The sequence below is a fragment of the Paenibacillus sp. Y301 genome, from assembly GCF_059445505.1.
The window spans coordinates 1-115,343 of sequence record NZ_JCAIUL010000007.1; the positions used below are offsets into that span (position 1 = coordinate 1).

At 40.4% G+C, this 115,343-nt stretch carries 98 protein-coding genes, 3 pseudogenes and 1 riboswitch (1 of these 102 running past the window's edge); of the genes and pseudogenes, 48 read left to right on the forward strand and 53 right to left on the reverse strand.

Annotation, left to right across the window (positions count from 1 at the left end; translation table 11 throughout):
* Both AC1D69_RS13360 and AC1D69_RS13365 read right to left on the reverse strand, forming a co-directional pair.
* Positions 1-365 (reverse strand): IS3 family transposase (locus AC1D69_RS13360; protein WP_495456661.1); only part of this gene is annotated, 365 nt, incomplete at its 3' end.
* 59 nt (positions 366-424) lie between these two features.
* On the reverse strand, positions 425-742 hold the full coding sequence (locus tag AC1D69_RS13365; RefSeq protein ID WP_495456662.1) for a transposase: 318 nt from the start codon (positions 740-742) through the stop codon (positions 425-427).
* A gap of 185 nt (positions 743-927) precedes the next feature.
* On the opposite strand from AC1D69_RS13365, the gene gpmA reads away from it, so the two are divergent.
* The 7 genes from gpmA to AC1D69_RS13400 all read left to right on the forward strand — a co-directional run bounded on the left by gpmA (position 928) and on the right by AC1D69_RS13400 (position 6,487).
* Positions 928-1,617, forward strand: a complete 690-nt coding sequence (gpmA, locus tag AC1D69_RS13370; protein ID WP_495456663.1) for a 2,3-diphosphoglycerate-dependent phosphoglycerate mutase — start codon at positions 928-930, stop codon at positions 1,615-1,617.
* 94 nt (positions 1,618-1,711) lie between these two features.
* The gene (locus AC1D69_RS13375) at positions 1,712-2,008 is read left to right on the forward strand and encodes an ArsR/SmtB family transcription factor (protein WP_495456664.1); all 297 of its coding nucleotides are present in this window, start codon (positions 1,712-1,714) and stop codon (positions 2,006-2,008) included.
* Positions 2,009-2,116: 108 nt separating this feature from the next.
* Complete coding sequence (locus tag AC1D69_RS13380) at positions 2,117-3,139, forward strand: NADP-dependent oxidoreductase (protein WP_495456665.1); 1,023 nt, start codon at positions 2,117-2,119, stop codon at positions 3,137-3,139.
* Between the two features lie 26 nt (positions 3,140-3,165).
* Entirely contained in the window at positions 3,166-4,470 is a 1,305-nt protein-coding gene (locus AC1D69_RS13385; RefSeq protein WP_495456666.1) for an aldehyde dehydrogenase, read from the forward strand.
* A gap of 231 nt (positions 4,471-4,701) precedes the next feature.
* Positions 4,702-5,184 (forward strand): Rrf2 family transcriptional regulator, encoded by a 483-nt coding sequence (locus AC1D69_RS13390; protein ID WP_495456667.1) that lies wholly within the window; start codon positions 4,702-4,704, stop codon positions 5,182-5,184.
* Positions 5,185-5,211: 27 nt separating this feature from the next.
* Entirely contained in the window at positions 5,212-6,204 is a 993-nt protein-coding gene (locus tag AC1D69_RS13395; protein WP_495456668.1) for an LLM class flavin-dependent oxidoreductase, read from the forward strand.
* 40 nt (positions 6,205-6,244) lie between these two features.
* The gene (locus AC1D69_RS13400; RefSeq protein WP_495456887.1) at positions 6,245-6,487 is read left to right on the forward strand and encodes a DUF896 domain-containing protein; all 243 of its coding nucleotides are present in this window, start codon (positions 6,245-6,247) and stop codon (positions 6,485-6,487) included.
* 193 nt (positions 6,488-6,680) lie between these two features.
* Here AC1D69_RS13400 and AC1D69_RS13405 read toward each other — a convergent pair whose 3' ends face one another.
* Complete coding sequence (locus AC1D69_RS13405; protein WP_495456669.1) at positions 6,681-8,297, reverse strand: DHA2 family efflux MFS transporter permease subunit; 1,617 nt, start codon at positions 8,295-8,297, stop codon at positions 6,681-6,683.
* Positions 8,298-8,325: 28 nt separating this feature from the next.
* Positions 8,326-8,754: a MarR family winged helix-turn-helix transcriptional regulator gene (locus AC1D69_RS13410; RefSeq protein WP_495456670.1), complete on the reverse strand. Its 429-nt coding sequence runs from the start codon at positions 8,752-8,754 to the stop codon at positions 8,326-8,328.
* A 221-nt stretch (positions 8,755-8,975) separates the two neighbouring features.
* On the opposite strand from AC1D69_RS13410, the gene AC1D69_RS13415 reads away from it, so the two are divergent.
* The 3 genes from AC1D69_RS13415 to AC1D69_RS13425 are packed head-to-tail and all read left to right on the forward strand — an operon-like array spanning position 8,976 to position 11,494.
* Complete coding sequence (locus tag AC1D69_RS13415) at positions 8,976-9,416, forward strand: MarR family winged helix-turn-helix transcriptional regulator (protein WP_495456671.1); 441 nt, start codon at positions 8,976-8,978, stop codon at positions 9,414-9,416.
* A gap of 53 nt (positions 9,417-9,469) precedes the next feature.
* On the forward strand, positions 9,470-10,411 hold the full coding sequence (locus AC1D69_RS13420; RefSeq protein WP_495456672.1) for a ring-cleaving dioxygenase: 942 nt from the start codon (positions 9,470-9,472) through the stop codon (positions 10,409-10,411).
* A gap of 24 nt (positions 10,412-10,435) precedes the next feature.
* The gene (locus AC1D69_RS13425; protein ID WP_495456673.1) at positions 10,436-11,494 is read left to right on the forward strand and encodes an LLM class flavin-dependent oxidoreductase; all 1,059 of its coding nucleotides are present in this window, start codon (positions 10,436-10,438) and stop codon (positions 11,492-11,494) included.
* A gap of 276 nt (positions 11,495-11,770) precedes the next feature.
* Here the strand turns inward: AC1D69_RS13425 and AC1D69_RS13430 are convergent, their stop codons facing one another.
* The gene (locus AC1D69_RS13430) at positions 11,771-12,310 is read right to left on the reverse strand and encodes an NADPH-dependent FMN reductase (protein WP_495456674.1); all 540 of its coding nucleotides are present in this window, start codon (positions 12,308-12,310) and stop codon (positions 11,771-11,773) included.
* A gap of 206 nt (positions 12,311-12,516) precedes the next feature.
* Here AC1D69_RS13430 and AC1D69_RS13435 point away from each other — a divergent pair, with 206 nt between their 5' ends.
* Entirely contained in the window at positions 12,517-13,578 is a 1,062-nt protein-coding gene (locus AC1D69_RS13435; protein ID WP_495456675.1) for an AAA family ATPase, read from the forward strand.
* 2 nt (positions 13,579-13,580) lie between these two features.
* Positions 13,581-15,389, forward strand: a complete 1,809-nt coding sequence (locus AC1D69_RS13440; protein ID WP_495456676.1) for a DUF2201 family putative metallopeptidase — start codon at positions 13,581-13,583, stop codon at positions 15,387-15,389.
* Between the two features lie 49 nt (positions 15,390-15,438).
* Here AC1D69_RS13440 and AC1D69_RS13445 read toward each other — a convergent pair whose 3' ends face one another.
* On the reverse strand, positions 15,439-16,092 hold the full coding sequence (locus AC1D69_RS13445) for a transmembrane-type terpene cyclase (protein ID WP_495456677.1): 654 nt from the start codon (positions 16,090-16,092) through the stop codon (positions 15,439-15,441).
* Positions 16,093-16,250: 158 nt separating this feature from the next.
* Here AC1D69_RS13445 and AC1D69_RS13450 point away from each other — a divergent pair, with 158 nt between their 5' ends.
* From AC1D69_RS13450 to AC1D69_RS13525, 16 genes are all read left to right on the forward strand, one after another.
* Positions 16,251-17,807, forward strand: a complete 1,557-nt coding sequence (locus tag AC1D69_RS13450; RefSeq protein ID WP_495456678.1) for an ABC-F family ATP-binding cassette domain-containing protein — start codon at positions 16,251-16,253, stop codon at positions 17,805-17,807.
* Positions 17,808-17,919: 112 nt separating this feature from the next.
* Complete coding sequence (locus AC1D69_RS13455; RefSeq protein WP_495456888.1) at positions 17,920-18,060, forward strand: lmo0937 family membrane protein; 141 nt, start codon at positions 17,920-17,922, stop codon at positions 18,058-18,060.
* 147 nt (positions 18,061-18,207) lie between these two features.
* The gene (locus AC1D69_RS13460) at positions 18,208-18,387 is read left to right on the forward strand and encodes a hypothetical protein (protein ID WP_495456679.1); all 180 of its coding nucleotides are present in this window, start codon (positions 18,208-18,210) and stop codon (positions 18,385-18,387) included.
* Between the two features lie 364 nt (positions 18,388-18,751).
* Positions 18,752-19,492, forward strand: coding sequence for a hypothetical protein (locus AC1D69_RS13465; protein ID WP_495456680.1), 741 nt, complete (start codon positions 18,752-18,754; stop codon positions 19,490-19,492).
* 10 nt (positions 19,493-19,502) lie between these two features.
* The gene (locus AC1D69_RS13470; protein ID WP_495456681.1) at positions 19,503-21,191 is read left to right on the forward strand and encodes a vWA domain-containing protein; all 1,689 of its coding nucleotides are present in this window, start codon (positions 19,503-19,505) and stop codon (positions 21,189-21,191) included.
* Between the two features lie 21 nt (positions 21,192-21,212).
* Complete coding sequence (locus tag AC1D69_RS13475; protein ID WP_495456682.1) at positions 21,213-22,352, forward strand: toxic anion resistance protein; 1,140 nt, start codon at positions 21,213-21,215, stop codon at positions 22,350-22,352.
* Positions 22,353-22,962: 610 nt separating this feature from the next.
* On the forward strand, positions 22,963-25,251 hold the full coding sequence (gene metE / locus AC1D69_RS13480) for a 5-methyltetrahydropteroyltriglutamate--homocysteine S-methyltransferase (RefSeq protein WP_495456889.1): 2,289 nt from the start codon (positions 22,963-22,965) through the stop codon (positions 25,249-25,251).
* A 246-nt stretch (positions 25,252-25,497) separates the two neighbouring features.
* Entirely contained in the window at positions 25,498-27,096 is a 1,599-nt protein-coding gene (locus AC1D69_RS13485; RefSeq protein ID WP_495456683.1) for a peptide ABC transporter substrate-binding protein, read from the forward strand.
* A 240-nt stretch (positions 27,097-27,336) separates the two neighbouring features.
* Entirely contained in the window at positions 27,337-28,110 is a 774-nt protein-coding gene (locus tag AC1D69_RS13490) for a stalk domain-containing protein (protein ID WP_495456684.1), read from the forward strand.
* A gap of 3 nt (positions 28,111-28,113) precedes the next feature.
* Positions 28,114-28,512: an N-acetylmuramoyl-L-alanine amidase family protein gene (locus tag AC1D69_RS13495; RefSeq protein ID WP_495456685.1), complete on the forward strand. Its 399-nt coding sequence runs from the start codon at positions 28,114-28,116 to the stop codon at positions 28,510-28,512.
* The gene (locus AC1D69_RS13500) at positions 28,496-28,816 is read left to right on the forward strand and encodes an N-acetylmuramoyl-L-alanine amidase family protein (RefSeq protein ID WP_495456686.1); all 321 of its coding nucleotides are present in this window, start codon (positions 28,496-28,498) and stop codon (positions 28,814-28,816) included. The genes AC1D69_RS13495 and AC1D69_RS13500 overlap by 17 nt, the downstream gene beginning before the upstream one ends.
* A gap of 21 nt (positions 28,817-28,837) precedes the next feature.
* Complete coding sequence (locus AC1D69_RS13505; protein WP_495456687.1) at positions 28,838-29,323, forward strand: stalk domain-containing protein; 486 nt, start codon at positions 28,838-28,840, stop codon at positions 29,321-29,323.
* Between the two features lie 168 nt (positions 29,324-29,491).
* Complete coding sequence (locus AC1D69_RS13510) at positions 29,492-30,046, forward strand: CueP family metal-binding protein (protein ID WP_495456688.1); 555 nt, start codon at positions 29,492-29,494, stop codon at positions 30,044-30,046.
* A gap of 220 nt (positions 30,047-30,266) precedes the next feature.
* Positions 30,267-33,056, forward strand: a complete 2,790-nt coding sequence (locus AC1D69_RS13515; protein ID WP_495456689.1) for a glycoside hydrolase family 3 C-terminal domain-containing protein — start codon at positions 30,267-30,269, stop codon at positions 33,054-33,056.
* Between the two features lie 212 nt (positions 33,057-33,268).
* On the forward strand, positions 33,269-33,763 hold the full coding sequence (locus AC1D69_RS13520) for an RNA polymerase sigma factor (RefSeq protein ID WP_495456890.1): 495 nt from the start codon (positions 33,269-33,271) through the stop codon (positions 33,761-33,763).
* Between the two features lie 21 nt (positions 33,764-33,784).
* Positions 33,785-35,254 carry a hypothetical protein gene (locus AC1D69_RS13525; protein WP_495456690.1) on the forward strand — a complete coding sequence of 490 codons (1,470 nt, stop codon included), beginning with the start codon at positions 33,785-33,787 and terminating at the stop codon, positions 35,252-35,254.
* A gap of 93 nt (positions 35,255-35,347) precedes the next feature.
* Here AC1D69_RS13525 and AC1D69_RS13530 read toward each other — a convergent pair whose 3' ends face one another.
* On the reverse strand, positions 35,348-35,971 hold the full coding sequence (locus AC1D69_RS13530) for a polysaccharide deacetylase family protein (protein ID WP_495456691.1): 624 nt from the start codon (positions 35,969-35,971) through the stop codon (positions 35,348-35,350).
* Positions 35,972-36,215: 244 nt separating this feature from the next.
* Here AC1D69_RS13530 and AC1D69_RS13535 point away from each other — a divergent pair, with 244 nt between their 5' ends.
* Positions 36,216-37,553: a DUF2254 domain-containing protein gene (locus AC1D69_RS13535; RefSeq protein ID WP_495456692.1), complete on the forward strand. Its 1,338-nt coding sequence runs from the start codon at positions 36,216-36,218 to the stop codon at positions 37,551-37,553.
* Positions 37,554-37,653: 100 nt separating this feature from the next.
* Here AC1D69_RS13535 and AC1D69_RS13540 read toward each other — a convergent pair whose 3' ends face one another.
* Entirely contained in the window at positions 37,654-38,529 is an 876-nt protein-coding gene (locus tag AC1D69_RS13540) for a LysR family transcriptional regulator (RefSeq protein ID WP_495456693.1), read from the reverse strand.
* Positions 38,530-38,652: 123 nt separating this feature from the next.
* Here AC1D69_RS13540 and zwf point away from each other — a divergent pair, with 123 nt between their 5' ends.
* The 8 genes and pseudogenes from zwf to abc-f all read left to right on the forward strand — a co-directional run bounded on the left by zwf (position 38,653) and on the right by abc-f (position 50,166).
* Positions 38,653-40,179 (forward strand): glucose-6-phosphate dehydrogenase, encoded by a 1,527-nt coding sequence (gene zwf / locus AC1D69_RS13545; RefSeq protein ID WP_495456694.1) that lies wholly within the window; start codon positions 38,653-38,655, stop codon positions 40,177-40,179.
* Between the two features lie 30 nt (positions 40,180-40,209).
* A complete protein-coding gene (gene fsa, locus AC1D69_RS13550) occupies positions 40,210-40,878 on the forward strand; it encodes a fructose-6-phosphate aldolase (protein WP_495456695.1) in 669 nt (222 codons plus the stop codon).
* 92 nt (positions 40,879-40,970) lie between these two features.
* On the forward strand, positions 40,971-42,389 hold the full coding sequence (gnd, locus tag AC1D69_RS13555) for an NADP-dependent phosphogluconate dehydrogenase (RefSeq protein ID WP_495456696.1): 1,419 nt from the start codon (positions 40,971-40,973) through the stop codon (positions 42,387-42,389).
* A 184-nt stretch (positions 42,390-42,573) separates the two neighbouring features.
* Complete coding sequence (locus tag AC1D69_RS13560) at positions 42,574-44,106, forward strand: malate:quinone oxidoreductase (RefSeq protein WP_495456697.1); 1,533 nt, start codon at positions 42,574-42,576, stop codon at positions 44,104-44,106.
* A 182-nt stretch (positions 44,107-44,288) separates the two neighbouring features.
* Positions 44,289-44,600 carry an ArsR/SmtB family transcription factor gene (locus tag AC1D69_RS13565; protein WP_495456698.1) on the forward strand — a complete coding sequence of 104 codons (312 nt, stop codon included), beginning with the start codon at positions 44,289-44,291 and terminating at the stop codon, positions 44,598-44,600.
* 104 nt (positions 44,601-44,704) lie between these two features.
* The gene (locus tag AC1D69_RS13570; protein ID WP_495456699.1) at positions 44,705-46,048 is read left to right on the forward strand and encodes an MATE family efflux transporter; all 1,344 of its coding nucleotides are present in this window, start codon (positions 44,705-44,707) and stop codon (positions 46,046-46,048) included.
* A 16-nt stretch (positions 46,049-46,064) separates the two neighbouring features.
* The gene (gshAB, locus tag AC1D69_RS13575) at positions 46,065-48,413 is read left to right on the forward strand and encodes a bifunctional glutamate--cysteine ligase GshA/glutathione synthetase GshB (RefSeq protein ID WP_495456700.1); all 2,349 of its coding nucleotides are present in this window, start codon (positions 46,065-46,067) and stop codon (positions 48,411-48,413) included.
* A gap of 278 nt (positions 48,414-48,691) precedes the next feature.
* A pseudogene (abc-f, locus tag AC1D69_RS13580) lies at positions 48,692-50,166 on the forward strand (ribosomal protection-like ABC-F family protein).
* Positions 50,167-50,375: 209 nt separating this feature from the next.
* On the opposite strand, the gene AC1D69_RS13585 reads toward abc-f, so the two are convergent.
* Entirely contained in the window at positions 50,376-50,609 is a 234-nt protein-coding gene (locus AC1D69_RS13585; RefSeq protein ID WP_495456701.1) for a hypothetical protein, read from the reverse strand.
* Positions 50,610-50,981: 372 nt separating this feature from the next.
* Here AC1D69_RS13585 and AC1D69_RS13590 point away from each other — a divergent pair, with 372 nt between their 5' ends.
* Together AC1D69_RS13590 and AC1D69_RS13595 are read left to right on the forward strand one after the other, a co-directional pair.
* Positions 50,982-53,789: a DUF8487 domain-containing protein gene (locus AC1D69_RS13590; RefSeq protein WP_495456702.1), complete on the forward strand. Its 2,808-nt coding sequence runs from the start codon at positions 50,982-50,984 to the stop codon at positions 53,787-53,789.
* 266 nt (positions 53,790-54,055) lie between these two features.
* Complete coding sequence (locus tag AC1D69_RS13595; RefSeq protein ID WP_495456891.1) at positions 54,056-55,180, forward strand: NAD(P)/FAD-dependent oxidoreductase; 1,125 nt, start codon at positions 54,056-54,058, stop codon at positions 55,178-55,180.
* Positions 55,181-55,318: 138 nt separating this feature from the next.
* Here the strand turns inward: AC1D69_RS13595 and AC1D69_RS13600 are convergent, their stop codons facing one another.
* Together AC1D69_RS13600 and AC1D69_RS13605 are read right to left on the reverse strand one after the other, a co-directional pair.
* Positions 55,319-55,954, reverse strand: a complete 636-nt coding sequence (locus AC1D69_RS13600; RefSeq protein WP_495456892.1) for a LysE family transporter — start codon at positions 55,952-55,954, stop codon at positions 55,319-55,321.
* 225 nt (positions 55,955-56,179) lie between these two features.
* On the reverse strand, positions 56,180-56,929 hold the full coding sequence (locus AC1D69_RS13605; protein ID WP_495456703.1) for a YqcI/YcgG family protein: 750 nt from the start codon (positions 56,927-56,929) through the stop codon (positions 56,180-56,182).
* 226 nt (positions 56,930-57,155) lie between these two features.
* Between AC1D69_RS13605 and AC1D69_RS13610 the strand changes: the two genes are divergently transcribed.
* Both AC1D69_RS13610 and AC1D69_RS13615 read left to right on the forward strand, forming a co-directional pair.
* Positions 57,156-58,331: an MFS transporter gene (locus AC1D69_RS13610; protein WP_495456704.1), complete on the forward strand. Its 1,176-nt coding sequence runs from the start codon at positions 57,156-57,158 to the stop codon at positions 58,329-58,331.
* 107 nt (positions 58,332-58,438) lie between these two features.
* On the forward strand, positions 58,439-58,684 hold the full coding sequence (locus AC1D69_RS13615) for a hypothetical protein (RefSeq protein ID WP_495456705.1): 246 nt from the start codon (positions 58,439-58,441) through the stop codon (positions 58,682-58,684).
* 251 nt (positions 58,685-58,935) lie between these two features.
* On the opposite strand, the gene AC1D69_RS13620 is transcribed toward AC1D69_RS13615, so the two are convergent.
* The gene (locus AC1D69_RS13620; RefSeq protein ID WP_495456706.1) at positions 58,936-60,111 is read right to left on the reverse strand and encodes a serine hydrolase domain-containing protein; all 1,176 of its coding nucleotides are present in this window, start codon (positions 60,109-60,111) and stop codon (positions 58,936-58,938) included.
* A 174-nt stretch (positions 60,112-60,285) separates the two neighbouring features.
* Between AC1D69_RS13620 and AC1D69_RS13625 the strand changes: the two genes are divergently transcribed.
* The 7 genes and pseudogenes from AC1D69_RS13625 to AC1D69_RS13655 all read left to right on the forward strand — a co-directional run bounded on the left by AC1D69_RS13625 (position 60,286) and on the right by AC1D69_RS13655 (position 69,039).
* Positions 60,286-63,000, forward strand: a complete 2,715-nt coding sequence (locus AC1D69_RS13625) for a response regulator (protein WP_495456707.1) — start codon at positions 60,286-60,288, stop codon at positions 62,998-63,000.
* A complete protein-coding gene (locus AC1D69_RS13630; protein ID WP_495456893.1) occupies positions 63,000-63,893 on the forward strand; it encodes a CheR family methyltransferase in 894 nt (297 codons plus the stop codon). The genes AC1D69_RS13625 and AC1D69_RS13630 overlap by 1 nt, the downstream gene beginning before the upstream one ends.
* Positions 63,894-63,910: 17 nt before the next feature.
* A pseudogene (locus tag AC1D69_RS13635) lies at positions 63,911-63,997 on the forward strand (aldo/keto reductase); the annotation flags it as partial.
* Positions 63,998-64,384: 387 nt separating this feature from the next.
* Positions 64,385-66,478, forward strand: a complete 2,094-nt coding sequence (locus tag AC1D69_RS13640) for a PrsW family glutamic-type intramembrane protease (RefSeq protein ID WP_495456708.1) — start codon at positions 64,385-64,387, stop codon at positions 66,476-66,478.
* Between the two features lie 26 nt (positions 66,479-66,504).
* The gene (locus AC1D69_RS13645) at positions 66,505-67,095 is read left to right on the forward strand and encodes a pentapeptide repeat-containing protein (protein WP_495456709.1); all 591 of its coding nucleotides are present in this window, start codon (positions 66,505-66,507) and stop codon (positions 67,093-67,095) included.
* Between the two features lie 28 nt (positions 67,096-67,123).
* Entirely contained in the window at positions 67,124-67,420 is a 297-nt protein-coding gene (locus AC1D69_RS13650; RefSeq protein WP_495456710.1) for a hypothetical protein, read from the forward strand.
* Between the two features lie 235 nt (positions 67,421-67,655).
* A pseudogene (locus AC1D69_RS13655) lies at positions 67,656-69,039 on the forward strand (RNA-guided endonuclease InsQ/TnpB family protein).
* 156 nt (positions 69,040-69,195) lie between these two features.
* Here AC1D69_RS13655 and AC1D69_RS13660 read toward each other — a convergent pair.
* The 41 genes from AC1D69_RS13660 to AC1D69_RS13860 all read right to left on the reverse strand — a co-directional run.
* The gene (locus AC1D69_RS13660; RefSeq protein WP_495456711.1) at positions 69,196-72,945 is read right to left on the reverse strand and encodes a SwmB domain-containing protein; all 3,750 of its coding nucleotides are present in this window, start codon (positions 72,943-72,945) and stop codon (positions 69,196-69,198) included.
* Positions 72,946-73,289: 344 nt separating this feature from the next.
* Complete coding sequence (gene metK / locus AC1D69_RS13665; RefSeq protein WP_495456712.1) at positions 73,290-74,492, reverse strand: methionine adenosyltransferase; 1,203 nt, start codon at positions 74,490-74,492, stop codon at positions 73,290-73,292.
* 172 nt (positions 74,493-74,664) lie between these two features.
* Positions 74,665-74,940 carry an alpha/beta-type small acid-soluble spore protein gene (locus AC1D69_RS13670; RefSeq protein ID WP_495456713.1) on the reverse strand — a complete coding sequence of 92 codons (276 nt, stop codon included), beginning with the start codon at positions 74,938-74,940 and terminating at the stop codon, positions 74,665-74,667.
* A 106-nt stretch (positions 74,941-75,046) separates the two neighbouring features.
* Positions 75,047-75,592, reverse strand: coding sequence for a hypothetical protein (locus AC1D69_RS13675; protein ID WP_495456714.1), 546 nt, complete (start codon positions 75,590-75,592; stop codon positions 75,047-75,049).
* A gap of 92 nt (positions 75,593-75,684) precedes the next feature.
* Positions 75,685-78,528 carry an Ig-like domain-containing domain gene (locus tag AC1D69_RS13680; protein ID WP_495456715.1) on the reverse strand — a complete coding sequence of 948 codons (2,844 nt, stop codon included), beginning with the start codon at positions 78,526-78,528 and terminating at the stop codon, positions 75,685-75,687.
* Between the two features lie 401 nt (positions 78,529-78,929).
* The gene (locus tag AC1D69_RS13685; protein WP_495456716.1) at positions 78,930-79,271 is read right to left on the reverse strand and encodes a hypothetical protein; all 342 of its coding nucleotides are present in this window, start codon (positions 79,269-79,271) and stop codon (positions 78,930-78,932) included.
* 133 nt (positions 79,272-79,404) lie between these two features.
* Positions 79,405-83,373 carry an S-layer homology domain-containing protein gene (locus AC1D69_RS13690; protein WP_495456717.1) on the reverse strand — a complete coding sequence of 1,323 codons (3,969 nt, stop codon included), beginning with the start codon at positions 83,371-83,373 and terminating at the stop codon, positions 79,405-79,407.
* A 209-nt stretch (positions 83,374-83,582) separates the two neighbouring features.
* The gene (locus AC1D69_RS13695) at positions 83,583-84,707 is read right to left on the reverse strand and encodes an MraY family glycosyltransferase (RefSeq protein WP_495456718.1); all 1,125 of its coding nucleotides are present in this window, start codon (positions 84,705-84,707) and stop codon (positions 83,583-83,585) included.
* Positions 84,708-84,820: 113 nt separating this feature from the next.
* Positions 84,821-85,585, reverse strand: a complete 765-nt coding sequence (locus AC1D69_RS13700; protein WP_495456719.1) for a WecB/TagA/CpsF family glycosyltransferase — start codon at positions 85,583-85,585, stop codon at positions 84,821-84,823.
* Positions 85,578-86,723 carry a polysaccharide pyruvyl transferase CsaB gene (gene csaB, locus AC1D69_RS13705; RefSeq protein WP_495456720.1) on the reverse strand — a complete coding sequence of 382 codons (1,146 nt, stop codon included), beginning with the start codon at positions 86,721-86,723 and terminating at the stop codon, positions 85,578-85,580. Before csaB ends, AC1D69_RS13700 begins: the two co-directional genes overlap by 8 nt.
* Positions 86,699-88,714 carry a DUF5693 family protein gene (locus AC1D69_RS13710; RefSeq protein WP_495456721.1) on the reverse strand — a complete coding sequence of 672 codons (2,016 nt, stop codon included), beginning with the start codon at positions 88,712-88,714 and terminating at the stop codon, positions 86,699-86,701. Before AC1D69_RS13710 ends, csaB begins: the two co-directional genes overlap by 25 nt.
* Positions 88,715-88,821: 107 nt before the next feature.
* On the reverse strand, positions 88,822-90,540 hold the full coding sequence (locus tag AC1D69_RS13715; protein WP_495456722.1) for a phospho-sugar mutase: 1,719 nt from the start codon (positions 90,538-90,540) through the stop codon (positions 88,822-88,824).
* Between the two features lie 124 nt (positions 90,541-90,664).
* Positions 90,665-91,096, reverse strand: a complete 432-nt coding sequence (gene fabZ / locus AC1D69_RS13720) for a 3-hydroxyacyl-ACP dehydratase FabZ (RefSeq protein WP_495456723.1) — start codon at positions 91,094-91,096, stop codon at positions 90,665-90,667.
* 241 nt (positions 91,097-91,337) lie between these two features.
* On the reverse strand, positions 91,338-91,544 hold the full coding sequence (locus AC1D69_RS13725; protein ID WP_495456724.1) for a DNA-directed RNA polymerase subunit beta: 207 nt from the start codon (positions 91,542-91,544) through the stop codon (positions 91,338-91,340).
* Between the two features lie 12 nt (positions 91,545-91,556).
* Positions 91,557-92,378 (reverse strand): flagellar hook-basal body protein, encoded by an 822-nt coding sequence (locus AC1D69_RS13730; RefSeq protein ID WP_495456725.1) that lies wholly within the window; start codon positions 92,376-92,378, stop codon positions 91,557-91,559.
* A 45-nt stretch (positions 92,379-92,423) separates the two neighbouring features.
* Entirely contained in the window at positions 92,424-93,308 is an 885-nt protein-coding gene (locus AC1D69_RS13735; protein WP_495456726.1) for a flagellar hook-basal body protein, read from the reverse strand.
* A 109-nt stretch (positions 93,309-93,417) separates the two neighbouring features.
* Positions 93,418-94,416, reverse strand: coding sequence for a rod shape-determining protein (locus AC1D69_RS13740; protein ID WP_495456894.1), 999 nt, complete (start codon positions 94,414-94,416; stop codon positions 93,418-93,420).
* Positions 94,417-94,610: 194 nt separating this feature from the next.
* A complete protein-coding gene (spoIIID, locus tag AC1D69_RS13745) occupies positions 94,611-94,898 on the reverse strand; it encodes a sporulation transcriptional regulator SpoIIID (protein WP_495456727.1) in 288 nt (95 codons plus the stop codon).
* 216 nt (positions 94,899-95,114) lie between these two features.
* Complete coding sequence (locus AC1D69_RS13750) at positions 95,115-95,852, reverse strand: peptidoglycan DD-metalloendopeptidase family protein (protein WP_495456728.1); 738 nt, start codon at positions 95,850-95,852, stop codon at positions 95,115-95,117.
* Positions 95,853-95,913: 61 nt separating this feature from the next.
* On the reverse strand, positions 95,914-97,239 hold the full coding sequence (gene spoIID / locus AC1D69_RS13755; protein ID WP_495456729.1) for a stage II sporulation protein D: 1,326 nt from the start codon (positions 97,237-97,239) through the stop codon (positions 95,914-95,916).
* A gap of 285 nt (positions 97,240-97,524) precedes the next feature.
* A complete protein-coding gene (gene murA / locus AC1D69_RS13760; protein WP_495456730.1) occupies positions 97,525-98,880 on the reverse strand; it encodes a UDP-N-acetylglucosamine 1-carboxyvinyltransferase in 1,356 nt (451 codons plus the stop codon).
* 305 nt (positions 98,881-99,185) lie between these two features.
* Positions 99,186-99,443, reverse strand: a complete 258-nt coding sequence (locus AC1D69_RS13765) for a DUF1146 family protein (RefSeq protein WP_495456731.1) — start codon at positions 99,441-99,443, stop codon at positions 99,186-99,188.
* 291 nt (positions 99,444-99,734) lie between these two features.
* Positions 99,735-100,151 carry a F0F1 ATP synthase subunit epsilon gene (locus AC1D69_RS13770; protein WP_495456732.1) on the reverse strand — a complete coding sequence of 139 codons (417 nt, stop codon included), beginning with the start codon at positions 100,149-100,151 and terminating at the stop codon, positions 99,735-99,737.
* Positions 100,152-100,291: 140 nt separating this feature from the next.
* On the reverse strand, positions 100,292-101,692 hold the full coding sequence (gene atpD, locus AC1D69_RS13775) for a F0F1 ATP synthase subunit beta (protein WP_495456733.1): 1,401 nt from the start codon (positions 101,690-101,692) through the stop codon (positions 100,292-100,294).
* A gap of 105 nt (positions 101,693-101,797) precedes the next feature.
* Positions 101,798-102,661 (reverse strand): ATP synthase F1 subunit gamma, encoded by an 864-nt coding sequence (gene atpG, locus AC1D69_RS13780; protein ID WP_495456734.1) that lies wholly within the window; start codon positions 102,659-102,661, stop codon positions 101,798-101,800.
* 100 nt (positions 102,662-102,761) lie between these two features.
* Positions 102,762-104,276 (reverse strand): F0F1 ATP synthase subunit alpha, encoded by a 1,515-nt coding sequence (gene atpA, locus AC1D69_RS13785; RefSeq protein ID WP_495456735.1) that lies wholly within the window; start codon positions 104,274-104,276, stop codon positions 102,762-102,764.
* Between the two features lie 11 nt (positions 104,277-104,287).
* Positions 104,288-104,839, reverse strand: a complete 552-nt coding sequence (locus AC1D69_RS13790; protein WP_495456736.1) for a F0F1 ATP synthase subunit delta — start codon at positions 104,837-104,839, stop codon at positions 104,288-104,290.
* Complete coding sequence (gene atpF, locus AC1D69_RS13795) at positions 104,836-105,324, reverse strand: F0F1 ATP synthase subunit B (protein ID WP_495456737.1); 489 nt, start codon at positions 105,322-105,324, stop codon at positions 104,836-104,838. Before atpF ends, AC1D69_RS13790 begins: the two co-directional genes overlap by 4 nt.
* Positions 105,325-105,497: 173 nt before the next feature.
* Positions 105,498-105,713 (reverse strand): F0F1 ATP synthase subunit C, encoded by a 216-nt coding sequence (atpE, locus tag AC1D69_RS13800; RefSeq protein ID WP_495456738.1) that lies wholly within the window; start codon positions 105,711-105,713, stop codon positions 105,498-105,500.
* Between the two features lie 97 nt (positions 105,714-105,810).
* Entirely contained in the window at positions 105,811-106,572 is a 762-nt protein-coding gene (gene atpB, locus AC1D69_RS13805; RefSeq protein ID WP_495456739.1) for a F0F1 ATP synthase subunit A, read from the reverse strand.
* A gap of 31 nt (positions 106,573-106,603) precedes the next feature.
* Positions 106,604-106,981, reverse strand: a complete 378-nt coding sequence (locus tag AC1D69_RS13810) for an ATP synthase subunit I (RefSeq protein WP_495456740.1) — start codon at positions 106,979-106,981, stop codon at positions 106,604-106,606.
* Complete coding sequence (locus AC1D69_RS13815; RefSeq protein ID WP_495456741.1) at positions 106,974-107,207, reverse strand: AtpZ/AtpI family protein; 234 nt, start codon at positions 107,205-107,207, stop codon at positions 106,974-106,976. The genes AC1D69_RS13810 and AC1D69_RS13815 overlap by 8 nt, the downstream gene beginning before the upstream one ends.
* A gap of 169 nt (positions 107,208-107,376) precedes the next feature.
* Positions 107,377-108,537, reverse strand: coding sequence for a non-hydrolyzing UDP-N-acetylglucosamine 2-epimerase (gene wecB / locus AC1D69_RS13820; RefSeq protein WP_495456742.1), 1,161 nt, complete (start codon positions 108,535-108,537; stop codon positions 107,377-107,379).
* A gap of 20 nt (positions 108,538-108,557) precedes the next feature.
* Entirely contained in the window at positions 108,558-109,193 is a 636-nt protein-coding gene (gene upp / locus AC1D69_RS13825) for a uracil phosphoribosyltransferase (RefSeq protein WP_495456743.1), read from the reverse strand.
* A 429-nt stretch (positions 109,194-109,622) separates the two neighbouring features.
* Entirely contained in the window at positions 109,623-110,870 is a 1,248-nt protein-coding gene (glyA, locus tag AC1D69_RS13830; RefSeq protein ID WP_495456744.1) for a serine hydroxymethyltransferase, read from the reverse strand.
* 326 nt (positions 110,871-111,196) lie between these two features.
* Positions 111,197-111,802, reverse strand: a complete 606-nt coding sequence (locus AC1D69_RS13835; protein WP_495456745.1) for a TIGR01440 family protein — start codon at positions 111,800-111,802, stop codon at positions 111,197-111,199.
* 13 nt (positions 111,803-111,815) lie between these two features.
* Positions 111,816-112,271 (reverse strand): ribose 5-phosphate isomerase B, encoded by a 456-nt coding sequence (gene rpiB, locus AC1D69_RS13840; protein ID WP_495456746.1) that lies wholly within the window; start codon positions 112,269-112,271, stop codon positions 111,816-111,818.
* Between the two features lie 101 nt (positions 112,272-112,372).
* A riboswitch (ZMP/ZTP riboswitch) is annotated at positions 112,373-112,454 on the reverse strand.
* Between the two features lie 53 nt (positions 112,455-112,507).
* Positions 112,508-113,086 carry a low molecular weight protein arginine phosphatase gene (locus tag AC1D69_RS13845; RefSeq protein ID WP_495456747.1) on the reverse strand — a complete coding sequence of 193 codons (579 nt, stop codon included), beginning with the start codon at positions 113,084-113,086 and terminating at the stop codon, positions 112,508-112,510.
* Positions 113,087-113,122: 36 nt separating this feature from the next.
* Positions 113,123-113,683 (reverse strand): manganese efflux pump MntP, encoded by a 561-nt coding sequence (locus tag AC1D69_RS13850; RefSeq protein ID WP_495456748.1) that lies wholly within the window; start codon positions 113,681-113,683, stop codon positions 113,123-113,125.
* A gap of 153 nt (positions 113,684-113,836) precedes the next feature.
* Positions 113,837-115,054 carry an L-threonylcarbamoyladenylate synthase gene (locus AC1D69_RS13855; protein ID WP_495456749.1) on the reverse strand — a complete coding sequence of 406 codons (1,218 nt, stop codon included), beginning with the start codon at positions 115,052-115,054 and terminating at the stop codon, positions 113,837-113,839.
* Positions 115,055-115,255: 201 nt separating this feature from the next.
* Positions 115,256-115,343, reverse strand: partial view of a hypothetical protein gene (locus AC1D69_RS13860; RefSeq protein WP_495456750.1) — the end only. It continues 296 nt past the right edge of the window; only the last 88 of its 384 coding nucleotides appear in the window; its start codon lies beyond the right edge, outside the window; its stop codon occupies positions 115,256-115,258.

Below are 115,343 nucleotides of genomic sequence, written 5' to 3' on the forward strand. Positions count from 1 at the left end.
CCTTCGCGGCAAGGGATGTAGGTAATATCCGCAACCCAAGTCGTGTTGGGTTTCTCTGTAGCAAACTTCTGGTTCAATATGTTGGGTGCTATGGGTTCGTCATGATTGGAATCTGTTGTTTTCACTCTGAATCTACGTGAGACGCAGGAACGAAGGCCTAACTCCTTCATATATTTACCTACCGTACGCTCGCATGTTTCAATGCCTTCCAAGGACAACATGAGAGTGATCTTTGGGCTGCCATACCGCTGTAGAGTATCGTTGAAGTGATAAGTGATCCGCTTCATAACTTCTGCCTTACGCAGTGCCTGCTCGCTTGGTTTAGCTTGTCTCCATTTGTAATAACCGCTCCTTGAAACCTTCATCACTTTGCACATCTTCTCCAATCGAAATTCAGAGCGATGATTTTCGATAAACTGGAACCTTAGTTCTTTTCTTTGCTGAAGATGTGCAGAGCCTTTTTTAAAATTGCCATTTCTTCCTGAAGATCCACAAATGCACGATCTTTCTCTTGATATTCACGTTCTTTCTCTTTTAACAACTGTTCTAACTGACGAACTTTCTCCGGACTTGCCAAAGACTCATTCTCAAACTCTCTGTACTTTGCAATCCATTGATGAATGGTTCCTGCAGGAATATTCATTTCCAGTGCTATCTCTGCAACTGTTTTTGTCTGCTCCTGAATGAATTTCACCGTCTGTTTTTTGAATTCCTCATTAAACCGTTGTCGTTGTTCCCTCATAAAAGGACACCTCTTTCTTTGTTAAGTAAATTATCCAGTTTCTCTTAACAGGTGTCCACTTTTTATTCTAGCTACAATGCTCCATCTAATCCAGTCATATGGACATCATAGTCACGAATAATGGGCAAGTTAACGGTAGAATTTCCAGTTAGATAAGGGAATGGTACAGATAAAGGAGTGTTATGATGCGAAAAATCGTGCTCGTACGTCATGGTCAAAGTGAGTGGAATTTGGAGAATAGATTCACAGGTTGGACTGATGTTGAATTATCTGCCAATGGATTAGGTGAAGCGAGAAGAGCTGGAGAGATTTTAAAAGAAAATGGTTACTTGTTTGATGTGGCTTACACTTCGGTTCTCAAACGTGCTATAAGAACTCTATGGATTATCCTTGATCAGATGGATCTAATGTGGATTCCTGTACATAAATCATGGATGCTGAATGAGAGGCACTATGGCGCATTACAAGGTTTGAATAAAGCGGAAACGGCTGCTAAATATGGTGAAGAGCAAGTTCATCTCTGGAGAAGGTCTGTTGACGTAAGACCCCCTGCTCTTGAACGGAATGATCTAAGATACGATGGATCTAATCCCAAATACAAAGATATCATTGATCTGATTCCCTTGACTGAAAATCTGGCGGATACAGAGGAAAGAGTACTAAATTACTGGCATAACGTTATAAAAACTTCAATTCTGGCTAAACAGAATGTAATTATATCTGCACATGGAAATACGATTCGAGCCCTTGTTCAATACTTGGATCATGTTCCTTCTGATGGGATTGCAGATTTAAGTATTCCAACTGGAATCCCCCTGGTCTATGAAATTGATGACGATTTAAAACCATTAAAACACTACTATTTGGGGTTATAATGTATGCTTCTCAAGCACCTTTCTGCCTCCAACCTGAGAAGGCTCTATCCTTATACAAGTTGACATAACTAAGATAGGGGGATACAATAGTTTTATGACTATCAAACTATATTCTATTAAAGATGATGAAAAACGTGCTAAGATCTTCAAAGCATTAGCAGAAGTGAAACGAATCGAAATGATTCGATATATTCACCAACATCGGGAGATCAACACATGTGGATCCATTGGTGAATCAATGGGAATGGACAAATCCAATGTGTCATACCATCTGAAAATTTTGTACGAAGCTGATCTAGTAAGTGTTGTACGAAATGGACAGAATAAGATGGGGCAGCTTAGAGAAGATACATTTACCGAATTTTTACCGGGTTTCTTGGACAGTTTATAATATGTCCGGGAACCCCTCATTTTTGAATAAAGATTTGAAAGTTTTAAAACTATTAAATCATTGTTATGATAGTCCAAACAAAATTTAATTCAACGGAGTAGTGATCATATGAATCAGCAATTAAAAAATAGACAAATTCTCTTAGCTTCACGTCCAGTTGGCATGCCAACGGAGAAAGATTTTGAATTCAAAGAAGTACCTGTGATGGATGCACAAGAGGGACAAGTCGTGGTAAGTACGTTGTACTTATCGGTTGACCCCTACATGCGTGGAAGAATGAGTGATGCTAAATCATATATTGCGCCATTTAACCTTAATGAAGTTATTGGTGGAGGAATTGTAGGAGAAGTAGTAGAGTCGAAGTCGGAGTTGTTCCAAGTGGGGGACAAAGTGATCGGCATGCTAGGTTGGCAGCTATATAATACCGTAGACGCTAAGACTGTACGCAAAATTGATGAGTCTATTGCTCCTGTATCAGCATACTTAAGTGTTCTAGGATTGACAGGTCTTACCGCTTACTTCGGTCTACTAGATATCGGTAATCCTAAAGAAGGAGAAACAGTTGTCGTATCGGGGGCTGCTGGTGCTGTTGGCATGTTGGTTGGACAGATTGCCAAGATCAAAGGAGCTCATGTTGTTGGTATCGCAGGTACCGATGAGAAATGCGATTATTTGAAGAATGAACTTGGTTTTGATGCAGCGCTTAATTATAAATCAGACAATCTAGAACAGAATTTGGAGAAGGCTTGCCCGAACGGGGTTGACGTTTATTTTGATAATGTAGGTGGACCGATATCCGATGCTGTAATGAATTTACTTAATGATCATGCACGTATTCCACTATGTGGTGCTATTTCTTCATACAACAGCACGGACAGGAACTTAGGTCCACGCATTCAATCCAAATTGATTAAGACACGTTCACTAATTCAAGGTTTCGTACTCAGCGACTATGCAGATCGTCAATCGGAAGGACTTGAGGAACTTGGTAAATGGCTGTCCGAAGGTAAACTGAAGTATGAAGAGACTATTGTGGACGGCTTCGATAATGTAGTAGAGGCATTCTTACAATTATTCCAAGGTGCTAATCTGGGTAAAATGCTTGTTAAAGTGAGCGATTCTGAGTCATAAGATAATCCATAAAGGAGAGAATGGGCATGGAGAACTACGAGAATTTAGTTAAACAGCAGCGCACATTCTTCCGAACTGGAAAGACGAAGGATATACAGTTTCGGGTGGATTCGCTAAATACATTACAGAATGCTATTAATCAACATGAAGAAGAGTTGCTTGCTGCATTACGAAAGGATTTGAATAAATCCGAAGCAGAAGGGTACTCCACGGAAATTAAGCTCGTACTTGAAGAAATTAGATTTTCTCTAGAAAATTTGGCGTCTTGGGTACAACCTAAGATTGTAGATACGCCTGCTTTTATTGCGGGTGCTTCTAGCGTCATCTATCCTGAACCGTACGGTGTTGCGCTGATTATTGCACCTTGGAATTATCCGTTCCAGTTGGCGATTGCACCCTTAATTGGAGCAATGGTAGCAGGTAATTGCGCGGTGTTGAAGCCATCTGAATTCACGCCTACTACATCTAAAGTGCTTGCTAAACTCGTCAAAGAGAACTTCCCAGAACATTATATTGCCGTAATTGAAGGGGAAGTCGAGACCAGTACTGCGCTCTTAAAAGAAAAGTTCGACTATATTTTCTTTACAGGTAGTACAGCGGTAGGTAAAGTGGTGATGGAAGCGGCGGCTAAGCATTTGACTCCTCTAACGTTAGAACTTGGTGGCAAAAGCCCGTGTATCGTACACAGTGATGCAGACCTTAAGTCTGCTGCTAAGAGAATCGCTAGAGGGAAGTTCCTAAATGCGGGACAGACCTGTGTGGCACCAGATTATATTTTGATTCAGCGTAAGGTAAAGGATCAGTTTCTGAGCGAATTAAAAGATGCTATTCACGCCTTATATGGTGAAGATATTTCTCAGAACCCAGACTTTCCTAAAGTGGTCAATGAGAAGCAATTCAATCGCTTAAGTTCTTTCTTGAACGATGGAACATTATATTTCGGCGGTAGAAGTGATGCTTCTCGACTGTTTATTGAACCAACCGTGCTTGATCAGATCACATGGGCGGATCCTGTAATGAAGGATGAGATATTTGGGCCCATCCTTCCGATCATTCTGTATGACGAATTAATAGATATTATCGATGAGATTACGCAACGTCCGAAACCACTTGCACTGTATATATTCTCTGAAAGCACCGAAATACAGGACCAGATGCTCAATAGTATTTCATTCGGTGGGGGATGTATTAATGAAACATTGGCACATCTAACATCACCTTATCTACCTTTTGGAGGTGTGGGTGAGAGTGGTATGGGTTCTTACCATGGTCAAGGTAGCTTCGATACATTCTCGCATCACAAAAGTGTCTTAAAACGTAAAGCGGAATAACCACCACAGGTGATCTCCGCTCTAAGTATAAAAAGAAGCCCTATCATCTATATGATGGGGCTTCTTCTGTTATATTTCGTATTCTTACGAGAGTGTGATCTAGTATGAGTTTACTTTTAGCTAAAACTAATATATTATGTTCTAACGTAGATAATGATTATCCACGTTAGAGTGCCATGAGTAATCATCAAACGATTCACAGTATTGCTAATGCTAATAGAGGTGATTCTAATGCATATGAAAACAGGCGTAGAGCAATCGGTGTATGCCATTATTTTACTAAATATGCTACCAGACAGAGCCGTTTTACCCGGGGATGCGATAAGTCAACAATTAGGAACTTCAGCAACCTATTCTCAGAAGTTGTTAAGACGATTAGTGTGTGCCGACTTAATTACGTCTGTTTCTGGAATAAAGGGTGGGTTTAAGTTGAAAAAGAAACCTGAAGATATTCAGGTCTACGATATTTACCTTGCTATAGAAGGTCAACAAACGTTGTATTCATCTAATGGTATTCTTGATGACATGCTTGCCTTGGAGAAGGATGAGAGTTGTTGCTTGTTAACGGAGTTAATGGAAGAAGCCGAAGAATCCTGGAAATCTGTTCTGAAGCGCGAGACCATAGCTTCATTAGCCGTGGAAATGAATACGGAACGTTTTCAAACGAAGATGAAATCTTTACAAGGTTGGATTAGAGAAACAATGGTGTTGTAAAAAAGACAGAGAAGGGAAGTTAGAACGATGAAATTAAGCGTTTTGGATCAAGCTCCCGTTACCTTTGGAAATACAGCAGAGAGTGCTTTGAAAAAGGCTGAGGAACTAGCGATTTATGCAGATCAACTGGGTTACACTCGGATGTGGATGGCAGAACACCATAGCGCAAATTCATTTGCTAGTTCTGCGCCTGAAGTAACAGCAGCTCATTTGGCAGCCAAAACCCACAACATGCGAATCGGTACTGGGGGAGTAATGATGATGCATTATTCCCCATTGAAACTTGCTGAAGTGTTTAAAACACTTAGTGCTTTTTCACCAGGTCGAATTGACTTCGGCGTAGGTCGTGCTCCAGGAGGAGATACCCAAGCGATGTACGCATTAGCTGAAGGACGTCAACTCATGTTGAATAACATGTATACTAAATTTGATACCGCGTTGAAATTGATCAATGATGAAGTACCACAAGATGACTTGTACAATAAAACAAGTGCGATACCATCACACATTGTTTTGCCGGAAGCTTGGCTTCTGGGTTCAAGTGGAAACAGTGCGCTGAAAGCAGCTGAGATGGGCGTTGGGTATTCTTTTGCACAGTTCTTCAACGGAGCTATGTCCAATGAAATTCTAGATACCTATAGAAGTAACTTTAAAGCGTCGGCATTCATGGATAAACCTGAGATTACAGTTACTTACATGGTGACTACAGCCGAGACGAAAGAAGAAGCGGAGTTCGAAGCATTGCCGCAGGATATTTTCCGTCTAATGATGATGAAGGGCCAGTTTAGACAAGTATTAACGCCCGAAGAAGCACAGAATATTCCACTTACCGAAATGGATCGTATGATGATTAAAGAAAATCGCAAAATACATCTAGTAGGTGCTGTTAAAGATATAGCGACGATGCTTCAAGAGGAACAGGAGCAATATGGTTTTGATGAAGCGATGATCTGTAGTATTCCACATTCACAAGAGAAACGTTTGGAAGTTTATCGCTTATTGGCACGGGAATTATTTTAATATACACACTAAAATTTATAAAGAATGAGGGATTACGATGATGATTACAAGCATACAGCGTATAAATGAATTAGCGAGAAAGCAAAAGGCAGAAGGATTGACCTTAGCTGAAAAAGTGGAGCAACAATCATTGCGTGAAGATTATTTGCGTGAAATTCGAGGACAGGTTCTGAATACCTTCTCTGGATTAACAGTTATCGATCCACTTGGAAATGATGTCACACCAGATAAGATTCGTGTAGAGAAAGAAAAGACACTAGATAAGAACGAACCCAGTGAATAACTTCTGAATCATAACCTAGCAATTTAATGAACCAATACCTAAAGGGACGGCAGTTGTGGACTAGAAATAATGTCCAGAACTGCTGTTCCTTTAGGTTAATTCTGCTGTTGATAATGACTATATATGTAGGCAAAGAGGGACCCGAACAGATATCCTGTTCGGGTCCCTTTTTCTCAACAATTTTTTCGTTGTTTTAAGCTTTATCTACTGCAAGCTCTTTATCTAATTCAGGTTCCTTCGGAGTAGTATCGTTTGATGTTCTAAGCGGAAGCTCCTTCAGGAAGAAGACAAGAACAAACGCAACACAAAGCACGATCGTTCCTGTTAAGAACACGGATGACAACGTCTGACCCAATGCGTCACGAATACCGTCAATCATCTGTATGAATACAGGTTGAACATCAGCAGGAAGATTAGCTTGAGTCTGTTCAAGCATTGGTTTGTTCATCAGTGCTTGAGGATTAGCGAAAGTAAGCATTTGCTCTGTCAATTTCGGATCGATCTTACTGAAATCTGGTGCCGAGGAAGATTGCAAAGCAACCTTCAAGTTATGCGTTAGTTTATTCGACATAACCGTACCCATAACCGCGATACCGATCGTACCACCAAGATTACGGAATAACTGAGAAGAGGCTGTCGCTACACCTAACTCTTTGTGGGTAACTGCATTTTGTGTAGCCAATGAGAACACAGGCATACCAAGACCCAATCCAAGACCAAAAACAGCCATACTTAGAACTGCCATCGGTACATTATTCATGAATACCATAATAGTCATACCCACGATCATAATTGGAATTCCAATTAAGGCATAAATCTTATATTTTCCTCTTTTAGCCATCTTCTGTCCAGTAATGGCACTAGCCACAACCATGACGATTGACATCGGCATCGTTACATATCCAGCATAAGTTGCGGAAATACCTAGTACACCCTGTACGAAGAAGGAAAGATAGATCATAGCACCCATCATACCAAAGTTCATAATAAATCCAATAATATTGGAGATCGTGACTACGCTATTTTTAAATAGATGTAGTGGCAAAATAGGGTTGCTCGCTTTCGTTTCAACAAATAGGAAGATCAGAGCTGAAACTACAGTCCCTGCAAACAGACTAAGGATTTCCGGAGATCCCCATGGATATGTTGTGCCTGCCCAAGTGAAAGCAAGAAGCAGTGGCACGATCGTTGTTGTCATAAATAGTGATCCTAGATAATCAATACTTGAGGATTCCCCACGTCTCCCCCCCTTAGGGAACAAGGTGAGAATCATCACGAAGGCTACGACACCAAGCGGAAGGAAGATCCAGAACAACCAATGCCAATCTAGATTGTCGATCAAATATCCTCCAAGAGAGGGTCCAAGAACACTGGAAAAACCGAACACGGCCATCATGAGACCCATCCATTTACCACGTTCACGAGGAGGGAATAAGTCTCCTACGGCAGTAAATGCAGTGGACTGGATAATACCAGCACCAATACCTTGAATACCACGGTAAATAATGAATTGATATACGTCTGTAGAGGTACCTGTTAGAAAGGCACCAATCATAAATAGTAAAATACCTGCTAACAAAAAGGGTTTGCGTCCGAACATATCGGATAGCTTACCAACAAGGACTGTTGCAATTGTTGATGTCAGTAAGTAAATGTTGATAGTCCAAGTATAATAATCCATACCATCTAGAATTGAAATAATACGAGGCATAGCTGTACTTGTAATGGTCTGATTAATCGCTGAGAATAACATAGCAGCCATAATAGCAATCATAATACTAAGTTTTCGTTTACTTGATAAATGTTCCATGTAGTTCTTCTCCACCACTATTCTATGATTATCGTTTGTCTATTTCTTTAATTAACACGCCAAATATTCTTCTCAAATGCTCACGATCTTCTTCGGGTAATAATTTGAAGTAAGACCCTATAACTTCTTGTTGGCTTTCCTTCAACTTACTGATCATTTCTTCTCCTTTCTTAGTTATCGTAATATTAACAACTCTTCGGTCACATTCTGCGCGCTCTTTATTAACGTAACCTTCGGCAAACAAATGATCTGTTATGCCTGTGATGGCAGCAGACGTAAAGTTGAGAGAATCGGCTAACTGGGATACCTTTTGTGGACCATCCTTGGATAACGACAATAGTGTCTTGAAGTGTGTCATGCTTAATTCGTGTCCTTGTCTGTTCCAGTCCTTGGTAATTCCTTTTAAAAAAGTTTTGAACATCGATGAGATTTCATATAAATCTTCATTTTTATCCAAAATTAAACCTCCTATATAAATTAGGCGGGAATCTGTAAGATCCTTAAATTTATAGTTAATTACTTAATAATTAACTACTAAACTAATAAGCCGAGAGTTAATGTATCATTTATTTTTATTTTCGTCAATAAAAAGGTGGAAAAATATTGTATTGTACACTTGCTATTTTATCACTTGAGTAGTAAAGTGATATTAAGGTTAACGATGGGAGGGTAAACGATATGCAAAATAACACGCTGGGTTCGTTGATCTGGTTACGTTTACTGCGGTTTACAAATCAAAGTAATCATATGTCGAATGATTTTTTAAAGCGTTTCGATTTAACGGTGGCTCAATTCGATGTACTTGTGCAAATACGTATATATCAGCCACTTACACAAATGGAATTAGCTGAAAGAGCAACAGTGACACAAGGTGGTATTTCACGTATGCTCGTCCGCCTTGAGAAAGATGGTTATATTGTTCGTAAGCAAGATTGGAAAACCAAAACAATCTGTCTTACAGCGAAAGCTGAAGATATCTTAGAGAAGGCTATGCCAGAACAACTTGCATTTCAGTCGTCGTTTTTTGACGATGTATTAAATGAAGAAGAACGAAAAACACTATATTCATTCATGACACGTATCCATAAACATAGCCAAAATAAAGATATACCTAAGTAATTTTTTTTGCATTATCAGTTGATTAGTCAAGTTATAAAAGAGGAGGAACTACCATGTATACCATTTCTGGACATCACCACATTTCGATGATTACGAAAGAGGCACAAATAAATAATTATTTCTATCAGCATGTATTAGGACTACGCCGTGTGAAAAAAACTGTCAATCAGGATGACCCTAGCATGTATCACTTATTCTACGGAGATTTAACAGGTAGTCCGGGAACAGAGTTATCGTTCTTTGAGATACCGAATGTAGGTAGAACCGTTCGTGGTACAAACGCTATCACACAAATAGGCTTGCTTGTGCCATCTTTTGCAAGTTTGGAATTCTGGAAACACCGTTTTGAATTGTTCAATGTGACTCATGGCGAAATTACAACTTATGCTGGCCGAGATGCTTTGCATTTTGAAGATGCAGAAGGCTTACGGATGATTTTGTTAAATAATGAAGGCAAAGAGATTCCTGAGAACTGGTCAACATGGGAGAATTCCACTATTGAGCAACAGCATCGCATTCTGGGAATGGGTACTACCGAAATAACAGTACGTTACTTAGATCGCTTAGCGCAAACATTAACGAACTTGCTAGGGTATGTCGAAGTATCACGTACAGATCATGAAGGGATTTATCAGTCCGTTGCAGGGCAGTCATTTGGTGAGATCTTCATTAAACAGCTAGATGGACCTAGTGAAAAGCCTGGAAAGGGAAGTATTCATCATTTGGCTATCCGTGGTAAGAACGAAGACGAGTTACGCTATTGGGAAAAGGTCATTAAGGAACGAGGATTCCATTCCTCTGGCGTCGTGGATCGGTTTTACTTCCAAAGCTTATATTTCCGCGAATCCAATGGCATTCTCTTTGAACTTGCAACAGACGGTCCGGGCTTCACAACCGATTCAACAATTGAGTCACTTGGTGTCGAATTAGATTTACCCCCATTCTTAGAAGAACGTCGTGCTGAGATAGAAGCAAATTTAGTCCCAATTGATTAAGTCACGATAAGGGAGAGAATACAAATGGAGAAATATCGCATAGATACAAATAAAGGACTGGAATTCGGTCTATATTCCATTGGAGATCATCTATCTAATCCACATACAGGTTCAATGATAAGTGCTGAACAACGTATTCATGAATTAATAGAGGCAAGTAAGTTAGCAGATGAGGCAGGACTCGATGTGTTCGCTGTTGGCGAAAGTCATCAGACGCATTTTACAACACAAGCACATACGGTCATTCTAGGAGCCATTGCTCAAGCAACGACAAACATCAAAATTGCGAGTTCAGCAACGGTGTTAAGCACATCGGACCCTGTTCGTGTATATGAGGATTTCGCCACAATTGATCTGATCTCACGCGGTAGAGCTGAAATTGTCGCAGGACGTGGTTCTCGAGTTGGAGCCTACAGTTTGCTAGGATATGATGTTAATGATTATGAAGAATTATTTGAGGAAAAATTAGAACTATTAATAAAGTTAAATAACGAGCAGAGGGTAACGTGGGAAGGTCAATTCCGTGCACCGTTGAACAATGCTTCCATTCTCCCACAACCTCAGAATGGCCATATGGCGATTTGGCGTGCAGTAGGTGGACCGCCTGCTAGTGCGATTAAAGCTGGCTCTGCGGGTATACCGATGATGCTGACTACACTAGGAGGGCCTGCTATCCATTTCAAAGCATCTGTTGATGCGTATCGTGAGACTGCAGTAGAATGCGGATATGATCCAGCAACGTTACCCATTGCAACAACAAGCTTATTCTACACAGCAGCCACTTCACAAGATGCTATCCGCGAGTACTATCCTCATATAGATAAGGGCATGCAGGCATTACGAGGTGGTGGGTATCCTAGACAACAATTCGAACAAGCCACAGATTATCGTGATGCGTTAATGATCGGTAGTCCGCAACAGATTATCGAGAAAATGCTCTATCAGCATGAATTATATGGACAACAACGCTTTATCGCACAAATCGATTTCGGTGGGGTGCCATTCGATAAGATTGCAAAGAATATAGAGTTGATTGCTACAGAAATTATGCCTGCGATTAAGAAACATACGGCTAAGAAATAAGCTATGGGATAAAGGTAGCGAATAAGAGTAGGCTTCGATTGGATGCAATCCTAGGCAGAGTTTTTAACCCAAATGGTATCTAGTTCCTGTTTCTCAGGTTCTAGATACCACGTTTGGGTTTTTTACTATATATGGAGACCAACAGCGATTGGAGAAACGGACCGTTCATGGAGCTTACTCTCAGAACACAGTAACCTTATCCTACAAAAAAACAAAAAGGGTGCCCCTAGCCATTTTCATGACTTATGGGACAACCCCTAGAAGTTTATATTCCTATTAACGCAACGTTTTCAATGCACCGCTCCAAGCAATGACTTGATCAAGCATCCCGTTAACATTAGTAAGGTGAAGATCTGCTGGTTTGAATACAGATCCATTCTCGAAATCAGTAAATAGTGACAATGCAGGGTGCACACGAACGTCCGCAACGGACAATTCTCCTAAGATTCCACGAAGATGTTCAGCTGCACGAGCGCCACCGACAGAACCATAACTTACGATACCTGCAGCTTTATCGTTCCAAGCTTCACGTGCGTAGTCAAGGGCATTCTTCAAGGATGCTGAAATACTGTGGTTGTATTCTTGTACGATAAATACGAATCCATCCAAGCTAGCAAGCTTAGTATTCCAAGCTGTCGCTTGTTCTGTCGCATCAGCTTCGCCTAGAAGTGGAAGTTTGAAGTCTGCGATATCTACGATTTCATAATTGGCATCCCCACGTTGATCAGCGACGCTTTTTACCCATTCACCTACTTGTGGGCTTAGACGACCTTGACGAGTACTTCCTAAAATAATTCCGATATTTAATGTAGACATAATTTGTTCCTCCTCATTATTTGTATAAGTTTCTCGAGTGCTTTAGATATGAATTAATATTATTACAGTATATATATTATGTCAAGATACTTTAATTAAGTAAGTTAATTAATCAGATTAAATGAATACAGTCCCGAATCAATCTATTTTTTGATATAATTTGTATGTCATATATTTTGGATTCCATATAAAAAAGGAGCATTTATTTGAACTTAGCAACTCCTGTTACTCAAACACAACTTATGCAAGTCTTACTCAACGTCTCCGTTGTTCGTCCTGTTTTTATCTGGGGAGCGCCTGGGATCGGGAAATCTTCTTTGGTTGAAGCTTTTGCTGATCAGGTTGGGCTACCCTGTGTATCTCTTTTAGGATCTCAGTTGGCACCAGAAGATATTATCGGCGTTCCTCAAATCGTGAATGGGAAAAGTCAATTTTGCCCTCCGAAAATGATTGCCCGCGATGAACCCTATTGTTTGTTCTTAGACGAACTTAACGCTTGCTCTCAAGAAGTTCAAAAAGCGTTCTATAGCCTGATCCATGAACGACGCATCGGGGATTATGAGCTTCCAGAAGGTTCCATTGTCATTGGCGCGGGGAATCGTGCACAGGATAGTGCCATAGTAAAGCCTATGTCCTCTGCACTTATTAACCGAATGTTTCATGTACAGTTGAATGTGTCTTTCCATAATTGGATTACTTGGGCATACGAGATTGCTATTCACCCGATGGTTATTGAATATCTAGAGTTAAGACCTGATCATTTGTGGAGTGCACCTCCCAAAACAGAAGAACCTTTCTCAACTCCACGTTCTTGGCATATGCTTAGTGATGCACTGCATGAATTCGGAGAAGATATAAATGCAGACACTGTAGGTATTTTAGCAAGTGGTTCTCTGACACCTTCTCACGCGACGCAATTTAAAGCATTTTATAAGAATCTAAGTGGCAAATATGAACTGAATCAAATTATAGAAGGAAAAGCATCATTCCCATCTTCACCCGAAGATCGAGATTTGCTATATTTTCTTGCTCAATCTTTTCGTGCTCAGATCATTAAAGAGCTACCTGCAGCTAAAGACAATATTCGTGACAGTCATCGTCAATTCGCACATACCGCGAAAAAGTTGATCAAAGATTTATCCTTAATTAGTTTTGAAATTGCGCAACTGGTAGTGGCAAAGCAGGATCAAAGCGAGAACATTCCAGATTGGCTTATGGTAGAAATTGTCCGTGACTTACCACGTCTAGCTCTAAAGGATAGAGGATAAGTATGGCTAAAGGGAAGAAATCTACTCCGGATAATCCAGCATTACGAAATTTTAATGCGGCATGTTCCTTTATTTCTACACATCCCATATTCGCTCCGCTGTTAGTTCGTGCTTCAATTGTTCACCGGGATCATAGCTGGAATTATGAAGATGGGTGGGCAAACGTAACCAAAGATGGGTACATCTATACGCATCCCACACGACGCGGCGAAGTTAGGGAATGGGTATATGTTCTAGCACACTGTCTTTTACATTTAGGCCTAGGGCATTTCAAGGTTAAAGAAAATGCATTAGCATGGAATGTCGCTTGTGATGTGTACATAGCAAAGTTTTTAAGTGATTTGAAGCTGGGAACTTTACCAACGGGTATGGAGTCCCATATTGATTACGTTGTGAAGGATGAAGAACAGCTTTATGATCAATTTGTATTAAAAGGTATACCAAGTTCATCAAAGTATTCAGGAACGGCTGGCGTGTCCAGAATGGATATGAATTTTCGTGAGACGAACACTTACTATAATTGGGGGAAGCCACCTGATTGGGAATCCTATTTCGCCATTGGCTTATCTAATGCAGTAACAAGCGCAGTTAGTATTGCTGGTGGATATGCCCATTCACTTAGTGATCCAACGCTATCTTTGACGGGACCACAACGCGCCAAACGATGGTTCATGGATCGTTACCCGCTGCTAGGTGCACTTGCAGTAGGGTTTGAGATTATAGAAGAGACGAATATCTGTCATCGATTAGATATATCTATAGCAGCTATTGACGTGATCGATCGAATCATTTATATCAATCCGGCTGCAGGTCTTAACGAGGAAGAATGTATATTTGTTATGGCCCATGAGCTCTTACACGCAGGTCTACAACATCATGAGCGATGTCTCGGACGAGATCATTACCTATGGAATGTGGCGTGTGACTACGTGATTAATTTATGGTTGGTAGAAATGAGAGTGGGCGAATACCCTCGTATTGGACTTCTGTTAGATCCTGAGCTTAAAGGAATATCTGCTGAGACTATATATGACCGTATGGTCGGAGATATACGTACATATAAGAAACTAGCGACTCTTAGAGGAAATGGACTTGGAGATATGTTAGACAAAGGTTCAGCTAGCTTCTGGGATGTACGTGAAGGACAATCTTTAGATGACTTTTGTAAGAATGCTATGCAACAAGGCCTAATGTACCATGAAGAACAAAGTCGTGGCTTATTGCCGTCGGGAATGGTTGAAGAGATTCGAGCGCTTGGTCAACCACCTATTAAATGGGATGTGGAGCTTGCACGTTGGTTCGATCAATATTTCTCTCCATTGGAGAAAACACGGTCTTATTCACGTATAAGCAGACGGCAATCGTCCACACCAGACATTCCAAGACCACAGTGGGTTCATAATGGCTCCGCAGAGGATGGTCGTACATTCGGAGTTATCCTAGATACTTCTGGATCCATGGATAAAAAGTTACTTGCAAAAGCACTTGGAGCGATTGCCAGTTATGCTCAAGCTCGGGATGTCCCTTTTGCACGGATTATCTTTTGTGATGCTGTTGCTTACGATGCTGGTTATATGCCACCTGAGGCGATTGCAGATCGAGTACAAGTGAAAGGCAGGGGCGGAACCGTGTTACAACCTGCAGTTGATTTGCTTCAACATGCCGAGGACTTCCCTAAAAAAGGACCCCTTCTAATTATTACAGATGGTGAATGCGATAAACTGACCATTAAGCGTGATCATGCTTATATTTTGCCAAAGGGTCGTGAATTACCTTTTCCCCCGAGAGGACCTGTATTTAGAATTAATTAATATCCTATACAGTTATTGATGTTAATTAATATATTTCATAAAGAAATTCTCACATGTGGATCGTCGATTTATGAATGACTTTGATAGATTGGTAATAGATCAACAGTACGTACACCAGATCCATTATTAAAATCAGAATATACATTAGCGTTAATAATACGGATTGTGGGAATAGGGAATAGCAGAGGATGGATGCACATAAAGTTCCGATCAATTTACAGTAAGCGATCGATAAGGACTGACCTTGCAGTTCGTTCGTCATGAGCATTTTAATAAATAAAATAGACATCATCAGGTTGATCCCAAAGGCTGAGTAAAGCGCCATGGTGTCATCAAATTCGATTGACATAGCGTACTGTAGCAGAAAAGCGATGATAATTAAGGAGAAGACAGACCCATAGAGTGTTCGTTTGGAATATGGCCTTTTTACATTTTTTGAATAATAGAGATACTGGAGTAGAATGATGCAGTCTAATAGAAACCATATTAAGGTTACGATTTGTTGAAGTGGATGAAATGGGATTATAAACGTTAATAGAAACTCCCAAGCAATATTAGCACAAATAGCGGCTATAGGCATTCCACAGGTCTGATCCTTAAACCCTTTATAAATAATGAGGATATAGGTAAGAATCCAAAATACAGATATCCCAATCATAAGTAGAAATGCTACTTTTTGCGGTAATAAATGTTCCATTATCATGGTAACCACATCCTTTAGAATTAATCAGTCATTCTACGATTGAAACCAGCTTGTCTATATATATGAATGATGTTGAGGAATATTCGGCTCTCCATTGAGTTTTGAGTTAATCCTGCTTATAATATAACGAGAAAATATAGGGAAAAGGTGTCTAATTCATGAGTATATTAAACGTTGAAAATTTAAGTCATGGCTTTGGAGATCGTGCGATCTTCAAGGATGTTTCATTTCGCCTGCTTAAAGGGGAGCACATTGGATTAATCGGCGCGAACGGCGAAGGTAAATCTACTTTTATGAACATTGTTACAGATAAGTTGCAACCAGATGAAGGTAAAGTTGAGTGGTCTAAACGTGTACGCGTAGGTTACCTTGATCAACATGCTGTTCTAACAAAAGGTTTAACTATTCAAGATGTATTACGTAGTGCTTTCCAATACTTGTTCGATCTTGAGCAGGAAATGAACGATATGTATGGCAGAATGGGCGATGTTTCACCAGAAGAGTTGGAGAAGATGCTTGAGGAAGTCGGTACCATTCAAGATACGCTAACGAACCAAGATTTCTACATGATCGATGCGAAGGTACAAGAGACAGCACGTGGTTTAGGAATCACTGACATTGGGCTTGAGCGTGATGTGAATGACCTGAGTGGCGGGCAACGTACGAAAATTCTACTTGCGAAGCTATTGCTAGAGAAACCAGATATTCTTCTCCTCGATGAGCCTACGAACTATCTGGATGAACAGCATATTGAATGGTTGAGACGTTATCTTCAAGAGTATGAGAATGCATTTATTCTAATCTCCCATGATATTCCGTTCCTTAACAGTGTTATCAACCTAATCTATCATATGGAAAATCAAAAGCTAACTCGTTATGTTGGTGATTATGATCAATTCCAACAGGTCTACGAAATGAGAAAACAGCAGCTTGAATCTGCTTATAATCGTCAACAACAAGAGATTTCGGAGTTAAAAGACTTCGTTGCTCGTAATAAAGCCAGTGTAGCAACTCGCAATATGGCCATGTCCAGACAAAAGAAACTCGACAAGATGGACGTCATCGAACTTTCGAAAGACAAGCCGAAACCACAGTTTAACTTCAAGGAAGGTAAAACAGCGGGGAAGGTTATTTTTGAAGCGAAAGGCCTTGTTATTGGATATGATAGTCCGTTGTCGCGTCCATTGGATCTTGTGATGGAACGTGGGCAAAAGATAGCTCTAGTAGGTGCGAATGGGATTGGGAAGACGACTTTGTTACGTAGCATTCTTGGAGAAATCCCTGCTCTGTCTGGTTCTATCGAGCTTGGTTACAACCAAGAGGTTGGTTACTTTGAGCAAGAGATGAAGGAAGGCAACTATAACACATGTATTGAGGAAATATGGGAGACGTTCCCGTCCCTCTCACAATATGAAGTTCGTGCTGCACTTGCGAAATGCGGGTTAACGACGAAACATATTGAGAGTAAGATCGCTGTCTTGAGCGGTGGAGAAAAAGCTAAAGTGCGTCTATGCAAGCTTATTAATCGTGAGTCGAATATCCTCGTGTTAGATGAACCGACGAACCACTTAGATGTGGATGCGAAGGAAGAACTGAAGCGTGCGTTAAAATCTTACAAAGGAAGCATTATACTCATCTCTCATGAACCTGAATTTTATCGCGACATTGCAACAGATATTTGGAATTGCGAGTCCTGGACGACGAAAGTTTTTTAATAGAGGACTTATAACTCTGTCGATTATATAGTGAAGGTAGAAGATCTTGCATTAAATTTATTAAAAGGGGGAAACTTATACAGTAAATATCTTGAATGAGGATGTGTTTATGATGTGGGCTGTATTTATTATCCTGTTGATCCTTTGGATACTAGGTTTTTCTTTTCACATTGCCGGAGGTTTAGTACATATTCTTTTGGTGATTGCTGTAATTATTCTGATATTCAATCTCGTGCGCGGACGAAGAGGTTAACTGAATGATTAAGGTTTCCTCCAGAAATTAGGGATATCCCTTAAGTCAAAAATGGGTAAGATGTTCTGAAATACGCCCCGCGAACAGACCGTTATCGCTTTTACGAAATCGTTCCGTCCTCTGCGCTACAACATCAACGAGCGTGGAATGGCTGTCGTTGAGTTCTTCAACTATCAACCTAACGAAGAAGACAAAATGAAACGTAACACGGGTGCTCGTGCAATTGTTAAGTATGATGCGAGTACGCAAAAGGACTTAATTAGTAAATATACACCTGCAGAAGGTGCCACAATATTGGAAATCGTTAAAATTATCCCATTGGGCTAATTTAGATCTAGGTATTCTGCTGGAAACTGGGAAATCATATACAAGAGAGTTGCCGATGTAAGATATCGGTAGCTCTCTTTTTAATTCTTGTGTTATCACAAGACTATAAATAAGTGAACTTGGAGGGGATATTTTTAATGGATCATACTCATTATTTCTTGGGTAATCGCAGGATAACGTTGTTTTCGACATGATATAAGATTCTAGATGAGTTGTTTTTGATGCTAAACAACCCACAGATGAGCATACACTACTAGTATGTATCCAGATAACAAGGAGAAATCACAACATACCCTGATAAGATATATATTTTCCCGGCTATAAAAGATCAGGATTTTTCCTAATGGAGGTAGAGGAGGTCCAAGTGTTGATTAATACAAAATACATAAAGCTCTTAGGATTGATATTGGGTGTAGCCGTTCTAAATATTCTAGTACTATCTCCAGGGTTGTTAGGGGTAAAGATAGGTGGTAGTGCACTCTCAACAGCCTTTGGAGTAACGATACTGTTCGCAAGTGCGCTTGTGTTATTTTACGGGAGTTATGTCCTGTTATTTAAATTTTCTGTCGTTATCCCTATTAAAGAAATTAAAATCCATGATGACTACGTAGAGGCTTTATTTCACTATAAACGCATAAAAGGGTTAGGTAATGACATTACGCTTGGTTTAGAGCAGTTGGACCGAATGAAAAAGAAGAAGGATACCCTAATAAATGTCCTAAATCAGCGATTTGAACCGACAGAGCTAAGTTACAAGAAGTTCGCTTCCGTCACGATCGAGGTAGAAAAACTATTCTATCTTAATATCAGGAGTATGTTGAACAGACTGACTATTTTTGATGAGGTGGAGTTCGAAAAAGCAATGAATCATAAGTCGTCAATGTTATCTCAGAAGCTTCAACAAGAAAAGATTAACATAGTTAACGATCACATATCCTTTATGAAAAGTTCTCTAAGTAGTAACGAGGAAATTTTGTTGAAATTAGATAAAATGCTGTTAGAGATATCCCGCTTGGATTGTTTTGAGCTAGGAGATATTGAAAACATGCCCTGCATGCAGGAAATAGACTTGTTAATTAAGCAAATTAAATATTATAAACAGTGAGGTGCATCGCATGACAAAGACGAGTAAATTTCTCCTGCTGTCAGGAATCCTTGTGATCTTCGTTTTCGCCATCGTATATTTCGGAGTGAATCTAACCTCGAATTTGGGGAAATCCAAGACACAGGTTACTTCGGAAGATGCAGGAAAACAATTAAGTAAGCTATACTCCGAAATCGCGGTAACGACGGAAGCGCCAGTAAAAGGCCAGATCGATCTTAATCCTGCTGATGTTGGTGAATCATTACCGGATATCTCTAAGTTTCCTATAACTGTAGACAATGTAACAGATCATTATGTTGAAATATTCTCTTCTACTGAGAAGTCAGGTACGGGTGTCGATGGCTGGTTAACTGAGGTTGCTACCGAGTTCAACAAAGCGAATATCTCCGTAAATGGTCAAGTTGCATCTGTTAAGATTCGGAATATCGCTTCGGGTACAGCTACAGATTATATTAAATCAGGTAAATATGTTCCTACGGCCTTTACTCCTTCTAACGAATTATGGGGTGAAATGGTCAAGGCAAGTGGGATTAAGACTGAAGTTGTATCTAAGCGCATTGTAGGGAATGTCCCTGGTATTGTGATTGCAAAAGCCAAATATGATGCACTAATCGATAAATACGGGTCAGTGAATGTCAAAACAATTACCGAAGCGATAGCCAATAACGAATTCTCAATGGGATATACAGATCCATTCGCTAGCTCTACGGGATTGAACTTTCTTGTCACAGCCCTCAATACTTTCGATAATGCTGATATGTTAGGCGAAAAGGCCGTTCAGGGATTTGAAAAGTTTCAAGCCAATGTGCCTTTCATCGCATCAACTACGATACAAATGCGGGATGCAGCGAAGTCTGGGATGCTGGATGGGTTTGTCTTAGAGTACCAAACTTTTGTGAATGCCACAGATCTAAAGGATAGTTATGTTTTCACCCCTTTCGGAGTAAGACATGATAGTCCGTTGTACGCCTTAGGTGATGTTCCTCAAGAGAAGTTAGATATTATCCATAAGTTTGCTGAGTTTGTCGAGCAAGACCAATATCAGAAGCTGGCGAAAGAAAAAGGGTTCAATAATCTCGATGATTACAAATCAGAAGTGGGAGAAGTTGAGGGTAGTCTCCTATCTGCAGCGCAGAAGTTATGGAAGGAAAAGAAGAATGGAAGTAAGCCGATTGCGGCTGTGTTCGTAACCGATGTGTCCGGTAGTATGGCTGGTGAACCCATCAATCGACTGAAAGAATCCCTATTGAAGGGTCAGAAATATCTCGGAAAAGATAACAGTATCGGCCTTGTCTCCTATTCAAGTGGTGTAACCATTCATCTCCCTATTGGAAAGTATGACACCAACCAACAGTCCATGTTTGTGGGTTCAGTGAATAGCCTTCAGGCTAATGGGGGTACAGCTACTTTTGATGGGATCGTTGTGGCTTTGAAAATGCTTCAAGAGGAGTTAGTTCTTAACCCTAATAGTAAGCCAATCATCTTTGTCTTAAGTGATGGTGAGACGAATGAGGGTTACTCGCTCAAGGACATCAAGGGTCTCATTGAGACATACAAAGTTCCTATATATACGATCGGATATAATGCCAATATTAAGGCGCTTCAAAGTATTTCGAGTATTAATGAAGCCGCAAGTATCAATGCAGATACTGATGACGTGGTCTATAAGATTGGAAATTTGTTTAATGTTCAAATGTAACTTATACCAGGGAGGGTTACGATGTCATTTACAATGGAAATACCCAGTCAAGAAGAGATCAAGGTAGCTATCGAAGAAGAGGTTAAACCCGTTCCTGAAGAAGTCGCTAAGCTGAAAGAGATAGCTGATGCGAACGTAGCCACGATCATGACACTCGATTTCGAATCGCTTGAGAAACGAAAAGAAATACTACAATCGATTGATACGTTCGGTATACATTCCATGAAATCATCCTCAGATAAAAATGCGTTGCTACAAGTCTCTGTTGGGAACCTATCCAAAACGGGAGATGAAGGTGGTCAAGTTGCGAAGGGGCTAACTGAACTGCATACGCAATTAAAGGATTTAGACCCGAGTGGGATCGACTTTGCAAAGAGGGGATTCCTTGGCAAGCTGTTCAATCCCTTACGTGCGTACTTTCTAAAATACCAAAAAGCCGATGTTGTGATCGCTGATATTGTCATCTCCTTAGATAAGGGCAAGTCTACCCTGAAGAACGATAACACTACACTAGAGATTGAGCAACAGACACTCCGCGATCTGACCAAAAAACTTCAAAAGGAAATACAGCTTGGACTACTAATGGATGAATCCATAGAGTCGCAGATTGAGGCGGCCAAACTACGTAATGAAGATCCTGATAAAATCCGTTTCATTACCGAAGAAGTGCTGTTTCCACTTCGACAAAGAGTTATGGATTTACAACAGATGTTAGTAGTCAACCAACAAGGAATTATGGCCATCGAGGTCGTCATTCGTAACAACAAAGAACTGATCCGTGGGGTTGATCGAGCAAAGAATGTTACCATCTCGGCGTTAAAGATTTCAGTAACTGTTGCAAGTGCACTCTATAATCAAAAAATAGTCTTGAAAAAGATTGAGCTCCTTAATCAAACCACGAACGAACTGATTGCTGGCACCTCCAAAATGTTGAAAGATCAAGGCGTTGCCATCCAGAAGCAATCACTTGAAGCGAGCATCTCCGTGGATACCATGAAACAAGCGTTTACGGATGTGTTATTTGCCCTGGATTCGATCAGTACTTACAAGCAGGAAGCCCTCCCAAGAATGCGTGACACGATCAATCAGTTCCGTGACTTAGCTAATGTGGGTGAGAAACAGATCCAGCGTCTGGAGAAGGGGCATAAGTTGGGTTTGTAAAATAAGTAGAAATGGCGATGGAGGAGACCGGTGGAAAATCCACCACATTGGTGTAGGAGACTATGGGAAAAGACTACACATCTTAATTTGATTTGTGTTATCACTAGGACTTCATCGAGTCTTAAATCATTTAACGGGAATTCCTCCAGTTGAATGAAGAGGAAAGCCCATTCCATCCTGTCTAACTGGAATTTTTCACCTTAACTCAATCGATTTGGCACAATTGTTCTAGAAATGAACCCTTTAGATGGAGAAATTCCTGTTATTCATTATTCGTATTCACCAAGTACACCTTGAATCGGTTCAAGCTCATCTTCCATTTCTTCAACATCGTTTTATGTACTAATTTCAAGGACAAATTCAGAGAAGCTGCCGAATTTATTCGAGCAGCTTTTTTTCTGCGATGTGGTTATTGAATTTGTAATAGAAATGCTTTGTTATCCTAGTATGAAGCGGCATATTTAGATAAGCTCATAAGTGCGATGTTCGCTTAACAGAACCGCTATAGCCTTAAGCTATAACTAGATATAGTTTAATACAGTTACACTATATCTATGAATACGTGATATCTTTCTTGTAACAATTTGAAATTGTATAGGAGTGTTACATGATGATAAAAAGTAGTGTACTTGGATACCCACGTATTGGTGCAGATCGCGAATGGAAGAAAGCGCTAGAAGCGTTCTGGTCTGGTAAAATCGAAGAATCAGAATTTCACAATCAGCTACAGGAAATCCGGTTGAACCATTTGCGGAAGCAACAGGAGAAGGGTATCGACCTTATAGCTGTAAATGATTTCAGTTATTACGATCATGTGCTTGATACAGCCACAATGTTCGGAATTATTCCGAAACGATTCCCCTATGAAGGTGGCGAAGTACCATTGTCTCTATATTATGGTATTGCTCGTGGAACGAAGGATGCAACAGCAAGTGAAATGACCAAGTGGTTTAACACCAATTATCATTACATAGTGTCTGAATTAGATGGTGCAACACCGGTCATCACTGAAAATAAACCCCTTATTGCCTATCGAGAGGCTAAGGATAAGCTCGGAATTGAAGGGAAGCCAGTTCTCATAGGACCCTTAACTTTTCTGAAACTATCAAAGGGATATGATGTTTCAGAGACAGATGCCTGGTTAGAGCGTTTACTACCGCTTTATGTTCAGATACTTCAAGAGCTTGCGAATGAAGGGGTAGAATGGGTACAAATAGATGAACCGATTCTTGTTACTAAATTAAATGTAGATGATCTGCAACGATTACAGACGATCTATGAGACGATTGCATCGTCGGTACCTAACTTAAACATTATGCTACAAACCTATTTTGAATCGATAGAGAATTACAGTGATATCGTCCAGCTACCCGTCAAAGGAATCGGGCTTGATTTCGTACATGGGTTCTCGGGCAATATTTCTTCAATAAAAGCATTTGGTTTTCCAGCGAAGAAAGTATTAGGTGCAGGGGTCATCGATGGCCGTGGTATCTGGAAGGCGTCACTCCAAGAAAAGCTGGCAATTCTAGAAGAGTTAGGTGAACTCGTAGGGTCCGATCAGCTCATCGTGCAATCATCGTGCAGTTTGCTTCATGTTCCTGTTACGGTGAACAATGAAGCGAGACTTTTACCTGAACTAAAGGATGCTCTCGCATTTGCTGATGAGAAGCTTGATGAGCTTGTCCTACTGGCAAGAGCAGTCTCTTCAAGTGGGGTCATAATTAAAAATGAGTTGGAACAATGCGAGAGTGTTATTCAGGCGCTCAAGCTATCAGCTGAGCGCAATCGTAACGATATTCAGCATGCCGTTGCTATTATTAGTGCGAAGGCTCCTGAACGTAATCTGCCTTTTGCTGAGCGTCATCAGGTTCAACAGAAGAAATGGCAATTGCCAATTTTCCCTACAACAACAATCGGTAGTTTTCCACAATCCGTAGAGGTTCGTAAAGCACGTCAGTTGTGGCGTAAAGGTGAGTGGAACAATGAGCAATATGCTAACTTCATCCGTGAGCAGATCGATATTTGGATCAAGTTGCAGGAAGATATCGGACTGGATGTTCTTGTACATGGTGAATTTGAAAGAACGGATATGGTTGAATTCTTTGGTGAGAAGCTTGCGGGCTTTGCATTCACACAGTACGGATGGGTGCAATCTTACGGTTCTCGCTGCGTGAAACCACCCATTATATTTGGGGATATCGCGTTTGAGGAAACTATGACAGTCGAAGAGACACAGTATGCGCAGTCGAAGACTGAACGTCCTGTTAAAGGGATGCTGACTGGACCGATTACGATTATGAACTGGTCCTTCGTTCGCGAAGACATTACTCGTGAACAAATTGCTTACCAACTGGCTTATGCGCTTAGACAAGAGGTAGAAGCGCTAGAGAATGCTGGCATTGGCATGATTCAGGTTGATGAGCCTGCTGTTCGTGAAGGTCTGCCACTTAAGGAAAAGGATCAAGCAGAGTATCTAGCATGGGCCGTCAAATCCTTCCTAATGACTACATGCACAGTTCAAGATACGACTCAAATTCACACGCATATGTGTTATTGTGAGTTCCATGATATGATTGATTCCATTGAAGCGATGGACGCTGATGTGATTTCGATCGAGACATCTCGTAGTCATGGTGAACTGATTCATAGCTTTGAATTGAACACGTACCAATTGGGTATCGGTTTAGGTGTTTATGATATTCATAGTCCACGTGTGCCGAGAGTAGAGGAAATGACGAGTATGATCGAACGTGCCCTTCGTGTGCTAGATCCGGAGCTTTTTTGGATCAACCCGGACTGCGGACTTAAAACGCGGGGAGTCGAAGAAACCATCGATTCTTTGCGCAACATGGTTGAAGCGACGCAGATAGCACGTGCAAAGTACGCCCTGAAGGTCTAGTCATTTGTCCAAATGATAAGGTAACGAGAAACGATACTGAAATAACAAACATGGTAGAGCAGGCGCTAGGGCGTCTGCTCATTTTTGTGTGCCTAGCGGAACCGATAGTGCCAGTAATATAACCATAATTTTCCTTTCGTTTTTAAAACATATTCGCTAATATTAGACAAATAAAAGAAGGGTGAGAATAAAACAAGCCTGATGTCGAAAATTTAAAAGAAAATCACAAGGTTAGGGGAAACATTGATGAAAAGGTTGTTACTTGTAGTCTTAGCGTTTGGTATGCTTATGAGCTTTACTGTCACACAAGGAAACATTGCATCTGCTGTACAGGCTAAACAAGTATTACGAATTGGTTTAACGGAAATTCCACAAGACCTTGTTCCTGCTTCATCTACTGAGAAAAGCACGGATACGATCAATAGAGGCTTGTTTGAAGGGCTGGTTAGATTGAATGAATTAGGACAAGCGGTCCCAGGTATCGCCAAGTCGTGGAAAGTATCCAGTGACGGCAAAACGTACACATTTACACTTCGTTCTAGTGCAAAATGGAGTAATCAGCAGCAGGTAAAGGCGTCGGATTTTGAATACGCATGGAAACGAGCGCTAGCACCTGAAGCTGATAACTCTTACGCTTTTAAAATGTTCATGATTGCTAACGCAGAGGATTACAATAAGGGGACGATAAGAGACGCCTCGAAAATGGGGGTGAAGGCATTAAATAACTACACCCTCCAGGTGACATTAACCGAAAAAACCCCATATTTCACTCAGCTCCTTGCTGAAAGTATATATCTACCGGTGAATGAGGAAATGGTGAGATCAAACAAAAAATGGGCTTCTGATAAGAAGAGTATGGTGACTAATGGTCCCTTCAAGCTTAAACAATGGAATGATAATGGCATTACCTTAGTCAAAAATCCGAATTATTATGCTGCGCAAGAAATTAAATTTTCAGAGGTTCAATTTCTTCGACCTAAAGGAAAAACATTAACAACAACTGCTGCCTATATCAATGGGGAAGTAGATTGGGTCGGAGGAGGAGGGGAAGATATGATGGATTATAAAGCATTAGATAAAACATTTTATCGTGATTATTCTGAAGCCCCCATTGCCTCTATCTATTACTACCAATTGAACCTAAATAAAGCCCCTTTCGATAATCTTAAGATCCGTAAGGCGCTAGCTATGGCAGTTGACCGCGAAGCCATCCGTTATGGCAATCCAGCATATGGGTTTGTTCCCCATAATGTCCGTGGATCTAAGCAGACTTTTCGTACAGAAATAACTGATTCGGCTTATTTCAAAGAGGATGTAGAGGTAGCTAAGAAACTGTTGGAAGAAGGTTTGAAGGAAGAGGGCTTAACTACGCTTCCAAGCTTTTCGATCATTGTGAATGATGGGGATGCACATGAAACCACTGCACGATTAGTCATTCGCAGCTGGAATAAAAACTTAGGAATCAAAGCGAGTGTTGAGATCCAAGATTGGGACGAGCTCTTAGATAACCGTTACAATCAGAATTATACAATGGCAAGAGGTGGTTGGTCGGCAGATTATAACGATCCTGCGTCATTTTTGGAATATTTTTCATCTTGGAGTGTAGATAATGACACGGGCTGGAGCGATAAGGTATATGACAGTTATATCAAACAAGCACGTGGAACAACTGAACCACAGACTAGGAATCAACTTTATGCAAAAGCTGAAAAAAAACTCATTGATCAAATGGTCATTATTCCACTCTATTATTATGTCACTGACCTTTTACATAAACCAAATGTCAAAAATGTCTATGTGGATTATGATAGTTCGATAGCTTTTACAAGAGGATATATAGAATAATTAAAGTTACTGGGAGCAGTAAGAGAAACAAACATTAATGTAAAAAAAGGACGGTATCTGTGGTCATTAGACTATGGACATCGTCTTTTTGAGTTTTCAATATGTAAGATCATACTATCACTACATTGTAAAATTTGTAATTAATGCAGGGTTTAACCACATGAAAGTAGAATATTGTTAGTATCTGTAAATCCAGTCTGAGTAAAAGAGGCTTGGATGAGAAAAGTACAACTGAGGTGAATGATGAAGAAATTTAGCTTTGTAATCCTGTTGAGTCTGTTCTGTATAATTTGTTTTTCGAGTGAAGGAAATGCTGCAGCCATACAGTCGAAGATCATTCTTGATGGCAATGAAATAAGCATGCCTGCTAATGTACAGATTCAAGTCGTGAATGAGAATGTTATGATCCCGATTCGTGTCGTTGTTGAGAATCTGAAGTTCAAAGTAGATTGGGATCCAAAGTCACAAGGCGTCAAGATTCAACAAGATAACAAGATCATATCGTTAACGGTCAATCGCCAAGAAGCGACGGTTGATAGCAAACCGGTCATATTAAATGCTTCACCTCAAGTTCAGAATGAAACGGTGGTAGTTCCCATTCGTTTTGTAAGTGAACAAATGGGACTTGGGGTGAGTTGGGATAACATGGATAAAACAGTTTACCTGACAAGTGGTAATAGGGAGTCTATTCAAGATGGACAACCCGTTAGTGGAAGACCAACAACAGAAAATGCAACTGAATCAGTGGAAGTTCCCGTTGTCGACGGTGGCGAAGGGATTGCGTCTTCTCCAAAGCATGTTAGTGGTATAAATTTTGTGAATAATCAACTCATTGTATCTATGGATGGCGAAGTGACACCACGGATATCTACAATGAAGAATCCTGATCGTATTGTGGTGGATCTACCGAACACGGCATTCGCTGATTCTTTTGGTTCAATGAACACACTAGATTCAGGATGGAGAGGTACATTAGAAGGTATCGATTATCCTAATGTAGCGGAAGTAAGATAATCATTGTTTACACATGATCCTTATCAGGTCCGAGTTGTCATTGCTCTGAATAACCCAAACGCATTCCAACTCATTCACGAAGTGAGTTCTAATATGTTTATTATCGATTTAAACGTTGCCGAAGAGAGTGGTGTTACTGTTCCATCGATTGACGATACTGGACGTAAAGTGGTCGTTATCGATCCAGGTCATGGTGGAAGCGATCCAGGGACATTGAGTATCACGAATAAACATGAGAAGGATTTTAACTTATCGTTATCACTGAAAGTTCAAGCACTTTTACTTAAAGAGCCCAATATTGAGGTAGTTATGACCCGTGAGAGTGACATATATCCTACCCGTACTGAACGAGTACAGTTGGCTAATCAATTAAATGCTGATGTATTTGTCTCTATTCAATAGCAACAGTGTTCAATCTTCTCCACAATCGAATGGTACAGAAACTTATTATTACCAACGAAGTAGCAGCAAAGATCTAGCAAATATCATTCACAAACATTTAGTTAATGCTATAGGTTTGAGAGACCGTGGAGTTAAAAATGAAAGTCTACAAGTAATTAGAGAGACTACAATGCCTGCTGTACTGTTAGAAGTAGGATTCTTAAGTAATCGTTCGGATGAAAAAGCAATGTTATCAGATGATGTGCAGAATAAAGCGGCTCAAGCTATTGTTAATGGGATTAAAGAATATGTAGGTGTTGAGTAAAGAGATAGGTGAGGCGATAGGATGTTTAAGAAAGTTATATTGTTTGTGTCTTTATTAGCGATGGCACCGATTTCTACGGCAAGTACTTTCGCTGCTGATGTACCACTACAGGTGATTGTTAATGAGAAGGGTTATTCTACGTCCCAATTTATCATCAAGGACAATCACGTTTACGCTAGTATCGAGACTATCTCCAGTATGATGGGTGCTTTGAATGGTTGGGTGTTTAAGGATTCTAAATCCGTAAGCTTTATTACACATTTCTCTAACGAAGGTAAGTCGGATGAATTGTATACTTGGTATAAAAACTCAAACAAAGTGGAAATAGGCTCGAAGCTAGCTGAAGAAGAGAAAACTCAGAATCTCACAATGCGTACTTCTACTATCATTTCAAAAGAGGACGAGATTCTTCTTCCACTTCGTGAATCTATTAGAGCATTAGGTAAAACTATACACTGGGATAGTAGGACAAATAAGATCACAATTACAGGAAAAATAACTTATTAACTTAATGATACAATTGGCGGCTCTTATAAGATGCACAGTGATTCACACTTTGTAATCTTCACCGTTTTGTCCTACCTCCCTGTGTGCCAGCTTGGTTATATTAGGTATTTAAGGAAGATAGACATTAATAGATGAACAAGTTAAATGAGATAAGGAGATGAGTACAAGTTGAAAAGGAATATCTTTGTGGCAACTGGATTCATAGTTGTCGTTATATTGGGTGTGTATCTTTTTGCGGGAAATACCGACAAAAATGTGCCTAACGAAGTTGACTCCTTAAGCATTAAGCAATTAGTGAATGAATACAGTACTGGCATCTTAGAAGCAAATTCTGCTTCAATCACATCTAAGGAACTTATCGTGACCGATCGCAACAAGAAATCGTTAACTTATGCCTTACCCGAAGACGAGTTTTTTGTTTCCATCGCACCATACGTCAATAATACACACCCATGCGCAACCCACAGCTTGAGTGGCTGCCAAGGGGAAATGGTAGAAGAGGAATTTAGTCTTTTCATCGACGATTCGGAGGGCAATGTAGTATTGAACCAAACCGTGAAATCCCAATCCAATGGATTTATAGATCTGTGGCTACCTCGTGATAAAAAATATCGCATAACCGTCGAACACGATGGGAAAACGGCGAATTCCGAGATTTCTACCTTCGAGAACGATGACACGTGTATTACAACCCTGCAATTAATGGAGAATGAAGACGCCTAGTTATGCTTTGATTAAAGCTGTTGCCACATAGGGTATTTCTGTTTATAGTAAAATCAGATTTGATTTTTCCTATGCACAAAATATAGTAATCTTTCAACTCTTGTTCTCAGAGAAATTGAATACTATAATTAGACGCAACCATGTATGAATGAACTAAAGTACATAGCTTTGAAATAAAGTATCGACAATCGATTAGAAATAACTAACAGGAGTGAGCAAATTGAGTACACAGCTACAGGGAAAACCATTAGAAGGTTTTGCTGAATTTAGTAGAAAAGTAGCCGCAGAAGGTGCGGTGTTATTAAAGAACGAAGGAAATGTTCTTCCATTTCAACATTCCGAAAACGTTTCAATTTTTGGTAGAACTCAAGTTAATTACTATCGTAGCGGTACAGGTTCAGGCGGTAGTGTCCATGTTTCTCATACAACAAATCTGTTAGATAGTCTTCGAAGTAAAGAGAATCTGACAGTTAATGAAGAACTAGCGGCTGCCTATGAAAAGTGGATTGAGAGCAATCCATTTGATAATGGTGGGGGAGGTTGGGCGGCAGAGCCTTGGCACCAGAAGGAAATGCCTTTAACCGATCAGTTAGTAGCAGAAGCTAGAGCTCATTCGACCAAGGCAATCATTGTCATCGGACGCACAGCGGGAGAAGACCAGGATAATGCTGATGAACAAGGAAGCTACCAATTAACAGTAGAAGAAGAAGCGATGATCCAACAGGTAACTGCACATTTTGAACAAACCGTCGTTGTACTCAATGTATCGAATATTATTGATATGAGCTGGATGAACGATGAGCGTTATGTACACCCGATTGCATGCGTGATTTACTCATGGCAAGGTGGGATGGAAGGTGGAAATGCGATTGCTGATGTACTAGCTGGAGAAGTAACACCAAGCGGTAAATTAACGGATACCATCGCCTATTCCATCGAGGATTACCCATCTACTCGCAACTATGGAGATGAATTCAAGAACATATATCAAGAAGACATCTATGTTGGATATCGTTATTTTGAGACGTTTTGTCCGGAAAAGGTGCAGTTTGAATTCGGTTATGGATTATCTTATACCCAATTTAAAATAGAGTCTGAAGAAGCAAAACTTACTTCTAACGAAGGACAACAATACGTTGAAATTAACGTAACCGTAACCAATACGGGCTCAACCTTTGCGGGAAAAGAGATTGTACAGGTCTATTATGAAGCACCACAAGGAAAGTTAGGACAACCTGCCAAAGCGCTTGCGGCATTCGGGAAGACCCAAGTCCTTCAACCTGGTGAATCAGAGCGTCTTACGATCAGCTTCCCTATTCATTCTATGGCTTCTTATGATGATGCTGGCGTGACAGGTTATTCTTCCGCATACGTGCTTGAAGCGGGTACTTATCGCTTTTATGTTGGAACAAGTGTCAAAAATGTAGAAGGAATTAGCATGGAAGGTCAACAAGGTTACATTGTGGAGACTCCTCAACTGGTAGAACAGCTACAAGAAGCAATGGCGCCGACGGAAGGCTTCACGAGAATGAAACCCGGCAACATTAAGGAAGATGGTTCGTATGAACTAACTTTTGTTGAGGGTCCGGAGCGTAAAATTTCGATGGCAGAACGGATCGAGAAGAACCTTCCTACGACGATTAAACAAACCGGTAATCAAGGATATAAATTAAGAGATGTCTATGACGGAAACGTTGGCATGGAAGCTTTTATTGCTCAGCTCAGTGATGAGGATCTAGCTACAATCGTCAGAGGAGAAGGCATGAGTAGTCCTATGGTAACGCCGGGTACGGCTTCAGCATTCGGAGGGGTAAGCGATAGTCTGTACAATTACGGTATCCCTGTAGCGTGTACCGCAGATGGTCCGTCTGGAATACGTATGGATAGTGGGCAGAAAGCGACTCAAGTCTCCATCGGAACCTTGCTTGCAGCAACTTGGAATACGGAACTGGTCGAAGAGCTATATGTCATGGAAGGCCAAGAATTAGTAAGTTATAACGTAGATGCTCTACTGGGACCGGGCTTAAATATCCGACGCAGTCCGCTAAATGGCCGTAACTTTGAGTACTTTTCAGAGGACCCACTGATTTCTGGGATCTTTGCTGCTGCATGTACTCGCGGTATTATGAAGGGTGGATCGAACGCTACACTGAAGCATTTCGCTTGCAATAACCAGGAGAAGTATCGTAGTAAGGTAGATGCAGTCGTATCTGAACGCGCCATTCGTGAGATCTATCTAAAAGGCTTTGAAATCGCGGTGAAAGAAGGCGGCGCGAATTCAATTATGACTTCCTATAATCCGATTAATGGACATTGGGCAGCTTCCAACTATGATATGAATACTACAATTCTACGCGGTGAGTGGGGCTTTAAAGGTATCGTGATGACGGACTGGTGGGCTGTTATGAATGATGTTGCCAATGGCGGAGCAGCAGATCGTAAGAATACAAACTGGATGGTTCGTGCTCAGAACGATCTCTATATGGTTGTTACTAACTATGGAGCAGAAATCAATGCTTATGAAGATAACACCTTAGATTCTCTTGAAAATGGCACGCTTACCCGTGGAGAACTACAGCGCTCTGCTATGAATATTTGTGAATTCATCATGTATGCACCGGTATTCTCTAGAAAACAAGAAATTGTTGAAACAGTAGAACCTTTCAAAGCCAATGCTTCTCTTGTAACGGATCAAGTTCAATCCCTATCCGATAACGAGCAAGTTAAACCTGTCGTAATGGGATCAAGCTACATGAAGGTGGATCGAGCAGGACAATACCGAATCATCGTTAACATCATGTCTCCGGAACCTGAGCTGGCTCAAAGTGCATGTAATGTGTTACTGAATGATCAATTGATGACGACGATTCAAACCAATGGGACAGAAGGCAAATGGATCAGACAGAAACTTGTGAAAATTGAACTGGAAGCTGGTCTTTATGAGTTGAAATTAGAATTCATCAAACCGGGAGTACAGATCGACTGGATTGAATTTAAACTAATAGATTAATATTCAAACCCATAAATGGGTACGGTTAACTATAGAAGAGCAAGTAAAATAGTAGCACAGACCAAGGCCATGGTTTGTGTTACTATTTTTTTGTAAAAAATCAATCGTTTTTCCTATCAACTACGTCTTATTTACAAGAACTTCATTTATAGGTTCCATCCCAACACCAACACTAATAAATAGAGAGAGGGGGGGTATTGGTGGGACATACAATGAGTCAAATCACATCAGAAGATTATGCACTGATGGATGAAGAAGCTTTTTTTAAACGCTTGTACGTAGAACATCGCAAAATGTATGCTATTGCTTTCAGTTATCTGAGGACAGAAGGGGATGCGCTCGAAATAGTGCAAGAAGCGTCATGTCGAGCATGGATGAAGCGTAAAAAACTTAAAGATGAGCAGGCCTTTACGTCTTGGGTAATTCGCATTACCATCAACTGTTGCATGGATGAATTAAGGCGCAAAAAACGTGTGTTTCCAGCAGAGACTCTAGTCGAGGGTGTAACAAAGGAGATGAATAGCAGCGAACGGATCGACCTGGAACGGGCAATGGACCGAATGAAGCCCAAATATCGGCATGTTGTGATCCTAAAATACTATCAGGATATGACAACTGTTGAAATCGCAAAAGTGCTAGAAAAACCAGAGGGGACGATTAAAACCTGGCTACGAGAAGGACTCAAGCAGCTTCGGAAATATCTGTAGAGATACGGGAGGCGAATGAAAATGATCGATAAAGAAGAACGTATCCTTCGTCAGAATGCTGATGAAGTAAACAAGCATGTTGATAATTTACAGGAAATGAAAATTTATAATGCGATGCGAGGTGGAATTATGCGTGGAAAAAAACGCGAGAGGAAACATATCTATTCCTTAGGTATAGGTGCAGTTGTAACCGTAGCAGCAGCGGTGCTGATTACGTTCTCATTTTTTCATAAAGTGCCAGTCTCAGAAGTTGCTCAGGATGTGGTGCGAAGTTCAGAAACTAAGAATTGGAGTGATTCTAAATTATTCAGATTTTTATTCGTGGATGATCAATCATTCGAAAGCATATTGGACCGCAACCTCATTAAGCCTGTTTATCAAAGCGTAGAAAAAGGTTCATTTAAAGTAGGAGTAATGGGTGCCGTCACGGACGGCAGAAAAGTATTTATCCTTTATAGTGTTCAAAATAAGCTGGATAAAACAGCTAGTGTTACAAATGCCTCACTTGATTTTGGCGGTATTAAAGCACCATCTATAGGAACGAATTTGACGAATAGTGTCAACCAAATATCCCCTGGTGCAACCAACTATTTTGTATATTCAGCGAAATTACTGCCTTCGGTATCCTACCCAAAAGATGTGAAGTTTAACGTAGCATTGGCGGAGCAATCAGATTATAATAGCAAGAACCATACCGATCTTGATGCATCCTTCGAGCTCGACACAGGCATGTTCAAAGACCAACAACATAAGTTATCTGCAGAGCGTACCTTGACAGTGGATGGACAAGAAATTAAGGTGACGCAAGTCCTGTATACCCCGCTGGGAACCTATGTGGATTTGGAATATGTAAAGGATAACGAAAAACAAATTTTTCAATTAATCAATCCTGTTCTGATCGCTACAAAAAGGGGGAAGACCGAGAAATTATATTACCCCCACCTAACCACATCGTATAATTCTGAAATATATTCGGATGATTCTAAAGCCACACTAGTATACAAGTACATGGAGTATAACCAGCCAGACTCCATCTCAATGAAAACATTCGGTATCTCGGCTGTCGATAAGAATCAGATGAAAATTGTTGTCGATCTGAATAAGAAGCAGATTATTAGTGCTCCTGGAAATGATCTTGAGCTTGTCGAACCTTCGCCTGAGAATAATGCAGAAGAGGGTGAACTTCTATTGAGACAAAGGATTGAGATACAGAATCAAGATTCTCAATTGTTAAATCCGTATCCATTGTTCGCCGATACTTTCACCGATGCGCAAGGACAAGTGCATGAAAATAATAGAGTCAATAAAAGCATTTCGGGGGGCAACTTCGGTGGCTTTACAAGGTCAAAGTACGGTAACATTGTAAACGAGATTAGTTATCGATTTGGGGAGAATGCTAAGGATTATCCTCAGCCACTGACAATACCGGTTAAGCGGTATGCGAACCCGATTATGGACACACAGGCGGTAGAGTTATATACGAAGAATTAGATTTTCATTATTGGAAAGAAAAACGATGGAGTTAGCTGTTAGCAGCTGATCCATCGTTTTTTTCGTTTTAAAATATTCAAAATGTAGATGACTTTAGTTTCTTCCAGCAGCCATTAGCTCTCGAATAGTCACCAACCGATAGCCTTTCGCTGTCAACTCATTGGCTAGTGTTCGAACAGCTTGTACAGTCTGCGAGCGATCTCCATACCCATCATGGAAGATCAAGATACTACCACTTACTAGATAATCCCTTGACTTGTCTATAATATGCTCCACGCCAGGATTATCCCAATCCCGAGCTTCAAGATTAAGAGCACCGATTGTGTCATACCCTGCTTCGCAAGCAAGCCTTAATATATCCTCGTTCTCATCAAAATAAGGTGGTCGAAAGCTACTAACTTTCTGCAACGTTATACTGCGAATGATCTCATCCGTCTTGTGTATTTCTTCAGAAGCTTCATGGATAGGCAAGCCGGGTAATGATGGATGAGAGTATGTATGGTTCCCAATCTCATGTCCTCGATTATGGACTGCTTCGGCAATCGAGCGATTTCGCTCAATTTCTTCTCCAATCATGAAGAATGTTGCTTTTCCAGATACCTCTTGCAATATATCTAACAGTTCGATCGTATACGTGGGATGAGGCCCATCATCAAATGTAAAAGCAATGAGTTTCTCGGTTGTCTCCACCTTGTGAATGATTGTAGCTACATGCATCAACGAATCTCTCCTTATGCTTGGTATGGTCAAGATAATAGTATCATTAATACCCTGAATTGTATGCTCCATTTGAGGAGAAATCATCCTATTTTGGTTACGTTTGAATTATTCCGTTAATGGCAATCTTATAGAGATCACGAATCATCATTTTACCAAATAACACTAATAATAACTATTGGAAAGGACCATAACATTGTCTAACAAGTATTTTCTAGATCAGTATTTAAAAAAATATATTAGGATGTCAGAAAGAGAGTTGACCTATCAGGTTAAATCTAATCTATGGGTGACGCCTGTTCTTTACGTATTCTATTCATTTCTAATATTAAGCGCCGCTTTTTGGGGTGATTTAAACTACATGCTAGGAGATAGATTCAGATCGTATTTTGCCGTAGATTATGAATTAACTCTTTCTCTAGTAAGCACCCTTACTGCAGCAATCTTGTCACTTACCATATTCACATTTAACTTAGTATTGGTTGTTTTTACAACCTTCTCTGGTCAGTTTTCTCCTCGAATGCTTAAGAACTTTATTGCAAGCAAAGCAACACAACGTGTGTTAGGTATTTTTACGGGGAGTTTTATCTACGTTCTCGTATCTTTCCTTTTCCTTAATAAAAGAATCACGGAATACTATTTTGCAGTTCCTATTATTGCAACCTTATTAGCCATTTTGTCGATGGGTGCTTTTATATTCTTTATTAATCATGCCGTAGCTTGGTTACAAGTAAATCAAATGACAGATGACATGAAAAAGGAAGCCTTGAGCATTGTGAAAAGCACCATGGAAAATGAACTGGATCATTACAAAGTGAAAGATTTCATTGATACAGATGCACATATGAGAGAAGGAAAGGGGCAGCAAATTAAAGCAGGTACATCAGGCTATATTCAAATTGTCGACTTTATCGCGATGATCTACGAAGCCCAAAAGGATGACATTGTTCTCAAATTTGAATATACCGTAGGGAACTACGTATATGAAAGTACACCCATTCTAACCTATTGGATGAAAGATGAGTCAACCATCGATGAAGACAAGTATCTTGCATTCTTCAATATTAGAAAGAAACAAACAGAAGTCCAAGATATTGAATTCAGCATGAATAAGCTTGTTGAGGTTGCCATAAGATCGCTTGGGAATAATGATCCTAAAACAGTATCAACTGCACTCTATCAGGTAGGGGAAGTACTTGTCTCGATTGCACAAATAACGGACTTCTCACATTATTTAGTAGATGATGAGAAGAATCTTCGTATTATTTTGCTAAAAAAAGACTTTGACCACTATTTATACAATGGATTGGGGCATATTAGGCACTATGCAAATGGAAATGTCATCGTTTTAACGGATATTTTAAATGTACTTGATCTAATGGCTAAATCCCTTGATCCAAGCTTTTATCAAAAGGTATGGGAGTTTGCAGTACACATAGCACATGGGTTTGAGAATCTCTTTCTTTTTGATCAAGATAAGCAACAATTTTATCATGTGCTATATAGCTTAGCCATTACCACTGATAATTTAACAGATTATGATCATCTTTTGGAGAAATATAGTAATAAGAAAATACTATAATAGTTGTATCCTCTGATGACAATAAGAAAGCATCCTAACCAGATTGTAATGGTTAGGATGCCTTTTTGTTATTATGACATGTAAAATTCCACGGATGACGTTAGTTCAAGAGTTCAATAAACTTGCTTGCTGCAATAGACAGTGGCAAATTATGCATAAACATGAATCCCACTTGAGATGGTGGCATTTTAATATCTAATTGAATTTCAAAGAGCGAACCATCTTCCAATTCTTTAGAGATGAATTCTTTCGTTACGTAAGAGATCCCAAGTCCTTTTCGCGCAAGTTCAATAAGAAGATCCACGCTTCCTACCTCAATCTCAGGTTTGATCTGAAACCCATAACTTTCAAATAATTCCGTGATGGCCATCCGTACCCTACTATTACGTGAAAAAAGGATGATGGGATACTGAAGTAGCTCCTCTAATGAGAGTACTTGATTCTTCAGTTCTGCAAACCTTTCTCCTGCAACAAAACAATCCTGCAACTGAATTCCTCTCATCACTTCTATCTGAGGATCAACAATAGGCATACGAGCGACACCTAAGTCAATTTTACCTTCTTTCAAGAAGGCGATGGTTTCGGGTGTGGTCCCATGATTCAGATGCAACTTGATCCCTGGATACTTCTGGTGATAACGCTCTAGGAAAGGAAGGATATAGTGCTTAAATAAGGAATCACTACCCCCGATCCGTAGCTCTCCACTGTCCAGATTTTTAAGTGCTGCCATCTTTTCTTCTCCCAACGAGATAAGGATCTGAGACTGCTCGATATAGGAATAGAGGGTGGTTCCTTCTGGCGTTAAGGAAACACCTTTGGAATTGCGGTAAAACAAGGTGATGCCTAGGTTATCTTCCAACTGCTTGATGGCGTGACTGACACTTGGCTGAGTGATAAACAACAATTTGGCGGCCTTAGACAAACTTCCTGTCTTCGCGGACCAGTAGAACACTTTGTATAGCTCATAATTGATCATAGACAGTATCTATAGCTCCTGTTAAATATATTAATTACATGTATGGCTCATATTCGTATTATAGTAGATTACAGGAATAGAAACCAGAGCTTACTAATAAGCCCTGCTGGAAGGAGTAGAACTATGGATGCTACCACGTTTGTATTGTTTGGAGCGACAGGAGATTTAGCCAAAAGAAAAATTTATCCGGCCTTGTTTAATTTGTTCATCGATCAGAAGCTACCTCAATCCTTTTCCGTGATTGGTCTTGGAAGAAGAGAACTATCTGATAAAGCTTTTCAAACAAATGTAGAACAATCTTTACATGAGTTCTCTCGAAGCAAAGCGAAAGACCCCATGACATTAAAAAACTTCTTGTGTGCATTCAGCTATAGCATTCTCGATGTAGGCCATAAAGAAGATTATTATACATTAAAAAAGTTAATTGAACGTAAGGAAGAAGAACTCCACGCTGAGCCTAACCGAATGTTCTATTTGTCCGTAGGACCTGAGTTTTTCGAACCGATCGCTGCGAATATCCATGAAATTGGACTAGGTTCTGCAGATGGTTGGAAGCGTCTCGTCATTGAGAAACCATTCGGACATGATTTACAGTCTGCTCGTGATCTGAATAGAAACCTGGAACAGGCGTTCACTGAAGACGAAATTTATCGCATCGATCATTATCTTGGTAAGCCGATGATACAGAAGCTAGTGGATCTACAGCAGAGTAATCCAGTTCTCAAGGCATTATTGGACAATCGAAATATAGCTAACGTTCAAATAACAGCAAACGAAACCGTAGGTGTTGAAGAGCGAGCAGGTTATTACGATCATGTGGGTGCTGTAAGAGACATGTTCCAGAACCATATGCTACAAGTTCTCATGATGCTTACGATCCATTTTACAAACAATAATACGTCAGAGGATGTCCGCTTCAAAAAGAAGATGGTGATGGAATCCTTGAAGAGACTGGCAAAAGAAGATGTTCATTCGCAAGTTGTTCGTGGGCAGTACGGAGCAGGAAGAATTCATGGGGAATCGGTGGTTGGTTATACAGCCGAGCCCAACATTCCCTTAACCTCAAGAAATGATACCTTTATCGCAGCGAAGCTAGAAATCGATAATTATTTCTGGCGTGGTGTTCCTTTTTACATCCGTACTGGCAAAAGAATGCGTGATAAGTCAACGCGAATCGTAATTGAATTCAAGGAATCATTGAAGCAGATAGGGACAACAGATGATAATAAAGCGCCTAATCTGCTCGTTTTTGAAATCAGCCCTAATGAAGGCATTGCACTTCAATTAAATACAAGAGATCCACTTAATAAAGGGCAGTTCAAGCCCATGCAAATTGATTTCCATGAGAAGAGAGACCATGTTCCTGAAGCTTACGAAAATTTAATTGCACATGCTCTGAATGGAGATTCAACGTTCTTCGCACATTGGGACGAAGTCGAATTGTCATGGGAATGGGTACAGCCGATCTTAGATGCATACGAAGAGAACTTAGTGCCACTTCACCACTATGATGCTGGTACCTACGGCCCCGTACAATCCGATGAGTTGTTAGCGAAGGATGGATATCAATGGTGGTTCAATGAACCAGCTGAACCAGAAATGGATTCCTTACCGAAGGAAATTCATTTACCTATTACACAAAGTATCTAAAATATAACTAAAAAAATTGGAGGAATTACGATGAAATTTTTTATCGACACAGCGAATTTGGAAGATATCAAAAAGGCTTATAAAATTGGTGTTTTATCCGGTGTTACAACGAACCCGTCCTTGGTTGCCAAAGAAGGCGTGAAATTCGAAGATCGCATTGCTGAGATTTTACGCGAAGTGCCTGAGGTTGAATCCGTTTCAGCCGAAGTAACACCTGATGCAGAAACAGCTGAAGACATGATCGCACAAGCGAACGAACTGATCAAGATTAACAACAATGATTCAAACATTACCATTAAGCTTCCGATGACGATTGCAGGGCTAGAAGCATGCCGTTACTTAACGAAGAAAGGTGTCAAAACGAACGTAACGCTGATCTTCACGGTGAACCAAGCCCTTCTGGCTGCGCGCGCTGGTGCAACATATGTATCTCCGTTCCTTGGACGTCTGGATGATATTTCAGAAGATGGTGTCCTACTTGTCTCGAAAATCGCTGAATTGTTCCAAATCCATAACCTGAATGCACAGATCATCGCGGCATCTGTTCGTCATCCGGATCATGTGACACGCGTAGCCATGGCTGGTGCGCATATCGCAACCATTCCTTACTCCGTCATCGAACAAATCTCTAAACATCCACTAACAGATCAAGGTCTTGAGAAATTTGCTGCGGATTGGAGCAAAACAACACAACGTTAAGTTTCATTTTAATATTCACTTAATTATTCACGGGTGTATGAGCGTTTAAGTATTTTATATGTGTGTGCCAAATAACAGGGAGGTAAGGATGCATGAAGAAACAACAAATTGGTGTGGTAGGACTAGCCGTTATGGGTAAAAACTTAGCTATGAATATTGAAAGTAAAGGGTTCTCTGTTGCAGTGTATAACCGTTCTTCTGAGAAAACAAAAGAACTACTAGAAGAAGCACAAGGGAAAGATTTCGTTGGTACGTACAACATCGAGGAATTCGTCCAATCGTTGGAAAAACCACGTAAAATACTTATTATGGTCAAGGCCGGTCAACCAACGGATGATACCATTAATCAACTCGTTCCTTTTCTCGATCAAGGAGATATTCTGATTGACGGCGGGAATGCCTATTTCCCTGATACACAACGTAGAAATAAAGATCTTCAGGCACAAGGTTTCCGCTTTATCGGCGCTGGTGTTTCTGGAGGCGAAGAGGGAGCATTAAAGGGTCCAGCCATTATGCCAGGTGGGCAAAAGGATGCGTATGAACTGGTAGAACCGATCCTAACCGCGATCTCAGCTAAAGTGAATGGGGATCCATGCTCGACGTATATTGGTGGAGACGGTGCTGGTCATTATGTCAAAATGGTACATAACGGCATTGAATATGGTGATATGCAACTTATTGGCGAAGCTTATCATTTACTCAAAGATGTATTGAATTTGAGCACAAGTGAGTTACATGACATATTTACAGAATGGAACAACGGTGAGCTAGATAGCTATTTGATAGAGATTACAGCTGATATTTTCAAAAAGGTAGACCCTGATACAGGAAAACCGATGGTGGATGTGATTCTCGATTCAGCAGGCCAAAAAGGAACGGGGAAATGGACTAGCCAGAGCGCATTGGATCTAGGCGTTCCATTATCTATCATTACGGAATCTGTCTTTGCACGATTTATGTCAGCTATGAAAGAAGAACGAGTAGCCGCATCTAAACAACTTAAAGGACCTGCGATATCTAGCTACGACGGTGATCCTAAAGAATTCATTGAAGCTGTTCGCAAAGCTTTATATACAAGTAAAATCGCCTCTTATGCCCAAGGATTTGCGCAAATGAGAGCTGCATCTGATGAGTACCATTGGGATTTGAACTTTGGAAGCATTGCGATGATATTCCGTGGGGGATGTATCATTCGTGCACAATTCCTACAGAATATTAAGGATGCCTATGACAAGAATCCGGCTCTGAACAACTTGTTCTTGGATGACTACTTCAGTCAGATCGTTGATAACTATCAAGAAGCTTGGAGACAAGTGGTCGCGCTTGCCATAACTAGAGGTATTCCAGTACCTGCTTTTGCGTCTGCATTAGCCTATTATGACAGCTATCGATCTGAGAGACTGCCAGCTAATCTACTGCAAGCCCAAAGGGATTATTTCGGAGCCCATACGTTCCAACGCCTTGATCAAGAGGGAAGCTTTCATTTCCAATGGATGGACAAGAACGATTAATACGCAAGATTAGTAAAAACTCCACAGTACCCTTGTGTAACGTAGGGCTGTGGAGTTTTTTTTTGCTATATTCGCATTATCCTAAATTTATGATATGGTTATAATTGAAATATAAAGGGTGAGTTCCTAAGTGGCGCCTTGTTTTGTTTAACATCTTAGTAGGAGTACCTTGCAAATACAGGAGATGAGGAAGGTTATAATGAGCAACCAACATAACAAAATTGACGTTATCTTAATTGGTGCTGGAATCATGAGTGCTACTTTGGGATCATTATTGAAAGAGTTAGCACCCGATTGGGAAATTAAAGTGTTTGAGAAACTTGCAGATGCAGGAGTAGAAAGTTCTAACGAATGGAACAATGCGGGTACGGGTCATGCAGCACTGTGCGAGCTGAATTATACACCCGAGGAGTCTGACGGATCTATAGATATTAGTAAAGCAATCATCATTAATGAACATTTCCAGATTACAAGACAGTTCTGGTCTTATCTCGTTAACAACAATAGGATTCGTAATCCGCGGGACTTTATCATGCCAATACCCCACATGAGTTTAGTGCAAGAGGAAAAGAATGTAGCGTTTTTGAAAAAACGTTATGAAGCACTATCCAACAATCCTCTGTTTCAAGGGATGGAATTTTCCGATGACCCTGAAAAACTGAAGGAATGGATCCCACTGATCATGGAAGGTCGTACATCGAATGAACCGATCGCTGCAACAAAAATTGATTTTGGTACGGATGTTAACTTTGGCGCTTTAACGCGCATGCTGTTTGACCACTTAAAGACTCGAAACGTCGAGATCAACTACAAGCATAGCGTTAAGGATATGAAACGTACCAGCGACGGCTTGTGGAAAGTGAAAGTGCACGATATTGATAACGGTAAATTCGAAACCCATACGGCACAATTTGTTTTTATCGGCGGTGGAGGCGGAAGTCTTCCTTTGCTACAAAAAACGGGCATTCCTGAGTCAAAACATGTCGGTGGGTTCCCGGTAAGTGGGTTATTTATGGTCTGTAACAATCCGGAAGTTGTAGCTCAGCATCATGCAAAAGTATACGGTAAAGCTAAGGTCGGTGCACCTCCAATGTCTGTTCCGCATCTGGATACAAGATATATTGATAACAAAAAAACGTTACTATTTGGACCGTTTGCCGGATTCTCACCAAAGTTCTTGAAAGCGGGTTCATATTTTGATCTGTTAGGTTCCGTTAAACTCAATAATGTCTTCACTATGTTAGCAGCAGGTGTCAAGGAGATGTCATTGACGAAATACCTCATTCAACAAGTACTATTATCAAATGAAAAACGCCTAGAAGAATTACGAGAGTTTATTCCGAATGCGAAAAGAGAAGATTGGGATATCGTCGTAGCAGGCCAACGTGTGCAAGTGATTAAAGATACGGATACGGGCGGGAAAGGAACACTACAATTTGGTACGGAAGTTGTTAGTGCCGCTGATGGTTCGATAGCTGCCTTACTCGGTGCCTCTCCGGGAGCATCTACTGCTGTTCACGTGATGCTTGAGATATTAGAAAAATGCTTCCCACAACATATTAAAGCGTGGGAACCGAAAATAAAAGAGATGATTCCTTCCTATGGTATGTCACTAGTGGATAATCCAGATCTTTTCCAAGAAATTCATACGTCAACAGCACAGACACTTGGTCTAAGCGAAAAAGTGTCGGTCGGTAGTAGAGCAGTACACAAATAAGGTTATACGGAGAACGAGTCACTTATATTATAAGAGACTCGTTTTTCTCTGTTCTGACTCTGTAAGTCTGTGGTGAAATATATGAAGACAGGAAGGTCCAATTGCTGGTTGACAACAAACAATCGAATTGCTAAGATGAACGCATCAATAAATTTTGATATGATAAAGAAGAAGGTGAACCTATGAATAATACAACCATTGATGATGATACATTACTTACATATGAGCAAAAGTTTAAAGCGCTATCTGATAAAAATCGTTTGAAAATTATATACGAATTAAACCAGAAAGGTAAGGTCTGTGTATGTGAATTAACCGATTTACTTGGTCTACCTCAATCCAAACTTTCCTATCATTTAAAAATGTTATTGGATGTAAATTTGATTCTCATGGAACGAATTGGGAAATGGAATTACTATGAGTTAAATGAAACTGAAATCAAAGGGCTACTGTCAGAACAACTTTGTTGTATTTTTTATCCTAGACCTAAATGAGTTTTTTTAGTTAACATATCAAAAAAAATTGATGGGATGTAAATAGAGTGTTGACCCGGCCCTAGTAGTCGGTTTTTAAATATGATCAAGAAGGAGTTAGTAGCATGCGAGGCACGAACGATTTAACACAAGGTCCTATTATGCCAACCTTAATGAAATTGACTCTTCCCATTATTGCAACCAATTTCATATCAACCACGTATGGGCTCGTCGATATGATCTGGGTTGGAAGACTAGGAAGCGGCCCTGTTGCAGCGATAGGCACAGCAAGTTTTTTTATTAATTTAGTTATTGCTTTATCGACCATGATCACCATTGGAACAGGGATTAAGATTTCACATTGCATGGGAGCGGGACAGAAGGATCATGCTGGAACATATATCAAGAATGGATTTATGATGACGGTTTTGTTAGGAGTTCTCTATACGATCTTCATCATGCTGACCAAACATCAGCTCATCGGGTTCTTTGATCTTGGAAGTGTTGAAGTTGAGCGTATGGCGAAGGAATTTTTAATGATTTCGACTTTAGGAACTGTATTTTCAATCATGAATACCTTATTTGCCTCCATACTAAACGCTATGGGGAATAGTAAGTTGCCTTTTCACATCTTTTCGATCGGACTTGTTGTTAATATCATCCTCGATCCGATTCTCATTTTTGGAGTGGGTAAATTTGATGGTTGGGGTGTCGCAGGAGCAGCTATTGCAACGTTAATCGCCAATCTATTAGTGACATGTTTATTTGTCTTCCAATCAAGAAATTCGGAGTTAATCTCTCGACCGACCCCCTGGGACAGCCGTCAGATGAAAGAAGTCATTCAAATGGGGATTCCAATCACGATCCAACGAGTCACATTTACGATCATTTCCATTATTATTGCGAGGATCATTGTTCGCTTTGGAGCTGAAGCTATTGCGGTTCAGAAGATCGGAATTCAAATTGAATCCATCTCTTACATGACCATCGGTGGACTTCAAGGAGCGATTGCAGCCTTCTTTGGTCAAAACTATGGTGCTCGTCGATTAGATCGATTGAATCTAGGTTATCATAAAGCGTTGGTGCTAACTTCTATTTTCGGTATTATCATATCGTTTATATTCATCATATTCCCACAGCAACTCTTTTCACTGTTCTTATCTGATGAGGTGAGCTTAAAGCTAGGTACCGATTATATGCGGATCATTGGCTTCTCCCAATTGTTCATGTGTCTGGAATTGATGACTGTGGGGGCTTTTAATGGTATTGGGAAGACACATATTCCACCGATATTCAGTATTGTTTTTACGGCACTACGGATTCCATTGGCGTTAATATTATCCGAACCTTTTGGTTTAAATGGTGTGTGGATGTCGATTGCTCTAAGCAGTGTGTTCAAGGGTGTGATTCTGGTCTTATGGTTTAGAAGATCTTTGCACAGAATGAATGAATCACAAGTTAACATATAAAGGACGGTAATGAACAATGGCATTGTTAAATCGTAAGCTCATTTCGCATCTCATCGACAATAAGTTAGAAATAGATCTAATGCGAGGTCAATTTGGTCTGGAAAAAGAAAATGTTAGAGTCGATCAAGACGGTAATCTCGCGCTAACACCACACCCGAAAGCTTTTGGCCATAAAACGGAGAACCCATATATCAAGACGGATTTCTCAGAGAGTCAAATTGAAATGATTACACCACCCTTTGATTCCATTCATGAGACATATCGTTTCATGGAGGCGTTGCAAGACATTGTTTCTCTAGAGTTGAACGGAGAATATTTGTGGCCAAGCAGCAATCCCCCCATGTTACCTAAGGAAACAGAAATACCGATTGCTAAGATGAATAATCCGGTAGAGGACAAATATAGACATCAATTAGCAGATAAATATGGTCGGAAAAGACAAATGCTGAGTGGAATTCATTATAACTTTTCCTTTGATGAGAGATTTCTCAGAAGATTCTATGAAACGTGGGATCATCACGAAGACTATAAAGATTTCAAAGATGCCATCTATTTAAAAATAGCCCGTAACCTATTGAGGTATCGATGGCTTCTCATCTATTTGACAGGTGCAAGTCCTGTCTTTGATAAAACATATATCTCACAATGCGTCGCACGAGGAGAATCAGATGACGAGAACAGCTATTATTTTCAAAATATGAATTCACTTCGTAATAGCGAATGCGGTTATCGGAATGAAAAACCTCTCCATGTGTCTTTTAATTCGATAGAGGAATATGTCCACGATTTGAACGGGTTGATTCAATCTGAAGAATTACTAAGTGTAAAAGAATTTTATAGTCCCGTAAGACTGAAAACCGCAAAAGGTGAATCTCCACTTCAGGAATTAATGCAAGATGGGATAGCCTATTTGGAGTTTCGTTTTATTGATTTGAACCCTCTCTACAACATAGGTGTTAGTAAAGAAACGCTGGAGTTCATTCATTTGTTTACCATTTTTGTGCTACTCAAGAATGATGAACCCTTCAGTAAAGATGATCAAAAGATGGCTGACATGAATCATGATCAACTCATCATGGAAGGGATACAGGGTACTTTACATGACCATGAGAATGGTTCGATGACAATGGCGGAGATGGCATTAACTTGTATCCAAGAAATGCAACAAATGGTACAGCTCTTAATGCCTAACGACGATAAATTCTCACAGATCTTGGACATAGTAAGACAGAAGGTTCTTCATCCTGAGAAGAGTTTCGCTTCTATTGTGAAATCTGAAATTCAACAAACCTCCTATGTGACTTATCATTTGGATAAAGCGAAGCATTATGCTCAGGAAAGCTTAGCCAATGGGTACCGGTTCGCTGGACATGAGGATCTTGAGCTATCCACACAGTTGCTATTGAAGGCGGCGGTTAAACGTGGCATTCATTTTCAATTCGTAGATCGAGATGAAAACTTCGTAGTCCTATCCAAAGGGGATCACAAAGAATATGTGAAACAAGCAACAAAGACATCATTGGATTCCTACAGTACGGTATTAATTATGGAGAATAAAATTGTGACAAAAGAAGTTCTCAAGCGACAAAGAATACGTGTTCCAAAGGGAGAGGCATTTCGTAATCTTAAAGAAGCTATGGATGCATATGAAATTTATCGTGACCAATCCATTGTGATCAAGCCGAAATCAACTAATTTCGGATTGGGAATTACCATCTTTAATGGTCCTTTTTCAGAAGAAGATTATCAAAAAGCATTACACATGGCATTTGAACATGATCAGACGGTTCTCCTAGAGGAATTCATTACTGGAAAAGAATATCGGTTTCTTGTGATGGGGGATGAGGTTGTCGGGATATTGCATCGCGTTCCTGCTAATGTAATCGGAAACGGTACGCTCACGATTGAGCAACTCGTTCATGCTAAGAACAAGGATCCGCTTAGAGGTCAGGGATACAAGACACCCTTAGAGAAAATTCAGATCGGTGAAGCAGAAGAGATGTTTATGAAAAATCACTCTAACAGTTGGAACGATATACCTTCATCTGGTCAGATCATCTATTTACGCGAGAACTCGAATATCAGTACCGGTGGAGACAGTATTGATTACACGGATGATATACCTGAAAGCTATAAGAAGCTTGCCATTCAGTCCGCGAAAGCAGCAGGAGCCACGATATGTGGTGTGGATATGATGATTGACGATGTCAGAGAAGAAGCAAACGATACCAATTACTGCGTGATTGAAATTAACTTTAATCCTGCAATTCATATTCACTGTTATCCCTATAAAGGTAACAATCGAAAAGCGGATGAAAAGATTCTTGATCTGTTGTTTGACGAAACAAACATGTTGAAAAAATAAAAAGGGTATGGTACTATACTTTCAAATTAATGATTGGGGTTGAAAAGTAGAATGTAGAATTTCTTGCTGACAATGTAAATGAATAAAACACGGATTGCGTTATTTCGCACGTTTTATTTTTTATATGCAAGAAAGTTACTTCTTCTTTTCACTCAAACGATATATTCTACTAACGCCATCTCCATCTCTATTGGGGAGGGATCGTTTATGTATTTTATTTGAGCTACAGAAAGGTAACTTTCTTGTAGCTCTTATTTTTGTATACAGGAGGATATTGTATGTCATTAATTAATGTTACTAACTTAACCTTTGCCTATGATGGCAGTTACGACAATATATTTGAGAATGTCAGTTTTCAAATTGATACTGATTGGAAACTAGGGTTCACAGGAAGAAACAGTAGGGGAAAGACTACTTTTCTCAACTTATTGCTGGGTAAACTTGAATACAGCGGGAATATATCTGCACACGTTCAGTTTGAATATTTCCCTTTTCATGTTAAGAACAAGGAGAGTCATACTCTAGATGTCATCAACGACATTTTTCCGGATTACATTCACTGGAAACTGATGCGGGAACTTACATTGTTAAAGGTGTCTGAGGATGTTTTATATCGACCTTTTGATTCATTGTCTAATGGTGAGCAAACCAAAGTGTTATTGGCTGCATTATTTATTAAAGAAAATCGCTTTCTGTTGATTGATGAACCAACTAATCATCTTGATTTGACAGCTAGAAAACTAGTCAGTGATTACCTCAATACTAAAAGTGGATATATTCTGGTATCTGACGATAGATCATTTCTGGATAACTGTATAGACCACACCCTTTCAATTAATAAGACCAACATCGAAATACAAAAAGGTAATTTCTCAAGTTGGTGGGAAAATAAAACGAGACAAGGTCACTTTGAGTTAGCTGAGAACGAGAAATTAATGAATGATATTAAACGTTTGTCAGGTTCTGCTAAAAAGACGAGCAATTGGTCTCACGAAGTGGAAAAAACGAAAAACGGAACAAGAAATTCCGGGTCTAAGGTAGATAAAGGATATATAGGTCACAAAGCTGCTAAAATGATGAAACGCTCTAAAGTCATTGAGCAAAGACAGCAATCGGCTATTCATGAGAAGTCCAAGCTCCTGAAGAATATCGAAAACGCTGAGAGCCTAGAAATTACGCAACTTGCATGGCATAAAAACCGACTTACTGAACTAGAGAATGTTTCGATTGTTTACGGCGATAAGATGGTGTGCGAAAATATCAGTTTTACGATAGAGCAGGGCGATCGCATTGCGCTCTCGGGTAATAATGGCTCTGGCAAATCGAGTATCATCAAACTTATTTGTGGTGAAGATTTAAACTATACAGGTCTCTTCAGGAAAGATAATCAGTTAAAAATATCGTTTCACAAGACACATCTCATCTCCATGGTAATTTAGTAGCCTATGCGGCAGACAACGGGATTGATGAGAGCTTATTTAAATCGATTCTAAGAAAACTGGATTTCTCCAGAGTTCAATTCGAGAAGGATATGACGGATTTTAGCGGAGGGCAAAAGAAGAAGGTTCTCATTGCAAAAAGTCTCAGTGAAAAAGTTCATTTGCATATTTGGGATGAACCGCTTAATTTTGTTGATATTATTTCCCGAATGCAAATTGAAGAATTACTGCTTGAATACACCCCTACGATTCTTTTTGTAGAGCATGATAAGGAATTTTGTGATCGTGTAGCTACAAAAGTTATCACACTTTAACGAGTAGCTAAACGTTTAGATGAATTACACAAAAATCCAGTATACAGCGCGAGATTCAATAATCGCGTATATACTGGATTCTTTCACTTTATAGGTTCAATTTTATATATTAAGAAGCAATCCGGGTTAATGTTTAAAAGGCAACAGGCAACGAGTCTAACCCTTGAGAACTTAATGTGAAGTTCCATTGGACATCCTCACGAGGGATGTTAAGTGATAGAGGAAGGGTCGACTGTAAACTGAACATGGTCCTTAAGTACTTGCATAGATTCTTCCATACGTGTAACCATCCAAGCTTGGACATTCGGACCACCCATTGGAAAGGGAATTGGGCTAACTGCGTTCATTGCCCGCATTTTGGCGAATACCGCAAACGGATTTTCATTGCTTTCACCGCTAAATAGATTGAGTGCCTCCGGAACAATTTGATCGGGTGATTTCATGTGATCATCCTTTCTAGCAAATGTGTTAGTAGGAAATAGCCTCGTCTCAAGAAAAATAGGGTAATGTGAGAATGAAAATTAAGGTGTTCAGTAATTCAACATATTTTAATAATTGATGTCAAATTATACTATAATTATCTATCGTAAAAAAGTCCCTACGTAAAGACACGCCGACATCACTTAGAACAATGATGAACAATGACGTGATATTTGTGCAAATACTGATATTGATTAATCTTCATATTTGATACAATCAAATCAGTTGATTTGGCAGCCTCTTCTTTATAACAGTCGGAGTGTGCGAATCAGGTGAAAATAAAAGCTAACAGTTTAAAATTTATAGCTACAAACTCAGATTAGGAGTGATATTTTTTGCAGACAAAGATCAGTCTAGAAGGCGAATGGAAGTTACAATTGGATAAGGAGAAACAGGGAAGGGTGCTGCCTTATTCGGATGTCATTACATTGCCAGGCACAACATCGTATGCCCGTAAGGGTACGAAGAATGAGGATATTTTAGTCGGAGCCCTGACAGATGAATATCATTTTGAAGGACAAGCCTGGTATTCAAAGGAAGTCGTAATTCCGGACGAGCTCGTCGGAAAGTCTTGTTTTCTATATTTGGAACGGACACGGCTAACAACGCTCTGGCTGGACGATCAGGAGATTGGTAGTCGGGATAGCCTGAATACCCCTCATATTTATGAATTGACCGGTCAGCTTCGAGCAGGCAAGCAGACGATCACAGTGCGGGTCAATAATACCGATTATCCTACCAAAGGTGGACATTTAACTTCGCCGGATACCCAGACTAACTGGAACGGAATTACTGGCCGCATCGAGCTGCAATTCTATGGGGAATCCTATTTCAGTGGGATCCGGCTCGATCCGGAAATGTCAACAAAGACGGTCACCATTACAGCCTCTCTGAAAGGCACGGTTGAAGGCACAGCTTCTGTGACTGCTTCAAGTTTTAATAGCCTAATAACTCACAACGTACCGGAGCAGAGATTTGCAATATCACCAGGCGAAGTTTCTTTCGTCTACGAATTAGGGATGGACGCATTACTTTGGAGTGAAGCTACACCTCATCTATACAACATAAGTATCAATCTGCAAGACAAAGATGGTGCAGTAATCGACCAACACGAACTGATCTTCGGATTAAGGGCGTTCAAAACGGACGGAGACAAATTCACGATCAACGGAGAGAAGACTTTCCTTCGTGGTAAACATGACGGTCTCATTTTCCCATTGACTGGGTATGCGCCAACTGATGTAGAGGAATGGTTAAGAATTCTTGGAATTTCGAAGTCTTACGGAATTAATCATTACCGTTTCCACACATGCTGCCCGCCTGAAGCCGCCTTTACCGCCGCGGATATGCTTGGTATTTACATGGAGCCTGAGTTGCCTTTCTGGGGTACCATGACGGAAGAAACAGACGAGGGTCATAATCAGGCGGAACAGGATTATCTGATCAGCGAGGGATATGCTATTCTCCAGGCGTTCGGCAATCATCCGTCCTTCGTGATGATGTCTCTAGGCAACGAGTTATGGGGTAGTAGAACCAAGATTGATTCTATTCTGAAAGAGTATAAAACCTTCGACAGTAGACATCTGTACACACAGGGTTCCAACAACCATCAATTTGTACCTGAAATTCTGGAGAATGATGATTTCTTTAGCGGAGTTCGCTTTTCAAAAGACCGCTTATTCAGAGGTTCATATGCTATGTGCGATGCACCCTTAGGACATGTCCAGACAGATCTGCCCGGGACAATGAAGGACTATGATGATCAGTTCGTTCCACCGGCTCTATTGAATAGTGAAACCGCTACATCGGAGGTTGGAGGCACGATCCAGATTCAGTATGGAACCGAAGCTAAGACGGTTCAGCTGGGCGATACGTCTGAGGAATGGATTCCACGGATTCCAGTTGTTTCTCATGAGATCGGTCAATATGCGACTTACCCAGATTATAATGAAATTGAGAAATACACAGGTCCGCTCCAAGCTGAAAATTTCAAAATTTTCCGTGAACGTCTGGAAAGTAAGGGGCTAGGTCATCTCGCTTCCAAATACTTTCAGTGCTCAGGGCAGCTAGCTGTGGCCTGCTATAAAGAGGAACTGGAAGCCGCATTCCGCACTCGGAGGCTTGCTGGTTTCCAATTACTAGATCTTCAGGATTTCAGTGGTCAAGGAACAGCACTAGTCGGTATCCTCGATGCTTTTATGGATTCAAAGGGAATGATTACTCCAGATGAATGGCGTACATTCTGTAGTGATGCTGTCCTGATGGCGAGATTTCCTAAGTACAATTACCTCTCTAAGGAACAGTTCAAAGCCAACGTTGAGTTGTGCTGGTATCGAAGTGGGACACCTGATATCCTTACACTTCAATGGGAACTACGTGACGATGCAACAATACTGGCGGAAGGCAGAACAACAGCAGTGGTACCTGAAGCGACGAATTACATTGATATCTGTCAGATAGCCGTTGATCTTCCTGTCGTTGAGCAGATGAGAAAAGTTGTATTCTCGTTATGGATCGATGGCATGGATGTCCGCAAGACTTACGATATTTGGGTATATCCGGAGAAGAGTGATAACGTTCTTGAAGGTATCCACGTATTCGATGAGCTTAGCGAAGAAGCACTTGCACTGTTGAGTCAAGGTGAAAATGTACTGCTTATGCCAAAATTGGAGTCTCTACATAACGCCATCGAAGGCTTATATTGTACAGATTTCTGGTGTTACCCGATGTTCCGGTCCATTTCCGAGAGCATGAATCGGTCGGTCCCAGTGGGCACGATGGGTCTTCTGATTGACAACAGTCACCCTGTATTCCGTGATTTCCCTTGCGAAGAACATTCCACCTACCCATGGTGGAGTATCGTACAGCACTCGAAGTCCATTATTTTGGATGGAACGGACCGGGAATGGAGCCCGATCGTACAGACGATAGATAATTTTGAACGCAATCATAAACTCGGTTTCCTATTGGAGTGTGTAGTAGGTTCTGGCAAACTGATGGTATGTGCCCTAGATGCGAGCAAAGCAGGAGCCACACCAGAAGGAAAGCAGTTCCTATCTAGTCTATCGAGTTATATGACATCCGAGGAATTCAACCCACAGTACAAAGCAAGCACGGAAGAGCTTCATCAGTTGATTCAATAAACGAGTGCTACTCATCCAACTCCGACAGGAGTAAATAATAATACAATAAGCCTTGTTCCCTCGGCATAATGCCGTGGATGAACAAGGCTTATTTTCTTTTGAAAAATGATTGAGAAGAACGATTAACTCCGGTTGGGGTGCTGTGCTTAAAGTGAAGAATGAAGTCAATTGGTATATGGATCAAGGAAGAGGGAAATCTCGTTAATCTGGTTTTTCTACGTTATCTCGTTATAATGAGAAGAGCGATTACAGAGAGGAAGGAACTCATCATGAAGGTCATTGTCATTGGAGCCGGAATTGCTGGGGCTTCAACCGCATATCAATTAGCTAAGAAAGGAGTGGATGTCCTCATCGTCGATCGGAAAGATGAAGGACAAGCTACAGATGCAGCTGCCGGTATTATTTGTCCCTGGCTATCACAGCGCCGTAATAAAGCATGGTATCGCCTTGCCAAAGAAGGGGCGCATTATTATCCATTGCTAATTGAAGAACTAGAAAGAGAAGGGGAAACCGAAACAGGTTATGCCAGGGTCGGGGCGCTCAGCATTCATATGGATCCAGAGAAAATTCACAAAATGGAAGAGAGAGCTTTCAAACGTAAAGAAGAAGCGTTTGAAATAGGAGAGATTACACGGCTTGATGAACATAGAACCCGTGAGCTGTTCCCACTGCTAGCCGAAGGATATTCTTCTGTTCATATTAGCGGGGCTGCTCGTGTCGATGGCCGGGCGCTGCGTGATGCTTTGCTACGATCTGCACAAAGGAACGGGGCCGAGCTTATATATGGAGATGCTAAACTTGATTATCAATCGAACCGTGTTACTGGAATAACGGTGGGGACAAATCGCTATCTAGCCGATATGGTTATTGTTTCTGCAGGAGCTTGGGCCGGAGCGCTGTTACAACCTTTAGGTATTGATTTCAAGGTGAGTTATCAGAAAGCTCAAATTATGCACTTGCAGGTCCCCGACGCTAAACAAAATACTAGCAACTGGCCTGTCGTTATGCCGCCTTCCGATCAATATTTGATCGGTTTTGAACATCAGAAAATCGTGATCGGGGCAACTCATGAAAATGATATTGAGGGTTACGATATGAGGATCACACCGGGTGGAATGCACGAAATTTTAAGCAAATGCCTTACATTCGCGCCTAATCTGGCAGAGAGTACGTTCCATGAAATAAGAGTGGGATTTCGCCCTTTTACAGCCGATTTCCTTCCCGTCATAGGGGCCATTCCAGATTGGGATGGACTTCTTGCAGTTAACGGTCTAGGAGCCTCTGGATTGACCATGGGCCCATATATCGGAGTCCAGTTGGCTAAGTTAGCACTAGGAATGACATTAGATATTGATCTAACGGATTATGACATTGGTAAAGCGATTAACTGAGATAAATGAAAACACCTTCTAAGAGATGTAACCATATCTTAAGATATGAGGACAACCTTGGAGGTGTTTTTTAATTGAAGTATGTGTCATTTTCTTTTATAAGAAAGCTGTAATGGAATTACCTGTATGCGAAAAGTGTTAGTGAATGAATAGGAATTTAAATGCTTCTATACCAAAATACAATCCAAACCCTATAAGCGATAGTCCTGATATTATAGAAATAGATTTCAGAACTCGAAGTGTCAGAAATTTACGAAACATACTTGACGCAGCGGCCATGGTTGCATCCCAAAGGAGAATGCCTAGCAAGATAGCCCCGCTGTATATTAAGAGCTGCTGCATCGGGAATTGACTGGCCGTCTTTGCCAGTATAGATCCAAAAATACCAAGCCAGAACAGAATAGTCAGTGGATTCAATAAAGACAACAGGAATCCTGAGATAAACGTCTTACTTAATGTTGTACCACTACTTCGCATATCAGCTACAGATGATATCTTCCCTGCATCTTTAATACTTTCAACACCTGTATATACCAACACAAAAAAACCGAAAAGCCATAGAAAGGCTTTTATAAATGGAGAGTCAAGTAGATGAATGACTCCAAAATACACTAGTAACATATAGATGACGTCGGCAATGATCGCACCCAGCCCGAGAACATAGGCATGCCAAAACCCACCTTGAATCCCTTTGTTTAGCTGTGCAGCATTGATAGGTCCAATGGGTGCGGAAAGTGATAATCCAAGAAAAATATAACTAAGAAATATACTAATCTTGCTCTTCCCCCTTTAACTAGTTATGTACATGCTATGTAATTATGTTATTCGGACAAACCTATTTTTACTACATGTTTTTGAAGTTGGGGGAGAGGAGAGAATACGCATACTGGCTGCTGTAAGGGCAAAAAATCTGTAAGAATTAATATCCTGGCAACGTACAGTTAGACATAAAAGAAGCAAATTCACCTGGGAATCTGCTTCTTTACGTATGACGTTGATCTACTTTTCAGCTATTTCCTTTTGAATGGCATGATGGAATGGGCATCTAGCCGTTGAAGTATCGTTGTCTCGTAGAAAGTACTGCTTGTATTCAAGATTTCCCTGTGATCCATATTGCTTCAGTTCAGGATGGGCTGGTGCGACGTCATATGCGGCCAATCGCTCACGAATTCGGGGAGCAATCATAGCTGATCTCTGAGGATTAGCGTTCCACAGATCCAACACCCAGCGAGGTGTCAATGCTAGCATGAAATAAGGAAAACTTCGGCTCTGACGGTTGGTATGTGCAGGAGTGCCACAATAGACGAAATAGCGCTCTTCATCATAGCAGAACTCCCACATCGTCTGTTCAGGATCTTCTGGAATATCCACTGGCCATGGGGTGTTGTCTAAACTGCTAACTTGACTTAATAAGTTCCAGAACACGGCTTCATATTCCAAGACATTTCTTCTATAGTCCTCCGCTTCAAAAAAGACAACCAACGATGAGTAATCACCGACAGAATGCGATGATTGACCATACTCCGCAAGGATCTCCGCTAGCTTACGGCCCGAGGACTCGTGCCAAGGATTAGGTAGAAACCCATACCGGAGATGACCAAGAGCGAATGCTTGTGTGGCAGGAATACAGGGAAATCGTGCTTCCCTGTCACTCATCTTGGAAGCAAACAACCGGGAGGCATCCTTCTTCCAAGGTTCCAGCGGAAGCTCTTCAATCTCTAATTCCTTATATAGATGCAAACTAGGCATAAACAGACCTCCTTTTACATACAGCATATCGCCTAGAGGGAAAATGGTGACTGTTCGAATACTTTTTTACTATCTGAAATATCATATTTTTGATATATTTAATCAAAATATTGGTAGTTTTCACTAAATAAATTCCATAATATTATATCTGTGATGCGAATCGAAGTCGTTTCAGATAAGTGATAGCTAAATAATGGAAAAAATCACGGATGAGGAGCGAGCCACGATGGTTATATTACTACTATTAATTATTTATCTCACATTTATAGGTCTAGGATTGCCAGACGCTTTGCTTGGTAGCGCTTGGCCCATTATGCAGCACGATATAGGTGCCACAGCAGAAATGGCAGGGTACGTAGCGTTAATGATCTCATTATGTACGGTAATATCGAGTTTATTTGCTAGCCGATTGTTGCACAGATACGGTACAGGAAAAGTAACATTGGTCAGCATACTGTCTACGACGATTGCTTTGTTTGGATACTCTTTTTCAGATGATTTCATATTTCTAGTTCTTCTTGCTATTCCTTTGGGATTTGGTGCTGGTTCCGTGGATGCGGCATTGAGCAACTATGTAGCACTACATTTCAAAGCTAAGCATATGAGTTGGCTACATTGTTTTTGGGGAATTGGAGCAGTTACGGGTCCAATGGTAATGTCATTTTGGCTGAATCATGAGAACAACTGGCGTACGGGATACACTATGGTAGGGATAATTTTATTTACTATAGCCGTGATATTATTGGTGTCGTTATCTTTATGGAAGATCTTCGAGAAGAGAAAAGTAGAAGAAGGAAGCAGCGAAAGGAAACTGGTCAGCAACCGGGAGGCTTTACGGATTCCAGGTGTGAAAATATCCATGGTTACTATGCTCTGTTACAATGGTTCCGAAACAGCCGTTGGTCTATGGATGGCATCCTTTTTTATAGGGAATAAAGGAGTTTCTCCGAGTACAGCAGCAGCTTTAACCTCCCTATTCTTTATCGGAATCATCATTGGTCGAATTATATCTGGATTTCTCTCCACTAACGTATCTAGTAAAAATCTAATAAGATATGGCGCAATTGTGGGCTGTATTGGACTATTTATTCTTGTTTTGCCTGTCCCTTATTGGATAGCAGCGGGAGCCCTATTTATGATGGGGTTAGGAGGAGCACCAATCTTTCCAAGTATTGTTCATGCAACACCGGAACGTTTTGGAGAGAAGGCTTCCCCAAGCGTCATTGGCCTTGAAATGGCAAGTGCTTATGTTGGTTCAACACTGATCCCATTAGCCATGGGTATTATTGCAAGTCAATTTGGAATGTCCATGGTACCTATTATTTTGCTCATCCTATTTAGTATGATGTTGGTATCTTCTGAGATGGTTAATGTCGTCTTAAGACGTAAGGTTGGATCCTAATATTTTTTCAGATTTGATGCTCTTATAATGGAAGATGTCAAGCCGACAATATAACATTTAAGGGTGGTGTCCTATGCTTCAGGTGACAGATGGGCTGTTAAGAACCTATGATCTTCAACAAGGATGAATCAATCACTGGAATGAATGACTCTGTTCATCAATTACTTGGGGGAAAGAAGATATTTAATGATAGAGTTATTAGCCTTAAGGACAATGAGAATGCAGCGGTGTTCTACGATTTAATAATAGAGTTTAACGGTAAGACTGTCGCTAGATTATTTACTATTGAGAATTGGGCGCTCATTGATGCGAACTGGCTTATTGTAAGTGAAATTCAACAACGAATAATTTAAAAATTTACTTACTAACACGAAGAAGGAAAAGCCGTTCTCGTGCTAAGCTTTCATTTCACATCGATATAATAAATACAAAAAAACTTATTATTACGCTTAGTAATAATAAGTTTTTTTATGATATTGGTAGATGGTGGGGAGTGCTATGATATAACATGCTTAAGTTTTTATAAATCCCCCAGATTTCCTACTTTGTATAGGTCGAGAACAAAATGTGAACCCTTTGCCGATCTGAGCTCTTTATTTGCTCCTTACAAGGTGCTGAATACGATATTGCGTAGCTTGCGTGTAATCGACATCGTGCCGGCATCTTTTTTCTGGATCATAAATAGAAAAGTTAGACCCTCTTGAGGACAGTTGCTGAAGTATGCGCCAAGCCATCCGTCCCAGCCGTATTCACCTTGGCCACCGATAAATCCGGCTTTCTCGGTGTCTTTCATAATGCGCATCTGGTTGCCGTAGCTATGACCACACAATGAGTGGTTTGTATCGAAGCCTTTTTGCTGTGAAGTGGTTAAAGCAGCTGACGTCATATATTTAACTGTTCGGGGCTTCAACAACTCCACACCGTTCAAGCTACCTTGATTCATTAGCATCGTCGTAAATTTAGCGATATCGTCAATCGTGGACGCAAGGCCTGCCCCGCCAGACTCAAATGCCGGATCCCGATCCATCTGATGACCGATACCAAGATGGCTCTCCGTGTACAGTTTCAAGCCTCCTTCGCCGTCATCTTGATAGGTTTTAGCAAGACGCTGTCTCTTTTCTTCAGGGAGCCAGAAACCCGTATCTTTCATTTGCAGCGGCTCGAATATTTCCTTTTCCAAAAATTTGCCGTACCGCATGCCGCTAACCGTTTCCACAATTGCGCCAAGAACATCTGCCGATGTTCCATATTGCCAGGTTAATCCTGGATCGAACGAAAGGGGACCTTGGCCCAGGCGGTTTGCGAATTCCATGGTGCTCATTGGGGTTTCACTATACAAACGGCTACCTAATTCTTGGAACAATGCATCCGTATGCTGCCCAGCTTTGTCGGTTCCGCCGTATGCCAATCCCGATGTCATGTTCAACAAGTCCTGAATGTTGACCTCCCGGTTGATAGGCATCAGTGCACCATTTTTCTCGACCAGCTGGTTTTTGAAACCCGGAATATAGCGGTTAACAGGATCGAACAAATCGATATCGCCTCGCTCGAGTAGCATCATGATGGATGTGGCAGTAACCGGTTTAGTCATCGAGTATAAACGAAAAATCGAATCTCTTGCCATTGGACGTCCCGACTCGAGGTCTGCGAAGCCATCTTCATGGTAATAAACTTCGTTGCCATCTTTGATCACCATGAAGTTCGCACCAGCGATTTCCTTATTGTCGATACTTGCTTTCAACGTTTTTCTCAATTGGTTAGTTATGTTCTGATCCAGCATGTCTCATATTGCTCCTTCTCTAGATAAGTTTCTTATATTAGAACGGATATTAACAATTTACTAGAGATAATAGTAAACACATTTCGAGCGGTTGTATAGATATTCAGATAACAAATATAGATAAGGTTATTATGTCATCAATTAAACGTTACTTTATGAATGTGAGGAACTTTCGTGTTAAAGATTAAATGGAATGTGCAGATGAAAATATTAGCGGGATATCTTATTGTGATATTTTTCCTGATTAGTTCAATTGGGTTGATACATTATAGAATCTCCTCTATGCAAGCTGAGATCAAAACGATAACCGAACATGATCGGGATATCTCCGACCTGACGAACAAACTCGAAGCGCATGTTATTAATATGGAAACAGGACAACGTGGGTTTGTCATTACTGGCAACGCTATTTATCTAGAGCCATATACACAAGCGAAGTTGAACTGGGAAGATACGTATAACTTGTTATTGGAACAAGTAGTTGACAATCCCAAACAAATTCAAAATCTAAAGTCTATTCATAATCATATTAACGAATGGATTACTTCAAATGGTGAACCTATCATTGAACTCAAAAGATCAAATCTTGAGCAAATAATCACTGAGTCTTTTAATGAGAATGTAGGTATTAAACAAATTGATAATATCCGTGCTCAAGTGGGTAACTTCCGGGATATTGAAAACCAGTTATCGACAGTCCGAATCACAGATCAAAATCATAATAATAAAATGCTTGTTATTTATTTATATGTGATCGGCTTTCTACTCATTATTTTATCGTTAATTATCGCTTTTATAACTTCTAAATACATTGTAAGAACAATTAAGGATATTACGACAGCTATACAAGAGATCGCGGTTAGCGGAGGCGGAAATTCCGGTAGAAGAATTCAAATCAAGACTCAAGATGAGATCGGTGAATTAGGCAAGGTAACGAATGTACTTCTGGCAGAACATCAACAACAGAGCAATCTTTTGAATCAAGTAGCGGAAATGGGTATTATGTTTCATGGTGTTAAAGATTCTGTGGAACTTTCTGAACGTTTTCTTTCCAAGTTATCTTCAATTATTGAGTTTCAATATGGTGCTTTATATATCCAGAGCGAACGACATCATTCAATTATGTATATTAAAACAGCATCCTATGCTGGAACAGGGATGTCCATCGGTAAGAAAAGCTTCCTGCTAGGGGAAGGATTGATTGGACAAAGTGCAAAGGATAACAAAATTATTGAGCTGGACACTGTTCCATCCGATTATGTAAAGATTGATTCAGCATTAGGAGAGACTGATCCTCACTCGATCTATATCATGCCTATTGAATTTCAGGGTCAAATATTAGCTGTTCTGGAGCTTGCCTCTTTGAGTAAATTTATGTCCCAGGACAAAATGATTCTCAAGGAAATTGTTGCACCATTTGGATCCGTTGTGCAAAATGTGTTGAGCCATACGGAAATTCAGGAGTTATATCGTGAATCAAGTCACCTGAATGAGGAGCTTCAAGTTCATGCTGAAGAGCTCGAAAATCAATCCGAAGAGTTACGAAGTGTGAATAACCAATTAGAAGAGCAGAATCATTACATCCGGATAAAATCAGTAGAGTCTGAGAATTCTCGTATTGAGATGGAGCGATATGCAGAACAGGCCAAATCCAATTCGAATTATAAATCACAATTTTTAGCTAATATGTCACATGAACTCCGAACACCGCTGAACAGCATGCTCTTGTTCTCACAATTTTTAGAAGAAAACAATAATGGTACTCTGACTGAAGAAGAATTAGGATATGTGAATTATATACATTCGAGCGGGCAGGATCTTTTAAACTTGATTAATGATATTCTAGATCTTTCCAAAGTTGAGGCAGGAATGATTAATGTAGTCCTAGAACCCGTTAATATAACGGAAATTCCACAGATTATGAACCAGCATTTTGCCTCACTTACACAGAAAAAGCAGCTTGAATTCAATATTGTAGTAGACCCGGATCTTCCGAATATTATTGTGACGGATGAGATTAGGCTACAGCAAATTCTCAAAAACCTGATTTCTAATGCAATTAAGTTTACAAGCAAAGGTAGCGTAGAGTTTAGAATTCAGAAATCTGTAGATGACAAATTGGGGCATGCAATGGATGGTATTCAGCTATGTGAGTCTATCAGTTTTATAGTTAAGGATACAGGAATTGGTATAGCAGCAAACCATATAGAACAGATATTTGAAGCTTTTCATCAAGCTGATGGAACGATTGAACGGGAGTATGGAGGAACCGGTTTAGGGCTTTCCATATCTCGTCAACTTGTGAAGCTATTAGGAGGAAACATTTACGTAGATAGTAAGGAAAACGAAGGCAGTACATTTACCGTTATTCTACCTATTAACCCTAATGGTGATATTCAATCGGATGTAAACCAAGAAATGATAGCCGTAACCAAAGAAGGTTTCACTTCTGAAGGAGAAGAAGGAGAAGGAGAGACAAGGAAACCTCTTTCTGATCAACCGGAAAAGAATTCGACTCTCTTTGAAGAAAAACATGTACTTATTGTTGATGATGATGAACGTAATTTGTTAGCTTTAACTCCGCCACTAAAAAATAAGGGCATGATTGTTTGTACCGCTACCACAGGTCAGCATGCCATTGATTTAATTAACGAACAGGACTTTGATATTGTACTCATGGATATTATGATGCCGGGAATGAACGGATACGAAGCTATTAAGATTATTCGCAATATGCGATCGGAGTTACCCATTGTTTCCGTTACAGCAAAAGCAATGAATCAGGATCGTTTGGATAGTTTGGAAGCCGGCGCTTCAGACTTTATTAGCAAACCATTGAATTTGGAACAATTATTTTCAGTTATGCGTGTATGGTTGAGTAAATCATGATGGGCGATCATCTGGATCAACCTTCGTCTATGAGTCATGAGTCTCTTGATGAATCGGATAGGGAACGATTCGAACTGGATCTGTTCTTGGAGACATTTTATAGATTAACGGGTCATGACTTTCGAAATTATAGTCTTCTTCATATCCTTCGTCGTCTTAAGACTCGTATGGCTAAAGAAGGGCTGCCCACCTTGACCCTACTTTTAAATAAAATTATTCATGAACCGGAGTTCGTACCCGACATCTTAAGTGATTTCTCCATTCAAGTAACAGAAATGTTTCGGGATCCTTCATTTTTCCATGCTTTTCGCAAAGAAATCGTTCCTAAACTCCGCGATTATAGATCAATTTATATTTGGCATGCGGGTTGTGCTACTGGTGAGGAAGCAATATCCTTGGCGATCTTATTAAGTGAAGAAGGATTGTTAGATCGAGCAAAGATCTATGCAACAGATATGAGTCAACAAGCTATCGATACGGCTAAACAGGGTAAAATTCCACTGCAGCGAATGAAAGTATATAATCGTAATTATATACTGGCAGGTGGTAAGCGGAGTCTGTCAGACTATTATTCTACAGATGAGCATTACGCTTATATTTCGCCTCATATCGTGGAATCCATTTCTTTTGAAAAACATAATTTGGCTACAGATGGGTCTTTTCAAGCATTCCATGTGATCTTATGTCGTAATGTCCTTATTTATTTCAACAAAAGTTTACAAAATAGGGCCCATCAATTATTTATAGATAGTCTTCGTGGGGATGGTTTCTTATGTCTCGGCCATAAAGAATCTATCCTTTTTAACAACAGCCAGCATATATATCAGACTGTTAATTATGAAGAAGTCATCTACCAGAAGAATAAAACCAATCAACAAGGTGAGCCTTGTTGATTGGTTTTTTCAAATAGCCATTTAATGATTATTATGGAACTTACCGCGCGATGGAAGAACTCTATAAAGCGGGTAAAATCAAAGCAATCGGGGTATTTGATTTTGAACTGACTCCAGAGGATACTTTAATATGATACTAAAGCAATAAAATAAGGATGCTCTTCAGCTAATTGAAGAGTATCCTTATTTTATTTGAATTCATACTTCATCCACTTTCTGTATATTTTAACATTCAAATCGGCTGCAGCTCATTTCCACCTAGGTTCCCGGTTTTTTGAGACCAGCGACTTATGACATATATTTATAATAATACATATAATTACTAATACCCTGTGAGAAACAGGGTAGGAACATGTTGCGGAGTTACTCTATATACTTCCGATCGATCGGTGAGCATGGTTTTCATGTGTTCTTCTCATTACACGTGCTAGACGGTCGTCAAGAGAGACGTCCAACTCGCACGAAGTCGGCTTTCAAAGGAGGCGACCTTTATGAATACGATCTGGTCCATTCGAACCGGAATTCGGGATTTCCTTGAGGCCATCTATCGAACTTGCCATTCATGGATTGAGAAATATCCGTTTATCAAAACGGCGTATACGATTGTTTCCTGCTTTTCGCTAATCATGTTTGTTTTAAGCTTGTTTTTCGTTAAAGACGCTCGTACCATGATGGTTCAATATTTATGGTCGTTTTATGTGCTACTGCAATTTTGGGTTCTGTGCCGAAGCAAAACGATGCCGTGGAAGCTGATCGCTTTGTTTGTTCTGGCAGGCGTTATATTTGTTGTACCCTTCACATCGATTACGGTCAATACTCTTCACGTGCTTTTCGGCGGGGAAACATCCGACACATGGTCCATTGCCGTTATCACGCCAATTTTCGAAGAATTGTGGAAGCTCCTTCCACTAGGCATTTTTCTGTTGTTCTCACGTAAAGCTTCCGCCTTAAGTTTAAGCGATTATACGCTCATCGGCGCGGCAACCGGAGTCGGCTTCCAACTGATGGAGGAGCTTTCTCGAAGGTGGATAAGTTCGGGAAGTGTTGACTACGGCTCTACATGGCTGGGCGGTGAAACAATTCACTGGGACTTATTCTCGCTGTTTCCAGGGCGTTTCGAAGAAAGTTTTTTTCCGACGTTGATGACCGTTGGTCATCCCGTACATACCGCGATGATCGCGCTTGCGTGCGGAATTGCCTATCGGCTGCGGACAAGACTGACGACATGGGTTTTACTGTTCCCTATCATCATTTTGCTTTTGTCCATTCTAGATCACGCGGCCTATAACGGTCAGGGCCAGCTACCGAAATGGGTGTTTCGGCTTCATGATTGGACTGGTAGCGGTTATAAAACTCAGTCGGCTTTCCTGTGGATGCTGGCCGTATCGATTTTTGCCGATTACTGGTCATTGAACAAAATACGAAACCGACTTCCGTCGCTACCGAACGAGCCTCTTCTTAATCCGTTTACTGAACTGTGGAATATGTCCCGCTCGATATGGTTGGACCGAGGGAAATTCACATATTGGCTCGGCTTTTACCGGGAGCGCAGAGAACTTGGATTTCATATGCTTTATGGCAATAATGAAGCAGCCGGTAGAGAGGGGCCAGTCCATGCTCGGGTTAAAGCTCTTTGCCAGGCACTGACCGGACTCGCTGTAATTCTACTTGTTGCCGTTCTGTTCGCAGGTTTCGGTGCTCATACGGGTGGAGGCGAAACGGCATGTTTCGCCTGCCTTTTCGATTCGCTTCAAAATTGGTGGGATCGGCTGGAATGGTATGAACAGGGTGCGATCGTGCTCGGGGCTCTTGCCTTGTCACTGTTGTTCGTCGGATTCTGGCCGGCACTAGGCGTCGCGTTAACAGGCATGGGAATCGCCGGAGGCGGACATGAGATCGCCGGTTATATCCGCGATCCGAAGAAGTTGCTAACTCCCGAAAATGCGCTTTCCGTGGCTATAGGCATTGTATTAAGCCGAATACCATTCGGCAAAGCGTTAGCATGGGCTGGAAAAAAAGGACGCAGCTATGTGCGTAAGCTTCTGGATAAGCTCGGTTCTCGGAAGCCGGATATTGACGTCCCGAATAAACAGAAGCCTCCGGGGATGTCAAAAGAGGAATTGGATAATATTAGGGAGTCATCTCCGGAATACTATAAAGACTTGATGAACAAGTATGGTGATGAAGGAAAATACTTTAATAGACCTCCGGAAGAGTATGACAGTTTAGCTGAAGATCCAGCTAAAAATTTTAAAATTAATGAAAAATCAAAGATCGAGAGACAAGCTGGCTTAGAGTTAGAGGCAAGAGGGGATTTACCTGGTCCTATAATCAGGGATCCTAATCCAGCTGGAGCAGAGTTTATTGACGCTGCAGGTGTAAAATGGGACGTAAAAGGATGGTACTCTAAATTTGCTCCAAAGGGGTACTCATTGGAAAAGGCAGTTGCTGATATTCAAGAGTCTCTTTCCAAAGGTGAAAATGTAATCATAGATTCTACAAAAATGTTCCCTGAACATATTAAAGAAGTAAGCGAGGCAGTTAACAAATTAGGTTTAAGTGATAAAATATTGTGGTGGCCATAACTTAAATATCCGAAAGGAAGGTTTGCATGGATAATGACAGCATATTTATGAAGCATAGCCAATGGGCAGATTCAGATGGTGAAACAGGTGAAAAATTAGAAATTGAACAAAGAGAAATGTCCAAATTAGAGGTTACGGGTATGAATCTAAGTTGTTCATTAATTGTAGAATCAAATGTGAACCATTCAATCTTAACTAATAATGACATGAGTGATTGCTATTTTTTAAGTACTTCGTTTGATGAAGCAAATCTCTCGGAAAGTATGCTAAGTAAAACCGTATTTGATTTCGCGTCATTAAAAAATTCGATATTGAAAAATTGCATAGGTATAAAGGCGTCATTTGAAGATGCAAATCTTAGCTTTGCTGACTTATCTGGGTCGGATTTTCGTCGAGCCTCTTTTCGTAGAGCAAATTTAAGTCACGCAAATTTTTCTAACGTTGATTTGACAAGCGCATTACTTGAAGGAGCCCTTCTCTATGGAACTAACTTTAAAGGTGCAAAAGGGATTGATGAAGTGTCTGCCCAACATATTTTTGTTGGAACAGAAGAGGAACCAATTAGGTTGGAAGGCGATGAGATTCACAAATGGTTGATAGAGCAGATAAGTGGGTAACACTCAACTAGGAGATAAATTTATTTAATTGGGCTCGATAGAAGAGAATATCTCTGCTGATAGTGGTTACAACCATTTTAAAAGGCATCTTCATAAACTATATGAGGCTGTTGAAACGAAACAATTCACTTATACTTCTGAAGCACTGGCTCGCAACTTGTTTAGTAATGAGGAACATATCAAACAAAGTGAGCAAAAGATTATCAATGCATTTAACAATGGTTTTAATGATTTCTACGATCAATTGAAACAAGTATACTTATCAGGACTATTAGAAGAAGGAAAGTATGAGAATGGCTGGATCGAATGGGATAAAGAAATATAATCAAAAGCCGCAGTGAGTGGCTTTTTTTTACTTTCTCCTAATTATCTATATTGATTCTATCATTTTTCGCCGAGAGGACGCCCACTTCTATAAGTAGTGAGGTGAATCGGCGACCTCCAGAATAATCCCACAAGATGTTCTTCCCTTCTTATATCTTAAGAGGTACAATAGAGTTAGAACATACGTTCTCATTATGCAACTGTAAGGGGGTGAAGCTTTGTCAGATTCAAAGTCAATGTACAGAACCCATCAAGTGTGGATTAAACCAGGTCATCGCTTGTTTGCATACCTCGATCAAGCATGTCAGGATGCCAAGAATCTGTATAACACGACCAATTTTTACATCCGACAGATCGTTACCGCTTTTGGGAAGAATGAGCCTCTTCAGCCGTTGCAACAGGAAGTTCTGGACACGCTGGCATCCCATATTGACGTCATGAACGAACGAAGAAGAGATAACAACCGTTCCTATCCGTTCAAGCTACCCTCGCAAGAGAGTCCTTTTGTTCACTATAACTTCTTGGATGCTTTGTTCAAAGTGATGAATCAAATCGATTATCGGGCGCTCCCAACGCAGTGCAGTCAGGGAATCATGAAGGTGGTGTTCCACAATTGGAATGCCTTCTTTGCCAGTATCAAGGACTACCGCCAGCATCATGAGAAGTACAACGGCAAGCCACATATTCCAGGGTACGCTCGGAACAGGGTGAAGGAAGTCATATTCTCCAATCAGGATTGTGTGATCAAAGAACGGAAATGTCTCAAGTTTCCAAAGACCAAGCTACAACTGAACATCGGTAAACTGGGCTGTACTGACGGGCAACTGATGCAAGTGCGTGTTGTTCCAAGCCATGGACAATACGTGGTTGAAATGATCTTCGCTTATCCTATGGAAAAGAAGGAAGTGGTACAAGAACACGTGCTGGCCATAGATCTTGGCGTCGACAATCTTGCAACCATCGTCACGACGACCGGAGCGAAACCGCTCATCGTGAAGGGCAAGATCGTTAAAGCAATCAATCAGTATTACAACAAGATGAAGGCGTACTATACCCGCATTCTTCGTCAGGGCAAGGAACTACGCGAAGGAGCGTACACGTCCAGACGATTAGAACGACTCCATTTGGATCAAAGACATCTTCCACAAAGTAAGTCATCATATCGTTACGTTGGCAGTGGAGCATAACATCGGTACGATCGTCATCGGACATAACGATGGATGGAAGCAAGCGCCCGGGATCGGACGACGAAACAATCAGTCCTTCAGTCATATTCCCCATCAGATGCTCATCAAGATGATCAAGTATAAGGCAGAAGAACAGGGAATAGTCGTTATCCTGACCGAAGAGGCGTATACCTCGAAAGCTAGCTTCCAAGATCTAGACCCATTGCCGAGTTATGGCGAAAAGGCGACATGGACCTTCTCAGGCAAACGGATGTATCGCGGTCTGTATAAGAATTGTAAGGGCTTAGTACATGCCGATGTAAACGGAGCAGCCAATATTATGCGAAAAGTATTCCCAAACGTATCCGCCAAAGGAGCGAATGGGATAGAGGGGTTGGATGGTAACCAGACCATCAACGTGTCAACTCCACTGGTGTTAAGCATCCTGAATTAAGTTGGATGATACATCAGAAACCCCCACTTCAGCCAAAGCGACAGCGTTGGTAAGTGGCGGGAGTATTCATTGGATGTATAATCCTGAACCTTCATAACATAAAAAGAACAATCTCTTCAGTACAGAAGAGATTGCCCTTTAATATAAAGCTAGATTCTATAGATACCCTACAGCAGTAAGTAGTCTCTTTAACATTACCGTTGCTTGGGCTCTTGTCGCATACCCTTGTGGTACAAACTTCGTTGTAGATACTCCCTGGATGATGCCCGCATTAACAGCTCTCGATACTGATTCAAGCGATTGAATCTTACCGCGATCACTAAATTTGGATAGTGTTGCTGTAGGCGTACTTGTGTTGGTCGTCTTATACCCTGCATAATCCATAGCCCGAACCATCATAATAGCCATTTGTTCACGCGTGATAAAGCTGTCAGGTTTAAACATCCCATCCGTAAAACCATGAATTATACCTACTTTCGTAGCAGCTCCAATGTATGAACCCGTAGTGGATGTTAACTTTACATCACGGAAACGCGCTGCTGCTTCCGAATCACCTGATAATCCAAGTGCCTTCGCAACAAATACAGCAAATTCCCCCCGTGTAATATTTTTACTCGGTTCAAAGGCAACCTGTGATCTTCCACTCACAATAAACTTGGCCACCAATTCATTGATCGCTTCCTTAGCCCACGGTTCAACAACATCCCCATAAGATTTGCTATTTGTTACCCCTGTTACTATATAATTTTCCTTTACGAATGCATGTAAAATCGTACTGTTAGTCAACTTCTCAACTTTTGTCGGTACAAATGAGATTTGAGCAGTAGATTTATCAAAATATACAAGCGAAGTCGTAGCCGCATTTACTGCTTTTGTTGTACGAAGCAAATACTCACTTGATACTTTTAAAGGTATAGACTTCCCAGAAGTAGTATTCTCAGCAGATACGTAGAATTCAGTTGTGTCAACAACCATTGTAGCTCCAGCTTGACTTATTTGTTTCATGATATCAGATACAGCACTTGTTGGGACCTTCTCAATCTGAATCCATATCATACTCGTTGAATTCGTTGAATTAAGATCTCTCATAATATTGCTGACTTTAAAGCTTGCTAATGGCACACTATAAATGCTGTCCCCTAGTTTAACTGCGAATTGTGCTTGTTGGTTCTTAGATAATGCCTCTTGAATCGCTTGAAGAGGAATTCCTACATAGGCTGCTCTTTCTGAGGAAGGCACTTCAAACGCAATTGTTTTACTTGCCGTGGTCATCATGTAATCAAATGCTATTTTCAATTTTGCTGAATCAATCATGTACCGTTTAGTACTTTGACTATATTTGGAAGTGATATTTCTAGTTGTTACATCACTTGAATTGAGAACATACATCATCGTACCAAACTCGCTAGCATTTATCGTACCTAGATTACCAGGCTTAGTACTCGTATTGGTCGTTAAATTCTGTACATCAAGATTACTGAAAGAGGGAATAACATTCCCTAAGTTATCTTTAATTGTATTGTATCCTGAACTAAAAGATACTTGTACTCTCTGACCAATTAGAACTTGAGATGATAGATGTAGAGTAAGCGTACTTCCACTTAAGGAAGATGATTGAATAGATCGAGCAAGGTTATCCACTCTCACTGAAAATAATGAATTTAGTTCATTTGTACTTAATGAACTTGTTAAACTATTAGTAAATTGAATCGTCAATGTATCGCCTTTGACTATGGCAGATCTCACTTCACGCACCAGTGTGCCGAATGTGACACTGACAGGCTCTAGGTTGAGGTGAGTAGCGGAATTACCGTTAAGATCCGTGATTCTAGCACTTCCAATACCCGGAACATATGAGATGGACACATTTTGGCTAGTAGTAATCGAAGATGAAAGTGTCAGCTGGACATTATCTTCCATTACCTGAATGCCCGTTACATATACTGGTAAATTATTCACTAATACAGATATCTGATTCTTCATTGGTATATTAGTATTCTTTAATGGTTCATTATATTTCATATATATTTTGTTACCCGAACCTTCAGCTCCCATAAAAACAGGTGGTTTCGTATCATACGTATTTCGCACATAGAAATCCGTGAATTCTGTAATATTCTGACCACGGAAATCTTGTATAGGATAAGAACCTACTCGATAAGATATACGAACTACATCTCCATCAGGAATGGAACTATCAAGGGTAAAATACAACATAGATCCGCTTTGGCTGATACTACGCACGCCCACCGAGCTTCCGTTCACTGTCACAGTGAATTGATCGTATGCATTAGAAGAGGGTGATTTCAAACTCTCATTAAACATTAGGGATAGTGTCGTCCCATACACTGAGCCTTCTTTGGGTTTAGGTAGTACGGTGTCCATGTTGTTCGCAACCGTTTTATTAGTAAATGAAGCCGCTCTATTCATAGATTGATCCTGAATCGGGTTACCCAAACTTGCGGTATAAGAAATTTGAACGTTCTGACTAACCGCAACGCCAACTTCTAAGACAACATAAACGCTATCCCCTATGATGTAAGAACTGTTTACTCGACGATTCTCACTATTAACAAGCACGGTGAAATTAGAGCTATGAGGATTATTACTAACATCAAGTGTCTCATTATATGCAAGTCGAATAGTATTATTCGTATACATTTGTGCTGTCTGCAGAACAGGTATCGTCTTATCAGCTAATACCGTGTTGAAATACCATATTGAACTGCCACTAAATCCTGGAAATGTAATATTAGGATTGACCTTATCAACCAAGGTATCGGCTGCAATTTCAACGTAATAGCTAGTATCAGCTCCCAATGTGCTTATAGGTCTAAATCTAACTTCATTACCATTGATTGTTGGAGTGCTGATACGTATAATACTGCCCCCCACCTGTTTCAAGACAATCTTGTCATTATAGATGCCATTTCTAAACGCAACATCTTTGTTAAATGTTATTACCAAATCACTAGCTACAGCCGTTACTGTGGCTCCTTTTGTCGGAGACAACTTTGAAACAATTAGAGAACCAGATGATGCAGTAGCTGCAACTGTTTTAAATCCCCAATCATTTATCATTGGCGACAGATTATTATATGAATCCTTAAACGCACCTGTTGGAACTGTTATTGTATAAGCTGTGTCATACATCAGCATACTTGGTAAGCTAATACTAATAGTACTTCCACTCGACGAGTTGGAGACACTTGCTTTATTTACAGGTATAACTAAAGCTCTACTATCGTTAACATTACCTGGTGAGACAACAATGGATCCACTCCCCACCATCATTGATCGATCAAATGACATTTGTATCGTAGTATCGATCGGAACATTCACTCCATTATTACTTGGAGACAATGGACTACTAACTATCGCTTGGCTCTTTGTTGAAAAGGACCAATTCATACTCTCTACTAGATTCCCACTTGAGTCTTTAAAAGCTCCTCTATCCAACCACACATCATATTGGGAGCCCTCTTCTGTCTTCATCACATTTATGGCATTCGTGTCACTAACTGTAACTACAGCCTCTCTTCCATCTTGCGAGAGCTGAACAACCGAATCTTGTATGTTAACTTGATACCTAGACACACCATTCTTTGTAATCTTAATTGTGCCGGATTCTTTAGCTACAGAATCACTAAAGTTAAGCTTGAATTTAAACGAATTCTGTCCTAACAAATCAACCGGTTGACCATAAGTTGAGAAACTTACAGTAACGTTACTACCCATACTTGTTACTGAGGGCTGGTTTGTTAACGAAGTAGCGTTTACAGGTAATACTTGTGCTGAAGTGGCCGCATGTACATTGGCACCTCCTAAGATTCCCTCTAGTGCTACTCCAAAAATAATCTCAGTTATTAAGAGTGCCGCCATAAGGAACGATAACTTTTTCTTCATATTAGATTACGATCTCCCTTCAACCTCATAATTACTTACTTCACACGTTTATAAACTTTTTACTAATAAGTATGTGTCTTGGACCCCACCGCAAAGCATATACTACTTATTTCGGCTGTATGGCTATTAAAGTTTAGTAGAACATATGTACATGTTCTAAACTCAATAGTAACCTGAAGTATTTATAGCTCTTATCTAAAATCTGCAAGGGATTCATTCTGTTGTATCTCTTAGATTCATATGTGAATGATTTCACAAGGGTAATTTCTCAAAAGTTTCATATCATAATTTCAAACACAAAAGGCACGTGCAGCTTAACACGTACCTTTTGTAATAATCTAATATTAAATTCCTGCTTGTTCTCTTAATGCGCTTGCTTTGTCGACTTGTTCCCAAGGTACATCAAGATCAGTACGACCGAAATGACCATAGGCTGCTGTCTGTTTATAAATCGGACGACGTAAGTTAAGCATATTTATAATTCCTGCTGGGCGAAGATCGAAATTATTTTGAATAAGTTCAACTAACTTTTCCTCACTTACTTTACCCGTGCCATAAGTATCTACATTAATAGATACTGGAGTAGCTACACCAATGGCATAAGCCAATTGAATCTCGCATTTATCTGCAAGGCCAGCAGCTACCAAGTTCTTAGCTACGTAACGTGCTGCGTAAGCTGCAGAACGGTCTACCTTCGTAGGATCCTTACCCGAGAATGCACCGCCTCCATGACGTGCATAACCACCGTATGTGTCTACAATGATCTTACGTCCTGTTAGACCCGCATCACCTTGAGGACCACCAATAACAAACCGTCCTGTTGGGTTGATGAAATACTTCGTCTTATCATCAAGCAATTCAACTGGAACAACTGGAAGAATAACATGTTCTCTAATGTCAGCTTGAATTTGTTCTAACGAAATTTCTTCTGCATGTTGCGTAGATACAACAATCGTGTCTACACGTACTGGCTTATCATCCATATATTCAATCGTCACTTGCGTTTTACCATCTGGACGCAAGTAGTCAAGTGTTCCATCTTTACGTACTGCAGAAAGCTGACGTGCAATACGGTGAGCTAACGCGATAGGAAGTGGCATCAATTCAGGAGTCTCATTTGTAGCAAAACCAAACATTAACCCTTGATCTCCTGCACCAATATCCGCGGTTTCCTTATCCATTTGATCAACATCACGGTTCTCTAATGCAGCATTTACACCTTGGGCTATATCAGCAGATTGCTCATTCAATGAGCTGAGGACAGCGCATGTATTATAGTCAAAGCCATATTTAGCGCGTGTATATCCAATTTCCTTAATGGTGTTTCTTACAATAGACGGAATATCTACATATTCTGAATTGGTACTAATTTCTCCAATAACTAGAACTAGTCCTGTAGCTACAGCTACCTCGCATGCAACACGTGCATTAGGATCGTTCGCCAAGAATGCATCCAACACCGCATCAGAAATCTGATCGCATATTTTATCTGGATGTCCCTCAGTAACGGACTCAGATGTAAACAGATGACGTCCTTTAATTGACATAGTTTAACCTCCCAATAAGCAAAAAATGAACCTTCTCCAATTGGAAAAGGTTGCTTTACAATCCTCACAGGTCATATTAACTTATTTGTCAATCGGTGTCAATCAATCTGAATCTATTCCTATATCATAAATAGCGTACATAATGCAGTGATTCATAATATATATATAAAGTTTATAATAGAAAGCTTTGCTCAGCCTGACGAATTAATCTTTTGGTGATTTCGCCACCCACGGACCCATTTTCTCTAGAAGTTAGATGTCCCCAACTAGTACGTCCATGCTTTGAATAACCATCTACTTGTCCTAGATCAGAAGCAAATTCAGTATCCAGCCCATTCGTAGTTCTGTAGTTACCTACTTGAAGTCCAAATTCCGCAGCAATTTCATATTTCATTTGATCAATCATCTGTCGACTTTCTGGTACAACTCTCCGGTTATTTCTAGCCATTATAATGAGCACCTCCTGCATGATATCTTACAAGAGTATTATTTGCATTAGGATTCGAATTACACGTATAAAAGATTGTTACTTTTGGCAATAATGAGGGTAGATCTTATTGTATTGAATATCCACCACGAACCATAACAATTAAGTTGTACTTGTTACCATCTTGAACCCTAATTCCTCGTCCATCTCTGGGAAATGATAATAAATGATTTGTAGTAATGGCTTGTCCATTTGTTACATCTTTACCTTCCGTTAAATCGGCTGCACCACTTGTATCCAATGTATACATTACCGCCTTACCGGTTCTAACGATGAATTCAGCTCCTGCGTCCGCTATTAGCTTTTGACCTGGCATTACATCTACGATAACAATCGCATTATTTGTACTTGTATTCGTATTACCATTATCCGTTGGAATCGATGGTACTGGATTAGATGGCGTTGGATTAGTTGGAATAGGAGTTATTGTACCTACACCCAAAGCTTTTTGTATTTGTTGATCTACGTAACTTTTAGTAACAACAGGGTCTTCAGAGGTACCAGGTTGAGTTGTGGCTCCTGCACCACTGGCTGTGTTATTTAATAGGGAACCAACCCATAATCCACATCCTAGTAATGCCAAAGACAATGATATTTTCAAAATACGTTTCATTATTTCCCTCCTACAAATTTTGGGTTAGTGACTTTAAATTAAAAAAAAGCCCGCCCTAAGGGCGGACTTTTTAGTACTTCTTCATCTTACAATTAATTAATGTAAGCTTCGAAGAAAGTGTCATTTCCAGATACTACGTTACCAGCAACATCATCTTTGATGGAGCTTGCGTAAGGATTAACACGAACTTGTAGAACATTACCTGCATATTTAGTTTGAGCAGCTGCAGAAAGACTCAATGTTACGAGTTTCTTATCAGTGCCTGATACTGCTAAAGTATAGTCAGTACCATATACCAATGCTGTGCCATCAACTACTACTTGGATATCAGTTTGAGCAGCTGCATCAAACGCAATATCTTCTGTAAATGTGATATTTACAGTAGCGTAAGTAGCACCAGTTACTGTTTCTTTACTAATTTCTTTAATTGCTGGAGCGATCTTATCTACTACTGTTGAAGTTTTTTCAGTATCAACTTGTTTACCAGCTGCAGTTGCAAGGTAACCCTTAGCTTTAACTGTTACAGTAACAGCAGTACCTTTGTAAGTACCAGTGGAATCAAGTTTGTTGCTGTCTGCCAAAGTCAATACGACTTTCTTGCCATCAACAGTTGCAGTAGAAACAAGAAGTTCTTCACTTCCAGCTTTAACTACAAATTGAGATGGTGTAGCAGAACCGGATTGTAGCGGTTGATTGAACATAACTTCAATCTTGTCATTAGCAGTTGCGTTAGCAACAGCATCAGATACAATAGCGTCAGCTGGAGCTAGAGTAATAGATTCTTGTAGCATATTTTTAATGAAGTTACCAGCAAGATCCTTCACAGCTGACACTCTGATACCTGTAACATCAGTACCTACAACCATATCAGATGGGAATACGATAATTGCCGCTTTACCATCAGCAGAAACAGTCAGATCAGCACCAGAAGGAAGAGCTTTCCAAGCACCAGATTTATCTTTGTAAGTATATCTGCTTTCTTCAACGATTGAATATTCACCACTAGTTGTCATAGCTTCGCTGAAGTTAACAACGATGCCATTACTGCTAGCAATGTAAGTTACTGATTCAACTGTAGGAGCACTAGCATCTCCGACTTCAAGAACTTTAGAGTAAGGAACAAGAACATTTCTCAATGTTGTTGTGTCTGTAACTCCATTAATTTCCAAAGTATAACTTTTACCTTCATCAAGTGCTTTGTATAGATTTACGTTTACAGTTTTAGCATCTTTCACAGTAACAGTTTTCAAAGAATACACTACTTTACCATCAGCATCTTTGATTACATAGTTAGCTGCAGCAGTTGCAGTAGAAGCTACAACATTTTTAGAATATTTAACAACGATATTCTTAAGATCGTCAGAAAGTGTAGCATTCACAACTTCTGGACGAGTCTGGTCAACTACTGGATTAACTGCGATTTTAGTGTCAGCAGCGATTACGTTACCAGTGTAATCTTTAACTCCAGTTACATACAAATCAGTTGCATATACCAAACGGTTAGCTTCTGAGAAAGTGAATCTGTATGTGTCATCAGACAAAGCTTTCACTTCGCTAGCTACCACTTTATTACCACCACGCAACCAATGAACATTGGATGCCAATACAGTAGCTTTATCAACTGGCTCACTGAATTTCAAAGTAATTTCTTCAAAAGTTGCTTTTTCAACACTTGCAATTGTAGGAGCAGTTTTGTCTTCTACTACTGTGAATTTCAAGTCAGTTGACAAGTTCTTCAATGTAGAGAAATCTTGAACGCCAGCTACTGTTACAGTGTGTTCAGCATTTTCCAAAGTGTTGTACAATTTCAAGATCACAACATTACCTGTGATTTCAGTTGTTCCAGTAGTTGTTTTACCGTCAACTTTGAAGTTGTTAGAATTAGCAGCTTTAACTGGTTCGCTGAAAGTGATTTTGATTGTTTTGTTACCTAATGCTTGTGCACTTGTAGCTACAGGAAGCGCTGCATCAACTGGTGTGAACTTCACATCAGTAGCAGTGATTACTTTGCTAGCTGCACGAACGTTAGCAACAGACAATTTGTATTCTTTTTGGTTAACTAGACCTTCATTTGAATAAGTTGCTTTTTCAACTGTCAATGTTGCTACTTTTTTGTCATCAGACAATGCAACTTCAGTTACAGTTGGATTACCTTCACCAGTGATACTGTAGTTACCTGCATCAGTAGCTGTTACTACATCAACTTGACCGTCATATTTAACTGTTACTTCACGAAGGTTGCTTGCAGATACTGTGTCAACTTTAGTTGCATCAGTTACTGCAGGAGTATTCAATGCTGCTTCAGCTGCAAATGCTGCTTCTACTAACAATGAACGAGTTGCGTTTGCTTGGAAGTTAAGATCCTTGCTAAGCAATCCAGCGTTGATTGCTGCTTGAACGGAACCTTTAGCCCATACAGTAGCAGTGTTGTCTGTAGTTGTAGGAATTTCAAGATTCATCGCCTTAACTAGAACTTCTGCTAATTCTTGAATAGTAACACTAGCTTTTTGGTTGAACAATTGTTTAGTCAAGTCTTGACCTTGCATAACACCAGCAGCAGTTACTGCTTCGATGTATGGTGCTGCCCAGTTCTTAGGATTGCTGTAACCAGCATCTTTATAAGAAACCTTGTCTGTTACTTCTTTCAATCCAGTTACTTTAGTGATAACTTTCGCGAATTCAGCGCGAGTCATGTTATTTTCAAGTCCTGCAGTACCATCTGGATAACCAGTGAAGATACCTTTAACTTTCAATTCGTTAAACTTGTCTTGTGTGGATAGTGTTGCAGTATCTGCGAATGCTACAGAAGCAAACATTGAGAATGCCATTGCTGTAGATAAAGCTACTGATAAAATTTTCTTCATAACCTTTTTTTCTCCTCCTTGGGCGTACATTACATTATTATTTTCTTTAATTGGGTAGCTCGTGTTACTCATTGGCCGATACACCCCCTTTCTCGAGTTGAGCAAATAAATATAAATGATGTCTGTGACGGGTATCACAGAAACTGGTAAGCGACAATCAGAAAACATAGACTAGCTTCCAAGCCTACTTTAAGTATTATACTATGGGTACAAGTTGCAGTAAAGAAAAATTTTCTAATTTATAGAACAATTTTCTTGTGGCGATTGCCCATTGCTTAATGACTCTATATCTTAGACGCATGAGTTTCGAGAAAGTTGCACCTTTATAAAAAAAAAATCAATTTTGTTACCACTTCATTCTGATTTATACAGATTAATTACACATATACCCTACTTCTAACCAATAAACACACAAAAAGACGCCTTATGGCGTCTCTTTGTGTGTTTATTTACAATGTAGTTATTACAATTTGTTACTTAATCTTCATCGCTAATTGAATGATCTGGGCTCTCATCTCAGGACTTCCATTAATATTCTCATACATTTGTTCAATCGATTGTTTATTCTCACGATAGGTTTTCTCGTGCTTTATAGTCACATGCGACCATTCAATGAGATTATTCTCTGCTGTTAACAGTTCGTTGAACGCAGCATGGAATCCTGTCTCTTGAACTAGGCCTTCCATCACTTCTTGAGAAATCCCTCTAACCTTGCGTGTTGTTTCAATTTGCTTCTCCAGCACACTAGCTCTATTCTCAAATACTGTTTTTGCCTTCATATAATCCATCTGAGCTTTAGAATAGATCGATTTCATAAGTAACCTTCACCCTCTAGAAAAAATTAATTTCTTAAACATTGTATCTCATAGAACGTCAAATTACAAAATATAGTTCATGGAAAAGGGTAGAAAACAGGTAGTTTTCTACTCTATTCCATTCCGTACGCTTCTAAATTTTGGGGATTTTTTTCAAATCGGCCATTACTTTAGCGACAATGATTGCCGCATCTGCACGTAGAATATTTGACTTAGGTTTAAATTTATATCCCTTTTTCAGATCATTTGGATCAATAGGACTTCCTAAAATATACCCTTTATCGGCAATAGCTAATATCGATGGTTGAGCATAGTAGTCAATATCCTTATAATCCTCGAAATACTTCTGTAGACCTTTCTCAACCTTATCTCTATCGGTCTCAAGTTTAACGTTCAATGCTCTAGCAATCATTAACGCTGCATCTTGACGTAATATGTTACCTGTAGCACCAAACAAACGCGGCTCTTGTCCGCGAACTATTCCTGCTCTAGCAGCTGTCTCAATGTATCTGAAATCCCATAATCCATCTACGTTAACCGTGTACAACGCTGTTGGAAGATCTGTGAAGTGATTAACCCCTTCATAATTCAATGGTAAATCTAGAACACGTACAATCATGCGAGCGAACTCAGCACGTGTCTCATATAAATCTGTTCCGAATTGTTCATCGGGATCAGATGCGTTCATAACTCCTTTAGCATATATCGTTTCTATAAAGTCTCGACCATAAGGGTGTTCAACGGTATCAGTATACGAATAACCTAGTTTAGCTACTACATAGTATCCGAATTGACTGAATGGAACTTTAATCGTGTGCTTGTTAGCATCTACTACTCCTCCAATATTTTCCCACTGCTGTAATACTGGATCATAATGGAACACAGTGATTAATCGACCACTATCCGTTGCAATCACAGGATCATAATTCAATGTCAAACTACCTATCTTGGAAGGAACTAGTTCCCGACTTGGATCTCTATCATAAAAGGCCTTAATTGGTGCACTAGGAAATTGATATGGATCATTACCTTTTGTCACTGGATCGTAACTTTCTCGTGTACTGATGTCATCAGCTAATCCAGGATCAATCCAGTATACAGGACTTGACTTCACAAATCTATCTTGGAAGTTTCCAATGAATTTTTGTTTACCTGTAGCTAAAACAAAGTCAAAATTGGATGATATTCTGTCATACTCATGACGATCTACAACCCCATCAGTGTTATTCCCAATAGAAAATAGAATATCATGTCCTGAGAACACTTGGTTTTTATATTGTTCTGTAACACTATAATCTTTTCTTAATAATGTTGTTCCTTTAGCAAAGGTCAAATTCAATGCCCCATCAAAAACTTTATGCGAATTCTTCATTGTCTCCAAATATTGTGCCCCAGGAATGCTTGCCGGAACATATTTCACATTTATGGAGTCTTTGAACTGGTCACTGCCCCGTGTGATAACAATATCTATCTTGTTATCCTTACCAGCCTTTAGATTCTTAACAAGAACACGGTAAGCTGGTGCATAATCAATCACGCCGTCGTAATCTGGATCGTAATTAATTTTCTCAGCAGCAACTTTGTTAATGGTAATACTATCAGCATCTTGTGAATAGATAACAACTTCTACAAAGTTCTTATTTACTACACGTTTCTGTGGAAGTGGTTCAAGTACAGTATACGGAATGGCTAATGAATTCACTTCCATGCGATAAATCGCACGTGGTCCATCATATCCTGAGTTATATAAACTGATTGTATATAACTTAGGACTTCCATCTCCGTATATATCTTGATCATTGAGAATAAAGCTGAAATATTGATCTGTATAATTGTAATACACTGTTAATCTTGGTTCATCGGCTTTAATCGTATTAAAGACATCTTTGTTCTCCCATGAAAAAAACTCATTACTTAAATTCCATTCGATATCTTTCATACCCGGCGATTGAATAAGTATCTTATAGTCTGATAAGTCTGCATTCATACTAGAAATAGCAGATTGTACATCAAATTTATTCATACCTAAATCGATAAAGTCAAATGTACCAAATACATTCATCTTTGTTTCTTTAGTCATATATACACTGTTCTTAAGCTGGAAATTAGGGTCTTTCGGTTTAGGATCATCGCGATATGATGTGCTGTATGGAAAAATTCCATCTGATTTGGGAACTGGTATTACAAGTACATTAGTCGGAATGATACTTACCTTCATTTTGCTCTCATATGAAGAGGATGCTGTTCTAACCACTAATTTAATGACGTTATCACCAATAACTAGTGCGCCATTTGTTCCATATACATCTGGTATTGATGACGGATCAAGCATAAATGATGTTTTTGCTGCTCCATTCTGAACTAATTTAACTAACGTATTATTAATATACAAAAACACACTTTGAGAAGTCCCGCTATATACTATCTCAGCATCATTTGCAATATCGAGAAATTGCCCCTTGAGATCATCTAAAGCTGTCATAATCGTATTCTGTCTTATAGCTAAGTCTTTAGTCGTATCTAGTTCAATCTTCATGTCATTATAGACACTATTGAACTGAACATAAGGATCAAATAGAAAATTCACTTTTACTTTTTTCTCAACACCATTTGTGGATAAATATATATTCTGTTCTCCGTTAGCAGGTAATTTAGTGAATTCAATAAATACCCGTTGCAGTGTTATTTGTTCACCATTTACTTTTTTGATAACAGTATCCTTTGCTGAGAGTAGTCTCCAATTATATTCTGAAGAGGCATATGTTACTTTATCAGCAGCATCAGTAATCTTCGTAATATCAACTATAGGTGTGGAGCTATTCGCTACCAGAACTTCTACTGCGAAAGGAACAGACAATATATTCGTTCCTTGCATCGGTGAGCCTGATAGACTCTTAATTTTATCATCCGACAGTTTCGTGTTGTACCCTGATAAATAATTAACTTCATGGATAAAGGCAGTATTCTTATCTCTGAGCCTAAAGCCCATGCTTGCCGACTTGTCTTCAACCTGAGGAGAACTAGTTCTGTTCCATGCACTTAGTTCAACAAAGTATTGCTTATCATAACTCAATGTAGTTGCAGGAAGAGAATATGCAATAGTCGCATATTGATCATCAGTTTCCACTGGATTAACTAACGAGAAGGGAGCAGTACCATTAGTTACGATTGTATTTGTTGTACCATCTTTAATCACATAAGAAATCTGATCCGCTGGATCAGGTGCAATTCCTTGTGTAATTGGGAGAACAGCTTGACCATTAATGGCAACGCTATTACTAGTTACTGTGAAGTCTGGATTGCTAATAAGGTCGCCTGATTCCAGGTTACCGTCCGTCGCTGTAACATCATAGAAGGTAACCCGTCCGTTGTAAAAGGTGATCTCTCTTGTGGTTTCAATCGACTGGCTATTATTACTTATCCGAAATGTAACGATATTGTTCCCTTGATGAATATTTACTGAAGTAGCATTAAATTTGAAAGCATTTTTTGAAGATACGTTGTATGTCCAACTCTTACCATTCACCTCAATAGTTACTTTATCTGCGTTAGGTGCCTTTCCAGAGATGGCGATGTCTACATTTGCTTTGCCAAAAGAGGATCCCTTTAATTCAGACGGTACTATTGTAGTACCATCTTCTTTCAACGGAATAGTCATACTACTAAATATAGCCGCCAAATCAATGAGCATAGGACCATTTCTATATTCCAAGTAGATCGAATCCTCTACCTGAGTTGTGCCTTGCTTTCCTTTGAATGTGATTTTATTCAGACCAGGAAATAATTGAATGTTAAGAATGCTAATATTCGTTCCATTCAATTTGATGCTTCCCTTCTGTCCTTCGCGTGAGTTAATAGGTGTAGTACCCGTCTTCGGAAGTTGATATACACTATAGGAGATCGTACTTCCAATCACATTATTTATTGCACCATCAAGTGTGACCTGTTCTGTATTAACTACTCTTGCATCAGTTTGTGTATATTGTTCATTGGGGAATGAAAAGAACCTTCCCGCTGCCGCATCAACTGTCGGCGATAATGTCGCCGGTAATATACCAACAAACATAGCTAACGTTAACACTAATGATAATAACCTTTTCAAAATTATGTTCCTCCTCTTTTTGTAAGCCTCACCTATCGAGATCGATGAAACATCGTTATCTACTATATCGGCAGGAATCTTACAAAATTTTAGAAAAATACATACAAAAACATCCTTACCATAAATTGGCAAGGATGTAAATTAAAATAATATATAGGTTATATTCCGAAAATTATCTAACGAACTTAATAACCATTATCATATAGTCCTTATTTCGATCTCGTCTCTGCACTCTCTTTCATACGCAGTCTTGCAATGAGATTCAATAATGGCCTCTTAGTCTTACCGATAAGTCCAATGACTTCGGCTCCGATCTGTAGGAAGAACATCATTACACAGATCACGACAAAGGTAACCCAGTTTGCATCGTACAACGCTGCAGACGATTGAATAACCGCTAGTACTCCGAAGAAAGTAGCAATGCCATAAATTATCAATACGCTTTGGCGGTGGCTGAAACCAAGTTCGCCTAAGCAATGATGTAAATGACCTTTATCTGGTGCGAAGATAGGTTTCTTCTGAACCCATCGACGAATAATTGCAAAGAACGTGTCCGACAAAGGAACCGCAATAATAATTAAAGGTGTTATAAGGGACACTATGGCAACTTGTTTGAATCCTAATAAGGATAACATGGCTAAACAGAAGCCAAGAAACAATGACCCGGAATCACCCATAAAGATCTTAGCTGGATGAAAGTTAAAGAATAGGAATCCAATAATAGCTCCAAGTAAAATGATACATAAAAGTGCAATCATCATATTGCCCATAAGCAGAGACATCACAAGGATCGTCCCGATGGCAATACCGGAGACTCCTGCAGCAAGTCCATCCAATCCATCAATCAAATTTATAGCGTTCGTCACTCCAACGATCCAAAGTATCGTAAGAGGTATCGAAATCCAACTCTCCAATACGGAGTAGTTATCATTAAAAGGTATATTTACAAAATTCACGGATATATCAAACCCAAACACCACAACACATGCCGCTATAATCTGGCATACAAACTTCAATTTAGCGGATAACTGAAAGCGATCGTCAAGTGCACCAATCAGCACAATCATTGTTCCACCAATTACAAACGCCTTAATGAAATTAGTATCCCGGAGCGACAAATCATTCGCTACGAATGGAAGTGTTAATAGAAGAGCCAGCATAAAGGCCAAATAAATTCCAAGCCCACCCAGACGAGGCATCACCTTCGTATGCACTTTACGTGCATCCGGTACATCTATGGCGCCTATTTTAAAAGCAAATTTCTTCACTTGAGGCGTAAGTAGGAGTGCCAGTCCTAAAGACAGGACAAATCCGATGATAGCTATCATTAACATTTAAGTCTTCAACCTCCATTTTCTCTAACGGAATGAATTATACTCCGTTCGAAAAATAAACACCAACTCTAAATTTCAGCAATTTACCGCTAAATTGGCCCATAATCGCTCATTTAGTTGGGTTTTGTTATGTTTTCTTTATTGCGGAGGACTTTCACTGCAAATTGCGGCAACGCAAGCATTCTACGATATCTCGTCGGTTCACTCAATAACCGATACAACCATTCCGATCGTAACTTTTGAAAAAGAACTGGAGCCCGCTTTGTTTTACCCGAAATGACGTCAAAACTGCCTCCAACACCCATCATTAATGGTACACCCAATTGTTCTTTATATTCATGAATCCAAGGTTCTTGCGTATCGGAAGAACGAGCAACAAACAGAATATCTGGATTTGTACCCTTAATTTGCTCGATTATCTTCGCATCATCTGCCGGACCAAAATACCCATCGTGATAACCTACGATATCTACACCCGGGTATTTCATTTGTAACCTTAAAGCGGTCTCTTGAATCACTTCTGTTGTAGAACCAAGTAAATAAACTCTCCAGTGATGACTTTCTCCCGTTCTCATGAGTTCATGTAGTAGATCGAAACCGGCAACCCGTTCCTGTACAGGATTACCACCCACATTAGCCGCCCATACAACCCCCGTTCCATCGGGAACAATTAACTCCGCATGTTCCATTACAGTTCGATACGTTGGATCATTCAATGCAGCCATAACCATGATTGGATTTGCTGTAATAACCTGATGTGGCTTACGCATGGTAATTGCTTCTGTTAAGTACTGAACGGTATCAGACATCCCCCACTTGCAAACCTCAATTCCAAAAATAGGGACTGTCGGTACTTTGGGTAACCATTTCTCATTCATTTGTAATCACCTTTGAAAGTATATATTCAACAATACGTTTGGCAGGCACTTGAGATTCCTGCTTTAAACGATCTATTTGTGTTGCGTGAACATTCCGCCATTCCTCTTCGTGCAGCAGCAAATGTTCAATTTCTGATGATAGAGCATCCGGACTTAATGAGGAGGTATCTCCGACAGGTTGTTGATCTAGTCTTTGTAAGAAATGATTGATCTTAGGATCATAAGAGATACCTATCATTGGAACCCTAGAATTGGCAGCATAGATTAAGCTGTGTAATCTCATTCCAATGACAAGTTGGCACTGACTAATCTCCCATAACATGTCCTGTGGATAAACCATATCCGAGCATATGCTCATCTGGCTTCCTATAGAAGAGACATCTCCCAGTAGTTCCATCATATAATGAGAAGCTTCAACGTCAATTGGAAGATGAAACGGTAAGAATCTCACATGAATAGGTTGCTTCTTCATCACTATTTGTAATCCTTCAACAATCTTCTGAAGTTCCTTATAATCCTTCTCCCAATACCGGACAGAGATACCAATGATGGGTAGATTTCCTTCATACGGCATTTCATCATTTAATACTGTACTTTGTTCCCTAGGCCGGAGCCCCATCACTGGATCAGGAACAACATCTATCACTTTCCCCTGTAAACCCATACTCCGAAGCAACTCAGCTGATTCTTGGTCACGAACAGATATATAAGCACATTTCTTAAAAACAGATTTAATCATCGGATGAAATAACCCACGATTTACAGGACCTACACCCTGAGAATAAATAAATGTAGGCTTCTTCATCCATTGAGCCAGCTTGATAATCCCTAAGTAATAAGGAATTGTCTTCGGACCTGTAACATCCTGAAGTAAACTTCCTCCACCACTAATTAGACCACAGCTGTCTTTAATAGCTTGTCTTACTTCCCCAAGCTTCATACGATGTACCGCTTGAACTCCGTAAGTTAACTTAGTCCATTCAGGATCGATTGAAAGTACAACAGGTTGTAGCACTATTCCTAATTCCTTAGCCTGTTCTTCTAAAGCCATCAGAATGGACTGAAGAACAGCTTCATCTCCGCTATTCTTATACCCATAGAATCCTGATATAACTATCGTTTGAGAAGCGGTGACCATCGTTTCCAACACCCTTCTGCAATTTGCCATACGGCTATCGCGACAAGTCCAATGATAAGTCCTAATCCTAATCCCAATAGGTTTCGGACTAGAGAAATTATCTGCGGTGTATGGATATGCGCAAATGTATCAACCATAGACAATTGTCCGATGGTAGCAATAACCAAAATGTAGATAGCATTACGATACTTAATCGCCATAAAAGCTCCTAGTAAGAACAATGGATGTCCCATAAGGAATTCTTTACTACGTGGTCGAACACCAAATGTATTCTCCATAAACGAGCGGAATGACATCTCAAGCGATGTTACGGAACCAGCGTTACCCGTACGACTTAAGTAATAGTAGCCTACTATTGCAATCAATCCGGCAACGATAACACCCATAATAGTAATTCTACTACGGAGGATTCTACTCATCTGCTGACGTAAATTCCCACCACGATACATAATTACATACAACCCAGTGAGGGCAATTGGTCCAAAGTGTAATAGGCTTACTCCTCGGAATTGGCTAAGAACTAATTCATACGTAACATTGTTTAGCAGAGCAACAACGAAAGGAATGGCACTTAAAGAAATGATCGAAGTCTTTACAAACAAGACAAGTGCGTGAGTCAACCGGCGACTAATCTTCATTTCCTTTATGTTAACATTCAGTTCGTTAATCTTACGTACAGCTAGCACCATCGCTATTGTCGGTGCACTTATTGCAACCAATAAGGCGAGTCCCTGCTCGAACAATGTGGGTTTTAGAATGAATAACCCCGCACTCCCGATCATTCCCAATAGGAAAGCTGGGATGGTTAGCATCGGAATGAAATAAGATATGAGTAGCGATATGAAAGCAACACCACCCAGGACAACTACCAACTTCAATATGCGTTGATATGAAGAATCTGTCACATCAAATGCCTTAGCTTGACCCATCGTAAAGCCGTTACTCTCCATTTTTTCAATGGCATTCCCTGGCTCTGTAAGACTATGGATTAAGTTATCCATAGGATTCGTAATCATGGCTTTTGAAGAATTACGACTTGGAGCTGCATTTAAATAGAACATTCGGATATTACGATCTTTACTTGCTAGAGCGAGACGATCAGCAATCGTCTGTACATCTAGATTAGCGTCACCTTCACTTAATGAATATAAGCGTACAACATTATAGTCAATATCATAAGCTAATTTGTTGAAACCTAATTGAGGTTTCTTTAAATTCTCAATAGCCACAATACCAATTCCATGCTCTTTTAGCAAAGCAGCAAAGGAATCCAAACTCTTCATGTCTGCTTGATTGTTGTATCCTTTTACGCTTTCCCCTTCAAAGAGAATGCGTGTTACCCCTGCAGCCTCAAAATCAGATAATAAATTTTCCATATAATCTTGATTGTAATCAAGACTGTCTCCTAATCGAGGTACAATATTAAATCCTTTATCACGCAACATGTTGAACGTTATTGGATCAGACCGCATCGGCTTCAGTATAGCATTCTCAAGAGGAGTCTCAATAATAAGCCCAGTATGGTTATTATATGACCATGGCTTAACTGTGATTTCCAACCTATTGAATGTCTCCTTAATCACAGGAGCTATCTGACTTGCACTCTCATCATTATTAAACGCTATGTACGTAAAATTCTCGTTCACAGGATTTACTTGATCTGTTTTGTTCGCGATATCTTTACTATTGTAAAGCGTTAACCGTCGTGATTTCTGGAATTCATCTAATCTACTTTCGAACATGGCCATGCTGTTTACGCCAGCATCTTTTAACCTATCCAATTGTTCACTGATAAAGTTCTCAGGATAAGCTTCATAAGCCGCCATATCCACTAAATCACGGTAATCGAATACAAGCTCTACTTGATTTGCAGATGTCTCCGTCTTATAGCGATCATACATCACAGGCATAGCAGCTACTATTCCTACTATAACTAGGATCCATAACCATTTCCGAGAGGAAACACTCCACTTTTTCCAATTATACTGCACTGACAAGTCCTCCTCATATCTCATTCAGGAACATGTCCTACTCTCATTAGAATGTCCATGTTCCTGAATCTATCCATACTATCTATACTATCTTTACAAACTTCTTATTAAGCATCAACGCGAGACATAACTTCTTGAACCAGCTTCGCGATCCGTTCCTCTGCGTTCCCTATAGAATCACCACGTACTGCAAAATAAACTTTAATCTTCGGTTCAGTACCTGATGGGCGGAGACAGAACCATGAGCCATCTTCCAACATAAACTTCAATACATTTTCTTGTGGAAGACCATCTAGACCTTTGGAATAGTCCAATACTTCATTCACTTGAACACCAGCAACTTCAAGAGGTGTTTGCGTACGCCAAGCTGTCATTTTGGATTGAATTTGCGCAATTCCGTCCTTACCCTTCAGTGTACGGGATTCCAATCTCTCTTGGAAATATCCGAACTGCTCATATAGCTCTTCTAGTACATCATACAATGTCTTACCTTGGCCTTTATAGAAAGCTCCTGCTTCAGCAATCAACATAGAAGCAAGCACAGCATCCTTGTCCCTAGCGTAATTGCCCGCTAAGTAACCATAGCTTTCTTCATACCCAAACAAATACGTATATTGTCCGGATTTTTCAAACTGAGTCATTTTCTCACCGATATATTTAAATCCAGTCAGCGTATTAATCACTTCTGCTCCATAATGTCGGGCAATTGCTGCGCCCATCTCACTCGTTACGATAGTCTTCACCACGACACCATTCTCCGGAAGTGTACCTGCTGCCTTCAACTGACTTAATAGATAATGAATCATAATAGCCCCAGATTGATTTCCTGAGAGTACGATATACTTACCATCTTTATCTTTGACTACAGCGCCCATACGATCACAATCGGGATCTGTACCAATTAAGATATCTGCATTTAGCTCTTCTCCCAGCTTCATAGCTAGTGTGAAAGCTTCACGTTCTTCAGGGTTAGGTGATTTAACTGTTGAAAATTCTGCATCTGGCTGTTCTTGTTCTGGAACAACATGAACATTAGTGAATCCAATGGCTTCAAGAGTCTTACGCACAGGAATATTACCTGTACCATGTAACGGTGTGTACACGATGCGGAAGTCCTTTCCTAAAGAGGAACGGATAAGATCAGCGTTCACGCTATGCTCAGCAATCGTACGTACAAATGCATCATCATCTGCTTCACCGAGCCATACTAACAGTCCTTGTTCCTCAGCTTCAGCTTGCTTAAGCCTCTTCACAGCGGAGAAAGATTCAACCTCTTTAATATGTTGAATAACTTGTTCTGCTTCATGAGGAATCAGCTGTCCACCTTGATTATTATATACTTTATATCCATTGTATTCTGGAGGGTTATGACTCGCTGTAATCACGATTCCACCGGTTGCACCCAAGTCACGTACACTGAATGATAACTGCGGAGTGGTACGAAGCGATGGAAATAATTTAGCTACAATTCCATTCCCAGCAAGTACAAGTGCAGACTCCAAAGCAAACTCTGGAGAAAAGTGACGAGAATCATATGCTATAACAACAGAAGGCTTACCTTCAGTTTGCCCAAATGATCCTAAAATATATTGTGCAAATCCTTGTGTAGCCTTACCAATCGTGTACCGATTCATACGATTGCTACCGGCACCTATAACGCCTCTTAGTCCTCCTGTACCGAACTCTAGATCTTTATAGAAACGATCCTCTAACTCTTGTGGTTCTTGCTCTAAATTTCGAAGTTCCTGTTTCGTGTCCTCATCGATATTAGAATCCTTGAGCCACTGCTCGATGTTATTAATGGATTGTTGACTTAATTGAGACATGTAAAGTCCCCCTTCACTTTTATATATAGATTAGTCTAAAGTCTACACTTATATTGAGAGTAAGTCTTTAGTTCAATCTATCTAGTAGACTGGTTTTCTAGTAGGATGACACAAGGAAATATGATCAGGTAGGATCCGATAATGCAAACATAATTTCACCTTCTGCTACAACTTTGTCTTCTACCTTCGCGACAGCCTTCCCTTTACCGAAGTTGCCTTTAAGACGAATAATCTCAACTTCTAATCGTAATGTATCACCCGGTACTACCTGTCCTCGAAAGCGAAAATTATCTAAGCTTGCTAAAAATCCAATCTTGCCCTTATTGCTCTCCACATTTAGAATAGCAACAGCTCCTACTTGGGCCAATGCCTCCGTAATAAGAACTCCCGGCATCACAGGGTAACCCGGGAAATGTCCCGTAAAAAAGGGCTCATTGATAGTTACATTCTTAATCCCAACTGCCCGTTTACCATCCTCAAGTTCAATAATACGATCAACAAGTAAAAACGGGGGTCTATGCGGAATGATCTCCTGAATTTGATTCACATCTAACACAAATAAAACTCCCTTCGAATAACCTTTATAAGTTACGGCAATACTATGTAATATCCTTCATCTTCTGCAGAATATGGAGGTTCAGATAAGGGACTTTCTCCTTAGGCATTATGTCTAATGGATGATGGTCCTTTTGTCCTTTATCCCCCATCATTATACAGTTATCCAACCTAAAAAGAAAACTCCCAAATGAACGGAGTTTTCTTCCTTTAGATCAACTTACTCGAATATCTAACCTTCGTTAAGGTGCAAAAACAAGGTCAAAGACATGCTTCCACGTATCCCATTGGAATACTTCACCCAAGCTACGCTTACCAAAGATCACATACCCTACTACTACACCTACTATTAAGGCTATTAGCAAAAACAGTGGAATCATGAATCTCAATACAATTCGCCATCTTGGTGTTTTCTTACGATTCTGTGCTGGCTTACGATCATCACCCATGATTACCCCTCCTTATCCTCGCAAATTGTTAGCAAGGCCCATCATGTTGTCACTGGAGGTTAATGAACGAGCTATCATTTGGTATGCCCGTTGTATTTGAATCATATTAGTCATTTCTGATGCTAAGTCCACATTAGATTTCTCTAATTTACCTGAAAGTATCGATACATTATCTGGCTTAACTGTATTGGTATCTCCAAAAACTTCATTATTCGTTACTCCATTTGCCACTACAAACTTATTCCCATCCATCTGAACTAGCCCTTCAGGTCTTTGCAACTCAACAAATTGAATCTGACCCACTGATACTCTTGTTGAAGTTCCGTTTGCTGTTGACCATACGTTTCCGTCATCATCTATCGCTACTTTTGAATTGGTCGGAACTATAATTGGCTGATTCGCCCGATTAAGTACATAATCGCCTTGGCTATTTAACAGCACCATAGAGTTCGGATCGTTCATAACTGGATTGAAATGAAATGATCCTTCGCGTGTATAAGCAATGTTTCCATCACTCTGTATAGCGAACAATCCATTACCCTGAATTGCGAGATCCGTCGGAATGCCCGTATCTTGAATAGCTCCTTCTATCATGTTAGATGTTACTGAAGCCAATTTTACACCAAATCCAATATTATGTCCTAGTGGTGTAGCTCGTCCTGTACTGCGAAAGTCTTCCAAATGGCTTTGAACGCGAGTCAACACATCTTCAAAAGAGTTTTCTTTACGTTTATATCCTATTGTATCCATATTCGCTATATTATCAGCTATTAGATCCAATCTAGATTGCATACTATTCATAGACACGGCAGCACTAATTAATGAGTTGTTCATGATCTAGTCTAACCTCCTCAAATAACATCATTTAATCCTATTCTATTACACTCTACCAATTTCGTTAACTGCTTTATCCAAGCTTCTATCATAATACTGGATAACCTTTTGGTTGGATTCATAAGCACGTGCAGCTAAGTTCAAATCGACCATAGATTGCGTCGAGTTCACATTAGATCTCTCGATGTATCCCTGTCTCACTTCTAAATTGTCACCAGCGATGCTCAAACGGACATCTGCAGCATCCATATTATCTATGCGAAACACACCATTTCCTTCTCGAACCATTTCATAAGGTTGATTTACAACACTTACCGCAATGGAAGTACCTGTAGGTAGTCCTGTAGCTGTATCAATGATGCGTCCTTTTCCATCCACCTTAAGATCTTCAATAGACCCCTTGATTGTGATTGGGTTATTATTTACATCTAATACCTGAAACCCTGTAGAAGTAATCAGTTGCCCATCAGAGGTCACCCTGAAATTCCCGTCACGTGTGTATCTAGTCTGCCCATTAATGTCCTGTACTGTAAAAAAGGTCTGTGGTTGATAGGTCGTATTTCCTTCCTCATCTATATATTTACCATTTGAGTCAAAAGGAATAGGTTGATTCGTATCCGGATCATACACAATAATATCTGACGAAAGTGCAAAATCCGTTGTATTATTACTCTCAGTCACAACACCCGGCGTAAACATGGAGATACTTTCCTCCATGAACACACCTGTATTAAGTTTTCCTAACTTACGTTCCAAATTGTTTGAATCTCCACCCGTAATAGATACGAGCACTTCTGGAAATGAACGTGCTACACTATCAACTTGTTTGTAACCAAACGTGTTGATATTCGCAATATTCTGCGTCACCGTATCATGACGACGCTGTTGCGAGATTAAGCCTGCTGCCGCTGTATAAAGTCCTCTTAACATAATCTACTTCCCCTTTCTAATCCTAATTCTAGCTGTATTAATAACTGTGAATAAACATCCCCTCAATAACCCATCCGTATTACACATCCTAAGAATATATATCGGCTAATTAATACTTTTTCTTTATCACTTTATCTAAATTGTCTAACATTATTCCAGTTCCTTTAACAACACAGTGCATAGGGTCCTCTGCTACAAGTACAGGGACACGTAACTCACTTGACAATAGTTCATCTAACCCATTCAATAATGCTCCTCCGCCTGTGAGGATAACACCGCGATCAATAATATCTGCTGACAACTCGGGTGGCGTACGTTCTAAGACAGATTTGGCTGCTAATACGATGGAAGAGATCGGATCCCACAACGCCTCTTGTACTTCTCCAGAAGTAATAGTAATGGTTAAAGGTAACCCTGATACCATATCTCTTCCGCGAATGTCCATCTCAGCTTGACTTCCACCTGGGTGCACAGTTCCAATGTTAACCTTAATGTCTTCAGCAGTACGTTCACCTATAAGTAATTTATACTTACTCTTTATGTACTTGGTTATAGCCTCATCGAACTTGTCCCCTGCTATTTTAAGCGAAGAAGCGGTAACGACATCGCCCATAGAAAGTACAGCAACATCAGTCGTCCCACCACCAATGTCAACAACCATGTTCCCACTCGGCTCATATATATTCATACCTGCACCAATAGCCGCTGCCTTAGGTTCTTCTTCTAAGTATACTTCTTTAGCACCACTACGCTCAGCTGCTTCACGAATAGACTTTTGTTCCACAGAGGTAATATTCGTTGGTGCACAAATGAGTATACGAGGGCGACTGTACCAGGTACGTCCCCCTACGCTATCGATAAAGTACTTAAGCATCATTTCAGTTACTTCAAAATCAGCAATGACTCCGTCGCGCAACGGACGAATCGCTACGATATTGCCCGGAGTACGCCCAATCATCCGACGTGCATCATCTCCGATAGCAAGAACTTTTTTGGTATCCCTTTCAATCGTCACAACTGAAGGTTCATTTAAAACCACACCCCTTCCTTTGACGTAAATGAGCACATTCGCCGTGCCGAGATCTATTCCAATATCCTTGCTTAACATCATGAAGAGCCCCCAAAGTGTTATTTTATGGTAATTCATAGCGTCCTTAGTATCCAATCTATACGTTCGACAGGAATTTACAAAAAATTCATTTTCGAATATTTTAGATTACACGATTCGACCCTATACCATCTTTTAACATATCATACTTCAGGGGATGGATTCAATTGGAATTATCGTGATTATGCTATTATTTATGACTTTACTGCACTGACAACCTCTCTTTTTTTATCATTCGTTTTTTTATACTTAATTTTGGTGGCTTCGCCTCCCCTGAGATGGCGGATTGATTTGTGATACTCTAGAATATGTTTGACTTGATCCGCCAGATCAGGATTGATCTCTGGCAGTCGTTCCGTTAAATCTTTGTGCACCGTGCTCTTCGATACGCCAAATTCCTTGGCAATGGTTCGGACCGTTTGCCTAGTCTCCACGATACAACGTCCAATCTTGATCGTCCGTTCCTTGATGTAATCGTGCACGCCCCCGCCTCCCTACTGTGGATAGTTTGGTACATTATATGAGAGGCGTGCCTATATATTCGCAGTTTAGATGTCTGACAAGCTTCTGCATGCTCATTTTTTTTTTGGACATGTTAATTTCGAACCACTTTAAGACCACCAAAAAGGCAGGGTATCCCCTGCCTTTCCAGTGTTTTTAGCGTTCTGTATCGTATGAATGGAGCTTAACCTCTTTATTTATTTCGGAGGAAGCAATTCGGATGGATTGACAATTTCACCATTGTTGTAAACTTCAAAGTGCACATGATTACCAAGGTCACTTTCCATTTCACTACGTCCAGCACTTGCAAGCGTACTTCCTTGAGTCACCTCATCACCTAACTTCACTTTAGCATCCGTTAGACTCTGATATACTGTCTTCAAATTGTTTGCGTGTGTAACTTCCACCACGGTACCCATCAATGGATGTGGCTCTACCCGAGTGACCTTACCACTCAATGCAGCTTTGACTTCAAAAGTCTTATCATCCTCACGAGCTAGATCCAACCCTGTGTTCGTTACAAACGTATCATTGTATTGAACCATCGCTTCCAGATGGTTTTCTTCAGAACCTTTTGGATCATAGTACGGTTTCACAATGTTTACTTCTTTTGCATTCACTACTGGCCATGTCATACTCTCTGCCTTAGCAATGACTTCGAGTGCATCTTTGTCCAACGGGTTTATACCACTTTCAGTATCTTTGGATACGAGACTTTCAGATACTGTAGTAGGGTCTGTAGTAAGTGCTTTCTGACTGGAATCCTGATAGACCCACACTAAAGTTAGTATAAGTGCTGCTGCGGCCATGTACACTGCTGGGTAAATCCATCGTTTCGACAACAGCCTTTTCCATGAAGACAGTTTTTCAACCGGTGCTCCTTTTAATGGTTTAGGAGTTTCTCCATGCGTTTGATTTTTGTTTTGTTCATTCATAGTTATCACCTCTGTAATCATTCTTACCGAGATGAAATCTTTTATACCTTTTCCTGAACTATTATTTTTTAGAGAGTAGTTTAGTAACTTGTTGAAACTCAATTCCAGTATAATAGTGTTTGAGAATTTGAGTAGCTGTATACCCTTCCTTCGCCATCCCATTCGCTCCCCACTGACTCATCCCTACACCATGCCCGTAACCATATGTAGTGATAACAATATCATTCCCCGAGGCTACCCACGAGAACTGACTTGAACGCAATCCTAGTTTCTCACGAACTTCCCTACCACTGAATTTAACGCCACCAATAGTTACTTCTTTAATACGGTGTCCTTCTGTAGTTGAGAGAATATGAATAAGAGAATCGGAATTCTCATTCTTCATAGTAGGTATACTGATATTCGATAGGCCCAAATTACTTAAAAATTGTTTCTGACTTATCTTCAGTGTCTCTTTATAGTGTGGAGCTATATCCTTATCCCAAGGACTCGCTACACTTCGTAAATAAGGGATTGATGCATTCCAGTAATCTTCTGAGTTCTCCGTATACCCATTACTAGTTGAGAAAAAAGATGCCGTAATCGGTTTACCTTTATACGTCATAACTATATTGCTACTATCTTTTACAGCACGCTGTAATTTAGTTAGTAGCGTTGCCTTTTCACCGATCCATTCTTTCTCTAGTGTTTCCTTCGATATATAGACTTGATGGGCGACTGTATCCGTAACATCAGCACCTTTTATGGGCACACCACTCTTATCATTATTTAATAGACGTTGAATTATAAAAGTACGGGCGGCAATCGCCTGTGCAGTAAGTGCGTTACTCTCAAATTCAGCTGGCATTTCCGCTGCAACAACTCCTGTGACATAATCATCAAGCGGAAGCGTCTCAATACGGTCCAACTTGGACAAATATACGGATACCATTGTTTCTGGTCCTTGTTCTGGTTCGGATCCTTCTTGTTCAGCTACTACTTCAGGTAATGTAGGGGTTGTTTCCACAATCTGATTTTCAATTGGTAGGGTCACCACAGGATTATGCCTAAGCATCACTACGAATACAGGTAACACCAGTGCAAGCGTAAGCAGGCCCCCTACAGCCCATATGGTGGGTGGAATTCGCTTCTGCATAGCTTTGGGACTGCGCCATCTTATACGTCTCCCAAAACGATGTCGGCTGCTACGGGTACGTTTCCCATGCCTCACATTAAATCGAATAGGGTTAGAGGCGGGAAGAGGATCTTCTACTTGTCTATTATTCACTAAGGTTGGTGATCCTAGAGAGAGAGGCTCAAGTGTTGCGGAATTAGACACTTCCTCAGAATCTAGAATTTGAGCTATAGGCTTTATCTTGATTTTGATTTGTTGGCGCGGATCTTTCATATGAATGTAACCCTCCGTTCTTTCTCATCAAATGTCTATGACTTTGCGGCTCTATCTAATTTATACATATGAGATTAGAAGATATGATAGAACCCATTTAAGAGAGAAGAAGATTACGATTCAAAAGACCCTATGAAGTATTAAAAGGATAATTCCCGCTTAACCTGTGAAACTCCAAATATTATCTGCAAAAAAAAAAACCAAAAAGCCAAGCCAGATGGGCTTGTTCTTTTGGTTAAATTCATCATGTGTATAGTTGTGCGGATCTACTATTCTTCTAGTTAATTATACCCAAGTTGGTTGAACGGAGAATAGTTTCACTTCATCTTTGACTTTCTGTTGTTGAGGAACTTGTTCAGATACACTCTCCTGTACAGGTTCATCTACTGTAATTCGCCAAATATCAGCACCTAATGCCGACAATTTCTCTGCAATATTGACATACCCACGATCAATATGATGGACACCACTGACCTCAGTTGTGCCATTAGCCACAAGTCCAAGCAGGATTAATGCTGCACCTGCACGTAAATCTGTCGCACATACTTTAGCACCATTCAGTTTGGCACGACCCGCAATGATAGCGGAACGCCCTTCTACCTTAATCTCAGCATTCATATGTTGAAATTCATCTACATGCATGAAACGATTCTCGAATACCGTCTCCGTCACAACACTGGTACCTTCAGATACCAATAGGAGCGACATCATCTGTGACTGCATATCTGTCGGAAATCCTGGGTAGGGAAGTGTCTTAATATCTACTGAACGTAGTGGACGTTTCGCTGATACACGAATACCATTCTCGTCAGGTTCAATATTTACACCCATCTCCTCCATCTTCGAAATGACTGGACCTAAATGGTCTGCAATTGCTCCTTCTACATATACATCCCCACCTGTAATCGCAGCAGCCACCATATATGTACCTGCTTCAATGCGGTCAGGAATAACCGTATGCTTCACACCAACCATTTTGTCGACACCTTCGATACGAATCATTCCTGTACCGGCACCGCGAACTTTGGCACCCATACTATTCAGATAATTCGCCAAATCGACAATTTCTGGTTCTTTAGCCGCATTCTCAATAAAAGTAGTTCCTTCTGCCATTGTAGCTGCCATCATAATATTCTCAGTGGCGCCTACGCTTGCAACATCCAAATAGATCTTGGCACCGCGTAATCGTCCGTTACTTTTAGCTTCAATATAACCTTGACCTAAGCTGATTTCTGCACCAAGAGCCTCAAACCCTTTTAGATGTTGGTCAATTGGCCGTGTGCCAATAGCACAACCACCTGGTAAGGATATCCGAGTATAGCCCATTCGAGTGAGCAAAGGACCCATGACTAGAAAGGAAGCCCTCATTTTGCGAACGTATTCGTATGGTGCCTCGCATGTTGTTATATTCTCCGCGTTGACTCTTAACACTTCGTTGTCATAACTTACGTTCACACCAAGCGATTCCAAAACCTTACTAATTGTAACCACATCGTCTAGAGGAGGAGCATCATAAATTATACTTTCTCCTTCTCCTCCTAATAGTGAAGCAGCGATGATCGGAAGTACTGAATTTTTAGCCCCGCTAACTTTAACTTTTCCGATCAATCTATTGCCACCGCGGACGATAAATTTGCTCATCTCGATTCCCTCCGCGTCCGTAATTTTTCCTTTTTATGCTAACTATCTGAAATGGCACTCTTATTTTTCCAACTTACATCATAGCATTGATTATTTCACGTGTACAAGCGTTTTTTTGAAGTTACAGATTGATATCAGAGTTAACAGTTAGTTATCATTATGTTGTACGTTCATAAAAGGTTCTAATAAATATTTACTTATTTCCATTGTTGACATAAAAAAATGTTATTATTCGACAAGTATTATTGTAGTCCAGATATTTTATCTAGTCATCCCTATCAGGGATATAACCACTCATGATCTCTTTAAAACATAAACCTTAACATTTGGCTCCACGTTAGATAGTCCAATAGAAACCCAGCAACAAAATGACCTAGTACTACGGCCAAAAGAACGTGCAACAATCTCCCTTGAGCTCCTTTTGGATTTCGAATGACAAGATCTAACTTCAGATTCTGCAAAGCCCACCACGACAACCAAATACAAAATAGCGATACAATAATAGAAACGAGACCACCAACGCTTACTACTCCAGATACCGTATTTGACATGCCTTGACTCATACCGGTTCATCTTATCCTTTCTACAGTGCTGTTGTTAACACTCTTTTCACGACTCTTCCATCATACTTGCCTTAATCAAAAGAATCCACTTTTGAAAGCGCTATATCTGTAATTTCTTTATTTTTTTTATTATTAATTTGATCTTAAGTCTTGATTAAACACCTTCCTACTCATTATGAGCATTGAGGTGAAATCCAACACTGAATTTTAACAAGATCCAATGTCATTGATTGGTTGGTTAATGCAAAAAAACAGTCAAGCTAGATAATAGCTGACTGTTTCTAATTACATTTATTTTTTGACGTGTGAATATACTTCAATCCGATTCATGGCTCTCTTCAGGGATAGCTCAGCACGTTGGAAGTCAATATCCGCTTGGTTACGTTTAATGGCATCTAAACGACGTTCTGCACGTTCTTTAGCTGCGACTGCACGTTCCACATCAATTTCTTTCTCAAGTTCAGCACTTTCCGCTAGTACAACCACTTTATCTTGACGTACTTCTACAAATCCTCCACTTACTGCAATGGAGTTGTATTCGTTGCCCTTTTTAATACTAATCGGAGCAACCTGTAAAGGAGTAATGAATGGGATGTGACCAGGTAATATACCTAGTGCCCCTTCAATGCCGTAGACAGTCAATCCGTCAACCTCGCCGGAGTACGCTAGATGATCCGGCGTTACGATTTCTAATAAAAAGGTGCTCATTTATTTCACTCCTTTAAAGCTATTCGGAGAATAGCTCACTTCGAAAGCATAACCTTAGCTATTCAGGGAATAGCTCACTTCGAAAGCATATCCTTAGCTATTCGGAGAATAGCTAAGTTCGATGGAATAACGTACACCGTTTAAAGTGTTTTCGCTTTCTCAACAGCCTCTTCAATGGATCCAACGAACAAGAATGCTGCCTCTGGAAGGTTGTCATGCTTACCTTCTAGAATCTCTTTAAAGCTGCGAATTGTATCTTTAACTGGAACATATTTTCCTGGGAATCCATTAAATTGTTCAGCTACGTGGAATGGTTGAGATAAGAAACGTTGAATTCTACGCGCACGAGAAACCGTTAATTTATCATCTTCACTCAACTCGTCCATACCAAGAATCGCAATAATATCTTGAAGTTCATTATAACGAGCCAAGATTTGTTTAACACCTTGTGCCACGTTGTAGTGTTCCTCACCTACGATTTCTGGAGCTAGAATGCGTGAACTGGATGCTAACGGATCTACCGCTGGGTAAATCCCCATTTCAGAAATTTTACGTTCCAAGTTCGTTGTTGCATCCAAGTGAGCAAATGTCGTAGCTGGAGCCGGATCCGTATAGTCATCGGCAGGTACGTAGATAGCTTGAATAGATGTAACTGAACCCTTCTTGGTAGAAGTAATACGCTCTTGTAATTGACCCATTTCTGTTGCCAATGTTGGTTGGTAACCAACCGCTGATGGCATACGACCAAGCAATGCGGATACTTCCGAACCAGCTTGTGTGAAACGGAATATGTTATCAATAAACAATAGAACGTCCTTACCTTCTTCATCGCGGAAATATTCCGCCATTGTAAGTCCAGTAAGTGCTACACGAAGACGCGCACCTGGAGGCTCGTTCATTTGTCCGAACACCATGGCTGTTTTCTTAATAACACCTGAATCTGTCATTTCATGATACAAGTCATTACCTTCACGCGTACGTTCACCAACACCCGCAAATACGGAAATACCACCGTGCTCTTGTGCGATATTGTTAATCAACTCTTGAATAGCTACGGTTTTACCAACACCTGCACCACCGAAAAGACCGATTTTACCACCTTTTTGGTATGGAGCTAGAAGATCGATAACTTTAATCCCTGTTTCAAGCATTTCTGCTTGTGTAGCCAGTTCATCATAGCTTGGAGCTTCGCGGTGGATAGGTCTCTTAAATTCAGAGACAACTTCTCCAACTTGGTCAATTGGTTCTCCTAATACATTAAATACACGGCCTAGTGTTGCTGGACCAACAGGTACATTAATAGCTGCACCTAAATCCGTAACTTCCATCCCGCGAACCAAACCATCCGTACTTGACATAGCAATACAACGCACCATGTTATCGCCTAAATGATTAGAAACTTCCAGAGTCAGGTCAATTGGTCTACCAGTTGGTAAGACAGCCTGAATTTTAATCGCATTGTATATTGCTGGAAGTTGACCTCTTTGAAATTCGATGTCGACAACCGCACCCATAATGCTGACTACGCGTCCTTTATTCATCTTTTGTTTCCCTCCTACAAGTTTGCTTCAGCCACAGTCTTAGGTTTTATATCATTACAACCATATTTACATGGCTTTAGTGCGAATTCATATCCTTCATGAATCTTAGGCTTGGGAATCTGCTCCAGCCACAATTTCAGAAATTTCTTGCGTAATTGCTGCTTGACGAGCACGGTTAAATGTCAACTGAAGCTCCCCGATCATCTTCGTAGCATTCTTAGTTGCGCTACCCATTGCCGTCATCTTGGAACCTAATTCACTCGCTTTTCCATCCAACATTGCTGAGAATATTAATGTTTCTGCATACTTCGGCAAAAGCACTTCTAATACAGCACTAGCAGAAGGCTCATATTCATAAGCCGCTGTGACACCAGAATCCATACCGTCAGTTACCATTGGTAACAACTGTTCCACTTCAGGTATTTGCGTCAAAGCATTCACAAAACGGTTATAACAAATATGCAATTCATCAATATGTCCCAATTCAAAACGTTGAACTGCTGTATAAGCGATGGATTTGATATCTGCAAACGAAGGAGTGTCAGATAGGTCTGTTAAATCTTCCGTTACAGGAAGCTCTCTACGGCGGAAATAATCACGGCCTTTTCGACCAATTACGAAAATCTCGTATTCGTCTTTAGACTGATGACGTTCAGCAATAGTAACCATTACCTTCTTCAGAATATTCGTATTATATCCACCAGCAAGACCACGATCTGAAGTTATTACCAAATAACCTGTTTTCTTCACTGGACGCTTCTCAAACATCGGATGCGTGATGTCAGTCGTAGCAGAAGCGATGCTGAACACTACCTCTTTGAGCTTATCTGAGTAAGGACGGGCTGCTGCAGCCTTCTCCTGTGCTCTTCTCAACTTAGAAGCAGCTACCATTTCCATTGCTTTAGTGATTTGTTTGGTACTCTGTACACTCTTTATCTGACGTTTAATTTCACGTAATCCTCTTGCCATATTTTCACCACCCCAAAGTTTTGACGAAGTCAAAACTAGCATCGTAAGCATTTCTTCATTTATAAAAAGTGATACCGAGCCTCACGGCCCGGTCTATGATCTACGCCGATACTGAAAATCCTCTTTTGAATATCGCAATAACGTCCTTCAAAGCATTCTCATTGTCAGCAACCAAGTCCTTCGTATCACGAATAGATTGAAGAATCTCTGCATGGTTACTTTCTACAAATGTAATGAATTCTTTTTCGAAACGACGAACATCAATAACAGGAATATCATCTAAATAACCCTTAACTGCGGTATACAAGCTTATAACTTGTTGTTCTACCTTCAGTGGTTGGTTTACGCCTTGCTTAAGGATCTCCATCAATCTTGCTCCACGATTTAGACGTGCTAATGTTGATTTGTCTAGATCAGAACCGAATTGGGAGAATGCTTGAAGTTCACGGTATTGTGCAAGGTCAAGCTTCAAACCACCTGCGACTTTTTTCATCGCTTTGATCTGTGCTGAACCCCCTACGCGTGATACGGAAATACCAACATTGATTGCCGGACGTTGACCGGAATAGAACAATTCAGATTCCAAGAAAATCTGTCCATCTGTAATTGAGATAACATTTGTTGGGATATAAGCAGATACGTCAGAAGCTTGTGTCTCAATAAACGGTAATGCCGTTAAAGATCCTCCACCTAGAGCATCGCTCAATTTAGCTGCACGTTCCAACAAACGGGAGTGAAGATAGAATACATCCCCTGGATAAGCTTCACGACCTGGCGGACGACGAAGTAGCAAGGAAAGTTCACGATATGCTGATGCCTGTTTCGTTAAGTCATCATAAATGATAAGCGCATGCTCACCTTTATACATGAAGTATTCACCCATAGCACAACCTGCATATGGTGCAATGTACAATAGTGGTGATGGATCAGAAGCAGGTGCAGTAACAATAATGGTATATTCCAAAGCGCCATGACGACGAAGTGTTTCTACTACTTGTGCAACGGTAGATTGTTTCTGACCGATAGCGACATAGATACATTTCACGCCATTACCCTTTTGGTTAATAATAGTATCAATAGCAATAGCTGTTTTACCAGTTTGACGGTCACCAATGATCAACTCACGTTGTCCACGTCCGATCGGTACCATTGCATCAATGGCTTTGATCCCCGTTTGCATTGGTTCATGTACTGATTTACGATCAATAACACCTGGTGCATTGTTCTCAACTGGACGGAATTCAGTCGCTTCGATTGGACCTCTTCCATCAACAGGTTCTCCAAGTGCATTCACGACACGTCCAAGCATTGCTTCCCCAACGGGAACCTGCATGATCTGACCTGTACGTTTAACCTGGTCACCTTCTTTAATCTCTGTGTAACGACCTAGAATAACAACACCTACGTTGCTTTCTTCAAGGTTGAGTACCAATCCGACAACACCGTTGGAGAATTCCAAAAGCTCACCGGACATAGCGTTCTCAAGTCCATGGACGCGAGCAATACCATCACTTACTTGAATGACAGTACCAACTTCAGCGACTTCTATATCGGATTTATATTGTTCTATTTGACTTTTAATAAGCGTGCTAATTTCTTCAGGTTTGATACTCAATGTTTTCACCCCTATCTACTGTGCTTGTCATTAAATGATTTTTCAAGACGCGCAAGCTTTCCGGAAATACTACCGTCATACAACGTATCACCTATAACGACCTTTAATCCTCCAAGTAGACTCTTATCGACAAGGTTATTTACACGAATCGTTTTGTGAGCAACTTGGCCAAACTCTGTGGCTACCGCTTCTATTTCACTGTCATCAAGAGGATATGTTGAATACACTAGGGCATCGGCCATACCTAGGCTCTCGCCTTTCAATTTGATGTAGCTGTCTAGAAGATCGGGGAGGATATCCGTTCTCCGCCGTTTCACAAGTAGTTCCACAGTATTCATCACAGACTGTGACAGCTTGCCTTGAAGTGCTCTATTGAATGCATTCAATTTGTCTGCATCGGATATGTTCGGTGTCGTTAAGAATCTTTCAATATCATCATTAGATTGAATAGCTTCAACGACAGCCTGCAGTTGTTGTTCAACTTCAAGCGTTACATTATCCTGTGAGGCAACTTCAAACAGTGCTTTAGCGTACCGTTTGGCGACTACCGTATCTCGGCTCATGATTTACCCCCTACCTCTTTGAGGTATTGGTCTACGAGTTGTTCTTGTGTACCATCCACACTTACTTCTTTCTGAAGTAATTTGGATGCAATTTGTACAGAAGCTGTACCTATTTCACTTCGTAATGCTTCCACAGCCTTGTTCTTTTCACTTTCAATATCGCGTACAGCCTCAGACTTAAGACGTACTACAGCATTGCTAGCTTCTTCAAGAATCTGTTCAGCTTGTTTACTACTTGTTTGTTTAGAACGTTCTACGATATCATAAGCTTCTCTACGAGCATCTTCCAACGCAACCTTCTGATCTTCAACATATTGAGTTGCTTGTTCACGAGTCTGTTTCGCATCTTCTAATTGTTTTAGAACGAGTACGCGGCGTTGCTCCATAATGTTAAATAACTTGTCAAATGCATATCTATTTAGCGCCCAATATAGAATGATAAATGAGAGAATAGATATGATAATAGTCTCCACATGAATATCCAATGAAGTCACTCCTTTCCGTTAGCACGAAGTGCGAATCGTCCAGCATAAACGCATAAGATTGATCTACGTTTACCTATGATAAATAAAGAGATTTAAGAGTAAAGTCTATATCTCTGAATATTTTGAACAAAATGAAGGCGCGGATGGCATTGGCCCTCCCCGCCAACCAAATTTTAATTCGTGAACATGATCAAGAACGCGATAACAGTAGCTGCCAACGGAATAACTTCGACGATACCAACACCGATAAACATTGTTGTTTGAAGTGCGTTACGTGCTTCTGGTTGACGAGCAATAGATTCAACTGTCTTACTTACGATCATACCATTACCAAGACCTGCACCAAGTGCCCCTAAACCAACTGCGATAGCTGCTGCTAAAAATTCCATTATAAAATATCCTCCTTAAAATCTCTTATTATTTAGTAAATATAATATCTTCTGCGTAAAGAATCCAATCATTTCTGAATCTGTTCGCTGAAGGTAGTTAATGTTCTTCGTGAATCGTTGTTTGAGCAATATATACCATCGTCAGGATCGTAAATATAAAGGCTTGTAAAGCGCCTATAAAGATACTGAATCCTTGCCATACCGCGAGAAACGGAATCCCTATATAACCAAGCTTCAGGATAACGGTAATCAGTACTTCCCCAGCAAATATATTGGCGAATAACCGGATTGCAAGTGCAATGGGTTTAGATAAATTCTCAATAATATTCAACGGTAGGAAAATAGGAAATGGTTCAATATAATGTTTCAAATAATGTTTACGATTTTTCTTAAGTCCAAGATAGTTCATTAAGATGAAAATAACGATTGCAAGTCCAGCAGTCATGTTAATATCCGCGGTCGGTGATTTCCACCAAAGAATCTCAGCATGCTCGCCATTTCCTAAACCTCTTGTAGCTTCAATAACGTATCCAAAGATTTCTTCAGGACCATGCGCTTCTGTAATAATAGAAAAAGGTAATCCTAACAAGTTCGATACAAAAATGAATAGAATCAGTGTAAGTCCCAGAGATAAATAAGGTTTTCCTTTCTTCAAGTCCATTGCACTTCCAATGAGACCTTGAACAAATTCCACTACCCATTCCATAAAATTCTGCAGCTTGGAAGGATTCTCTACCGATAAATTACGAACACAGAGCCTAGCGAACACGAATACAACAATCATAGTCACAACCAACATAAAAATGGCTGATAGATCGAGGTTCAGTCCCCCTACATGGATAATCGGATGTTCATGCATTGAAATGTATTCCCTCCTTTCGCATAATCTATTAAATGACCTTTTTCACACTCAAATATATACCTACAGGAATGGTCAAAAGCTGTGGTACGAAGAGTCCAGCTATGGTAAGTTCAAGTGAAAGATGCTCAACTTTCACTGAAAACATCACAGCTAGAATTGCGAAACAAATTCGGCTTATAAACCCTAGGCTATACGCCCTAGATCCTGGAGTTGTAACAGCATGTGCAACATTACGAACCTTAGACGATAGATGACGAGTGCTTACTAGACCTCCAGTCATGCCCAAAACCATACCTAGCGTATAAATTCTGGTCTCCGGATGAAGCGCCCAACCCATCAACAACCCTGCCATAATGATTAATGACACTTTGGTGACACCCTTCACTATAGAAGCTATATCATCCATTTTGTTCTCCAATCCACTTTTTGATCAACATGACAATATGAAACGAACCCAACACTAACCCAGAGATTGTTCCTATTGCTATCCAATATCTCGGTCCTTCCAACGCATTGACTAACCATCTTGCAGTAAAGAAACCAATGAGAATATAGGTAGAAAAAATACCTCCAGCTCCACCGATATAAAGAGCTAAATACCAAGGATTATCATTGTTTTGTGGGTTGTCCATAGCTCAATCCCAACCTATTTTACTTAATATTTGAAGAGTTTGTCAATCAAACGTTTTCATTGTATTAAAGTGTGAAAATACAAGAAAACATCTCTCGTATATTCACTAATTTCAAAGAACCGTACAGTCTAACTGTACACTATTCTATGGGTTTAAATATAACACCAATTCACTTATTTGTGAACATTCTGTGAAACTCTTCAGGACGTTCGCTTTCTAAACCGAAATGGTGAAGAATCGCATTGACAATTCTCTCTGAAGCCTTTCCATCTCCGTATGGGTTGGCGGCCCTACTCATGGAATCATATACTTCAGAATCAGTTAATAACGTTTTGGTCCGAGCGTACACCTTCTCCTCGTCCGTGCCCACCAATTCTAGTGTTCCAGCCTGAATTCCTTCAGGACGCTCTGTCGTGTCGCGAAGTACCAGTACAGGTACACCAAAGGACGGCGCTTCTTCCTGTAACCCTCCAGAATCGGTTAATATCAAATGGGTATGGGGATAAAAATTTTGTAAATCTACAACATCCAACGGATCGATAAGTTTAATCCGTGGGTGATTCCCAAGAATCTCATGCGCAGGATCCTTAACAGCGGGACTCGGATGAACTGGATACACAATGGCTACATCCTCGAATTCATCGGCTATCCGCTTAACAGCACGGAAGATATTGCGATGTGGTTCACCCTGGGATTCTCTACGGTGCGCAGTCATCAGAATAAGTCGTTTACCTGAGGCCCAATCCAATACAGGGTGATGATAATCAGGCTGTATAGTATATTGAAACACATCTGTAACGGTATTTCCTGTGATATAAATGCTTGACTTTGATTTATTTTCAGAAAGCAAATTATTTGCAGACATGTCCGTTGGAGAAAAATGTAAATCCGCAATAACCCCTGTTAATTGACGATTCATTTCCTCAGGAAATGGCGATTGCTTATTCCATGTTCTTAAACCAGCCTCGACATGACCCACTTGAATCTGTTGCATAAATGAAGCATAACTAGCAAGGAAAGTCGTTAATGTGTCTCCATGAACGAGTACAATATCAGGCTTAGCTTCCCGTAGCACAGGCTCCAGACCTGCCAACACACGAATGGAGATTTCGTTCAGTGTCTGGCTCTCCTTCATAATATCTAGATCATAATCTGGGTGTATATTAAAGACTTCCAAAACCTGATCTAACATTTGACGGTGTTGTGCTGTTACACAAACAACCGATTCAATTCTATCGGGGTGTTTCTGTAATTCCAGAATGAGCGGAGCCATCTTAATCGCTTCGGGTCGAACTCCGAAGATCGTCATCACTTTTATCTTCTTTGACATAAATGAATACCCCTCTTTTCTTACTTCGTTCCGTATAAACGGTCTCCTGCATCCCCTAGACCAGGGACAATATACCCATGTTCATCTAATCGCTCGTCCAAAGCTGCTACGTAGATGTCTACATCTGGATGTGCATCCTGAACCGCCTTAACACCTTCTGGTGCAGCAATTAGATTCATCATCTTAATCTGAGTACAACCACGTTTCTTGAGCACGTCAATAGCAGCAATAGCTGAACCACCTGTTGCAAGCATCGGATCGATAACAATTAATTCGCGTTCTGTAACATCTGTAGGTAGCTTCGTATAATATTCCACTGGCATAAGTGTTTCTGGATCGCGGAATAACCCAACGTGACCCACTTTTGCTGCAGGAAGCAGTTTCAGTACACCATCAAGCATACCTAGACCAGCTCGTAGAATAGGAACAAGTCCTAACATACGTCCAGAAATGACTTGGCTTTCTGTCGTACACACGGGTGTCTTTACTGTAACAGTCTCCAATGGGATATCTCGTGTAATTTCATATGCCATTAAAGTAGCTACTTCATCAACAAGTTCTCTGAAGTCCTTAGTATTAGTCTCTACATCCCGAATGAAAGTAAGCTTGTGTTGAATCAAAGGGTGATCACAGATCACCAATTTTCCTTTTTCCATGGTAAATCCCTCCGGTTAATTCATATGTGTTATTGTTATTAATGTTTATCAACGCTTCTGCATCGTCTTACAAACCTCGTCTATTATAGCATTCCACGAAAAGAATTTGCACCCACCTTGATTTATCTAAAGGTCAACCAGTAAAAGTATCTTATATTTACCTAACTTATATACATAGTCAACGCAGTCTTTCATTCAATTTGAGATATACGCATCATTAAGTTGGAAATTTCTACATCGAAATGATGTCTTTCTATAATATGTACAATTTCCTACTTCTACTTTTTTAGAAACAAGTTACCTTTAATTACGTTAAATTCAGTCTATAGTTTCATATCAAATGGCAAAGTTCGTTTTTTCGACAAAATTCGCACTTTAACAAAAAAAGACTGGAGAATTATCCCCAGTCTATCTCAAACTATTCATTTATTAATATTTCAAATCAGTATATAAAGGGTATTGATCTGTAAGTTCAGTCACTCGTGCAGTTGCTTGGGCAAGAATCGCTTCATCTTCTGGATTCTTTAGAGTTAGAGCAATGATCTTGCCGATCTCAACCATCGCCTTCTCATCCATGCCACGTGATGTTGCAGCTGGAGTACCCAAACGAATACCACTAGTTACGAATGGGCTCGTTGGATCAAATGGAATCGCATTTTTATTGACAGTTATACCGATTGAATCTAGTACTTTCTCTGCCAACTTACCTGTAATGTTCACACTACGAGTATCTACTAGCATCAAGTGATTATCCGTACCCCCTGATACGATGTTCAAACCTTCACTGATCAGAGTCTCAGCCAACACTTTAGCATTCTTCACAACGTTCTCTGCATAAGTCTTAAATGATGGATCCAATGCTTCCTTAAGAGCTACCGCTTTAGAAGCAATAATATGCATCAATGGCCCACCTTGTGTTCCTGGGAATACTGCTTTATCGATGGCTTGTGCCCACGGTTGTTTACAGATAATCATCCCTCCACGTGGTCCACGAAGTGTTTTGTGAGTCGTCGTCGTCACGAAATGCGCGTGAGGAACTGGGCTCGGATGAACTCCTCCAGCAACTAAGCCTGCGATATGGGCCATATCTACCATGAACAGAGCGCCTACATCATTAGCAATGGAAGCTAGTGCTTCAAAGTCAATGGTACGTGGATAAGCACTTGCACCCGCGACGATTAAACGAGGATGATGTTTAAATGCCAACTTACGCACTTCATCATAATCAATGAGGAAAGAATCCTCTTGAACACCATAAGGAACAAAGTTATACAATAGACCGGAAGCATTCACTGGACTACCATGTGTTAAATGTCCACCATGAGCAAGATTCATTCCTAATACGGTATCTCCAGGTTTAAGCGCTGCTAGATAGACTGCCATATTCGCCTGTGCCCCTGAATGTGGCTGTACATTAACATGCTCAGCACCAAACAATTCCTTCGCACGATCACGAGCGATGTCTTCTACGATATCAACACGTTCACAACCACCGTAATATCTTTTGCCTGGATATCCCTCAGCATATTTATTCGTCAAAACGGAACCCATTGCTTCCATTACTGCTTCACTCACGATATTCTCCGAAGCGATAAGTTCAATGTTGTTACGTTGGCGTTTAAGTTCTAAGTCCATAGCCTCTAATACTGCTGGGTCAAACTTGCGTAATTGTTCCATTTTCATATTCCTCCTAAAGGTTTCTTGGTCTAATTCCATAACCTGTGCTAGAATCCCCGCTACGCTGACGAATTGTTCTTCCGATCGCTGTTGCCCTCTGATTTCTTGATTATATACCGCCTATTGCGGTTGAAATCAGAGGGCAAGCATATGCTTTCGGAGTGGTTTTCCTACGGAAACCCTGTAGGCGAACGCTTCGCTTCTCCAGGACAATTCCGCCCTCTTCGCTATGATTCTTCATATACTTCTGTTCGGTAGGCATTAGTTACGGTGTAGAGACATTTCTTTCTTAAAAATTTACTCGTCACTGCGTTTTACTTTTATAATCAATCACAAATATGAGAATTACCTTGTTGAATGGAAGGTTCACCTTCCAATTGGTATCGTGCTCGCTCGCCGCCAATAAGCTTCGGACGGGTGTAGGCAGCATTCACACGGGCTTGCCCTATATACCGAATGCTAGGACGGAAGGGTACGGCTACATGCCGTAAATGCATTCCGATCAAAGTCTCGCCGATATCCATTCCAGCATGCGCTTCTATACGCTCTGCAAGGCAAGGTTCCACCATACTCCGATAAGCAGCAGAAGCCATTGAACCTCCAGCTGTAGGATACGGAACTGCGGCAACCTCTGTCAGGCGTAACTCTTCTAGAAGCGTTCGTTCAATGACTAATGATCGATTCAAGTGCTCGCAACATTGAAACACAACATGGAATCCAAATTCTTTACGGACCTCATCAATCCCAAGAAGTAACTCATCGGCAACTTCCAACGCCCCTGCCGTACCGATATGACTACCTGCTACTTCACTAGTACTTGTACCTACTACAAGAATCTTGCCCTTACTCAGCTTAGCAACCTTTACAAGTTCCCGCAGTACAAGTGCTACTTGTTCTTTGAGTGAAGCTGCGGATATCGCACTCTGATCCATGGAAGAAACCTCCTTAGTCTTGCATATACCGTTCTTCAATAAGCTTGATTTTGTTCACACGGTTTACATGACGTTCTTCTTCACTAAATTCCGTAACAAGCCATTCTTTGACGATCTCACAAGCTAAACCGGGTCCGATAACACGTTCGCCTAATGCGAGTACATTCGTATCATTATGTTCTCGAGTGGCCTTAGCGGAGAATACATCATGAACTAGAGCACAACGTATACCTGGAACCTTATTAGCTGCAATACTCATACCAATCCCTGTCCCACACACCAATATCCCACGATCCACTTTACCCATTATCACTTGTTCACATACAGGAAGCGCATAATCAGGATAGTCCACCGCATCCGTGCAATTACACCCTACATCTACAACCTCATGTCCCAATTTCTCAATGACATTTATGATGTCCTGTTTTAATCGAATACCACCGTGATCTGTACCTAATGCGATTTTCATTTAGAAAAACCTCCTAATATCTCTCTTTTATCTTGTACCATTATACTCAATATTTGGCCAAAATACGAAAAAAGAGCAGTCTACGGTAATCCGTAGAATTGCTCTTGTGCCCAGGCGACCGGCCGTATATCCCGATGCTCCATCGTGGTTTAATCCACAGCGTCGCCAGTTACATCGGAACCGATTGTTCTTCTTTTTTCATGATAAAACAATCAACGACGAAATGCAACGATCAATTAATTGTTATTATTTGATAACTTCACTAGAAATCGATCAATAGCTGTACGTATCTCCGCTGCTGCCACTTCATAATCTTCGCGGGATCCACCAAATGGATCTGATATATCAAAGCTTGGAATACGTTGCTGGATCTCAATCATTCGTTCTCTATTCTCAACGGGTTTACCTAACGCTGTGTTCATAGCCCAAACTGCATAAAGACTATCTAGCTCCGCTACATCTCGAAGTACACTCTCATCGTCTTCAGCATATTCCTTCAATGTATAGATCTTGCCCATAACTTCTGGGAAAGCCCGTAACACATGTTGTTTATGCGCTTGTGTTAACGTAAGAATGAGATCACTATCCCGTACAACATTTGATCTCAGTGGTTGTGAGGTTATTGTATCATCTATATTATAGTCTCGTAGAACCGCTTCGGCATGTCTAGAAATAGGTGACCCTTCGTTAGCAGCCACACCTGCAGACTGTACCTCAATCTGAAGACCCCGTTCTTTAGCCAATTTCCGGAGAATCGCTTCTGCCATCGGGCTACGGCATGTATTCCCTGTACACACGAACAAAATACGCAACACGTTTCTCCACCTCCTAGTAACATCTTTTATATTGTATCAAAAGATGAACATGAGTCCAAATGCTAATAATACAGCACCACCTAGAGCTTCACCATAATCGCCTAGGTTACGACTCACTTTCCTTCCGAGGAGAAGACCCATCATCGACATTAATCCACCAAAGAATCCGAAGGCTAATATTGTTATTAGTAAATTACTTCTAAACATCCCTAAGGATACGCCTACGGAGAAAGAATCAATACTGACGCTGAGAGAGAATAGGATCATCCCACCCCACGAACGGTGATTTACAACTTTAGCAAAACCGCCTCGAAAGGCATTTACAATCATATGGCCACCAAGTAACACTAATAATCCACCAGCCACATACGCCGTTACTTTTCCCAACAACGAGCCAACGTATTGCCCCGTATAAATCCCTAACAAAGGCATAATGATATGAAAAATACCGATCATTAAGCTTATTCTCAGAACGTGTAGCAATCGAATTCCTCTCATGCCAATACCTACACCAAGTGAAAAAGCATCCATTCCCAAAGCTGCCGCCATAACAAAAATTGTGATGAGCTGCCCCCATCCGGCAGAATTTTCTAGCATGAGTATTCCTCCAAGTCCGTTTGTGTACTTTGTACAACCATATGCGGACAAGAAGTGAAACATGTCAGATCAACCAGATATCTCCTACGAAGGGAATGTGTCCAGAACGATATAACTTACACCCAGCACACGAAGTGATGATTAACCTTCACTCTAATTCATATCGATGATTCGTCCACCGGCAGCCTTAACAAGCCGATTCATAACAGCTTCACCTATTCCTTCTTCTGGGCATGCTTCTGACATCATATAATTTACACCTAGCTCATCAAATCGGCGTAACGCTGCATATAATCTATGCGCTGCATCAGCAGGTGTAGCCAACGATCCAAGTGAAACAACTAGGTTCGCAGGATCTGAACCATAGAACGGAATATGTTCATCAAAAGCTAATAACCCCGTCATTAATCCCGCCTTAGAGGCCTCGTCCAATTGTCTCCTAATATGAGACGCAACAGCTTGTGGTGAAGAACCGCGTACTACGCTTAGTTCACCTTGTGGAGCATAGTGAGTATACTTCACGCCTGGTGAACGCGGAGGTTCCGAAATAGAATCCAATGCATCAGTATGTGGTGATTTGACTAGATGCCCAGGTGTTAAAGCTGACTTCGCTTCACCGGCAGCTCCTCCCACACTAACAACGGTAGCTCCAGTTACTAAATTAAGCTGTTCTATAGTAATTCCACCAGGACGCAACACTTGAACATCCCCATTCGAGAATACACGCACAACCGTGGACTCAACCCCTACACCAGCCGATCCCCCATCAAGGAGTCCGTTAATTCTTCCGTCCAAATCTTCGCTCACATGCGATGCAAGTGTAGGACTAGGTCGTCCTGAGCGATTCGCACTAGGTGCGGCAATGGGACAATCTGCTGCTAATATTAACGCCAATGCAATAGGATGATCTGGCATGCGAATTCCCACGGTATCTAAACCTGCAGTAACACAATTCGAAAGTGCGCCAGGTCGAACAGGAAGAACAATCGTAAGCGGACCCGGCCAATATATATCCATTAGCATGTGCGCGACAGGCGGAATTTCTATCACAAGCTCATCTAATTGCGAACGATCCGCGATATGAACGATCAGAGGATTATCAGAAGGACGTCCCTTGGCAGCAAATACAGCTTCTACCGCTTCGGTACTTCGAGCATCCGCTCCCAGTCCATATACCGTTTCCGTTGGAAAAGCTACAATTCCACCTGCTCGTATAAGTGCAGCAGCTTCCTCCATCACTGGTACATTAGCTATATCTTGCTGATTGATTTCTTTACCTTCCGCAATTAAATCTTGAACATTCCAATAGACTGTAGTCATTCCATGTTGTTCCACTTTGCTATCCATTCCCTTATCGAGACTATGCGTCATTTCTACATCCCAGGCTTTCTATATAAATTATCATGATCATGGTTTAAATTGAATTTGAAAATTCCTTACATAGCGAAAAAGCGCCCCTTTACCATAGTCGCACGATCTACCATCGGCTGAAGCACTTTTCAACTATACACTTTCATCTATGTTAGCACAAAACAACATGTAATTAAATTCATGAACTGCAACAACAATTCACTATTCAATCTTGTAATTGACCTTGAAGCTTCCCGAGGTGTCCTCACCTATAACCTCTATTTTATATTTTCCTTCTTTGTCCGCCTTT

Coding starts and splice junctions, on each gene's coding strand:
- AC1D69_RS13445 (WP_495456677.1), bottom strand. CDS start 16,092: ATGATAATGGAACATTTATTACCGCAAAAAGTAGCATTTCTACTTATG.
- AC1D69_RS13560 (WP_495456697.1), top strand. CDS start 42,574: ATGAGGAAGGTTATAATGAGCAACCAACATAACAAAATTGACGTTATC.
- AC1D69_RS13730 (WP_495456725.1), bottom strand. CDS start 92,378: ATGAACAACTCATTAATTAGTGCTGCCGTGTCTATGAATAGTATGCAA.
- AC1D69_RS13385 (WP_495456666.1), top strand. CDS start 3,166: ATGGAGAACTACGAGAATTTAGTTAAACAGCAGCGCACATTCTTCCGA.
- AC1D69_RS13815 (WP_495456741.1), bottom strand. CDS start 107,207: ATGGACAACCCACAAAACAATGATAATCCTTGGTATTTAGCTCTTTAT.
- AC1D69_RS13715 (WP_495456722.1), bottom strand. CDS start 90,540: ATGTCTCAATTAAGTCAACAATCCATTAATAACATCGAGCAGTGGCTC.
- AC1D69_RS13375 (WP_495456664.1), top strand. CDS start 1,712: ATGACTATCAAACTATATTCTATTAAAGATGATGAAAAACGTGCTAAG.
- atpG (WP_495456734.1), bottom strand. CDS start 102,661: ATGGCAAGAGGATTACGTGAAATTAAACGTCAGATAAAGAGTGTACAG.
- AC1D69_RS13640 (WP_495456708.1), top strand. CDS start 64,385: ATGAATACGATCTGGTCCATTCGAACCGGAATTCGGGATTTCCTTGAG.
- fsa (WP_495456695.1), top strand. CDS start 40,210: ATGAAATTTTTTATCGACACAGCGAATTTGGAAGATATCAAAAAGGCT.
- metK (WP_495456712.1), bottom strand. CDS start 74,492: ATGTCAATTAAAGGACGTCATCTGTTTACATCTGAGTCCGTTACTGAG.
- AC1D69_RS13490 (WP_495456684.1), top strand. CDS start 27,337: ATGATGAAGAAATTTAGCTTTGTAATCCTGTTGAGTCTGTTCTGTATA.
- AC1D69_RS13700 (WP_495456719.1), bottom strand. CDS start 85,585: ATGAATGAGAAATGGTTACCCAAAGTACCGACAGTCCCTATTTTTGGA.
- AC1D69_RS13505 (WP_495456687.1), top strand. CDS start 28,838: ATGTTTAAGAAAGTTATATTGTTTGTGTCTTTATTAGCGATGGCACCG.
- rpiB (WP_495456746.1), bottom strand. CDS start 112,271: ATGAAAATCGCATTAGGTACAGATCACGGTGGTATTCGATTAAAACAG.
- spoIID (WP_495456729.1), bottom strand. CDS start 97,239: ATGAAAGATCCGCGCCAACAAATCAAAATCAAGATAAAGCCTATAGCT.
- AC1D69_RS13725 (WP_495456724.1), bottom strand. CDS start 91,544: ATGGGTGATGATCGTAAGCCAGCACAGAATCGTAAGAAAACACCAAGA.
- AC1D69_RS13630 (WP_495456893.1), top strand. CDS start 63,000: ATGGGCGATCATCTGGATCAACCTTCGTCTATGAGTCATGAGTCTCTT.
- AC1D69_RS13540 (WP_495456693.1), bottom strand. CDS start 38,529: ATGATCAATTATGAGCTATACAAAGTGTTCTACTGGTCCGCGAAGACA.
- AC1D69_RS13610 (WP_495456704.1), top strand. CDS start 57,156: ATGGTTATATTACTACTATTAATTATTTATCTCACATTTATAGGTCTA.
- murA (WP_495456730.1), bottom strand. CDS start 98,880: ATGAGCAAATTTATCGTCCGCGGTGGCAATAGATTGATCGGAAAAGTT.
- gpmA (WP_495456663.1), top strand. CDS start 928: ATGCGAAAAATCGTGCTCGTACGTCATGGTCAAAGTGAGTGGAATTTG.
- AC1D69_RS13810 (WP_495456740.1), bottom strand. CDS start 106,981: ATGGATGATATAGCTTCTATAGTGAAGGGTGTCACCAAAGTGTCATTA.
- AC1D69_RS13395 (WP_495456668.1), top strand. CDS start 5,212: ATGAAATTAAGCGTTTTGGATCAAGCTCCCGTTACCTTTGGAAATACA.
- atpB (WP_495456739.1), bottom strand. CDS start 106,572: ATGCATGAACATCCGATTATCCATGTAGGGGGACTGAACCTCGATCTA.
- AC1D69_RS13470 (WP_495456681.1), top strand. CDS start 19,503: ATGACAAAGACGAGTAAATTTCTCCTGCTGTCAGGAATCCTTGTGATC.
- AC1D69_RS13450 (WP_495456678.1), top strand. CDS start 16,251: ATGAGTATATTAAACGTTGAAAATTTAAGTCATGGCTTTGGAGATCGT.
- AC1D69_RS13675 (WP_495456714.1), bottom strand. CDS start 75,592: ATGAAACGTATTTTGAAAATATCATTGTCTTTGGCATTACTAGGATGT.
- AC1D69_RS13535 (WP_495456692.1), top strand. CDS start 36,216: ATGTCAGAAAGAGAGTTGACCTATCAGGTTAAATCTAATCTATGGGTG.
- gnd (WP_495456696.1), top strand. CDS start 40,971: ATGAAGAAACAACAAATTGGTGTGGTAGGACTAGCCGTTATGGGTAAA.
- AC1D69_RS13365 (WP_495456662.1), bottom strand. CDS start 742: ATGAGGGAACAACGACAACGGTTTAATGAGGAATTCAAAAAACAGACG.
- AC1D69_RS13415 (WP_495456671.1), top strand. CDS start 8,976: ATGCAAAATAACACGCTGGGTTCGTTGATCTGGTTACGTTTACTGCGG.
- AC1D69_RS13645 (WP_495456709.1), top strand. CDS start 66,505: ATGGATAATGACAGCATATTTATGAAGCATAGCCAATGGGCAGATTCA.
- AC1D69_RS13530 (WP_495456691.1), bottom strand. CDS start 35,971: ATGCATGTAGCTACAATCATTCACAAGGTGGAGACAACCGAGAAACTC.
- AC1D69_RS13420 (WP_495456672.1), top strand. CDS start 9,470: ATGTATACCATTTCTGGACATCACCACATTTCGATGATTACGAAAGAG.
- AC1D69_RS13855 (WP_495456749.1), bottom strand. CDS start 115,054: ATGACGCATAGTCTCGATAAGGGAATGGATAGCAAAGTGGAACAACAT.
- AC1D69_RS13570 (WP_495456699.1), top strand. CDS start 44,705: ATGCGAGGCACGAACGATTTAACACAAGGTCCTATTATGCCAACCTTA.
- AC1D69_RS13680 (WP_495456715.1), bottom strand. CDS start 78,528: ATGAGTAACACGAGCTACCCAATTAAAGAAAATAATAATGTAATGTAC.
- AC1D69_RS13460 (WP_495456679.1), top strand. CDS start 18,208: ATGGCTGTCGTTGAGTTCTTCAACTATCAACCTAACGAAGAAGACAAA.
- zwf (WP_495456694.1), top strand. CDS start 38,653: ATGGATGCTACCACGTTTGTATTGTTTGGAGCGACAGGAGATTTAGCC.
- atpE (WP_495456738.1), bottom strand. CDS start 105,713: ATGGAATTTTTAGCAGCAGCTATCGCAGTTGGTTTAGGGGCACTTGGT.
- atpD (WP_495456733.1), bottom strand. CDS start 101,692: ATGAATAAAGGACGCGTAGTCAGCATTATGGGTGCGGTTGTCGACATC.
- glyA (WP_495456744.1), bottom strand. CDS start 110,870: ATGGAACAATTACGCAAGTTTGACCCAGCAGTATTAGAGGCTATGGAC.
- AC1D69_RS13695 (WP_495456718.1), bottom strand. CDS start 84,707: ATGTTAATGATAGCTATCATCGGATTTGTCCTGTCTTTAGGACTGGCA.
- AC1D69_RS13440 (WP_495456676.1), top strand. CDS start 13,581: ATGGCTAAAGGGAAGAAATCTACTCCGGATAATCCAGCATTACGAAAT.
- AC1D69_RS13390 (WP_495456667.1), top strand. CDS start 4,702: ATGCATATGAAAACAGGCGTAGAGCAATCGGTGTATGCCATTATTTTA.
- AC1D69_RS13430 (WP_495456674.1), bottom strand. CDS start 12,310: ATGTCTACATTAAATATCGGAATTATTTTAGGAAGTACTCGTCAAGGT.
- metE (WP_495456889.1), top strand. CDS start 22,963: ATGATAAAAAGTAGTGTACTTGGATACCCACGTATTGGTGCAGATCGC.
- AC1D69_RS13585 (WP_495456701.1), bottom strand. CDS start 50,609: ATGAAATCACCCGATCAAATTGTTCCGGAGGCACTCAATCTATTTAGC.
- AC1D69_RS13425 (WP_495456673.1), top strand. CDS start 10,436: ATGGAGAAATATCGCATAGATACAAATAAAGGACTGGAATTCGGTCTA.
- AC1D69_RS13735 (WP_495456726.1), bottom strand. CDS start 93,308: ATGTTAAGAGGACTTTATACAGCGGCAGCAGGCTTAATCTCGCAACAG.
- AC1D69_RS13455 (WP_495456888.1), top strand. CDS start 17,920: ATGTGGGCTGTATTTATTATCCTGTTGATCCTTTGGATACTAGGTTTT.
- AC1D69_RS13770 (WP_495456732.1), bottom strand. CDS start 100,151: ATGAGCACCTTTTTATTAGAAATCGTAACGCCGGATCATCTAGCGTAC.
- wecB (WP_495456742.1), bottom strand. CDS start 108,537: ATGTCAAAGAAGATAAAAGTGATGACGATCTTCGGAGTTCGACCCGAA.
- AC1D69_RS13400 (WP_495456887.1), top strand. CDS start 6,245: ATGATTACAAGCATACAGCGTATAAATGAATTAGCGAGAAAGCAAAAG.
- AC1D69_RS13475 (WP_495456682.1), top strand. CDS start 21,213: ATGTCATTTACAATGGAAATACCCAGTCAAGAAGAGATCAAGGTAGCT.
- AC1D69_RS13565 (WP_495456698.1), top strand. CDS start 44,289: ATGAATAATACAACCATTGATGATGATACATTACTTACATATGAGCAA.
- gshAB (WP_495456700.1), top strand. CDS start 46,065: ATGGCATTGTTAAATCGTAAGCTCATTTCGCATCTCATCGACAATAAG.
- AC1D69_RS13615 (WP_495456705.1), top strand. CDS start 58,439: ATGATCTTCAACAAGGATGAATCAATCACTGGAATGAATGACTCTGTT.
- csaB (WP_495456720.1), bottom strand. CDS start 86,723: ATGGTCACCGCTTCTCAAACGATAGTTATATCAGGATTCTATGGGTAT.
- AC1D69_RS13750 (WP_495456728.1), bottom strand. CDS start 95,852: ATGAATGAACAAAACAAAAATCAAACGCATGGAGAAACTCCTAAACCA.
- AC1D69_RS13790 (WP_495456736.1), bottom strand. CDS start 104,839: ATGAGCCGAGATACGGTAGTCGCCAAACGGTACGCTAAAGCACTGTTT.
- AC1D69_RS13525 (WP_495456690.1), top strand. CDS start 33,785: ATGATCGATAAAGAAGAACGTATCCTTCGTCAGAATGCTGATGAAGTA.
- AC1D69_RS13520 (WP_495456890.1), top strand. CDS start 33,269: ATGAGTCAAATCACATCAGAAGATTATGCACTGATGGATGAAGAAGCT.
- AC1D69_RS13670 (WP_495456713.1), bottom strand. CDS start 74,940: ATGGCTAGAAATAACCGGAGAGTTGTACCAGAAAGTCGACAGATGATT.
- upp (WP_495456743.1), bottom strand. CDS start 109,193: ATGGAAAAAGGAAAATTGGTGATCTGTGATCACCCTTTGATTCAACAC.
- AC1D69_RS13850 (WP_495456748.1), bottom strand. CDS start 113,683: ATGCTAGAAAATTCTGCCGGATGGGGGCAGCTCATCACAATTTTTGTT.
- AC1D69_RS13485 (WP_495456683.1), top strand. CDS start 25,498: ATGAAAAGGTTGTTACTTGTAGTCTTAGCGTTTGGTATGCTTATGAGC.
- AC1D69_RS13740 (WP_495456894.1), bottom strand. CDS start 94,416: ATGTTAAGCAAGGATATTGGAATAGATCTCGGCACGGCGAATGTGCTC.
- AC1D69_RS13685 (WP_495456716.1), bottom strand. CDS start 79,271: ATGAAATCGATCTATTCTAAAGCTCAGATGGATTATATGAAGGCAAAA.
- AC1D69_RS13765 (WP_495456731.1), bottom strand. CDS start 99,443: ATGAGTCAAGGCATGTCAAATACGGTATCTGGAGTAGTAAGCGTTGGT.
- AC1D69_RS13620 (WP_495456706.1), bottom strand. CDS start 60,111: ATGCTGGATCAGAACATAACTAACCAATTGAGAAAAACGTTGAAAGCA.
- AC1D69_RS13835 (WP_495456745.1), bottom strand. CDS start 111,802: ATGGATCAGAGTGCGATATCCGCAGCTTCACTCAAAGAACAAGTAGCA.
- AC1D69_RS13605 (WP_495456703.1), bottom strand. CDS start 56,929: ATGCCTAGTTTGCATCTATATAAGGAATTAGAGATTGAAGAGCTTCCG.
- AC1D69_RS13380 (WP_495456665.1), top strand. CDS start 2,117: ATGAATCAGCAATTAAAAAATAGACAAATTCTCTTAGCTTCACGTCCA.
- AC1D69_RS13660 (WP_495456711.1), bottom strand. CDS start 72,945: ATGAAGAAAAAGTTATCGTTCCTTATGGCGGCACTCTTAATAACTGAG.
- AC1D69_RS13405 (WP_495456669.1), bottom strand. CDS start 8,297: ATGGAACATTTATCAAGTAAACGAAAACTTAGTATTATGATTGCTATT.